The organism is Pseudarthrobacter sp. PvP090, assembly GCF_040547365.1.
Classification (GTDB): Bacteria; Actinomycetota; Actinomycetes; order Actinomycetales; family Micrococcaceae; genus Arthrobacter.
Genome location: NZ_JBEPPO010000008.1, coordinates 1 through 111,506, shown reverse-complemented (window position 1 = coordinate 111,506; position 111,506 = coordinate 1). Strand labels below are relative to the sequence as shown.

General features: G+C 66.7%; 110 protein-coding genes and 2 pseudogenes (1 of these 112 running past the window's edge). 54 read left to right on the top strand and 58 right to left on the bottom strand.

Going from position 1 to position 111,506, the window contains the following annotated elements; translation table 11 throughout:
• On the bottom strand, nucleotides 1–795 hold the 5' portion of the coding sequence (locus ABIC21_RS11335) for a class I SAM-dependent methyltransferase (protein WP_354350504.1). 489 nt of this gene lie to the left of the window's left edge; the window shows 795 of its 1,284 coding nt (coding positions 1–795); it begins with the start codon at nucleotides 793–795; its stop codon lies beyond the left edge, outside the window.
• A 149-nt stretch (nucleotides 796–944) separates the two neighbouring features.
• On the opposite strand from ABIC21_RS11335, the gene ABIC21_RS11330 reads away from it, so the two are divergent.
• Nucleotides 945–1,313, top strand: coding sequence for a hypothetical protein (locus ABIC21_RS11330; protein ID WP_354350503.1), 369 nt, complete (start codon nucleotides 945–947; stop codon nucleotides 1,311–1,313).
• Nucleotides 1,314–1,377: 64 nt separating this feature from the next.
• Here ABIC21_RS11330 and ABIC21_RS11325 read toward each other — a convergent pair whose 3' ends face one another.
• Nucleotides 1,378–2,094 carry a TetR/AcrR family transcriptional regulator C-terminal domain-containing protein gene (locus tag ABIC21_RS11325; protein ID WP_354350502.1) on the bottom strand — a complete coding sequence of 239 codons (717 nt, stop codon included), beginning with the start codon at nucleotides 2,092–2,094 and terminating at the stop codon, nucleotides 1,378–1,380.
• 292 nt (nucleotides 2,095–2,386) lie between these two features.
• Between ABIC21_RS11325 and ABIC21_RS11320 the strand changes: the two genes are divergently transcribed.
• The gene (locus ABIC21_RS11320) at nucleotides 2,387–2,659 is read left to right on the top strand and encodes a hypothetical protein (protein ID WP_354350501.1); all 273 of its coding nucleotides are present in this window, start codon (nucleotides 2,387–2,389) and stop codon (nucleotides 2,657–2,659) included.
• A 70-nt stretch (nucleotides 2,660–2,729) separates the two neighbouring features.
• Complete coding sequence (locus ABIC21_RS11315) at nucleotides 2,730–3,650, top strand: amidohydrolase family protein (protein WP_354350500.1); 921 nt, start codon at nucleotides 2,730–2,732, stop codon at nucleotides 3,648–3,650.
• 7 nt (nucleotides 3,651–3,657) lie between these two features.
• Here ABIC21_RS11315 and ligD read toward each other — a convergent pair whose 3' ends face one another.
• On the bottom strand, nucleotides 3,658–4,680 hold the full coding sequence (gene ligD, locus ABIC21_RS11310; protein WP_354350499.1) for a non-homologous end-joining DNA ligase: 1,023 nt from the start codon (nucleotides 4,678–4,680) through the stop codon (nucleotides 3,658–3,660).
• A 97-nt stretch (nucleotides 4,681–4,777) separates the two neighbouring features.
• Here ligD and ABIC21_RS11305 point away from each other — a divergent pair, with 97 nt between their 5' ends.
• Nucleotides 4,778–6,100 carry a nicotinate phosphoribosyltransferase gene (locus tag ABIC21_RS11305; RefSeq protein WP_354350498.1) on the top strand — a complete coding sequence of 441 codons (1,323 nt, stop codon included), beginning with the start codon at nucleotides 4,778–4,780 and terminating at the stop codon, nucleotides 6,098–6,100.
• Here ABIC21_RS11305 and ABIC21_RS11300 read toward each other — a convergent pair.
• The 3 genes from ABIC21_RS11300 to hrpB all read right to left on the bottom strand — a co-directional run bounded on the left by ABIC21_RS11300 (nucleotide 6,091) and on the right by hrpB (nucleotide 9,431).
• Complete coding sequence (locus tag ABIC21_RS11300) at nucleotides 6,091–6,390, bottom strand: hypothetical protein (protein ID WP_354350497.1); 300 nt, start codon at nucleotides 6,388–6,390, stop codon at nucleotides 6,091–6,093. The genes ABIC21_RS11305 and ABIC21_RS11300 overlap by 10 nt on opposite strands.
• A complete protein-coding gene (locus ABIC21_RS11295; protein ID WP_354350496.1) occupies nucleotides 6,387–6,659 on the bottom strand; it encodes a hypothetical protein in 273 nt (90 codons plus the stop codon). The genes ABIC21_RS11300 and ABIC21_RS11295 overlap by 4 nt, the downstream gene beginning before the upstream one ends.
• 105 nt (nucleotides 6,660–6,764) lie before the next feature.
• On the bottom strand, nucleotides 6,765–9,431 hold the full coding sequence (hrpB, locus tag ABIC21_RS11290; RefSeq protein WP_354350495.1) for an ATP-dependent helicase HrpB: 2,667 nt from the start codon (nucleotides 9,429–9,431) through the stop codon (nucleotides 6,765–6,767).
• A gap of 146 nt (nucleotides 9,432–9,577) precedes the next feature.
• Here hrpB and ABIC21_RS11285 point away from each other — a divergent pair, with 146 nt between their 5' ends.
• Entirely contained in the window at nucleotides 9,578–11,098 is a 1,521-nt protein-coding gene (locus ABIC21_RS11285; RefSeq protein ID WP_354350494.1) for a CYTH and CHAD domain-containing protein, read from the top strand.
• A 21-nt stretch (nucleotides 11,099–11,119) separates the two neighbouring features.
• Here ABIC21_RS11285 and ABIC21_RS11280 read toward each other — a convergent pair whose 3' ends face one another.
• A complete protein-coding gene (locus ABIC21_RS11280) occupies nucleotides 11,120–11,629 on the bottom strand; it encodes a universal stress protein (RefSeq protein ID WP_354350493.1) in 510 nt (169 codons plus the stop codon).
• A 201-nt stretch (nucleotides 11,630–11,830) separates the two neighbouring features.
• On the opposite strand from ABIC21_RS11280, the gene ABIC21_RS11275 reads away from it, so the two are divergent.
• Complete coding sequence (locus ABIC21_RS11275) at nucleotides 11,831–12,217, top strand: hypothetical protein (protein WP_354350492.1); 387 nt, start codon at nucleotides 11,831–11,833, stop codon at nucleotides 12,215–12,217.
• Nucleotides 12,218–12,318: 101 nt separating this feature from the next.
• The gene (locus ABIC21_RS11270) at nucleotides 12,319–12,834 is read left to right on the top strand and encodes a hypothetical protein (RefSeq protein ID WP_354350491.1); all 516 of its coding nucleotides are present in this window, start codon (nucleotides 12,319–12,321) and stop codon (nucleotides 12,832–12,834) included.
• Between the two features lie 30 nt (nucleotides 12,835–12,864).
• Here ABIC21_RS11270 and ABIC21_RS11265 read toward each other — a convergent pair whose 3' ends face one another.
• From ABIC21_RS11265 to ABIC21_RS11250, 4 genes are all read right to left on the bottom strand, one after another.
• Nucleotides 12,865–13,089, bottom strand: a complete 225-nt coding sequence (locus ABIC21_RS11265) for a hypothetical protein (RefSeq protein WP_354350490.1) — start codon at nucleotides 13,087–13,089, stop codon at nucleotides 12,865–12,867.
• A 67-nt stretch (nucleotides 13,090–13,156) separates the two neighbouring features.
• The gene (locus tag ABIC21_RS11260) at nucleotides 13,157–14,170 is read right to left on the bottom strand and encodes an isopenicillin N synthase family dioxygenase (RefSeq protein WP_354350489.1); all 1,014 of its coding nucleotides are present in this window, start codon (nucleotides 14,168–14,170) and stop codon (nucleotides 13,157–13,159) included.
• 95 nt (nucleotides 14,171–14,265) lie between these two features.
• Nucleotides 14,266–15,261, bottom strand: coding sequence for an NAD(P)-dependent alcohol dehydrogenase (locus ABIC21_RS11255; protein ID WP_354350488.1), 996 nt, complete (start codon nucleotides 15,259–15,261; stop codon nucleotides 14,266–14,268).
• The gene (locus ABIC21_RS11250) at nucleotides 15,258–15,980 is read right to left on the bottom strand and encodes a DUF2306 domain-containing protein (protein ID WP_354350487.1); all 723 of its coding nucleotides are present in this window, start codon (nucleotides 15,978–15,980) and stop codon (nucleotides 15,258–15,260) included. Before ABIC21_RS11250 ends, ABIC21_RS11255 begins: the two co-directional genes overlap by 4 nt.
• Before the next feature lie 105 nt (nucleotides 15,981–16,085).
• On the opposite strand from ABIC21_RS11250, the gene ABIC21_RS11245 reads away from it, so the two are divergent.
• The 3 genes from ABIC21_RS11245 to ABIC21_RS11235 all read left to right on the top strand — a co-directional run bounded on the left by ABIC21_RS11245 (nucleotide 16,086) and on the right by ABIC21_RS11235 (nucleotide 18,424).
• Nucleotides 16,086–16,817: a TetR/AcrR family transcriptional regulator gene (locus ABIC21_RS11245; protein ID WP_354350486.1), complete on the top strand. Its 732-nt coding sequence runs from the start codon at nucleotides 16,086–16,088 to the stop codon at nucleotides 16,815–16,817.
• A 79-nt stretch (nucleotides 16,818–16,896) separates the two neighbouring features.
• On the top strand, nucleotides 16,897–17,874 hold the full coding sequence (locus ABIC21_RS11240; protein WP_354350485.1) for a dienelactone hydrolase family protein: 978 nt from the start codon (nucleotides 16,897–16,899) through the stop codon (nucleotides 17,872–17,874).
• A gap of 202 nt (nucleotides 17,875–18,076) precedes the next feature.
• Nucleotides 18,077–18,424, top strand: a complete 348-nt coding sequence (locus ABIC21_RS11235; RefSeq protein WP_354350484.1) for a YegP family protein — start codon at nucleotides 18,077–18,079, stop codon at nucleotides 18,422–18,424.
• 30 nt (nucleotides 18,425–18,454) lie between these two features.
• Here the strand turns inward: ABIC21_RS11235 and ABIC21_RS11230 are convergent, their stop codons facing one another.
• Both ABIC21_RS11230 and ABIC21_RS11225 read right to left on the bottom strand, forming a co-directional pair.
• Complete coding sequence (locus ABIC21_RS11230; protein WP_354350483.1) at nucleotides 18,455–19,402, bottom strand: hypothetical protein; 948 nt, start codon at nucleotides 19,400–19,402, stop codon at nucleotides 18,455–18,457.
• Nucleotides 19,403–19,480: 78 nt separating this feature from the next.
• Nucleotides 19,481–19,783: a DUF4193 domain-containing protein gene (locus ABIC21_RS11225; protein ID WP_354350482.1), complete on the bottom strand. Its 303-nt coding sequence runs from the start codon at nucleotides 19,781–19,783 to the stop codon at nucleotides 19,481–19,483.
• A gap of 434 nt (nucleotides 19,784–20,217) precedes the next feature.
• Between ABIC21_RS11225 and ABIC21_RS11220 the strand changes: the two genes are divergently transcribed.
• Nucleotides 20,218–20,556 (top strand): YnfA family protein, encoded by a 339-nt coding sequence (locus ABIC21_RS11220; RefSeq protein ID WP_354350481.1) that lies wholly within the window; start codon nucleotides 20,218–20,220, stop codon nucleotides 20,554–20,556.
• Nucleotides 20,557–20,597: 41 nt separating this feature from the next.
• Here ABIC21_RS11220 and ABIC21_RS11215 read toward each other — a convergent pair whose 3' ends face one another.
• From ABIC21_RS11215 to ABIC21_RS11200, 4 genes are all read right to left on the bottom strand, one after another.
• Nucleotides 20,598–21,950 (bottom strand): acyl-CoA dehydrogenase family protein, encoded by a 1,353-nt coding sequence (locus ABIC21_RS11215; RefSeq protein ID WP_354350480.1) that lies wholly within the window; start codon nucleotides 21,948–21,950, stop codon nucleotides 20,598–20,600.
• A gap of 157 nt (nucleotides 21,951–22,107) precedes the next feature.
• Nucleotides 22,108–23,574 (bottom strand): cardiolipin synthase, encoded by a 1,467-nt coding sequence (cls, locus tag ABIC21_RS11210; RefSeq protein ID WP_354350585.1) that lies wholly within the window; start codon nucleotides 23,572–23,574, stop codon nucleotides 22,108–22,110.
• 68 nt (nucleotides 23,575–23,642) lie between these two features.
• Entirely contained in the window at nucleotides 23,643–24,029 is a 387-nt protein-coding gene (locus ABIC21_RS11205) for an SHOCT domain-containing protein (RefSeq protein WP_354350479.1), read from the bottom strand.
• Between the two features lie 256 nt (nucleotides 24,030–24,285).
• A complete protein-coding gene (locus ABIC21_RS11200; protein ID WP_354350478.1) occupies nucleotides 24,286–26,868 on the bottom strand; it encodes a LuxR C-terminal-related transcriptional regulator in 2,583 nt (860 codons plus the stop codon).
• A gap of 202 nt (nucleotides 26,869–27,070) precedes the next feature.
• On the opposite strand from ABIC21_RS11200, the gene ABIC21_RS11195 reads away from it, so the two are divergent.
• From ABIC21_RS11195 to ABIC21_RS11180, 4 genes are all read left to right on the top strand, one after another.
• On the top strand, nucleotides 27,071–27,631 hold the full coding sequence (locus ABIC21_RS11195) for a potassium channel family protein (protein WP_354350477.1): 561 nt from the start codon (nucleotides 27,071–27,073) through the stop codon (nucleotides 27,629–27,631).
• 277 nt (nucleotides 27,632–27,908) lie between these two features.
• Nucleotides 27,909–28,337, top strand: coding sequence for a DUF6325 family protein (locus tag ABIC21_RS11190; protein ID WP_354350476.1), 429 nt, complete (start codon nucleotides 27,909–27,911; stop codon nucleotides 28,335–28,337).
• Between the two features lie 30 nt (nucleotides 28,338–28,367).
• Nucleotides 28,368–28,688 (top strand): SHOCT domain-containing protein, encoded by a 321-nt coding sequence (locus tag ABIC21_RS11185; protein WP_354350475.1) that lies wholly within the window; start codon nucleotides 28,368–28,370, stop codon nucleotides 28,686–28,688.
• Between the two features lie 109 nt (nucleotides 28,689–28,797).
• Complete coding sequence (locus ABIC21_RS11180; RefSeq protein ID WP_354350474.1) at nucleotides 28,798–30,228, top strand: hypothetical protein; 1,431 nt, start codon at nucleotides 28,798–28,800, stop codon at nucleotides 30,226–30,228.
• A 92-nt stretch (nucleotides 30,229–30,320) separates the two neighbouring features.
• Here the strand turns inward: ABIC21_RS11180 and ABIC21_RS11175 are convergent, their stop codons facing one another.
• The 3 genes from ABIC21_RS11175 to ABIC21_RS11165 form a co-directional block, all read right to left on the bottom strand.
• Nucleotides 30,321–31,151: a class II glutamine amidotransferase gene (locus tag ABIC21_RS11175; RefSeq protein ID WP_354350473.1), complete on the bottom strand. Its 831-nt coding sequence runs from the start codon at nucleotides 31,149–31,151 to the stop codon at nucleotides 30,321–30,323.
• Nucleotides 31,152–31,258: 107 nt separating this feature from the next.
• Nucleotides 31,259–31,636 (bottom strand): PLDc N-terminal domain-containing protein, encoded by a 378-nt coding sequence (locus ABIC21_RS11170; protein WP_354350472.1) that lies wholly within the window; start codon nucleotides 31,634–31,636, stop codon nucleotides 31,259–31,261.
• A 43-nt stretch (nucleotides 31,637–31,679) separates the two neighbouring features.
• Nucleotides 31,680–32,189 (bottom strand): DUF2252 family protein, encoded by a 510-nt coding sequence (locus ABIC21_RS11165; protein WP_354350471.1) that lies wholly within the window; start codon nucleotides 32,187–32,189, stop codon nucleotides 31,680–31,682.
• A gap of 239 nt (nucleotides 32,190–32,428) precedes the next feature.
• On the opposite strand from ABIC21_RS11165, the gene ABIC21_RS11160 reads away from it, so the two are divergent.
• From ABIC21_RS11160 to ABIC21_RS11145, 4 genes are all read left to right on the top strand, one after another.
• Nucleotides 32,429–32,890: a hypothetical protein gene (locus ABIC21_RS11160; protein ID WP_354350470.1), complete on the top strand. Its 462-nt coding sequence runs from the start codon at nucleotides 32,429–32,431 to the stop codon at nucleotides 32,888–32,890.
• Nucleotides 32,891–32,983: 93 nt separating this feature from the next.
• On the top strand, nucleotides 32,984–33,370 hold the full coding sequence (locus tag ABIC21_RS11155) for an SHOCT domain-containing protein (RefSeq protein WP_354350469.1): 387 nt from the start codon (nucleotides 32,984–32,986) through the stop codon (nucleotides 33,368–33,370).
• A 65-nt stretch (nucleotides 33,371–33,435) separates the two neighbouring features.
• The gene (locus tag ABIC21_RS11150; protein ID WP_354350468.1) at nucleotides 33,436–34,590 is read left to right on the top strand and encodes an AI-2E family transporter; all 1,155 of its coding nucleotides are present in this window, start codon (nucleotides 33,436–33,438) and stop codon (nucleotides 34,588–34,590) included.
• Nucleotides 34,591–34,626: 36 nt separating this feature from the next.
• Entirely contained in the window at nucleotides 34,627–35,292 is a 666-nt protein-coding gene (locus ABIC21_RS11145) for a GAP family protein (RefSeq protein ID WP_354350467.1), read from the top strand.
• Nucleotides 35,293–35,339: 47 nt separating this feature from the next.
• On the opposite strand, the gene ABIC21_RS11140 is transcribed toward ABIC21_RS11145, so the two are convergent.
• The 8 genes from ABIC21_RS11140 to ABIC21_RS11105 form a co-directional block, all read right to left on the bottom strand.
• A complete protein-coding gene (locus tag ABIC21_RS11140; RefSeq protein WP_354350466.1) occupies nucleotides 35,340–35,726 on the bottom strand; it encodes an SHOCT domain-containing protein in 387 nt (128 codons plus the stop codon).
• 125 nt (nucleotides 35,727–35,851) lie between these two features.
• Complete coding sequence (locus ABIC21_RS11135; protein WP_354350465.1) at nucleotides 35,852–37,447, bottom strand: MFS transporter; 1,596 nt, start codon at nucleotides 37,445–37,447, stop codon at nucleotides 35,852–35,854.
• A 103-nt stretch (nucleotides 37,448–37,550) separates the two neighbouring features.
• Nucleotides 37,551–39,272, bottom strand: coding sequence for a SulP family inorganic anion transporter (locus ABIC21_RS11130; protein ID WP_354350464.1), 1,722 nt, complete (start codon nucleotides 39,270–39,272; stop codon nucleotides 37,551–37,553).
• A 43-nt stretch (nucleotides 39,273–39,315) separates the two neighbouring features.
• Nucleotides 39,316–40,458, bottom strand: a complete 1,143-nt coding sequence (locus ABIC21_RS11125) for a hypothetical protein (protein ID WP_354350463.1) — start codon at nucleotides 40,456–40,458, stop codon at nucleotides 39,316–39,318.
• Between the two features lie 451 nt (nucleotides 40,459–40,909).
• Nucleotides 40,910–41,314 carry a universal stress protein gene (locus tag ABIC21_RS11120; protein WP_354350462.1) on the bottom strand — a complete coding sequence of 135 codons (405 nt, stop codon included), beginning with the start codon at nucleotides 41,312–41,314 and terminating at the stop codon, nucleotides 40,910–40,912.
• Nucleotides 41,311–42,843, bottom strand: coding sequence for a tripartite tricarboxylate transporter permease (locus ABIC21_RS11115; protein WP_354350461.1), 1,533 nt, complete (start codon nucleotides 42,841–42,843; stop codon nucleotides 41,311–41,313). The genes ABIC21_RS11120 and ABIC21_RS11115 overlap by 4 nt, the downstream gene beginning before the upstream one ends.
• 10 nt (nucleotides 42,844–42,853) lie before the next feature.
• The gene (locus ABIC21_RS11110) at nucleotides 42,854–43,480 is read right to left on the bottom strand and encodes a tripartite tricarboxylate transporter TctB family protein (RefSeq protein ID WP_354350460.1); all 627 of its coding nucleotides are present in this window, start codon (nucleotides 43,478–43,480) and stop codon (nucleotides 42,854–42,856) included.
• 5 nt (nucleotides 43,481–43,485) lie between these two features.
• The gene (locus tag ABIC21_RS11105; protein WP_354350459.1) at nucleotides 43,486–44,487 is read right to left on the bottom strand and encodes a tripartite tricarboxylate transporter substrate binding protein; all 1,002 of its coding nucleotides are present in this window, start codon (nucleotides 44,485–44,487) and stop codon (nucleotides 43,486–43,488) included.
• A 143-nt stretch (nucleotides 44,488–44,630) separates the two neighbouring features.
• Between ABIC21_RS11105 and ABIC21_RS11100 the strand changes: the two genes are divergently transcribed.
• The 8 genes from ABIC21_RS11100 (at nucleotide 44,631) to ABIC21_RS11065 (ending at nucleotide 53,958) form a co-directional block, all read left to right on the top strand.
• Nucleotides 44,631–45,515, top strand: coding sequence for a LysR family transcriptional regulator (locus ABIC21_RS11100; protein ID WP_354350458.1), 885 nt, complete (start codon nucleotides 44,631–44,633; stop codon nucleotides 45,513–45,515).
• A gap of 129 nt (nucleotides 45,516–45,644) precedes the next feature.
• Nucleotides 45,645–46,559, top strand: a complete 915-nt coding sequence (gene kdgD / locus ABIC21_RS11095; RefSeq protein WP_354350457.1) for a 5-dehydro-4-deoxyglucarate dehydratase — start codon at nucleotides 45,645–45,647, stop codon at nucleotides 46,557–46,559.
• Nucleotides 46,560–46,569: 10 nt separating this feature from the next.
• Nucleotides 46,570–48,201 (top strand): aldehyde dehydrogenase (NADP(+)), encoded by a 1,632-nt coding sequence (locus ABIC21_RS11090; protein WP_354350456.1) that lies wholly within the window; start codon nucleotides 46,570–46,572, stop codon nucleotides 48,199–48,201.
• A complete protein-coding gene (locus ABIC21_RS11085; protein ID WP_354350455.1) occupies nucleotides 48,198–49,526 on the top strand; it encodes an enolase C-terminal domain-like protein in 1,329 nt (442 codons plus the stop codon). The genes ABIC21_RS11090 and ABIC21_RS11085 overlap by 4 nt, the downstream gene beginning before the upstream one ends.
• 125 nt (nucleotides 49,527–49,651) lie before the next feature.
• Entirely contained in the window at nucleotides 49,652–50,572 is a 921-nt protein-coding gene (locus tag ABIC21_RS11080) for an AEC family transporter (protein WP_354350454.1), read from the top strand.
• 96 nt (nucleotides 50,573–50,668) lie between these two features.
• Complete coding sequence (locus ABIC21_RS11075) at nucleotides 50,669–51,796, top strand: L-talarate/galactarate dehydratase (protein ID WP_354350453.1); 1,128 nt, start codon at nucleotides 50,669–50,671, stop codon at nucleotides 51,794–51,796.
• A 9-nt stretch (nucleotides 51,797–51,805) separates the two neighbouring features.
• Complete coding sequence (locus tag ABIC21_RS11070) at nucleotides 51,806–52,519, top strand: FadR/GntR family transcriptional regulator (RefSeq protein ID WP_354350452.1); 714 nt, start codon at nucleotides 51,806–51,808, stop codon at nucleotides 52,517–52,519.
• A gap of 11 nt (nucleotides 52,520–52,530) precedes the next feature.
• The gene (locus ABIC21_RS11065) at nucleotides 52,531–53,958 is read left to right on the top strand and encodes an MFS transporter (RefSeq protein WP_354350451.1); all 1,428 of its coding nucleotides are present in this window, start codon (nucleotides 52,531–52,533) and stop codon (nucleotides 53,956–53,958) included.
• Here the strand turns inward: ABIC21_RS11065 and ABIC21_RS11060 are convergent.
• Nucleotides 53,945–54,805, bottom strand: a complete 861-nt coding sequence (locus ABIC21_RS11060; protein WP_354350450.1) for an SDR family oxidoreductase — start codon at nucleotides 54,803–54,805, stop codon at nucleotides 53,945–53,947. The two genes, ABIC21_RS11065 and ABIC21_RS11060, sit on opposite strands and share 14 nt — an antisense overlap.
• Before the next feature lie 98 nt (nucleotides 54,806–54,903).
• On the opposite strand from ABIC21_RS11060, the gene ABIC21_RS11055 reads away from it, so the two are divergent.
• Together ABIC21_RS11055 and ABIC21_RS11050 are read left to right on the top strand one after the other, a co-directional pair.
• Nucleotides 54,904–55,341 carry a winged helix-turn-helix transcriptional regulator gene (locus ABIC21_RS11055; protein ID WP_354350449.1) on the top strand — a complete coding sequence of 146 codons (438 nt, stop codon included), beginning with the start codon at nucleotides 54,904–54,906 and terminating at the stop codon, nucleotides 55,339–55,341.
• A complete protein-coding gene (locus tag ABIC21_RS11050) occupies nucleotides 55,338–56,252 on the top strand; it encodes an MBL fold metallo-hydrolase (protein WP_354350448.1) in 915 nt (304 codons plus the stop codon). The genes ABIC21_RS11055 and ABIC21_RS11050 overlap by 4 nt, the downstream gene beginning before the upstream one ends.
• 33 nt (nucleotides 56,253–56,285) lie before the next feature.
• Here the strand turns inward: ABIC21_RS11050 and ABIC21_RS11045 are convergent, their stop codons facing one another.
• Complete coding sequence (locus ABIC21_RS11045; protein ID WP_354350447.1) at nucleotides 56,286–57,494, bottom strand: alanine racemase; 1,209 nt, start codon at nucleotides 57,492–57,494, stop codon at nucleotides 56,286–56,288.
• 142 nt (nucleotides 57,495–57,636) lie between these two features.
• On the opposite strand from ABIC21_RS11045, the gene ABIC21_RS11040 reads away from it, so the two are divergent.
• From ABIC21_RS11040 to ABIC21_RS11020, 5 genes are all read left to right on the top strand, one after another.
• Complete coding sequence (locus ABIC21_RS11040) at nucleotides 57,637–58,272, top strand: hypothetical protein (protein WP_354350446.1); 636 nt, start codon at nucleotides 57,637–57,639, stop codon at nucleotides 58,270–58,272.
• The gene (locus ABIC21_RS11035; protein WP_354350445.1) at nucleotides 58,269–58,745 is read left to right on the top strand and encodes an NUDIX hydrolase; all 477 of its coding nucleotides are present in this window, start codon (nucleotides 58,269–58,271) and stop codon (nucleotides 58,743–58,745) included. Before ABIC21_RS11040 ends, ABIC21_RS11035 begins: the two co-directional genes overlap by 4 nt.
• A 112-nt stretch (nucleotides 58,746–58,857) precedes the next feature.
• The gene (locus ABIC21_RS11030; RefSeq protein WP_354350444.1) at nucleotides 58,858–59,184 is read left to right on the top strand and encodes a GYD domain-containing protein; all 327 of its coding nucleotides are present in this window, start codon (nucleotides 58,858–58,860) and stop codon (nucleotides 59,182–59,184) included.
• Nucleotides 59,185–59,218: 34 nt separating this feature from the next.
• Nucleotides 59,219–59,743: a hypothetical protein gene (locus tag ABIC21_RS11025; protein WP_354350443.1), complete on the top strand. Its 525-nt coding sequence runs from the start codon at nucleotides 59,219–59,221 to the stop codon at nucleotides 59,741–59,743.
• Nucleotides 59,744–59,835: 92 nt separating this feature from the next.
• Nucleotides 59,836–60,450 carry a nucleoside/nucleotide kinase family protein gene (locus ABIC21_RS11020; protein WP_354350442.1) on the top strand — a complete coding sequence of 205 codons (615 nt, stop codon included), beginning with the start codon at nucleotides 59,836–59,838 and terminating at the stop codon, nucleotides 60,448–60,450.
• A 34-nt stretch (nucleotides 60,451–60,484) separates the two neighbouring features.
• Here ABIC21_RS11020 and ABIC21_RS11015 read toward each other — a convergent pair whose 3' ends face one another.
• The 3 genes from ABIC21_RS11015 to ABIC21_RS11005 all read right to left on the bottom strand — a co-directional run bounded on the left by ABIC21_RS11015 (nucleotide 60,485) and on the right by ABIC21_RS11005 (nucleotide 64,139).
• Nucleotides 60,485–61,672 carry a TerC family protein gene (locus tag ABIC21_RS11015; RefSeq protein WP_354350441.1) on the bottom strand — a complete coding sequence of 396 codons (1,188 nt, stop codon included), beginning with the start codon at nucleotides 61,670–61,672 and terminating at the stop codon, nucleotides 60,485–60,487.
• Between the two features lie 72 nt (nucleotides 61,673–61,744).
• On the bottom strand, nucleotides 61,745–62,785 hold the full coding sequence (locus ABIC21_RS11010; protein ID WP_354350440.1) for a hemolysin family protein: 1,041 nt from the start codon (nucleotides 62,783–62,785) through the stop codon (nucleotides 61,745–61,747).
• On the bottom strand, nucleotides 62,778–64,139 hold the full coding sequence (locus ABIC21_RS11005; protein ID WP_354350439.1) for a hemolysin family protein: 1,362 nt from the start codon (nucleotides 64,137–64,139) through the stop codon (nucleotides 62,778–62,780). Before ABIC21_RS11005 ends, ABIC21_RS11010 begins: the two co-directional genes overlap by 8 nt.
• 353 nt (nucleotides 64,140–64,492) lie before the next feature.
• Between ABIC21_RS11005 and ABIC21_RS11000 the strand changes: the two genes are divergently transcribed.
• The 3 genes from ABIC21_RS11000 (at nucleotide 64,493) to ABIC21_RS10990 (ending at nucleotide 67,758) form a co-directional block, all read left to right on the top strand.
• Nucleotides 64,493–65,593, top strand: a complete 1,101-nt coding sequence (locus tag ABIC21_RS11000) for a M20/M25/M40 family metallo-hydrolase (RefSeq protein WP_354350438.1) — start codon at nucleotides 64,493–64,495, stop codon at nucleotides 65,591–65,593.
• Between the two features lie 124 nt (nucleotides 65,594–65,717).
• Nucleotides 65,718–67,394, top strand: coding sequence for an alkaline phosphatase D family protein (locus ABIC21_RS10995; protein ID WP_354350437.1), 1,677 nt, complete (start codon nucleotides 65,718–65,720; stop codon nucleotides 67,392–67,394).
• 97 nt (nucleotides 67,395–67,491) lie between these two features.
• Nucleotides 67,492–67,758, top strand: a complete 267-nt coding sequence (locus ABIC21_RS10990) for a hypothetical protein (protein ID WP_354350436.1) — start codon at nucleotides 67,492–67,494, stop codon at nucleotides 67,756–67,758.
• A gap of 38 nt (nucleotides 67,759–67,796) precedes the next feature.
• Here the strand turns inward: ABIC21_RS10990 and ABIC21_RS10985 are convergent, their stop codons facing one another.
• The 7 genes from ABIC21_RS10985 to ABIC21_RS10955 all read right to left on the bottom strand — a co-directional run bounded on the left by ABIC21_RS10985 (nucleotide 67,797) and on the right by ABIC21_RS10955 (nucleotide 75,692).
• Nucleotides 67,797–70,394, bottom strand: a complete 2,598-nt coding sequence (locus tag ABIC21_RS10985; RefSeq protein WP_354350435.1) for a hypothetical protein — start codon at nucleotides 70,392–70,394, stop codon at nucleotides 67,797–67,799.
• A 100-nt stretch (nucleotides 70,395–70,494) separates the two neighbouring features.
• Nucleotides 70,495–71,700 (bottom strand): MFS transporter, encoded by a 1,206-nt coding sequence (locus ABIC21_RS10980; RefSeq protein ID WP_354350584.1) that lies wholly within the window; start codon nucleotides 71,698–71,700, stop codon nucleotides 70,495–70,497.
• Nucleotides 71,701–71,873: 173 nt separating this feature from the next.
• Nucleotides 71,874–73,283 (bottom strand): MBL fold metallo-hydrolase, encoded by a 1,410-nt coding sequence (locus ABIC21_RS10975; RefSeq protein WP_354350434.1) that lies wholly within the window; start codon nucleotides 73,281–73,283, stop codon nucleotides 71,874–71,876.
• Nucleotides 73,284–73,372: 89 nt separating this feature from the next.
• The gene (locus tag ABIC21_RS10970; RefSeq protein ID WP_354350433.1) at nucleotides 73,373–73,735 is read right to left on the bottom strand and encodes a thioredoxin family protein; all 363 of its coding nucleotides are present in this window, start codon (nucleotides 73,733–73,735) and stop codon (nucleotides 73,373–73,375) included.
• Between the two features lie 61 nt (nucleotides 73,736–73,796).
• Nucleotides 73,797–74,093: a rhodanese-like domain-containing protein gene (locus tag ABIC21_RS10965; RefSeq protein WP_354350432.1), complete on the bottom strand. Its 297-nt coding sequence runs from the start codon at nucleotides 74,091–74,093 to the stop codon at nucleotides 73,797–73,799.
• Nucleotides 74,094–74,139: 46 nt separating this feature from the next.
• Nucleotides 74,140–75,048, bottom strand: a complete 909-nt coding sequence (locus ABIC21_RS10960; RefSeq protein WP_354350431.1) for a sulfite exporter TauE/SafE family protein — start codon at nucleotides 75,046–75,048, stop codon at nucleotides 74,140–74,142.
• Complete coding sequence (locus ABIC21_RS10955; protein WP_354350430.1) at nucleotides 75,045–75,692, bottom strand: rhodanese-like domain-containing protein; 648 nt, start codon at nucleotides 75,690–75,692, stop codon at nucleotides 75,045–75,047. Before ABIC21_RS10955 ends, ABIC21_RS10960 begins: the two co-directional genes overlap by 4 nt.
• A gap of 131 nt (nucleotides 75,693–75,823) precedes the next feature.
• On the opposite strand from ABIC21_RS10955, the gene ABIC21_RS10950 reads away from it, so the two are divergent.
• On the top strand, nucleotides 75,824–76,081 hold the full coding sequence (locus tag ABIC21_RS10950) for a metal-sensitive transcriptional regulator (protein WP_354350429.1): 258 nt from the start codon (nucleotides 75,824–75,826) through the stop codon (nucleotides 76,079–76,081).
• Nucleotides 76,082–76,093: 12 nt separating this feature from the next.
• On the opposite strand, the gene ABIC21_RS10945 is transcribed toward ABIC21_RS10950, so the two are convergent.
• Nucleotides 76,094–77,557, bottom strand: a complete 1,464-nt coding sequence (locus ABIC21_RS10945) for a protein adenylyltransferase SelO (RefSeq protein ID WP_354350428.1) — start codon at nucleotides 77,555–77,557, stop codon at nucleotides 76,094–76,096.
• Nucleotides 77,558–77,737: 180 nt separating this feature from the next.
• Between ABIC21_RS10945 and ABIC21_RS19330 the strand changes: the two are divergent.
• Nucleotides 77,738–77,818, top strand: a pseudogene (locus tag ABIC21_RS19330) (EamA family transporter); the annotation flags it as partial.
• A 99-nt stretch (nucleotides 77,819–77,917) separates the two neighbouring features.
• Here ABIC21_RS19330 and ABIC21_RS10940 read toward each other — a convergent pair.
• Complete coding sequence (locus ABIC21_RS10940; RefSeq protein WP_354350427.1) at nucleotides 77,918–78,220, bottom strand: hypothetical protein; 303 nt, start codon at nucleotides 78,218–78,220, stop codon at nucleotides 77,918–77,920.
• Between the two features lie 181 nt (nucleotides 78,221–78,401).
• On the opposite strand from ABIC21_RS10940, the gene ABIC21_RS10935 reads away from it, so the two are divergent.
• Nucleotides 78,402–78,974, top strand: a complete 573-nt coding sequence (locus ABIC21_RS10935; protein WP_354350426.1) for an antibiotic biosynthesis monooxygenase — start codon at nucleotides 78,402–78,404, stop codon at nucleotides 78,972–78,974.
• A gap of 40 nt (nucleotides 78,975–79,014) precedes the next feature.
• Here the strand turns inward: ABIC21_RS10935 and ABIC21_RS10930 are convergent, their stop codons facing one another.
• The 4 genes from ABIC21_RS10930 to ABIC21_RS10915 form a co-directional block, all read right to left on the bottom strand.
• Complete coding sequence (locus tag ABIC21_RS10930; RefSeq protein ID WP_354350425.1) at nucleotides 79,015–80,280, bottom strand: MFS transporter; 1,266 nt, start codon at nucleotides 80,278–80,280, stop codon at nucleotides 79,015–79,017.
• 99 nt (nucleotides 80,281–80,379) lie between these two features.
• Entirely contained in the window at nucleotides 80,380–80,652 is a 273-nt protein-coding gene (locus tag ABIC21_RS10925; RefSeq protein ID WP_354350424.1) for a DUF1905 domain-containing protein, read from the bottom strand.
• A gap of 44 nt (nucleotides 80,653–80,696) precedes the next feature.
• The gene (locus ABIC21_RS10920; RefSeq protein ID WP_354350423.1) at nucleotides 80,697–81,284 is read right to left on the bottom strand and encodes a ferritin; all 588 of its coding nucleotides are present in this window, start codon (nucleotides 81,282–81,284) and stop codon (nucleotides 80,697–80,699) included.
• Between the two features lie 259 nt (nucleotides 81,285–81,543).
• Nucleotides 81,544–81,765 (bottom strand): SRPBCC family protein, encoded by a 222-nt coding sequence (locus ABIC21_RS10915; protein WP_354350422.1) that lies wholly within the window; start codon nucleotides 81,763–81,765, stop codon nucleotides 81,544–81,546.
• 121 nt (nucleotides 81,766–81,886) lie between these two features.
• Between ABIC21_RS10915 and ABIC21_RS10910 the strand changes: the two genes are divergently transcribed.
• Nucleotides 81,887–82,990 (top strand): baeRF11 domain-containing protein, encoded by a 1,104-nt coding sequence (locus ABIC21_RS10910; protein WP_354350421.1) that lies wholly within the window; start codon nucleotides 81,887–81,889, stop codon nucleotides 82,988–82,990.
• 70 nt (nucleotides 82,991–83,060) lie between these two features.
• Entirely contained in the window at nucleotides 83,061–84,191 is a 1,131-nt protein-coding gene (locus tag ABIC21_RS10905) for a serine hydrolase domain-containing protein (RefSeq protein ID WP_354350420.1), read from the top strand.
• Between the two features lie 27 nt (nucleotides 84,192–84,218).
• Here ABIC21_RS10905 and ABIC21_RS10900 read toward each other — a convergent pair whose 3' ends face one another.
• From ABIC21_RS10900 to ABIC21_RS10880, 5 genes are all read right to left on the bottom strand, one after another.
• Entirely contained in the window at nucleotides 84,219–85,382 is a 1,164-nt protein-coding gene (locus tag ABIC21_RS10900) for a benzoate/H(+) symporter BenE family transporter (protein WP_354350419.1), read from the bottom strand.
• A 78-nt stretch (nucleotides 85,383–85,460) separates the two neighbouring features.
• Nucleotides 85,461–85,742, bottom strand: a complete 282-nt coding sequence (gene catC, locus ABIC21_RS10895) for a muconolactone Delta-isomerase (RefSeq protein ID WP_354350418.1) — start codon at nucleotides 85,740–85,742, stop codon at nucleotides 85,461–85,463.
• Between the two features lie 52 nt (nucleotides 85,743–85,794).
• The gene (catA, locus tag ABIC21_RS10890) at nucleotides 85,795–86,658 is read right to left on the bottom strand and encodes a catechol 1,2-dioxygenase (RefSeq protein ID WP_354350583.1); all 864 of its coding nucleotides are present in this window, start codon (nucleotides 86,656–86,658) and stop codon (nucleotides 85,795–85,797) included.
• Nucleotides 86,659–86,730: 72 nt separating this feature from the next.
• Nucleotides 86,731–87,840, bottom strand: coding sequence for a mandelate racemase/muconate lactonizing enzyme family protein (locus tag ABIC21_RS10885; RefSeq protein WP_354350417.1), 1,110 nt, complete (start codon nucleotides 87,838–87,840; stop codon nucleotides 86,731–86,733).
• A complete protein-coding gene (locus ABIC21_RS10880) occupies nucleotides 87,837–88,751 on the bottom strand; it encodes a LysR family transcriptional regulator (protein WP_354350416.1) in 915 nt (304 codons plus the stop codon). Before ABIC21_RS10880 ends, ABIC21_RS10885 begins: the two co-directional genes overlap by 4 nt.
• 339 nt (nucleotides 88,752–89,090) lie before the next feature.
• On the opposite strand from ABIC21_RS10880, the gene benA reads away from it, so the two are divergent.
• The 6 genes from benA (at nucleotide 89,091) to ABIC21_RS10850 (ending at nucleotide 97,360) form a co-directional block, all read left to right on the top strand.
• Nucleotides 89,091–90,461 (top strand): benzoate 1,2-dioxygenase large subunit, encoded by a 1,371-nt coding sequence (benA, locus tag ABIC21_RS10875; RefSeq protein ID WP_354350415.1) that lies wholly within the window; start codon nucleotides 89,091–89,093, stop codon nucleotides 90,459–90,461.
• Between the two features lie 28 nt (nucleotides 90,462–90,489).
• Nucleotides 90,490–91,035 (top strand): benzoate 1,2-dioxygenase small subunit, encoded by a 546-nt coding sequence (benB, locus tag ABIC21_RS10870; protein ID WP_354350414.1) that lies wholly within the window; start codon nucleotides 90,490–90,492, stop codon nucleotides 91,033–91,035.
• Between the two features lie 27 nt (nucleotides 91,036–91,062).
• Complete coding sequence (gene benC / locus ABIC21_RS10865) at nucleotides 91,063–92,118, top strand: benzoate 1,2-dioxygenase electron transfer component BenC (protein ID WP_354350413.1); 1,056 nt, start codon at nucleotides 91,063–91,065, stop codon at nucleotides 92,116–92,118.
• Entirely contained in the window at nucleotides 92,115–92,921 is an 807-nt protein-coding gene (locus tag ABIC21_RS10860) for a 1,6-dihydroxycyclohexa-2,4-diene-1-carboxylate dehydrogenase (protein WP_354350412.1), read from the top strand. Before benC ends, ABIC21_RS10860 begins: the two co-directional genes overlap by 4 nt.
• A 92-nt stretch (nucleotides 92,922–93,013) precedes the next feature.
• Nucleotides 93,014–94,411 carry an MFS transporter gene (locus ABIC21_RS10855; protein ID WP_354350411.1) on the top strand — a complete coding sequence of 466 codons (1,398 nt, stop codon included), beginning with the start codon at nucleotides 93,014–93,016 and terminating at the stop codon, nucleotides 94,409–94,411.
• 90 nt (nucleotides 94,412–94,501) lie between these two features.
• On the top strand, nucleotides 94,502–97,360 hold the full coding sequence (locus tag ABIC21_RS10850; protein ID WP_354350410.1) for a helix-turn-helix transcriptional regulator: 2,859 nt from the start codon (nucleotides 94,502–94,504) through the stop codon (nucleotides 97,358–97,360).
• 42 nt (nucleotides 97,361–97,402) lie between these two features.
• Here the strand turns inward: ABIC21_RS10850 and ABIC21_RS10845 are convergent, their stop codons facing one another.
• On the bottom strand, nucleotides 97,403–97,825 hold the full coding sequence (locus ABIC21_RS10845; RefSeq protein WP_354350409.1) for a hypothetical protein: 423 nt from the start codon (nucleotides 97,823–97,825) through the stop codon (nucleotides 97,403–97,405).
• Nucleotides 97,826–97,874: 49 nt separating this feature from the next.
• Nucleotides 97,875–99,791: a primary-amine oxidase gene (locus ABIC21_RS10840; RefSeq protein ID WP_354350408.1), complete on the bottom strand. Its 1,917-nt coding sequence runs from the start codon at nucleotides 99,789–99,791 to the stop codon at nucleotides 97,875–97,877.
• Nucleotides 99,792–99,912: 121 nt separating this feature from the next.
• Between ABIC21_RS10840 and ABIC21_RS10835 the strand changes: the two genes are divergently transcribed.
• Together ABIC21_RS10835 and ABIC21_RS10830 are read left to right on the top strand one after the other, a co-directional pair.
• Nucleotides 99,913–100,539: a TetR/AcrR family transcriptional regulator gene (locus ABIC21_RS10835; protein ID WP_354350407.1), complete on the top strand. Its 627-nt coding sequence runs from the start codon at nucleotides 99,913–99,915 to the stop codon at nucleotides 100,537–100,539.
• A 112-nt stretch (nucleotides 100,540–100,651) separates the two neighbouring features.
• Entirely contained in the window at nucleotides 100,652–101,611 is a 960-nt protein-coding gene (locus ABIC21_RS10830) for an AraC-like ligand-binding domain-containing protein (protein ID WP_354350406.1), read from the top strand.
• Nucleotides 101,612–101,732: 121 nt separating this feature from the next.
• On the opposite strand, the gene ABIC21_RS10825 is transcribed toward ABIC21_RS10830, so the two are convergent.
• The gene (locus ABIC21_RS10825; protein WP_354350405.1) at nucleotides 101,733–103,214 is read right to left on the bottom strand and encodes an APC family permease; all 1,482 of its coding nucleotides are present in this window, start codon (nucleotides 103,212–103,214) and stop codon (nucleotides 101,733–101,735) included.
• 313 nt (nucleotides 103,215–103,527) lie between these two features.
• Here ABIC21_RS10825 and ABIC21_RS10820 point away from each other — a divergent pair, with 313 nt between their 5' ends.
• Nucleotides 103,528–104,937 carry an aldehyde dehydrogenase family protein gene (locus ABIC21_RS10820; protein WP_354350404.1) on the top strand — a complete coding sequence of 470 codons (1,410 nt, stop codon included), beginning with the start codon at nucleotides 103,528–103,530 and terminating at the stop codon, nucleotides 104,935–104,937.
• A 20-nt stretch (nucleotides 104,938–104,957) separates the two neighbouring features.
• Nucleotides 104,958–105,131 carry a hypothetical protein gene (locus tag ABIC21_RS10815; protein WP_354350403.1) on the top strand — a complete coding sequence of 58 codons (174 nt, stop codon included), beginning with the start codon at nucleotides 104,958–104,960 and terminating at the stop codon, nucleotides 105,129–105,131.
• A gap of 20 nt (nucleotides 105,132–105,151) precedes the next feature.
• Here ABIC21_RS10815 and ABIC21_RS10810 read toward each other — a convergent pair whose 3' ends face one another.
• Nucleotides 105,152–106,090, bottom strand: coding sequence for a 5'-3' exonuclease (locus ABIC21_RS10810; RefSeq protein ID WP_354350402.1), 939 nt, complete (start codon nucleotides 106,088–106,090; stop codon nucleotides 105,152–105,154).
• 124 nt (nucleotides 106,091–106,214) lie between these two features.
• On the opposite strand from ABIC21_RS10810, the gene ABIC21_RS10805 reads away from it, so the two are divergent.
• The gene (locus ABIC21_RS10805) at nucleotides 106,215–106,985 is read left to right on the top strand and encodes a potassium channel family protein (protein ID WP_354350401.1); all 771 of its coding nucleotides are present in this window, start codon (nucleotides 106,215–106,217) and stop codon (nucleotides 106,983–106,985) included.
• 215 nt (nucleotides 106,986–107,200) lie between these two features.
• The gene (locus tag ABIC21_RS10800) at nucleotides 107,201–108,637 is read left to right on the top strand and encodes a DUF2252 domain-containing protein (RefSeq protein ID WP_354350400.1); all 1,437 of its coding nucleotides are present in this window, start codon (nucleotides 107,201–107,203) and stop codon (nucleotides 108,635–108,637) included.
• 12 nt (nucleotides 108,638–108,649) lie between these two features.
• Here the strand turns inward: ABIC21_RS10800 and ABIC21_RS10795 are convergent, their stop codons facing one another.
• The 3 genes and pseudogenes from ABIC21_RS10795 to ABIC21_RS10785 all read right to left on the bottom strand — a co-directional run.
• Nucleotides 108,650–110,158, bottom strand: coding sequence for an APC family permease (locus ABIC21_RS10795; protein ID WP_354350399.1), 1,509 nt, complete (start codon nucleotides 110,156–110,158; stop codon nucleotides 108,650–108,652).
• Nucleotides 110,159–110,403: 245 nt separating this feature from the next.
• Nucleotides 110,404–110,847, bottom strand: a complete 444-nt coding sequence (locus tag ABIC21_RS10790) for a M23 family metallopeptidase (protein ID WP_354350582.1) — start codon at nucleotides 110,845–110,847, stop codon at nucleotides 110,404–110,406.
• Between the two features lie 372 nt (nucleotides 110,848–111,219).
• Nucleotides 111,220–111,506, bottom strand: a pseudogene (locus ABIC21_RS10785) (3-oxoadipyl-CoA thiolase); the annotation flags it as partial.

Genomic DNA, 111,506 nt, shown 5'->3' with positions numbered 1-111,506 from the left:
CCCGTCGGCGACGTCGCGGTAGTCCTGGACGCGGATGGCCACCCGGTCTGTCAGGCCGGCGTCCGCCACCCGCTTTCCCGCCATGGTCGCCTGTTCCCCCGAAAGCGTCACGCCCACGACGTCGACTCCGTAGTTCCGCGCCGCATGCAGGGCCAGGCTCCCCCAGCCGCAGCCGACATCCAGCATCCTCATACCGGGTTCCAGCCCCAGTTTCCGGCAGATCAGATCAAGTTTCGCGTCCTGCGCGGCGTCCAGTCCGGCGCCTTCGTCCTGCCAGACCGCGCAGGAATAGACCATCGACGGGCCCAGGACAAGGGCGTAGAAGTCGTTGCCGACGTCGTAGTGGTGGGAGATGGCCGCAGCGTCGCGCTTCCGCGTGTGCCGCCGGCCGGCGCGGACAATCCTGGCTTCCTCCGGCGGTGGCGCCGGGTTCGGCCCCAGGGCCCCGAGCAGGGCGGCGTTCTTGAGGATGGTCCCGAGTTCGCGGACAGTGGGAGGCCGGAACGGCCCGGGCTCGGCGAACTTGCCGGTGGAGCTCAGGGCCGAGAAGCTCGCAAAAACGTCGCCCGGGGCGTCGATGTCCCCGGCAACGTAGGCGCGGCTGAGGCCGAGCTGCCCGGGCGACCACAGCATCCGGCGGAGCGCCCGCCGGGAGCGGAACTCGATGACGGGCGCCCCGGCCGGACCGGCCTCCGTACCGTCCCAGGCCTTCAGCCGCACAGGGATCTCCGCTGTGCCCAGGACGACGGAAAGCACTTCCGCCAGCCGCGGAGCCGCCCCAGTCTTTTTGCCCATGATCATGGCCTTTCATCCGGTACCTTCAGTCCGTTCCCAATCTATTTCGGCGGTCCGCAGGCGAACAGGGGCCGGATGGCCCTGCCGCGTTGCGGTTCCGGGGCCTATGCCTCTGGTGCTCCCCCGCGCAGGGCGCCTACGGTCGCGGGATGACTGAAGCTCTGTCGTCTCTCGCGGAGACGTTCAAAAACGTGGGTGTGTCCAGGGCCTATGGGCCGGCGGTGACTGTGGACGGTGAAGAACTGATCCCGGTGGCCGTGGTGTCCTTCGGCTTCGGCGGCGGCGGGAACTCGGTGCCTGGTCCCGCCGGCGCAGCTGCCGGAGGTGACAGCGACGGCGCGGCTGCCGGCGGCGGCGGAGGCGGCTTTGTGTTGCCGCTGGGCGTGTACTGCCGGGGACGGGACGGGCAGGTGGCATTCCGGGCCAACAGCATTGCCGTCCTTGCGGGGCTGTTTCCACTCGTGTGTGCCGTCGGGTTCACGGTCCGCGGGGTGCTCCGGACCCTGCGCCGCCGCTGACTACACCGTGACTCCCGGGCGCGCGTGACGCTAGCGTGCCCCGCGGAGGCGCATGAAAGTGCCCTCAGTCTTTCGTGAGCAGTGGGGCGGCAAGGTGGGCCGACAGCCCGGACAGCAGGATGGTTATGCCCTCATCCAGCTCCGCGGCACCGTCATAATCCGCGAGCTGGGGAGCCAGGGCACGCAGCCGCGGGAACTCCTTGGGCGGAAGGCGGTGCAGGCCAAGGCGCAGCAAGGCCTCATTCTCGTCGGGGTCCACGATGAACTCCTGGAGTTCGTTGAGGATGTGTCCGTAGAGGAATCCGTAGTAGGCCCGGTAGACGTGGAGGGCCGCGGAGGCGGTAAAGCCGGCGTCGATCAGCAGACCCAGAATTTGCTCCAGCGGCCGGAGGGTGCCCAGAGGGCGGAGGCCCAGCGGGGTCGAGAGCGGGCGGGTCACCAGCAACGGAACGACATTGGGATGGCGGAGAGCCAGCAACCGGAGGTCATGGGCGATGCGCCGCAGCTGGCCCTGCCAGTCCGGGTCGTCACCGAAAATGGCCAGCTCATCCAGGACGAGCTCGGTGACGCCGTCCAGGAGCGCGGCCCGGTTGGCGGCGTAGCGGTACAGCCCCATCGGATCCCGATGCAGGGCCTGGCCCAGCCGGCGCATGGTCAACGCCTCCAGCCCCTCCTCATCCACGAGTTTCAGCGCAGCGGCCAGAACGACCTCGCGGCTGAGGCGGTTTTTCCGGGGGCCACGGCCGGCTTCGTCGCCTGCGGGTTGCTGCGGGATTGTCATGGTGCGTGCCACTTCCTCAAGCCTTGGGCCAGGCGCCGCGACCGCGGCCCCACTTGCCTAACACGTAGTCTACGCCTAATATCTACAATGTAGACATACCCGAATGAGATGTTCCGGGATAGAGATACGCTGGCCCGTTCCCCGCCTTTCCGGACCCCCTGCTGACTGCCCGCCCGGGCACTCGGGGCCCGGCTGTCGGGCCGTACCTTCGGCACCTCGTGCACGGCGCCGAAGGACACGCTGCTGTAGCCACACGGCAGCATTCACCGCACAGTACGGAAGAGAGCCGACCATGGCCGCTTCACTGACTGCCCCTGCCCATATCGACCGCTTCCTCGCCGAGGCAACCATGGAAGAAACCGACGACGGCAACTCGCTGCGGAAAGACCAGCTCTACGGTCTCTACATCAGCTGGTGCCTGTTGCACAACGCCGCACCGCACCCGGTCTCCGGCTTCTGGGCCGCCCTGAAGGCCCACCGCATCACGCCCGGCCGCAGCCGGCTCCGCATGGCGGGACCGGCAGCCACCGATTACATCCTGGCGACCTATCCGGCGCTGAACTGAGTTGAGCCAGGGCGCACCCCTCCTGCGGCGTGTCTGCCCGCGCTGGGGCACGGCGTGACAGACTGTGGGCGTGAATATCGCGATGGAAGAACCCGTGGAGACGATGCGGGACGCTGATGTACCACAGTGGTGGGGGCGGCTCGGGCTTCCGGGCCTGATCGACATCCATACGCATTTCCTTCCCGAACGGATGCTGCGCCGGGTGTGGGCGCACTTCGATGAGGCGGGCCCCCTCATCGGCCGCCCCTGGCCCATTGCCTACCGCACGGACGAGGCGAACCGGCTGGCCCGCCTGCGGCAGCTGGGGCTCCGCCACTTCACCGCACTGACTTACGCGCACCGCCCCGGCATGGCGGCGGACCTCACAAACTTTGCCCTAGAACTGGCCGCATCAGAGCCCGACTGCGTCCCGAGCGCCACCTTCTTCCCCGAGGACGGTGTCCTGGATCAGGTGCGGTCCGCCCTGGACCGCGGCGCCAGGGTCTTCAAGATCCACGCGCAAGTGGGCGGATTCGATCTGCGCGAACCGGTCCTCGACCCGGTCTGGGGGCTGCTCGCCGAGACCGGCGTTCCGGTCGTGGTGCATGTCGGCAGCGGCCCGGTTCCCCGTCCCGGCTTCACCGGCCCGGACAAGCTTGAGGGCGTCATGCGCCGCCATCCCCAGCTGACCGCCGTCGTCGCCCATCTGGGGGCCCCCGAATATGGCGAATTCCTGGACCTGGCCGGGAAATACCCCCGCATCCACCTGGACACCACCATGGTCTTCACGGACTTCTTCGAGGCCGCAGCGCCCTTCCCGCCCGAGCTCCTGCCACAGCTGGCCGCGATCCCGGAGCGGATTGTGCTCGGCAGCGACTTCCCGAACATCCCGTACGCCTACGCCCATCAGCTGGAAGCACTGGAACGGCTCCGTGACAAGGAGCCCCGGCTCGACGACGACTGGCTGCGAACGGTCTGCTGGTTCAACGGGCAGCGCCTGCTGGGCGTCTGACCCCGCACTACTCCTTGTTCCTGGCCCGGCTGGGCTGCACGCGCATCGGCTCGCCCGGCATCTTCGGGAAGTCCGGCGGGAACGGCAGTTCCCCCAGCCCGTCCGCGAGGTCCCGTTCCCACCACTCCAGCAGGACGTCGATGGTGCCCGGCTTGGCATTCATCTCCGCCCACGGGTCTCCGGTGGCCCTGAGCCGCTGCGGCACGGTGGTGATGGTGAAGTCCTTGGTGGTGACGTGCTCCAGCTCCTCCCAGCCGATCGGGCAGGAAACGGTGGCGCCGGCCAGGGCGCGCGGACTGTAGGCCCCGGCCATCGTGCGGTCGCGGTTCGCCTGGTTGAAGTCGACGAAAATCCTGGTGCCCCGTTCCTCCTTCCACCAGGCAGTGGTGACCTTGTCCGGCATCCGCCGCTCCAGTTCGCGGGCAGCGGCGATCACGGCGTGCCGTACCTCGAGGAATTCATGGCTGGGTTCGATCGGGGCGAACACATGCAATCCCCGGTTGCCGGAGGTCTTGATGAAGGAATCCAGCCCGGCCTCGGACAGCACCGAGCGCAGTTCCTGCGCGGCAGGAACGGCGTCCTCGAATCCGGTGCCCGGCTGCGGGTCGAGGTCGATCCGGAGCTGGTCCGGGTTGTCGGGGTTGCCGGCCCGCGAGGCCCAGGGGTGGAACACCACCGTGTTCATCTGCACCGCCCAGACCGCGGCGGCAATCTCGTCGATCACGAGCTGCGGATGCGAGCGCCCGCTGGGATAGACCACCGTCACCGAACGGACGAAATCCGGGGCGCCCCGCGGCGGATTCTTCGAAAAGAACTGCTCGCCGTCGATGGTGTCGCCGAACCGCTGGAGCGTCACGGGCCGGTTGCCGTTCGCCGCCAGGAAGGCGTCCCCGACGTCGACAATGTACCGGGCGAGGTCCAGCTTCGTGAGGCCGAGCTGCGGCCACAGGACCCTGCTGGGACTGGAAATCCGCAGGTCCCGCGGTCCGCTGGCGCTGTCGACTGTGATGGTGGCTTCTTCCTTGGGCATGGGGACAAGGTACTCCCAGACCCGGGACAACTGAATAGCCCGGCCACAGCGGCAGGCTCCGGGCTGACCCTCCGCCCGGGGAGGACTAGGGTGAATCATGGACACCTCGCCGGCGTGGGACCGCCCCATTTCGTCCCTCTATACCGACCACTACGAACTGACCATGCTGCAGGCGGCCCTCCACTCCGGGGCCGCGGAGCGAAGGACCGTATTCGAGGCGTTCGCCCGCGGGCTGCCGGAGGGGCGCCGGTACGGGATCGTGGCCGGAACCGGGCGGCTGCTCGAGGGCCTCGCCAATTTCCGCTTCGGCCCGGCGGAGCTGGAGTTCCTGGACCGGACCGGCGTCGTCAATGCCGGCACCCTGGCCCGCCTCGCGGACTTCCGGTTCTCCGGCGACATCTGGGGCTACCCCGAGGGAGAGGCCTACTTCCCCTACTCCCCCGTCCTGATCGTGGAATCCACCTTCGCCGAAGCGTGCATCCTGGAGACCTTCGTGCTGTCCGTCCTCAACCATGACAGTGCCATAGCCTCGGCAGCCTCCCGGATGGTCAGCGCGGCGGGCGGACGGCCCTGCATCGAAATGGGTTCACGCCGTGCCCAGGAGGAATCCGCCGCCGCGGCCGCCAGGGCCGCCGTCATCGCGGGCTTCGCCGCGACGTCGAACCTCGAGGCCGGCCGGCGCTTCGGCCTCCGGACCGTCGGCACGGCAGCGCATTCCTTCACCCTCCTGCACGACACTGAACGCGACGCGTTCCGGGCGCAGCTGGAATCGCTCGGTCCCGGGACCACCCTGCTGGTGGACACGTACGACGTCGAAGCGGCCGTCCGGACCGCGGTCGATCTCGCGGGCGACAAGCTGGGGGCGGTCCGGCTCGATTCCGGTGACCTGCTGGCGCAGGCGCGGTGGGTCCGTGAGCTGCTGGACAGCCTGGGCAACGTGCACACGAAAATCGTCGTCACGTCCGATCTCGACGAGTATTCCGTTGCGGCGCTGCAGGCCGCACCGGCTGACTCGTACGGCATCGGCACGGCGCTGGTCACGGGGTCCGGAGCCCCTACCGCCGGCATGGTCTACAAGCTGGTCAGCCGCACCAACGACGCCGGGGAGTTCATCGCCGTCGCCAAGAGCTCCAAGAACAAGATCAACGTCGGCGGACGCAAGCACGCGGTGCGCCGGCTCGACGGCTCCGGCACCGCCACCCACGAAGTCCTCGGGGTCGGCCACCCGCCGGCGGAGGAATCCCGCGGCAGGCCGCTGCTGCAGCAGTTCATCCGCGCTGGCGAACTCCTGCCCGGATGGACCGGGCCGGAGGCCGTGGCGCGGGCCCGGAACCGGCACGCCGACACCATGGCCGAACTGCCCGCCGTCGTGAACCGGCTCCAGCGCGGTGAACCTGCCATACCGACCATCTATGCGTGAGGGCGGCGCCTAGCGCGCCGAAAACCTTGCGGCAGATCGGCGGGGCCGGCTGGGTGGCCGTTGCGCCGGTCCAGCTCGTCGGTGACGAGCCGCAACAGCTTTCCGGCGGACTCCGAGAGATCCCTGCCGTTGTCCGGGGACGCCATCTCGACGCATTGCAGCAGCGCCGAGCGGAGCCGCACCAACTGCGCGGAGGGCACCAGGGGCCAGCGGCGGAAAGAATCGAACATCAGTTCTGCGCCATGGGTATGGACGAGCGAGCCGTATCCGCCGGCCACTTCCGGCCTCATGCTGCACGCCTCCGGCCGGCGGTGCCGGCTCCAAGCAGATGGTTGCCCCGCCATCCCGAATCGCGGATCATCGCGACGGCTTCCGGGTCGGCGGTTGTCAGCTTGCGCAGGTCCACGACAGTGTCGAGGCCGTACCCAAACGATCCTGCCCGGCGGGCAACTGCGATAAGGCTTGCGACGTTGCGAACGGTGAGTTGACCCACCGGTGAAACGAGTGCGGATTCCGAACTGAGATCGACAGCGACGGTGATGCCGAGTTTGCTGGTCATAGTAAGAGTTCCCCTGTGAAGCATGTGTGGCCGACTGCATGACCGCTCCTAGGATACCCAACACGCTGTGAACCGCGTCACAATCGCGTAACAGCCGCCCACAGGTCAGCTCCTGCTCTTGGTCCGGGCGGTCGCCGGCGCCGTCCACGGATCCTCCGGCCAGGGATGCCGGGGGTACCTCCCCCGCATCTCGGCGCGGACCTGCGCGTAGGGCCCGGACCAGAAGGAGGCGAGGTCGTCCGTCACGGCCAGGGGCCGCCGGGCCGGCGACAGCAGGTGGAACAGCACCGGCACCCTGCCGCCCACAAGCCGCGGCGTCCGGTCCCAGCCGAAGCACTCCTGCAGCTTGACGGCGACCACCGGGCGGGCGCCGTCGTCCCCGACGTCGGGGTAGTCGATTCTGACCCAGGAACCGCTTGGTACTTCCAGCCGTTCCGGAACCAGCTCCCCAAGCCTGGCGGCGTCGGGCCAGGGCAGCAGGCGCCGCAGCGGGTCTGCCAGGTCGATCCCGCTCGTGGCGGCGCCGCCGGCCAGCGCCTCGAGTTCGGGCGCCAGCCACTCGCCGAGGCGGGCCAGCAATGCCGGCTCGGACACGTCCGGCCACGGGTCCCCGAGTTCCCGGTGGAGCAGGGCCAGACGGCGGCGCAGGGCGTCAGCCGCCGTCGACCATCCAATCGTTCCCAGCCCTTCCTTCTCCAGCACCCGGGCTACTGCCGCACGGCCTTCAGCCGCGGAGGGCCGGACCGGCGTGGAGGAAAGGACGATCGCGCCCAGCCGGCGTATTTTCCGGGCCGTGACCCGGCCCTGGCTGAACGCGGCCTCCACGGTGTCGCTCAGGAGGTGCCGGGCGGCGGCCTCGGCCGTGTCCGCCGTCAGCGGTGCTGCCGAACGGATGACGGCTCCCGTGCCGGCCGCGTCGCGGCCCTGGGCCCGGGAAACTTCGGCGACGGCGAGCCATTCGTGCCCGGACAGGGAGCTTCCGGCCGGGAGCCCGGCCCGGGTCCCGGAGCTGAGCAGGTAGCGCTCCGGGCCTTCTCCGGGGACCCTCCGCGCCACCCGGTCCGGGAAGGCGAGGGCGACGACGACCCCGACGGCTTCCCCGGGGGTGACCGCCGCAGTGATGGGTGGGGATACGACGCCCGGGCGCTCCCGGCGTGCCATGGTCTCCATCCGCCGGACGTCGTCCGCCCAGCGCCGGGACGCCGGATCCTTGCCCGCGCGCAGGCCCGCCAACAGGCGCGGGAGATCCCCGCCGGGGGCGCGCTGGTCCCCTGCGACCAGCGCGACGGCTTCCGCGGCGGTGCGGTTTCCCACGGCGGCCGCCCCGTCCAGCAGGGCCCGGGCCAGCCGGGGATCGGCGGGCACCCTGGCAAGCGCCTTGCCAAGATCCGTGGCCAGGCCGTCCGGTGCCACCGCGCCAAGTTCCTGCAGCACTTCAACGGCGTCGTCCATCGCGGACTGTGGCGGGGCGTCCGGCAGCGACAGCCCGCGGCCGCCGGGCGATCCCCAGCACGCCAGGACCAGGGCCGCGCCGGTGAGGTCCGCGACGGCGATCTCCGGCGTCGGGTGGGCCGGCGCGGCGCCGTAGGTCTTTTGGTCGTAGCAGCGGACCACCCGTCCCGGACCAGTGCGTGCTGCCCGCCCGGCGCGCTGCTCGGCGGAGGCGCGGGAGCAGGACACGTTGACCAGACCGGACATTCCGCGGCCCGCGTCCCGCCGCGGCTCCCGGGACAGCCCGGAGTCGATGACCATCCGGACGCCCGGGACCGTCAGGGAGGACTCTGCCAGCGACGTCGACACGATGATCCGCGGGCTGCCGCCGGGTTCCCGCCCGGACACGGCGCGGTCCTGCTCAGCCGGACCGATCTGCCCGTGCAGCTCCAGCACCTCCGAATGCGTGCGGCCCCGCAGCCGGCCCGCGACGTAGGAGACTTCCCAGGCCCCCGGGACGAACACGAGGGCGTCGATGTCGAGGCCGGACGCGAGTGCCTCAGCATGCGACGAGGCGGCGGTATCTGCCACATGGTCCAGGAACGCGCGGGTCACTCCGCGCTCATCCAGCCGTGGCGCCGCGGCCGGTACCCAGTCCACCTCCAGCGGATGCAGCGCCGACGGACAGTCGACGACGGGCGCCGGGCCGCCGGCGTCGTGGTCCCCGGCGTCGCCGGCCGCCCCGATGAGGGCGGCGAAGCGCGGCGCGTCCAGGGTCGCGGACATGGCGACGAGCGAGAGGTCGCCCCGCAGTTGGCGGACCTCGGTGAGCATGCCCAGCAGCAGGTCGGTTTCGAGGCCGCGTTCGTGGACTTCGTCAATGATGACGGCGCTGGCGGCTTCCAGTCCCGGATCCGCGAGCAGGCGGTTCAGCAGGATGCCCGGGGTGACAAATTCGATCAGGGTGCCCGGGCCGGTTTGGCGTTCGCCGCGGACGGTGTACCCGATGCGGTCCCCCAGCCGGCTGCCGTCCAGCGCAGCGAGCCGCCGGGCTGCGGAGCGTGCGGCGACGCGGCGCGGCTGGGTGACGATGATGCGGGTGTTGGCCCCGCGACCCTGCTGCCCTGCGTCACTGAGGGCGAGGTTGGCCAGCAGCGGCGGGACCAGCGTCGTCTTCCCCGTCCCCGGCGGCGCCTGCACCACGGCGGTCGCGCCAGCGCCCCCGGTCCGCAAGACCTCGGCCAGATCGCCGAGTGAGTGCCAGAAGGCCAGGCCGGACCCGATGACCTCCAGCTTGAACGGCGCGGGAGCATGGGTCAGCGGAAGAGCCGGAGTAGTCACACCTCCATTGTCCCCACAAAGCCGGGACGCCATGTTCAGCCGGGACGGATCCGGGGCCTCCGGCGTTCCGGCAAAGGATCCGGCGTCGCCTGGAGACGGGACTTTTGACTCATGCGGCTTGACGTCGCCCGGTCCTAGGCTGGCCCATGACCGACTCCGAGATGCTCGAGGTGGAGCGAAAATTCGACGTCGGAGAGCACGACGAACTGCCGGTCCTGGAGTCGTTGCCTGGGGTGGACCGGGTGGGGCCGCCCGAGGACGAGGCGCTCGAAGCCGTCTACTTCGATACCGCCGGGCTGGCTCTGGCGGCGCGCGGGATCACGCTGCGCCGGCGCACCGGCGGACACGACGACGGCTGGCACTTGAAACTCCCGGTGGCGGTGGGGGAACGCCAGGAATTCACCGTGCGGCTGGGCAAAAATCCGGAGTCGGTGCCCCGGCGGCTGCGTCGGCTCGTCCAGGTCCACACCAGGGACCAGGACCTGATTCCGGTGGCAAGGCTGAACACCCTGCGCACCACGCAGCGCCTCTATGCGTCCGATGGAACCGCTCTGGCCGACTTCAGTGACGACCGGGTGGATTCCCAGACCATGTTGGAGCCGCCGGTCCACACCAGCTGGCGGGAATGGGAAATCGAACTCATCGACGGCCCCAAGCGGCTGCTCAAGGGCGCCGACGCGGTGCTCGCTGGGAAGGGCCACCATCCGTCGGCGCTGCCGTCCAAACTCGCCCGCGGGCTGGGAGAAAAGTATCCCGCGGGCGACAAACCTGCACTCAGGCCCAAGCCTGAGCCCACGGGACCGGCCTCCGCGGTGCTTCTCTCCTATCTGGGCCTGCAGGTCGAGGCCCTCAAGAAACATGACCCCGGGGTTCGGGAAAACGCGCCGGACGCGGTTCATCAGCTCCGGGTGGCGGCTCGCCGGATGCGTTCCGCCCTGGCCACCTTCCGGAAACTTGCCGATCCCGAGGTCACCGGATCGCTGCGCTCAGAACTCCAATGGCTTGCCGGCACGGTGGGTGAGGCCCGGGACAACGAGGTGATGCGGGCCCGGCTGATGGACTTAATTGGCGCTGAGCCGCCGGACCTGTTGCTGGGACCGGTGGCGCGGCAGGTCGAGGAGTATTTCGATGCTGCTGCCCATGGTGCCCGGGCGAAGGGCCTGGCCGCGTTGAAGAGTGCCCGTTACTTCCGCCTGCTTGATTCGCTGGATGCCTTCCTGGCGGAGCCGCCGCTGACCGAAACCGCCGGCGCGGAGGCCCTGCAGACCGTGGGCCGACTGGTGTCGAAGCAGCGCAAACGCTTGAAAAAGGAGGTCAGTGCCCTCGACGTCGATTCCCACGGTCCAGCGGCGGACGCCGCGCTCCATGAAGTCCGGAAGAGCGCCAAGCGACTGCGCTATGCGGCAGAGGCGGCCGCCCCGGTTTTTGGGAAACAGGCCACCACCCTCGCCCGGGCCGCCGAAGAGATCCAGGAGAGCCTCGGCGATCACCATGACAGCATCGTCACCCAGGAGCTGCTGCGCGAACTGGCCGCCAATCACCGCGGGAAAACCGCGTTCACGTACGGGCGGCTGCATGCCCTGGAGCAAGCGGCTGGTGGGGAATCCCGCGAGAAGTTCTTCCGGGGCTGGAGCTCGTCTCCGCCCGGGCCCCTCCACTGGGAATAGTCGGCTGGTGGCCTCCCGGCGTCAGCGGCCAGTGCGTGGAACCACCAGCACGGGCCTGTGCTGCAGGCTGGCCAGGTCCGCTCCGACCGATCCCTCCAGCATCCGTTCCACGGCATGGAGCCGCCCGGGGCGTTGTCCCCCGACGACCAGCAGCGCGGCGTCCGTGCTCGCCGCCAGCCGGACCAGGGCCTGGGCAACCGCACCGTTCAGCACCCGGAACGACCACTCCTCCCCCGGCGGTCCCAGAATGCCCTGGAGAAAGTCGTTAACGTGGCTCGAGGGGAAGTCCGTCTCACTGTTGACGGCCGGATCCAACGACGCGCTGGTCCGTGAAACCGCGGGTTCCCACTCGGTGAGGTAACTGGCAGGGTCCACATAGGCGCAAATCAAATGGGCTTCCAGCCTGGCTGCCAGCTCGGCGCCCGACCGGATCAGGTACTCGGACGGTTCCCACGCCACTCCCAGCACCACCGGGCCGTCCGGCCAATCCGCGCTGGCCGCGGGAGGCCGAAAACCGCTGGTGGAATCCATCAGGGGATGCCGGCGCCGGGTGTTTCCAGCACGTCCATAACCGTCAGGATAGCCATAGGCCGGAACAGAGCCAAGCATGCTGCGAAGTCCGCGCAGGTTTCAGTGCTCCGCCTTCCGCGGGATTTTCGGATTGTGCTGCTATTTTTGCCGAAAAGGCTGCATCGGAGCAGCCCCGGCAGCACCATGGAAGACGAGTTCCTGATGGCACTAGACCAACTTTCCGCGATTCTGGCGTGCGCAATCCTGACGGCTCTGGCCATTCTTCAGGCCGCCCTCACCGCCGGGGCACCACTGGGAAGGTTGGCCTGGGGCGGGGGACACACCGTCCTTCCGAGTAAGTTGCGGCTTGCCAGCGGTGCATCCATCGTCCTGTACGCACTCTTCGCCTACACCGCGCTGGCCAAGGCCGCTCTGGCACCACCGCTCATTGACGAAACCGTCACCAGCGTCGCCACGTGGGTCCTCACCGCGTACTTCGCACTCGGAATCGTCATGAACGGCATCTCCCGCAGCAAACCGGAGCGTCTCATCATGACGCCCACCGTCCTGGTTCTCACGGCCCTCTACCTGATCCTCGCGTCCAATTGACAGCTGGCCAGGCCTCTCTTGGCGAGAAATACAGCCCTCGACGACGCCGGCGAGTCCCTGGCAGTCCCCGGGTGATCGATTGGAGTGCTGTGGGAGTCGCATTGGCTGCCGTTGCCCTGACAGCAACAATCCTGACGAAGGCTCCACGTTCAAGCTACGTGATCGCCGGTTATCTGGCTTTGATCGTTCTTGCGGTCGCTGTTTCCGGATGCGCAGATTCATCCGCCAGGAACGCGGAACCGCCCTGTTTCCCGGCGGCATTTTCCGTCGCGCCGCCGAGCGCGAAACCAGGCGACACTGTGACCGTGATGGCTCCGGACGCTGACTGCAATCCGCGCTACGGGCAGAATGCCCGCATCCAGGTGATCATGACCGACGCCGCCGACGCGGACGTAGTGACGGCGACCGCCCCGATGAACGACGCCGGGGGCTTCACTTACAGCTTTCAGGTCCCCGCCGGGACCGCTGCTGGAGAGTCGGCCATCACGGCGATGCCCTTCAACATCGACTGGTGTGATGACACCGGCAGGAACAACCGGGCCGCGGGAGCTGGCAACGGGCTCACACGCGCGTCGTGCGTCTTTCCGCAGAAGCCGCTGACCATCACCCCGGGCTGACCACCCCTCTGGTGTGGGCGCAACGCGGGGTCAGCGGCCGGCCACCGAGCGTCTGCGCCAAGCGAGGACCATCAGTGCTACACCGATCGGTACGAGGGCAACAGAGACGTAGAAAATCGTCCGTTCAGCCATTGTTGGTGCGACGATCTGACTGAACAGTTCGGCGCCCAAGGCAGCATCCACGTCCAGGCCCAGATGCTCGAGGTGCAAATAGCGTGAAAACGAAACGACACGCACGGCAAAGGCGACGGCCATCCCGACGGCAGTCAGAACTAGTCCCACCATACCCGGCACATGCGCAGCGGAAACGTGAACGGGCGGCTCAGTTGCTCAGCAGGTCCGAATGGTGCTCGTCGACGACGTTCGGGTGGGCCCGCAGCCGGTAGCGGAGGGCATTGTCCCCGTAGGTTTCAAGAATGGGACTGTTCGTCGGATCGACGGACAGGCCGCGGGCCTTGGCCTGAAACTCCGGACTCACCGCGAGCTGCGGCATCGTCGCGTCCAGCGCCGGGTTGAAGAAGAACGGCAGCGAGATCCGGTCAGTCCCGCGCAGCGGGGAGATCACCCGGTGCAGGGTCGCCTTGAGGTACCCGTTGGTTGCCAGTTCGAGCATCTCGCCGATATTGACGACGAACGTTCCCGGCACTTGGGGGGCGTCGATCCACTGCCCCTGGTACTCGACCTGCAGCCCTCCCTTTCCGTGCTCCACGAGGAGCAGCGTCAGGACCCCGCCGTCGCGGTGGGAGCCGACGCCCTGCTTGGGCTCCGGGTCGGACTCCCCCGGATACCGCACAATTTTCAGCAGGGGAAAGGCACGTGCGGCGAAGGCCTCGTCGAATGTGTCTTCGGGCGCCCCGAGGGACACCGCCAGGGCACGCAGGAGGGTCAGCGAAATGTCACTCAGCCGCTCGGTCCATTCCGAGACTATGCCGCGCATTTCGGGGAGGGCGTCCGGCCACAAGTTGGGTCCCTCAAGACGCCAGTAGTCGGCGACGCCCGGCCCCGTCTCCACCACTGCACGCTCTACGCCGATATCGATCTGCTCCCGCCAGTCGACGGCGCCGTCCGTGAGCTCGCCGCCGACCCTGGTGTAGCCACGGAACTGCGGGCTGTTGACGTTCTCGACCGCGAGCTTCTGCTCGTCGGGCAGCTCGAAGAAGCGCCGGGAGACGTCGAGCACGGAGTCGGTCAGCTCCTGCGGGATCCCGTGCCCGGCCAGATACAGGAAGCCGACTTCGTGCATGGCGTTGCGCAGGTCGTCACGAAACCGCGAGGCCTCCTCCGGGCCCGCACTCAGTCGGGAAAGGTCCAGGACGGGCAATGATTCGAGGGGCACCTTATTAGTCCTTTTCGATGAACTTGGCAAGCTGGAGGCTGTACTTGCTTTAATGTTACGGATTTGTGGGTGGCGTGGGGCATTAGCATGTCGAATTAAGACATTCGGGCTGCCGCGCCGGCTGGAAGCCGCAGGACAACGTTGCCCCTTTTGCGCCCCGTGCCGACGAAGCGGTGCGCCTCGACGACGTCGGCCAGATCGTAGCTGCGTTCCCTGACCGCCTGGTACTGCCCCAGTTCCGCAAGGTGGACGAGGAACGCCAGATCCTCGGCTGTGTATTTGACGCTGCCGGCGGTGACCAGCTTTCCGCTCGCCCGGCTGCGCCAGGGGGCCAGCAGTATGCCGTTGAGGTCGGCAACGACGAGCAGAAGCGCTCCGCCCGGTTTGATCGAGGCCGCGGCCCCCTCGAACGGCAGATTGCCGACACAGTCCATAACGACGTCGTAGGTCACATCTTCCGCGGTGAAGTCCACGGCAGAGTAGTCCAGCACCCGGTCCGCGCCCAGTGACGCCACCAAATCAGCGTTGGCGGCGCTGCTCACGCCCGTGACATGCGCACCCAGTTGTTTCGCGAGCTGCACGGCGGCCGTTCCCACCGCGCCGGAGGCTCCGTTGACCAGGACCGTGTCACCCGGCTTGATGCCGGCGCGGCCGAGGAAGACCCGTGCCGTGAGGCCGCCGAAGACAAGCGTCACGGCGTCCTCGAACGTCATGTTGCGGGGGTTGGCCGTGATGGCGCCGTCCGCGCGGACGCAGGCATATTCGGCGTGCCCGCCAAAGCTGGCGCCGAGCATAGCGATCACCGCGTCGCCGGGCCTGAACTTCGTTACGTTCGCTCCGACCGCCTCGACAACCCCGGCGACGTCCATGCCCAGCACGCGATGTCGCGGCTTGAAGATGCCCAGCGCCAGCGCGGCCAGCATCCCCAGCCCTCGGGGAACGTCGCGGCCGCGGGCGCGGTGGTCGGCGGCGCTCACCGTGCTCGCGTGAACCTTGACCAGCACCTCGCCGCGGCCCGGTGAGGGCTTGGGTATCTCCTCGACCCGCACGGCCTCCGGAGGTCCGAAGTGCCGGTACACGGCGGCCCTCATCGTGACACCACCGCAGCGGTCCGGACGGAGCGGCCGGCGGGACGGTGCGTGCGGGAGGAGAGCCGGGCGCGTCGTCGGATGAAATATTCGGCCACGGCCAGGTTGATCACCCAGGCCGCCGTCATCAGCAGTGCCCGTGTCAGTTCGTCGGGCGTTCCCACGAGCAGCATCCAGGGCAGAATCACGAGGGCCTGGGTTCCCGCCGCGACGCCGATCGCATAGCCGCGCGTCATCCACGCGCCGTGCCGGACATAGTCCCGGCGCCTGACCGCGGTCACCCCAAGGACAATGCTTACCAGCATGGCCGAGCCGAAGAGCAGCCGAACCGGGACGTCCGCGTCGCCATCCGGGAGGGGATAGAAGGCCGACATCCACAGCCCGGAGAGGGCCGCGAACAGGCCGGCCGGAATGAGGATCCCTCCGGCGAGGCGGTGCCAGCCGCGCCTGCCCCGCAGCGCCGGCAAGAACTGGAATGCACCGAGCAGGCTGTAGATAGTGACACTGACGATATGGACCACGACGGGCACGGGTGAGGCAAAGAACCGTGCGTTCTGGGGTGTGATGGCCGCACCGCCAACGAGCTCCGTCATCCGCGACGCCCCGGCGATTACCGGGATGAGGCTCAGGAGGATCAGGGCGGCGGGCACGGCCCACGAGGGTCCGCGGCTCGGCGTGGGGCGGATGGAAGGCTGGAGGGCGATGCTGGGTCTGGTCGTCATTGCAGGTCCTCAGTTCAGGTGGTGTACGGCGTACACCTATTGCCCCAAAGCTAGGTGTACGCAGTACACTTGTCAAGAGCATGCCGCTAGGGAAAGGTTGTCGGGATGACCCAGCAGCTGGAGGCCACGCGCCGCACGCCCTTGAACCGGGAGCGGGTGCTGCAGGCCGCCGTCTCACTCGCTGATGCCGTGGGCTTCGAGTCGCTCAGCATGCGCCGGCTCGCCGAGGAGCTCGGGGTGGTGCCGATGGCAATCTACAAGCACGTCGCCAACAAGGACGAGTTGCTTGACGGGATGGTCGCGAGCCTCATCGGCGAGATCGATCCCCCGGCGCCGGGCCAGGGCTGGAAGAGCGCCGTCCGCTTGCGGGTGCTGTCGGCGAGGCAGGCGCTGCAGCGGCACCCGTGGGCCCGCCAGGCCATCGAATCGCGAACCAACAAGACGCCCGCCGTCCTGGCCTACATGGACTCGTTCACGGGCATGTTCCTGGCCGGCGGCTTCTCCGTCGACCTCACGCACCATGTGATGCATGCCATCGGGGGCCGCATGTGGGGCTTCACCCAGGAACTGTTCGACGCCCCGGCAGGTCCGACGGCGGCGTCCCCGGCAGAGATTCCACCGGAGGCCCGGGCCGCCATGCTCGAGCAGATGGCGGCCCGCTATCCGAACATCGTCGCGATCGCCACCTCGATGAACCACGAGGAGGGTTCGGTGGTCGGGCACGGCTGCGACGACCAATTCGAGTTTGAATTCGCCCTCGACCTACTCCTCGACGGCTTTGAGCGGCTCCACGAGCAGGGCTGGTCATCGACGCGGGCGACGCCGGGCCGCACCTAGGCGGCCGTCCAGCCCGGCATTGCCCTTGCCGGATGCGAGACTTCGGAGGAGGATATGCGCACACTCCAGGAGGCTCCTCATGACCAAGCTTGGCAAGTTTGAGAAGTATTTGATCGAGGAATTCTTCGACGATTATCGCGCGGGCGCCCTGAGCCAACGGACGTTTACGCGCCGTGTGGCTTTCATTACCGGGAGCATGGCAGCGGCCTCGGCGGCGATGCTGCTGGTGGGCTGCACACCGGAGGAAGTCCCGCGCAGCACAGACCCCATGCCAACCCCCAGCCTCTCGCCGTCGGGCACGGGGACCGGCACGGCGTCCCTCGGGCCCGTGCCGGGGGCCAAGAGCCCGCTCTCCGTCCCCGAGGGAGCACCCGGTCTGGTGACAGAGACGGTGCGGTTCCCCGCTGAGGGAACAGAGGTCTACGCCTATCTTGCCCGGCCGGAGGCGGGGGCAGCCGGACCGGCCGTCCTGATCTGCCACGAGAACCGCGGGCTGACTCCGCACATTGAGGACGTGGCACGCCGCTTCGCTACGGCCGGCTACGCTGCATTGGCGCTGGACCTGCTCAGCAGGGAAGGTGGCACCGCGGGCATGGACCGCGACGCGGTCCCGGGGGCGCTGACAGCGGCCGGCGCCCAACGCCATGTCGCCGATTTCACAGCGGCTTTTGATTACCTGCAGACAAGGGACTTCGTCGAAGAGGGACGGATCGCCATGACTGGATACTGCTTCGGCGGGGGCATCACCTGGCATGCGGCGACGGACCTTCCCGGGCTGAAGGCGACTGCGGCGTTTTATGGGCCCTCCCCCGACCTGGACAAAGTCCCGGCCATCAAGCCGGCGGTCTTCGGCGTCTACGCCGAACTCGACCAGCGGATCACCGGCGCCCTGCCGGCGCTGAGGGACGCCCTGGCAGCCACGGATGTCCGCCATCAGCTCACTGTTTATCCCGGCGTCGACCACGCCTTCCACAATGACACCGGGCCGCGCTACGTAGAAGCGCAGGCCACTGCCGCCTGGAATGACACGCTGGCCTGGTTCACCAAATACGTTTGAACGGTTGTTGCACAGCTTTTACCCAGGGTTTACGTGCCTCGTCTTGTGGGTCCCGGGGGCCTGAAACAGACTGGTTACACCAGATGAACCGATCTTCGTGATCGGTCGACGAGAGCACCGGGACATGGACGCAGCGATGCGTTCCGGCCTGATCCACGGTATTGACGCCGGTGGGCAGGCTCCCCAGACCGGGAGGATGGCAATGGCCGGCAAATTTGAACTGTTTGTGGATGCGGAGTCGAAGTTCCGATTCCGGCTCAAGGCACCGGACGGGACCGTGATGGCGGAGTCGGCTGCGTTCCGCGACAAGACCGCCGCCGTGGCCGGCATCGCCGCCGTAAGGGAGTGCGCCGGAACGGGGCTCATCACCGACCTGTGCTCTGAGGCAAGCGTGCAGGGCCGCGTTCAGGGATCAGCGTCCACCGGAGACTCCCCGCAGGCCCGGCACGACTGGCACAAACGCGCCGACGCTTTCCACGCCCGAGCCAAAACCCTCCGGCGGGCAGCATCTTCGCCGAGATGGACCGGTGCAGCGTACGCCGATCGGTGAATGACGGCGGTCGCGAACCCGCAGTGTTGGCTACGGGTGCGTTCCGGCGTCATACCAGCGCAGGACCCGGAGCGCCCGCAGGGTGTTCCAGCGGCTGGGGCGCCCGTCGCCGTCCTCCAGTTCGAAGTGGACCTGCCCCGGATAAGTGTTTTCCAGCAGCCAGGTACCGTCGGGCTGCCTTTTGGACCGCAGCAGCCCGATGGCCTCGGCCATGCGCGGGTCAGGCGGACCACCGGCGGACCGGAAATACTCCAGGGCACGGAGCACGTCGTAATGCCAGCGCGTCGGAAAGGACAACTCCAGCCACGCCGGGTCAATCACCCCGCCCGTGCTTTTGCGGCGGAACAGCCGCCGTTCGAGGAGATACTCCTCGCCCCGCCGTCGCGCCTCGATAGATTCCGCGGAGCCTCCCGTGGACTGCTCGTGGGCCAGCAGGCCTTCCAGTACGTTGATCGTCGTCGCGGCCGAGGAAACGACGGCGCCGTGCTCCGCCCAGCAGTTCCACCCGCCGTCGTCGAGCTGTTCGTTGACCAGCCGGGCGGCCACGCCGTCGACGTCCTGGCCGAAGTAGGCGCCGAGCCCAACGGCCATGCCGTTGATGCAGGGCTCGACCTCGCCGGTGAAATAGGGCTGTCCGCCCTCCTCCCAGCGGCAGTTGTCCCGCACCAGGGCCACGGTCCGGCGCATCTGCTCACTGTCCGGTTCGGCGCCAAAGTCGCGCAGCTGCAGGAGACTGTAGGTGGTGGCGGTCCAAGGCTGGCCCCCGTCGTCGGAATCACCACCCTGCGCGGGAAAGTACGCTCCCCCGGCCCATTGGCCGTCCGCTCCGCGCAGAGCCAGCAGCCGTGCGCCCGACCCCTCGGTAAGCACTCGTGCGCGCTCTGCGGCCACGACGTCGACGGGAGCGTCGGCAAGGTCCCTCAATGCCTGCCATCGAACAGAAGGGTCGCCAGCCAGCAGCCAGTCCAGTACGGTCATGCGCCGATTGTAAGTGCTTCCCATGGTTCCGTCACAGGGTGCGGTGCCGCCGCCGCGGCAGCGGGTGTCTCAGCTGCTCTAGCCCTCGCAGTCCACGCAGTAGAGGTGGCCGTTCTTTTCCCGCGCGATTTGGGACCGGTGCCGGACCAGGAAACAGGAATAGCAGGTGAATTCATCCTCCGCCTGCGGGATGACCTGGACGATGAGTTCCTCGGCGACGAATTCTCCGCCGGGGACGATCGAATCGTCCAGCGAATCCGTCTCGTCCAGCTCGCGCGCCACGCTGCGGGCGTCCGGAGCATTGGCAGATTGCAGTGCCTCCAAGGACCTGTCCTGCGATTCCTTGACGTCGGAACGTACTTCGTCGTAATCGGTTGCCACTGACGTAATTCTCTCTTCTTCGGATTGCGTGTCGGATAGCTGTTCAACAGACGGGACCGCTCGAGTATTCCCCCCGACGGGAAACTCCTTACGTTACGACCCGAAAGCGAGCCGGCGGCAACGGCGCCTCGATCACCGTCAGCGGGATTTAGTTTGTACATTCGTTCGATTTAAGGCTATATTCTGGTGAGTTTCTTTGGGGGGAAATTATGAACAAAGCGCAGAGGCGCGCCCATGTGGAGACGCCGTGTCGTGAATGCGGTTCGAGGGTCATACCGATCTGGAAAGACGAGCGCCCTGCGGCTTCCAGCCAGCCCGACTGGCGAGTGAGTGCCCGGCAATGCAGCCGCCAGGGATGCGTCTTCAACGACACTCAGCACTGGCTGGAGCCTTGAGGCACCACCGGCCCGCGGGCTCCCTGCCATGATAGGGCCGTGACTATCGCAAAATCGATTGTGCTGTTCGTGCTTGCCGCCGCAGCGGAAATCGGCGGCGCCTGGCTGGTCTGGCAGTCGGTCCGCGAAGGCAAGGACTGGTGGTGGGCCGGGCTCGGCGTCCTCGCCCTGGGCGCGTACGGCTTCGTTGCGACCCTCCAGCCTGACGCGCACTTTGGACGCATCCTCGCAGCCTACGGGGGCGTCTTTGTGGCCGGCTCGCTCGCGTGGGGCATGATCTTCGATGGATTCCGGCCCGACCGGTGGGACATCATTGGCTCGGTGGTCTGCCTGCTCGGCGTGGCCCTGATCATGTTTGCACCACGAAGCACCGGCTAGTGCGGAGATGCGGACTTCACCGCGCCTCCCGGCATGTCCGGTTAGAACGAGGGACTCGTGAACCCGAGGCCCAGAAGGCCGCGTCCCGCCTGCTCAAGGATGGGATCCATAGCCACGGTTGGGTGATTGAGCAGGACATTGACGTCGCGTTGGATCCGCTGAAGAGGATGCGAAAGCCGGTGGGCGCTCCCTCCTGATCCCGACATGATGAGACGCACCGCTTCAGCCGAGGCCTCCCCGCTGAGCGCGAGGGAGAGCCGGGACTGGGCACGTTCCTCGTCCGTCAACGTGGACGGCTGACGTTCATTGGAGGCAGCGACAATCCTGACGGCTTCTTGCCAATGCAACCGTGCGGTGACGACGAGCCCGCTGGCCCGGGAGAAGCGGGCCTGAGCGGCTGGTGAATCCGCCTGGCGCTCCTCCAGGGTGTTTTTGACCTTGCGCACCAGCATCTGTTCGCGGAACAATTCGACGGCGTGCTCGGCGGCCCCCAGGGCGGCTGCGGGTGCCACCATGTTCAGCAGCGTGGACATGGGCGTGTGGATGATTGGATCCGGATGGATCCGGCTGCCGGGGTTATCCGCTGCCCCCAGTAGCGCCCAGTCCACCGTTCGGTAGCCTGGGACGAACAGTTCCTCTGCCCGGATGTCATTGCTGCCCGTGCCCCGCAGCCCTGCAGTGTGCCAAACGTCCAGCAACTCGACGTCGGATATCGGGACGAGGCACTGCAACCGCGTGTTGTCGTGCTGCACTGCCAGCAGCGCCCAATCAGAATGCATCACGCCTGAGGCGAAGCTCCAAACGCCCGATATCGCGTAGCCTCCCGGGACTTTCGTGGCCACCCCCACCGGCGCCGAGGTGGCAGCCGCGAAAGGAGTGGGACTGTTTGCAAAGACTTCGTCCTGAACCTGCTGCGGCCACCGTGCCAGCATCCAGACGTGCTCGATCAGGTGCCCAACCGTCCAGGCTGTGGAGGCGCAGCCCCGGGCGAGCCGGCGGATGGCCTGGGCGTAGGTCTCGACGTCCATGCCGAAGCCCCCGACGGCCTTCGGAGAAAGCAGGTGGAAGACTCCGGCGTCCCGCAGTTCCTCGATCGTGGATTCTGGAAGGCGGCGAAAGCGCTCGGTTTCGGCGGCCCGGTCCCGCAGTCGGGGAACGATTTCGTCAATCCGGCCGAGCACGTCGTCAGGAGCGGGCGGAGCCATGATCGCCCCACGGCCGGACCCGACGCCAGGCGGCAGGTGTTCTTTGCCGTCGGCCAGACCCTGGAACGCCAGCACCTCTGCGGTGGCGGTGAACCCGTCCGGAAAACGCAGTGGAACGGTGACCCGGCTGCGCACGGTGGCCTGCGGGGCCGGCAGCCGCTGCGCCGTCGACTCGGACAAAACTGTCATTTCAGGTCCAACCGTTGTACGAACACACTCAATCCCATTCCACAATTACTTGAAGATTCAAGTTAACGTTAGCGCGCGTCATCCCGGGTTGCAAGCGATGTGACGCCGGGTGGCGGCGGGGAGTCCGGACCGGGGCTCTCCGCCGTTTACCTGTGCGCTACTGGAGGGACGCGGTCAGGCGGGCCAGGTTGTCGAACACTTTCTGGGCCACGGGCCGGCGGATCCAGTCCTCCAGCTGCAGTTCACGGCTGTTCACCCGGTAGGCGTCCTCGATCCCGCGGATTGCATCCACAAACTCCCGCCCCTGCGCCAGAACCGAGACCTCCATGTTGAGGCTGAACGAGCGGACATCCATGTTGCTGGACCCGATCACCGCGACCTCCTCGTCGATGGTGAAGTGCTTGGAATGCAGCACCTTGGGGGCCTTGTAGAGGTAGACCCTGACGCCGGCGCGGAGCAGCGCCTCGTAGTACGAACGCTGCGCGTGATACACCATGCTCTGATCGCCGACCTCGGAAACGAAGAGCTCGACGCTGAGTCCCCGGGCGGCGGCCGTGACGATGGCCATCAGGATGGATTCGTCCGGCACGAAGTACGGACTGGTGATGCTGACACGGCGCTCCGCTTTATGGATGAGCGCGGCATAGAGCTTGAGATTGTTGTCGTTGTCGAAGCTGGGGCCGCTGGGCAGCACCTGTGCGTCGATGGTCGCAGACCCCGGGTCGGGGACTCGGGACGGCGAATCCAGCGGCAGCAGCACCCCCGTTTCGCTGTACCAGTCTGTCGCGAAGACCGCATCCAGCTCGCGGACAACGGGCCCTTCGAGACGTACCATCAGCTCGTGCCACTGAAGCCCGCGTTTGAGGTTGCCTTTTTTGAGGTAACTGGCGTCGATGACATTCTGCGATCCGGTGAATCCGACGTGTCCGTCGACGACGAGGATCTTGCGGTGGTTGCGCAGGTCGGGCCGCTGCCACTGCCCATGGAACGGCCGCAACGGCAGCATGGGGTGATATTCCGCCCCGGCGTCCCGCAGGTACTTGATGGTTTCCTTGCGGCCAGGGAACATGATGCCCGCCAAGTCATCGGAGAGCACTCTCACCGCGACGCCCCGCGCCTGTGCCCGTGCCAGCGCCTGGAAGAACGGCTCCGTGGTTGAATCGAGGACAAGGATGTAGAACTCCACGTGGACGTAGCTGGCCGCCGACTCGATCTCCGCGATCATGGCATCGAAGGTGCCGTTGTAGTCGGGCAGGAGTTCGGCGCTGTTGCCGCTGACCATGGGGAGCGCCCCCAGATTGCTGTTCAATGCCACCATCGAATGCAGCCAGTCGGGCCAGTCAAGGCCCTTGCTGATCAGCGGACTCCCCTCCGTCCGCGCCAGGACCAGGTCATTGACCTCCCGCTGTTTGTCGCGGCGGTGCTTGGGCAGCTTCGAGTTTCCAACAAAGAAAAAGGCGACCGCACCGAGCAGCGGTATGAAGATGATGGCCAGCACCCAGGCAATCGCCGACGACGGGCGACGGTTCATGGATACGAGGACTGCTGCCACCCCGACCAGGAAGATGTGGGCCGCCAGCGCGAGCAAAGCGATGGTCTCGGGGTCACTCAGGAATTCGCGCACTGGCACCTAGGTCCCTTCTCCCGGGGAATTAGCGAATGTCCTTCTGATAGGAGGGACCACAGGCGCCGTCAGACCAATGCCCTGTTCTTGATCCTCGCGAACTCATCCGCGCTGATGGTTCCGGCGTCCAGAAGAGCCTTGGCTCTCGCTATCTCCTCGGTGGGGCTCGCCGACGAAACCCTCCGGATATAGGAATCCGCCTCTTCCTGGTCCCGCCGCGCGCGTTCTATCGACCGTTCCGCCATCCCGTCGCCACGGGCGGCCAGATATACCAGCAGTGACACGAAGGGCATGAAGCACAGGAAAAAGATCCAGACCGCCTTCCACCACCCGTTCAATTTGTGATCGCGGAACAGGTCACCGATGATCGCAAAAACTCCAAACAGATAGGCAAAGAATACGCAGGCGGTGAAGAACCACCAGAAGATATCCCAGAAGTTTTCCCAGAAACTCATTTCGGCTTTCCTGCTTTCAAATGTTGCCGTGTTTTGTATCAGCGCAGCGTGGCTCCCGCGCGGGACTGGACCAATCCCACCGGAGAGTCCCGGACCTTAGCACTTGGCTGCAGTTCCGAAGTCGCCAAGTGAGGCTTGGACCTTTGCTGCTTCGTCCAGCAAACCAGTGGCCTGTATGACAATTCTTGGCGCCCCGCCGGTGACCGCCATCATCCCCGGGGAATGAAATCCCGTACCGGCCGCCAGGCCGGACGTTTCAGACAATCCCCCGCTCGGCGGCGGTCTTCAGGGCATCGCGCCGCCCCGCCGCCCCGAGTTTGCGGTAAATGGACCGTTCGTGTGTCTTGACAGTGTTCACCGAAATGTAGAGCGCCTCGGCGATCTCGGCCGCAGTCATCACTGAGCGCATGTAGGCCAGGACCTCGCGTTCCCGGTCAGTGAGGGTCCAGTAGGACCGTGTCCGCAGCTGCGGGTGATCCTGCGCGTGGCGTGCCATCCGGGCCGCGACAAAAGACTCATGCGTGGTGCCCCACACGGCGTGCCGAATCAATAATTCTGCGATATCCACCCGCCGCTCGGTGAAAGGTCGCAGGACGGACTGGGGCTCGGCACGATAGACCGCATGTTCTATCCGCTCGTGCGTGGTGGCCTCATCCTTGTTCCCGTGGGCCAGGAGCGCCTCTGTCAGGCTCATGCTCGTGTCGAGGTAGTGGTTGCGGTGTGGCTGGGTCAGTTCGCTTGCGCAGCGCTGGGCCGCGCTGACCTCGCCGCCGCGACGCAGGAGTTCTGCGAGCAGCGTGTCCACCAGGGGCGCGTGCCCGCCTGCACCCATCGGCTCGACGACAGCCAACGCGCCGTCCAAGTCCCCTTGTGCTTCGGCGAGCTTCGCCCTGGCAATGGTGTGAAAGTCGTTCCACGATACGCCGTACAGCCCTCGATCGTGGACGGACTCCAGCGCAGCGCTGGAGTCGGCAAGATGCGATTCGTCGCCGGAGGCACAGTCAACCAGAACCTGGTAGACAACGGCGAGCGCGCCGAGGGCGGACAACTTGTTCGCCAGGCGCAGGGCCTTGACGAGGTGGGCCCGCGCCCCCTTCAGCTCGTCCCGCCAGTAGTACGCAATGCCGCGGGCCAGCCAGGCGGCCGCCATCCGGTCCTGCGAACTCCAGCCGCGGGCATCCGCCCTCTCCAGCGCCTGCGTTGCAAGTTCGTCGGCAGTGACGAGGTCGCCGGCGATGGCGTACGCCAAAGCAATTTCCGCACCGGCGCAGACTTCCGCCTGCTCCAGTTGCTGATTGCCGCGGTCGCCCAGTACCGACTCCAGCAGTGCTGTTGCCTGTTGTCCGCTGCGGTGCAGCCGGAACTCGGCCTGGGCGAGCAGGAACATGCCTGTCGCGGAGGTGGCGGGCTGATCCTCGGCATGGAAACCGGGAGTTACCCGTCCGTCGACGACCGGGAGGCGCACGTCCACCCTGCCGGTGGCCGGCAACGGCTCGAAGAGGCGACGGCGACTGTCCAGCATGTCCCGCCGCGCGGCGTCCAGGTCGGCGGTACGCGCCATCGCACGTTGACTGAGTTCCGAGGCCCCGGCCCCGTCGCCCTCGAGGTCCCGGCAGACCGACCTGATCATGAGCATCTCGGCGTCTGCGTTCCACGGCGCCGGGAGGTCGAGACACAATTGCTCAAGGGCTGGTGCGCCGTTCCGGAGCAGGAACTCCAGCCAGTGTGCTCCGATGGAAACGACAGCATGGCGGGGCGCCTGCCCCTGCAGCGCTTGGTGCACGCACTCGGAGACATCCGTGTCCTGGTAATACCGCGCCGCGATGCGGTGAAGTCTTTCGGCGAGAAGCGGGTCCCTCCGTTCCTGTATCCGGCGGCATTGCGCCGCGAACAGGGAGTGCCACCGGTACATGGATTCACCGTCGCGGTATTCGTGCTCCTCGATAAACAGGCCGTTGCGGAGGCAGGACTCAAGGAGCAGGCCGCCGTCGGGCTGGCCGTGAAGTTCGACGGCGAGACGGCGGCCCAGCCATTCGCATGTCGTGGCGCGCAGAACAAAGTCCGCCAGCGGCGGGTCGAGCTGGTCCAGTATTTCCTCGGCGATGTAATCCGAAAGCGGCAGGTTCTCGGAGGGAGTATTGGTGCACCGGCCTGCTACGTGACGGTCCTGCGCCAGGGCGGTGAGGCTTGCATGGACGGCGACCGGCCATCCGGCAGTCAGCCGCCAGAGAGTTTCGGCATCGAACGACGCGTCTTGTCCAAGCGAGGAGGCAACCTGGGCAACTTCATCCCGCGTTAGGGCGAGTTCCGCAGCGCCCAATCGCCCCAGACCTTCCCCGAACCTATGCCGTTCCAGCTGAATGGGAGGATGGCCCCGCCCGGCAAGGATCAACCGAAGGGTGGGCGGGGCTGACGCGGCGAGGACCCCGACGATCCCAGCCGCCAACTCGGGCCCGGCCAGGTGGACATCGTCGATGACCAGCGCCATCGGCTCTGTGAGTTGTTCGAGGGCACCGAGCAGGAGGTCGTAGGACGCCGCACGGTCATCCGCGAGGCTCTGATCCAGGGCCAGCAGCGCGTTGTTGCCGGGCAACGGGAGCTGGCCCGCGGCAGCCTGGATGGAACCGACAACGCCTTGGAAAAGCCGTGCCGGCTGGGCATCGAAGCGGTCGAGGGACAGCCAGGCGCAGGGCAGATCGCAGTTGCGGGCCCAGTCACCCAAAAAGGTGGTCTTCCCGTACCCGGCCGGGGCGGCGACCACGGTCAGCCGGTGGGCATCAGCGGCCGCGGTCAAAGCGCCGTCCAGCCGGGGCCGCTCCAGGGCCCCAAGACTGCGCAATGGTGGACGGGCCTTGGACTGCGGACCTGGCACAGATGCAGGCACTCGAGTCTCTCCCACGTCCTCATCGTAGGAGCGTGCATAAGGGTCCAACAGGGGCAAAAGGTCCTTGCGCGCGGGACTTCTGAGCCAAAATTCGGGCCGGGCCAGCGGCGCCGCAGGGCCCGGGAAATGTTTTGCCTGCCCGGGGGTACCATCAGTCATGGCCGCTAAGCAGGGGAGCCGCAAAGAACCGGTCTTTGTCCGGGAACTGGATAAGGCCGCCAGGCGCCACGTTTTTGTGGTGGCTGTTTTGCGGCTGGCGGTTTTCGTCGCAATTCTCCTCTTCTTCTACTTCGCCATTCCCGTAAGCGGGTTCAATGAGAACAACCCGGCCGCGGCCTGGATCCGGCTCGGGGTCGTCCTGGTCGCATTTCTGGCCGCCTTGGCCATTCAATTGCGGATGATCATCGCGGCCGAAGTTCCCCAGATCCGCGCGGCCGAAGCAGTCGTTGAGACCGTGTTAATGTTTCTGTGTCTTTTCGCTTTGCTGTACATGTCGATGTCGACCACGGACTCCTCGGCCTTCACCGAACCGCTGAGCCGGGTGGATGCCTTGTACTTCACGACCGTCACGTTCGCGACGGTCGGGTTCGGTGACATTACCCCGGTGAGCCAACTCGCGCGGGCCGTCGTTACGGTTCAGATGATCGCCGGTCTGGGCGCCCTTGTCCTGGTTGCCAAAGTCGCCTTTTTCGCGGCGGGCCGGCGTCTGGGCGGGTAATGCCGGTTGCTCACCCCGAACGGATGAGCTTTGGACCCGTGCGTTGACGGCAGCTGGCGGTGGAATGGCCTGGCCCCGGAAAATCAGGTTCCGACGTCGGCTGCGGCCATCCTGACAAGCACCCCGGCCGTGGGCCCTGTCCCCGGCGGCCGCTCCGCCGCAGGCGAAGTTCTGTTTAGCGCGTCGACAGATCACCCTGGGTGGGTGGGGTCGGGCCCGCACGCCACGTGGACAATGAAAATTGTCACGACTGCCCGCGCGGGAACAGGAGCCTCAGATGAAGATCGGCCCATTGGAAGTGATTATTTGTGCCTTTCCGAAACCGACCATTGACGCCACCGTCATCAAGGCACTCAGCGAGACGGTCAAGTCCGGCGCGGTGGCCCTGGCTGATTTGGCCCTGGTAAGCCGGGATGGGCAGGGCGTAGTGCACGTCCGTGACTTGCAGGATGACCTCCCAGCGGCATGGACCGGCATGATCCGTGATTCCAGGCCGCTGACACTTCTCAACGACGCCGACCTTGGGCTGGCGGCGGAGACGATCGGACCCAACGAAATAGCACTCGTCGCCGTCGTCGAACACCGTTGGGCACAGCGACTTTCAGAGGAGGTGCGGCGCTCAGGTGGGGTGACGGCCCTGCAGGCGAGAATCCCGCAGGAAGTTGCAGTCGTCGCCATCGAAGCAGATGGCGTCACCACAAGCTGAACGGGATTCACCGACAAAAGGGACCTTCTCATGCCATTTGCCAGAAGCGGCCGCCCCGGGTTGCTCGGAACGGTTTCCCGAACGACTGCGATTTCGGGCACCCCACAAGTGGCAGCCGCCGCCAGCCGCCGCGCAGCGCCGGGTGACCAGGAAACAGCCCTCCAAAATGCTGGGGCAGGCAACGCAGCCCCGAGTGCCCGAACCCCGCCCGTACTGCCAACGCCGGCCCCTCCCCTGCCGTCGGGCGGTGGAGAACTGGCTGAGCAGCTCTCCCGACTCGCCGACCTGCACGGCGCGGGCCTTCTCACTGACGACGAATTTGCTGCAGCGAAAGCCCGGCTCCTGATGTGACAACAGCCTGGAAAAGCCAGGCATTACTGACCGCAAAACCAAACGTTGGAGGTGGTTCCCGTGTCGCGATTACGTAGCCTCGCGGACGCTAATCGGGCGGGGTGCGCTGATGTCACTCCATGATGACTCCCGGATCCCCGGCAGCCCGGAGCAGGACGAAATACTGCGGCTGCGCGCCGAAGTTGCCCGGCTGCAGCTCGAACGGGACGAAGCCACAAAGACCAACCTGCGGCCTCCCGGAACGGGAGCGGTCTTGGCCCGCCGGATTATCGCCGTCGTTCTTGTGGTTCTGACCGCCGTCTTGGCTTGCGCCACTGTCCCTGCCCTCTATCTGCGCAGCGAGGTCCTCGATACTGACCGCTACGTGGCCACAGTCGCACCACTGGCCTCGGACCCTGCCATCCAGGCCGAGATCGCCAACAAGGTCACCACCCAGATCACTGAGGCGGTGGACATCCAAGGCATCACCCGGGATGCAATGACGGAGCTCGGCAACGTCGCACCCCGCGCCGCGGCGGTGATCACCGGACTGGCACCGGCCATTGCTGAGCAGGCCAAAACCTTGATCCATACCGCCGTGTCCAGGTTCGTTGCCAGCCCGCAGTTCCAGGATCTGTGGATCCAAGTCAACCGGGTGGCGCACCAAGGACTCATCAACCTCGCGACGGGGAACACCGGCGGCACCCTCAGCCTCGACGAGAGCGGCACGGTGACGATTTCCACCAAGGAGATTATTGCCCGGGTCAAAACCCTCCTTATTGAGCAAGGGGTGGACATAGCTACCAGGATTCCGGAAGTTGACGCGCAGATCACCCTGCTGCAGTCGCCGGAACTGGCCCGGGCCGCCGAGGCCATCAGAACGCTGGACCGGACTGCCCCGATACTGGCCTGGCTTACGGTGCTGAGCGCACTCGGCGCGATTGCGGTGGCGCCCCATGGCTGGAGGCGGCGTACAACGAGCCGGGTTGGGTTGGCAGTGGCAGTGGCCATGGCAGTGCTGGCCCTCGGACTTGCCATCGGGCTGAATATCTTCCTCAGTTCGATCCCGTCGGCGACAGTCTCCCCCGCTGCGGCTCAAAGCCTCGTTGACACCCTCCTGACACCGCTCCGAACCGGCATACGGTTTGTCTTCGTGGTGGGTTTGCTCATTGCCGTAGCCGCTTTCCTGAGCGGTCATTCCCGGCCGGCGGAGTTTGTCCGGGACGGCCTGGCGCGGGCCGGAGACTACGTGACCGGAAAGGTCGGCGCCGGGCAGGCCAAACCGTGGCAGCACTGGCTGGCCCGCTACCGGCGGATCCTGGAGGCCGTCATCATCGGTGTAGCCGTGCTGGTCCTCATCCTCTGGCAGTACCCGACGGCGGCCGTGGCCATCTGGACGGCAGTCCTGGCCGGGCTGGCGATTCTACTGATCGAACTCCTGTGCCGCCCTGCCGTTGTTGCAGGCCATGCAACCGGAGCAGGGCCGGTCGCCGAACCGGTGGCCGAACCGGTGGCCGGCGGGCCGTCTGAGGACTTAAATCCAACACGCCCTCTCCCCTGACGAACCGCCAGCGCCGGCTGTTTACCGTGACGCTCAGATGCCCCGGGGTGGTTGACACGGCCCGTCCCGGGGTGCTGACGCGGTCCTTAGCGCTAGGCGACTGACGGCGAAAATGCGAACAGGTCCTGCCCCGCCCCATGCACCACAACGCAAGTGGACTCCGGCACTTCCTGCCACGCCCCGCGAAGATCCCCCAGCGGTTCGGATACGACCAACCGGGTATCGTCGGACAGATCGTGGAGCAAGGGGTTGTCCGGGTACTGGGCGCGAAGGGTAGCGATGTCCGTACTGTGGAAGAGTGACCGGGGATTTCCCTCGCTGGCGTAGCGGAATGCCCACGTGGTGTCGCCGTCGGTAGTTGCCACCGTCATCTGAATCGCGTGTTCGATGCCGTGGCGCCGTCCGACGTCCTCGATGAGTCCAACCGCTGCAGCGACGGCCGCGCGGGGGTCCTTCTCCAAGCCGAAGGTGAGCGCGAGGAAGAAGAACATTTCCGAGTCCGTCGATCCCTCGATTTCGGGATAGAGGCTGGGATCGACGGCCATGGCCAGGTCACGCTTCACCTTGGGAAAGTCGGTGAGGACGCCGTTGTGCATCCACAACCACCGGCCGTGGCGGAACGGGTGGCAGTTCGTCTGTTGAACCGCAGTGCCGGTCGTGGCCCGGATGTGTGCGAAGACGCGGCCTGCCGATGCCTGCCCTGCGAGCTCACGCAGGTTGCGGTCATGCCAGGCCGGCTCCGTGCTGTGGAAGACGCCGGGAAACGGCGCGGACCCATACCAGCCGACGCCGAAGCCGTCCCCATTGGTGGTCTCGACCCCCATGCGTGCGTGTTTGCTCTGCATCACGAGCGAATTGGCGGGCTTGTACAGGAGGTCATCCAATCGCACGGGAGAACCCGAATACGCGAGCCAGCGGCACATGTCATTCTCCTTTTACTCAGGCGGGAATTCCACACGATTCCATCACTGGCCGGGCGGCCGCGCATCACTCCCCGCGGGTGACTCGTCCGCGTGCCCAGGGTGTCGAATCACTGGCGAAGCACACGCTGCTTGAGCGCGGCGAACTCTTCCGCCGTCAGCACACCCTCATCCATCAAGGTCTTGGCCTGGGAAATTTGCTCCGCGGGGTTGGTCCCGGCCGGCCGGGAGGCATAATTGTCGACGTCGTCCCTCGCCACATCGCTCCTGGCAGCCTGACGCAGGGACATGGACTGCCCGAAGGCAATCAGATAGGCCAGACCGCCGAAGACGGGCAGGAAAATGAGGACGAGTACCCAGACAGCCTTGCTCCATCCGGTGCGCGTCGAGTCGGAGAAGATGTCCTTTACGATGAGGAACAGCACCACAAGGTACGAAACGTAAAGCAGAAACGAAATCATCAGCCAGAAGTAGTCCCAGAAATTCATGCCTGTTCCTTTCAGCCGTATGGGCTTGGTTCACACACCCCGTTCAGCGGGCAGCCGCCCCGACCGGACGGCTTGTTCCAGCGCTGCATGGTCGGCTTCCGTCTGGTCCGCCGCGTTCATTTCCTCCAAGGCAAAGGAACCCTTGATGCCGCGGAATTGGCGGATGTAGAAGTCCCGTGGCTTGTTCAGATGTTCGCTGGCGGGCCTTCTTCTCTTCGGTCCTGGTTCGTTCGCGGGCTGCCGACTGCCGGGCTGCCAGAAATTCTGCGTCCACCTGAACGTAGTAGCGTTCGGTCGCCGTTTGACGTCGTTCGGGGCTCGCTAAAAGACCGAAATTGGCCGGGTGCGCGTCGCCGCTCGCAATGTGGGTGTGACCGGTGACGGGCGAGCCGGCCACATCATGCGCCATGACAGCTGCGGCATCTCGGTTGAAGGAAAACGGTGTTTCCAGCATCCGTCCCACACGCACCGGAACGAGGTCCGCAAGACGGGTGGCATGCTGACCTTCCAGGATTCCGACGGCGTCCCGCTCCGGCAGCTCTGTGGCGCGCATGACCGCATCTTCCCACAATCCTTTGCCCGCCGGAACAGTCCTCCGGCCCCCGATGCTGCCCGCTTCCCGGGCGTGGTGGGGACCGGACCAGCTGGCCCCGGTTGTGGGCCCGGTACGTGGCTGAAGCGCCCCGATATCACCCCCGGCGGGTGATCCACGCGCCCGGCCCGGGGCTAACGATGGACTTACCTGCCGGTGACCGGGCTGCCAGGCGAATGCCCATCTGAGAGGGGCCTCCAATGTCGAGACCACAACCAGTCCTCGCTCGATTGTTCGCGCTCGGTGCCGCAGCTGCGCTTCTCGCCGGCTGCACCACGACCAGCCCTCCAGCGGCCACCTCCACCCCGCAGGCGACGACGTCCAGTCCGCAGGCCACCGTTTCGCCTGTCTGCGCTGCCGCCGATGCCTATGCCGACGCCCTGACCGGCTTCAAGGACACCCTCCAGCCGGGTGCCACGGTGGAGCAGGTCCGCGCGGCACGGGACCAGGTGGTGAAGACCTACGACGATCTGGTCTCCGCGATAGGGAGCGGGACCCGGCAGCGTGTGGACGCCGTCCGGTCCGCCGAAGACAAGTTCGCTTCAGCCGTCAACGACATCGACGACGACGCGACACTCACCGAGGCGGCCGACTCCCTGCGGGACGAAGCCGCCAACATCCAGGCCGCACTGAGCGACCTCGTGACTGACGTCAACTGCTGAAGCCCGGAATTTCCGGGCGCCTCCCGCTGACGCCATTTTCAAGTAGCCCTGAGTAAACGCACAAGCCGCGTCAATCGAAAGTAGGGATGCCGAGTGAATTTCTGGGAAAACTTCTGGGAAATCTTCTGGTGGTTCTTTTTTGTATATGCAATTTTCGCCTTCCTGTACGCGCTTTTCATGGTCATTGCGGACCTTTTCCGGGACCATCACCTCAGCGGCTGGTGGAAAGCCGTCTGGATTGTCTTCCTGGCCTTCGTGCCTTTCCTGACGATACTGGTGTACATGATTGCCCGCGGCAAGGGCATGACCGAGCGGGCCATGGAACGGTCACGACGAAACCAGGAGACTGCTGATGCCTACATCCGCCAGGCAGCCTCTGCGACCCCGACGGAGGAGATCGCCAAAGCCAAGGCCCTCCTGGACTCCGGAACCATCAGCCCTGACGAGTTCCAAAGGATCAAGACAAGGGTCATGAGCTGACGCGGTCCTGCTAACAAGGCCGCCGCGTTTGTAGACGATATCCGGGCCGACCGAAGGAGGGCTCCATGGGGCCGGAACCAGCGGACCCATCTCCACGTCCAGTCCTCCCCCGCTCTGCGATTATTCTGCTCACCCTGGCCTGCGCGACGGTTGTGGCTTTCGGCATTGCCGCGATGCGAGGGGTTGTCACCCCGGTGTTCTTTGCTTTTGTGCTGACGCTCTGCGTTCATCCCCTGCGGCGCTGGATGCAAGGGCACGGAGTGCCCCGGGGTCTGGCCACTGGATCCACCATCGCGGCCGTCTTCGCCCTGCTGGCCGGCTTCGCCGCAGTGCTGGTTGCCTCGCTGGCGCAGTTCTCCGCATTGTTGCCGCAATACGCTCCCCAAATTGCCGAACTGGGCGCCTCCATCACCCAGCGGCTGGAGTCAGTGGGCTTCGGCCCCGAACAGACGCAGGCAGTCGTTGACGGTTTCACTCCGGGGCGCATCATCGGATTCCTCGCGGGAGTCCTGGGGAACATCACCAGCATTGTGGGCGGCCTCGTGGTGATTTTGACAATGCTGATCCTCATGGCGGTGGACGGCTCCCGCGTACCGGCCCTCTTGACCCATCTGAACTACCACCGGCCGGACCTGGTCACCGCCTTCAACGGCTTTGGCGGCGGCGTCCGCCGGTACATGATCGCCACTACCGTCCTCGGAGTGGCCCAAGGCCTCTTCAACTGGCTGGTCCTGGTTATTTTGCAGGTCCCGGGTGCCCTGCTGTGGGGGCTGCTGTCATTCATTTGCAGCTTCATTCCGAACATCGGCTATTTCATCGCGATCATCCCGCCCCTTTTCTTCGGTTTCCTCACGGGCGGATGGCCGACCGTCCTCGCTGTCATCGTGATCTATGGCGGGATCAACAGCGTCATCCAGTCCATCATCCAGCCCAAGTACGTCGGCAATGCCGTGGCCCTCAGCGAGACACTGACGTTCGCCTCCGTGTTGTTCTGGGCCCTCATCCTGGGGCCCGTCGGCGCCATCTTAGCCGTACCGCTCACCCTCCTCGCCCGCACGATCCTCCTCGACTCCGACCCGGCCATCGCCTGGTGGCGGCCACTGACAGGAGACAAAAAGGACCTTGAGGCACTCCTCAAGCAGGAGGACGACGCGATCCGCGCCCGCCGGGCACGGCGGGCATCCGGCGACCCGGGCACCGGCAGCGCACCGAAGGCATAAGATGCCGCCGGTCATTTCCGCGGGCCAGGTGACGACGTGCTGAGCCTCATCCCCAGCCTGGTGCTGTTCGCCCTGGCAGGGGCGATCAGCACCGTGCCCGTAAGCATCACCATCATGATTCTGCTCTCCCCCGAGCCACGCCGCGGCGCAGTGCCCTTCCTGGTTGGCAGCGTCGCCGGGTCATTCATTGTTGTCGGCTTGTCGGCCGTCGGGCTGCAGTTCCTGCCGGGTACGCCGCGATGGAAGCAGGACGAGCTCCTGGCGTGGCTCGGCTTCCTGGCCGGTTTCTTCCTGATTGCCTACGCCGTTTACCTTTTCGGGCACCGAGGCCAGGGTGACAGCGCTGTACTGGGCAAAATGAAGACGAGGTTCCAGTCCGCACGCCCGTGGGAATTCGTGGTCCTGGGGCTGGGGCTGAATCTCCGCCCCAAGGCGATCCTCCTGGCGGTTTCCGCCGGTGCGGTGATCAGCGTCCGGGAACCGCCGCTGCTGCAGGGAATTTTGATCGTTCTCGCCTATGCAACGGTCACGCAGTCAGCAGTCGTCGTGCCGATCGCCGTATGGATGCGCTCCCCGGAGCGGGCCGAAGTGCCGCTGACCGCCATCTACACGTGGATGCAGCAAAACGGCCAGACGATTGCGGCGGTCGCGACACTGGCGATCGGCGTGTTCATCGTCGGCTACACGTTCGTCCAGCTCTGAACGGTCCTTTCGGTACCGTTCAGAGCTGGACGCCGGGCTGCGTGTCCTCAGACCAGGACGCTGCTTTTGATCTTTTCAAACTCGTCAGGGCTGATGGTTCCGGCATCGAGAAGGGCCTTGGCTTTGGCAATCTCTTCGGTTGGGCTCGCAGTGGCCACCTGGCGGATGTACGCATCCGAGGCTTCCCGGTTCTGGCGGGCCCGTTCCCTCGCCCTCTCGGTCATGCCCTTGCCGCGGGCAATCAGGTACACCAGCACGCCCAGGATGGGCAGAAAGGCCAGGAATACGATCCAGACGGCCTTCAACCAGCCGTTCAGCTCCCGGTCGCGAAAGATGTCACCAATGATGACGAACAACGCGAACAGGAATGCGAAGAATGCATACACATAAATGAACCACCAGAAAATATCCCAAAAGTTCTCCCAGAAACTCATTTGGTTTCCCTACTTTCGTTTGATGCCGCTGCCAGTGGCGGATATAAACATTTTCTGCCCGGAGTTCCGGTGAATTCCTCATCCGCTGGGGGTGAATTCACCGGTGAAGACGGCCCGCAGAAAACTCAACCCAGGATCGCGCCTTCCCCGGCACCGGAGGGCTTGGGATCTGGAAGCCTCATCATGCGGAAGGACGTGACCAGCCCGGCGAGGCCGGCAAGTATCGGCACCAACAGCGCGATCTGGAGGGCCAGGGGCCGGGCCTCGGTGTTGATGCGGACAATTTCGTTCGCTACGTCCTCCGGCTGGCCGGCAAGGAGGCTTTCGAGCTGCTCATCGCTCATCACCTGCGCGTCCTGTTCCAGGCTCTGCGAGACCTGCTGCTGCTGGTCGGGCGCGAGCACCGTGCTGGAAGTCGCCATGCCGATGAAGATGGAGGAGAGCGACGCCAGCATGATGCCGCCCGCAAAGGCGAGCCCCAAAGACAACCCGAACGAACCTGACGCCGAGTTCACGCTGGCGGCCTCGCTGACCCGCTCGTCCGAGATCGGGGACAAGGTGTAGTTGTTGAGCTGGGACACCAGCAGCCCCAGGCCACATCCCGCGATGATCAGCGGCGCCAGCAGCCACCAGCCGGAGTCCGCACGCGGCACGATCGGAACCAGCACCACCAGGCCCACGATCAAGAGCAGGAATCCCCACCGGATGAGGCTGGCCGGGCGGCGATTCCCGGCCCTCTTACCGGCGAGCATCGCGACCGCGAACATCGTGAGCGAGAGCGGCGCAATCGACAATCCTGCCTGCATGGCGTTGTATCCGAGCACCATTTGAAGGTAAATGGGCAACACGATCATGGTGCCGCCGAGGGCGACCTGCTGGAGCATCTGTCCCGTGGCCCCGAACCGGAAGCCTTTCGACTGGAAGAGGTCGGGGTCCAGGAGCGTCGCCTTTCCGTGGCGCTTCCGCCGCGCGAGCCAATAGATCAGGCCGCCCAGCCCGACGGCGCCCACGGCCAGGAGCGCCCCCACGGATTCGCCGCCCTCCTGCCAGACCAGGATGCCCAGCACGATACCGCCCATGCCCACGATCGACAGCAGTGACCCAACGAGGTCCAGTGACCGGGACCCCTCGAACGGCACGTCGCGAACGAGCTTGATGCCGGACAGCACCACCGCGATGATGACGGCCTCAAGCATGAAGGCGACGCGCCAGGACAGGAACGTGGTGATGAACCCGCCGAGCAAGGGCCCAACGGCCGCGGCGATCGCAGCCGAGGCGCCGACCAGGGCGTAGACCCGCTTCTGCGCCGCTCCCTCGAAATTGCCGTGGATGAGGGACTGCATGGCGGGCAGCAGGAGCGAGGCGCCCAGGCCGCCGATCACGGCCCAGAAGATGATGATCGGGAGGAGGCTCTGCGCCATCGTCATCGCCACGGCGCCGATGGCATAACAGACCAGGCCGATCACGTAGGCGCGCTTCCGTCCGATCAGGTCGCCGATTTTGCCGCCGATCAGGATGAATGCGGCTGACACCAGCGCTTCGAGCGCGATCGCTGACTGGAGGCCGCTGACGGTCGAGCCGATGTCCTTCACCACGGCGGAGATTGAAACGTTCATGATCGAGGTGTCGACGACCAGCACAAACATCGCCATCGCCAGCAACAGCGCGAGTCTGCTGTTGAAGGGCTCCGCCGCGGTGCCGCCGCCGTCCGGCTTTTTCATTTCTCATCGGCTCCCGGGCTTGTCGGATAGGCTGCTCCCCCCAAGCTAGCCACTTGGTGTGGCGGGCAAATCATTCCCGGCGGGTGACCTTCCAGCCAGGCTGCTAACCCTGCTGGTCGTCGCGCCCCTTGTTCGCGGCGGCCTCTTCCGCCTCCACGGCGCGGTAGATGTTGCCGTGGATTCGCTCCGCGCCGATCCGCTCGATCACCCCGTCCCGTGCCAGGGTGGCCCGGACGGCGGGTTTCAGCCGGGCCAGGCGCAGGGTGACGCCGGCCTCCCGGGCGAGGTCCGCGATGTCCGCCATCTTCGCGGCGCCCTGGGAGTCGACGAAATTGATCCCGCCGCAGTCCAGGACGATTCCGGTGAGACCGGGCGTCGAGTGGATCGTCTCGCGCAGGCGGTCCTCCAGTGCGTCCGCGGTGGCGAAGAAGAGTCCGCCGTCGAACCGGATCACGGCCACCCCGGGAATCACCTCGTCACCGGGGTGCTCATCCACTTCGCGGAAGACCTGCGTGCCCCGTTCCCGTCCGAGAGAGGGCATCTCCGGGTGGGTGGCGACACCGACGAGCCAGATGAGCGAGAGTCCGATCCCGATGATGACGCCTGCCAGCACACCGAAGATGAGGGTGCCGATAATGGCTGCGACGGCAATCCAGAAATCAAACTTTTGCACCCGGGCCAGCCGCCGCATCTCCGGCAGGTTCATCATGCCCATGACAACGGCTTCGATGATCAGCGCCGCAAGCACCGGCTTGGGCAGGTTCGAGAACAGCGGCGCCAGGAACAGCAGCGTGAGCAGGACGGTGGCACCGGACGTGAGCGAGGCCAGGCCGGTTTTCGCCCCGGAGTGGTCGTTGAGCGAACTCGCTGACAGGCTCGTCGAGACGGGCATCCCCTTGAAGATTCCCGCGGCCATGTTGGCGAACGACTGCGCAATGGACTCCTGGTTGATGTCAATCTGGTACCGGTGCTTGGCGGCGAACGCCCGCGCGTCCCCCGCCGTCTGGGAAAAGCCGATCAGGACAAGCGCCACCGCCGCGAGGGCCACCGTTCCTGCGTTGTCCCACATCAGCTGGCCATCCGGGAGTTCCGGCCCCGGCAACCCGCTGGGCACATCGCCCACCAGGGCCACCCCCTTGGCCCCGAGATCGAACACCGCCGCCGCCAGCAGTCCGCCCACCACCAGGACCAGGGCGCCGGGGACCCTCGGCGCGATCGCCTTCAGCCCGAAGACCACAACGAGCGAAACAACCCCCACGATGACGGTCGTCTGCTGTGCCTCGCCCAGGGTTCCCAGCCACGACCGCAACTCCTGGATAGGGTTCGAACCGGTGACCTCTGTCCCGGTGAGCTTCGGGAGTTCCCCGATCACGACGTCGATCGCCGCGCCAAAGAGGAACCCGGTGACCACGGCCCGCGAGAGGAACTGCGCAATCCAGCCCATCTTCAGGACGGCAAGCAGCAGGAACAGGATGCCGGAGGCGAGGGTGATCCCCGCTACGAAGGACGCGGTATCCTGCTCGCCGGTGATGCCGGCCGCGAGCACCGCGCTCGCGGCGACCGCCGCTAGTCCGGAACTTGGGCCCATCGAAATCTGCCGGCAGGAGCCGAATATCCCGTACACGATTGCGCCGGCCGCTGCCGCATAGAGGCCGTTCTGCAGCGGGATCCCGGCGATCCCGGCATACCCGAGGTTCTTGGGAACGATCAGGGCCGCGACTGTCACCCCGGCGATCAGGTCGCCTCTTAGCCAGGCGCGGTCGTAGGTGCGGAGCTGGCCTGCGATGGGCAGCCCGGTCGGCCGTCCCCGCTGCAGTTTCTTCATGCCTCGTCCCGCCTGTCGCTGTCTCTTCAGGATTCCGCGCTCTTCAGGATTCCGCGGCGGCCCTGTCTGTTCCGGGTGCAGCAGTGTGGCCGGCCGTGTCGGGGTGCTGGATCTGCGGGCGGGCCGGCGGGATGGCCGTGAGCTGGTCGGCGTCGACAGCGGCGAGGTTGCGGATCAGGACGATCAGCCAGGCGAAGACCAGCGAGGCGGCGATGAGCTCGACGGCGGTGAGGTTGTAGTAGCCGACGGGGAAGTACATCACCACGGCGAAGGCGATGACCGCCAGGAACACCAGCCCCAGTACGTTAAACGCCGCAGGGATCGCGGGAACCAGCGAACGCATGCGGACAATCAGGGTTCCGAATACCACCACCATGCCGGACGCTGCCGCGGTGTGGAGCCAGAATTGCTCATCGACGGGGAACAAGCCCACACAGGCCAGGAGAATTCCGATGAGGATGATGCCGACTTCCAGCTGGCGCACCCGGCGGCGCGAGGACGCGGTACCTGCCGTCAATTCGAGTGTCTTGGTGGAGTAGCCGGCCAGGGTTGTCACCACGATGCCGGCGACGATCAGCGTCACATTGAATGCCACCCCGGAGACGTCGGAGCTCATGCCGAGGGCGCTGAGGTTTTCCTGCCACCACTGCGGGTCTTCTGCGGTGAGCATGCTCGTCAGTACACCTGTGACGAGGAAAACGGCCAGGAGCGCGGCGAGCCGGTAGGCGTTCATCGTGACTGCCGACAGGTACGCGCCGTAGGCACTGATGGCTCCGGTGACCCCGACGAGGATTGCCGCAGCCACGGGGTACAGCACCGCGCCCACGAACGCGCGCTGGAAGATCGAGAACAGGGCCAGCCAGCCGAGCAGGAAGATGCAGGCATGGGCCAGAGCGAGTGCGGCGATGTCTATGTTATGGCGGGTTCGGCTGCCCGCGGCGGGCTGTGATGATCCCGGCCCCCAACGTTGCAGGGAACCGATCACCACGGCCGCGGCACCGAGGACCGCCGTCCCGAGCGCAGCAATATCGCCCACCGAACCCCGTCCGGACAAGGCAACAGGTTCCCGTCCGACCAGCAGGAAAGCGACCAGGCCGAGGAGAAGGAAGCCGGCACTGCCGATAACGAGCGCCCGCGACTCGGCTGTGACCGCACCATGTTTCTTCAGGGTTATCATCGCGCTCACTCGCTTCGACTGGGCTGTCGGGATCATGGAGTTCCGCCTCAACGGCGGCTCGTCCTGCTCATGAGACGCCGCGGGGCGTGGTCCGTTGCCGGGGTACCCCAACGCTACGACTGCCCCGGCCGGGTGCCGTCACCCGGAAAGGATGAAACCCCCGGCCCAAACCTCCAAGTGGACCTCAGATATTCCTCCCCGTTTTCGGCATTCAAGGTGTTGAATAGTACTAGGTCCACGGCGCTGCTGAACGTTGTTGGTGTTGGACCGAATGCGTCTACTTGCCGGAGCATGGGGTCCGGTGTGAGACGGGGTCGGCGACGCTTGAGAGCCCTCTGAGACCGGGGTTCTCTCCCCCAGCCGTCGTCGGCCCCCTGGCCTTCCGGGAACGAAAAAGGGGCGGGCCTGAACCGTTCGGTTCGGGCCCGCCCCTTTTCCTGGACCGCTCGCTGGGAACGTCCTAGCGCCCTGCGCCGTCGGCCTTTACGGCGAGAACCGGCCGGTCGGCCTGGATCAGGATGCGTTGGGCATGGCTGCCCATGATGAACTTGCCCACCTGGGAGCGGTGACGGAGTCCGATGACGATCAACGAGGCGTTGACCTCCCGCGCTAGCTCCAGGAACTCATCGGCGAGATCGTGCTGATAGGACGGCTGCAGCACGGACGTTCTGACACCGGCATCCTGAGCGCGCTTCGCGGCCTCCTCAAGGAGCCCGGCAGTGGCCACGGCCTTGTCCACCAGGGCACCTTCCCGGGCCGAATTGACGATGACGAGATCTTCGTTCCGGCGGGTTGCTTCCGCGATGCCGGCCGTGAGCGCCGCCTCCCCTGCGGGTGTGGGGACGAATCCGACAATGATGCTCATACCTTCTCCTTGATGTTTTCAGGGGCGGGCACTCCGGGGGCGGAGGGCTTGCGCTTGGCCAGCATGGTCCGGATGCCCGGAAGGACGGCGACCAGCACGAAGGCGATGAGCAGCGTCGCCGAAATCGGGCGGCTGAAGAACCCCGTCGCGTCGCCGCCGAAGACCAGCAGTGAACGGCGCAGTGAGCTCTCCAGCAGGGAGCCGAGGACGAACGCCAGGACCAGCGGTCCCGGTTCGAAACCGAACTTCTTCATCAGGTAGCCAACGATGCCGAAGACCACCACGAGCGTGACGTCGAACATACTGTTGTTGATGGTGTATGCGCCGAGCAGCGTGATCAGGGCGGTGACGGGTGCCAGGATCGCGGCGCGGACCCGGAGGATCTTCACGAAGAGTCCGACGAGCGGCAGGCTCATGATCAGCAGCAGGATGTTGCCGATATACATGGAGTTCACCACGCCCCAGAACAGTTCGGGGTCCTGCTCCACGAGCTGGGGCCCCGGCGTCACACCCTGGATCAGGAGTGCGCCGAACATCAGGGCCATGGTGGCGTTGGCGGGGATGCCGAGGGTCAGCAGCGGAATAAACGACGAGGTGGCGGCAGCGTTGTTGGCCGTCTCCGGTCCGGCAACCCCCTCCGGCGCGCCTTTTCCGAAGCGTTCCGGCTGCTTGGCCCGCTTCTTTTCCATGGCGTAGGAGGCCATGGAGGCGATCGTGGCGCCGCCGCCGGGCAGGATTCCCAGGAAGAACCCGAGGACCGAGCCCCGGCCGATAGCGCCGGATGCCTGCTTCAGGTCCTTGCGTGAGGGCCACACGTTCGTGACCTTGGACGGGGCTTTCGCCGCCCGGTGGCGTTCCTCGAGGTTGTAGAGGATTTCTCCCAGGCCAAAAACGCCCATGGCGATCGGCACGAAGTCGATGCCGTCCGCGAGCTCCAGGCTTCCGAACGTGAAGCGGCTTTCGCCGGTGAAAATATCGCGTCCGACCGTCGCCAGCAGCAGGCCGAGGGCCGCGGCGATGAGCGCCTTGGTCTTGGCGCCGTTGCTGATGGTCGCCACCAGCAGGATGCCCAGCAGGGCCAGGGCGGAGTACTCGGCGGGTCCGAAGTCCAGGGCGAAGCTCGCCACGACCGGGGCCAGGAAGGTCAGCCCGATGATCGAGGCCGTGCCGCCGACGAAGGAACCGATGGAGGCCAGGCCGAGGGCGGTGCCGGCCTTGCCCTGTTTGGCCATCTGGTAGCCGTCAAAGACGGTGACCACTGAGGAGGCCTCGCCGGGCAGCCGCAGCAGCACCGACGTGATGGTGCCGCCGTACTGGGCGCCGTAGAAGATGCCCGCCAGCATGATGATGGCGGTCACGGGCTCAACGTTGTAGGTCAGCGGGAGCAGGATGGCGATGGTTGCCGCGGGCCCCAGACCGGGCAGCACCCCGATCAGCATGCCGATGACGACGCCGATGAGGCAGTACAGGAGGTTGGTGGGCTCCAGGACAACGGCGAAACCGTTAATCACGGGATTCAGAAAATCCACGGGGGTGCTCCTAGAAGAGGTGGGGAATGGAGGTGTTGAGCGCCAGGACGAAGATGCCGTAGAACGCACCGACAACAATCGCGCTGACCAGCAGCGTGGAGCGCCAGGTTTCGCCGCCGAGGAACCGCATCCAGATCACGCACAGGACGAGGGCGGGCAGTTCAAAGCCGATGACCGGCATCAGCGCCACCATGGCGGCGAGCGTGACCAGACCGGTGAGCGGCGCCAGAGACATCCGGGTGAACTTTTCCGCATCCCGGTTGTGCCGGCCGATGATCAGCTGGAACAGCCCCAGGGCTACCATCACGCAGCTGATGATGAACGGCCACAGACCGGGCTGGGGTGCCGCGGGGGTACCGAGGCCCATCGCCAGGGACAGGATGAGGGCGCCGAGCCCAACGGCGATTACCACCGCTGAGGATGCCGCATTGGCCCGCAGCCCGGCGGCGGGCGGCTTCTCCTCCTCCCACTGCGCGGCCAGCTGCTCGGGTGTCAGGTCGTCCTCGCCGCCGTTCGCAGCGCCGCCCGGAAGTCCGCCCGCGACGCCGCCGGCCGGTGCGACCGGAAGTCCGTCGGGGCCGTGCCCGGCGGAAGGGGCGTTCCCCGCTCCGCCGGGCACAGCGTCTGTCGTCTTCACTCGGGTCACTTGGTCCCGCTGAGGCTGATGTCGTACTTCTCAACCAGGGACTTGTACTTGGCGGCGTACTCTTTCCACTGGGTCACGACTTCTTCTCCGGAGATTTCCTTCGGGGTCAGCATGTTCTTCTTGTTGAATTCCTTGTAGGACTCCGTCTTGAGGGTTTCCTGGATGGCTGCGAAGAGTTTGTCCTTCACATCCTGCGGGGTTCCCTTGGGAGCCGCGACGGCGCGGTACTGCGCCACGGGGACGTCATAGCCGGATTCCTTCGCGGTGGGGACGTCCGGGAGGAAGGAGTTCCGCTCTTCGGAGAAGACGAGCAACGGGGTCACCTTGCCGGCCTGAATCTGGGGCATGGCCTCTCCGAGCTGGATGGTGGACACCTCGACCTGGTTGCCGAGGACCGCCGTGAGGGCGGGCTTGCCGCTGTCGAACGGGACGTCCGTTCCCTGAACGTTGGCCTGCTTGAAGAGCACAGTCTGCGCGAGCTGGCTGCCCGTGCCGACGCCCGTGGTGCCGAAGGTGATGTTCCGGCCGGCGCCGGTCAGGTCCGCAATGGTGTTGAGTCCCGATGCCTTGCTGGCCACGAGCACGTAGTCGTCCTGGGACAGGCCGGCAATGATGTCCAGATCGTCGATGCTGACGGCTTCGTCCGCGGTGACCGCCAGCGGGGTGATGGTGATGAGCGAGGCGGTGACCAGCAGCAGGTTCTGGCCGTCAGCGGGCTTGCCCGCCACTTCCTTGGTGGCAAGGGCGCCGTTGGCGCCCGGCTTGTTCACCACCGGCATCGGGACGCCGAGCGTCTTGCCGGCCCCCTCCGAGATGGCGCGGGCAATCAGGTCGGTGCTCCCGCCGGCGGCCTGCCCGACGGTGAGGTTGACCGGACCGCTGGGGAACTTGGCAGTACTGGTGCTGCCGGCCGCGACGTTGCCGCAGGCGGTCAGTGCCAGCAGCGCGACGGCTGAGGCCGCTCCGAGTACGGTGCGGCGGTTGGGGAAGTGCATCATTGGGACTCCTCGTTGACACTGCGGGGCGGGGCCCCGGAAGTATGTGAACCGGGTCACTTCCCGGTTCGCTGAATCGAGTCTAGGGAGCCGGTATGATGCCTGTCTAAGCCCAAATATGCATAGGGTGATACCAGGAAGGCATCATGTTTACCTTTGACCAGCTGTCCGGCTTCATCGCCGTCGCGGAGGAACTCCACTTCGGCCGCGCGGCGGAACGCCTGCAGATGACACAGCCGCCGCTGAGCCGCCAGATCCAGAAACTGGAGCGGAGCGTCGGCGCGGAACTCCTTGAGCGCGACAACCGGAAGGTCCAGCTCACGCACGCGGGGGTGGCCTTTCTCAACGAGGCCAGGCGCCTGCTGGCGCTCGCCGAGCGTGCCCCCGTGACCGCGCGCCGCATCGCGTCCGGCCGCTCGGGCCTGCTGCGCATCGGCTTCACGGCCGCCAGCGGCCTCAGCATCCTGGGTCCGCTGCTCGAAGAGATCTCCACGAGGCTGCCCGACGTCGACATCGACCTCCAGGAGCTGGTGTCCGGCGAGCAGATCCAGGCGCTGCAGACCGGCGAGCTGGATCTGGGTCTGGCCCGGCCGCCCTTTGACCGCGATGTTTTTGATTCGCACCTGCTGTACCGCGAGTCGATGGTGCTCGCCGTTCCGTCCGGTCATCGGCTGGCAGGCCTGGGCCGGGACATCGACAACGAGGAACTGAAGGACGAGCCGCTCATCATGCACTCGCCGCAGCAGGCCCGCTACTTCTACGACCTTGTCATCCGCACTTTTCCCATCCAGCACGGCAATGTGGTCCACACCGTCAGCCAGATCCTCACCATGGTTTCGCTGGTCGCCGCCAAGCGCGGGGTTGCCTTCGTGCCGCACTCCGCCACGGCACTGGGCATCCAGGGTGTTGAATTCCTGCCGTTGAGTGGCAGCCCGGGGGAACCCGTGGAACTGCACGCCATCTGGAACCGCAAGGTGGCGAACCCGGCTCTGCGCCGCCTGCTGACCGAGCTCGACTACCAAATGGAGTAAACTCCCGGCGATGCCCCGAGGGTATCAATGCATACAAAAACGAACTTAGACAGGCATGACAGCCGAGCCTACGCTGGAGGGGAACCGCCCCACTCACGCCATCACGGCGCTCACCCGGAGGACCCCATCGTGGCAAAGTACACACCCTTGGAACTCGCAGACACCCTCAAGAACGGCCTGTTGTCGTTCCCCGTGACCTCATTCGATGCACAGCTGCAATTCGACGAGGAAAACTACCGCAAACACCTGGCCTGGCAGGCCAGCTTCCCGGTTGCGGGCCTCTTTGCCGCCGGCGGCACCGGCGAAGGCTTCTCGCTGACACCGGACGAGTCGGCGAGGGTGGTCCGCGCCGCCGTCGAGGAGGTCGGTGCACTGGTGCCCGTCCTGGCCTCCGCCGGCGGATCCACCGCACAGGCCATCGGCAACGCCCAGGCCGCCGAAGCAGCCGGTGCCGAGGGCATCCTGCTTCTGCCGCCGTACCTGACGGAAGCGGACCAGGGCGGCCTGATCGACCACGTGGGCGCCATCTGCGAGTCCACCTCACTCGGCGTCATCATCTACAACCGCGCCAATGCCATTTACAAGGACACCACGGTGGCCACCCTGGCGGACCGCCATGAGAACCTGATCGGTTTCAAGGACGGCGTGGGCGATCTTGAGCACGACGCCCGCGTCTACGCCAAGCTCGGCGACCGCCTGTTCTACCTCGGGGGCCTTCCCACCGCGGAGACGTTTGCCCTGCCGCTGCTCCAGCTGGGCATGAGCACCTATTCCAGCGCGATGTACAACTTCGTCCCGCAGTTCGCCCTGGACTTCTACCAGGACGTCCGCAACAACGACCGCGTTGCCGTCAACAAGAAGCTCAACGACTTCGTGATCCCCTACCTGGACATCCGCGACCGGGTCAAGGGCTACTCCGTATCCATCGTGAAGGGCGGCCTCGACGCGATCGGCCGCTCCGCCGGCGGGGTCCGGCCGCCCCTGCAGAACCTCGCACCGCAGGACCTCGCGGACCTCACAGCCCTCATCGCAACCGTTTCCTAGGAGGAACCCCGTGACCCTCAACGGACACTCACTCATCGCAGGCCGGCCGGTCGCCGGGGACGGCAAGACCGCCCACGGCTGCAACCCCGCCACCAACGAGCAGCTCGAGCCCGGCTACACACTCCTGACTGAAGAACAGCTCGCGACGGCGACCAGCGCCGCCGCCGCCGCCTACCCCTCCTTCAGCACCCTGGACCCGGAGACCCATGCGGGCTTCCTGGAGGCCATCGCCGATAACATCGAGGCGATCGGCGAAGAGCTCATCACGCGTGCCGGCCTCGAGACCGGCCTGCCGGCGGCGAGGCTGCAGGGCGAGCGGGCACGCACCGCCGGCCAGCTCCGCCTCTTCGCCGCCGTCGTCCGGCAGGGCGATTTCCGCGGCGTCCGGGTCGACCCCGCACTGCCGGACCGCGCCCCCCTGCCGCGGGCTGACATCCGGCAGCGGCAGATCCCGCTCGGCCCGGTGGCCGTCTTCGGCGCCAGCAACTTCCCGCTGGCCTTCTCGACGGCGGGCGGGGACACCGCCTCCGCCCTCGCCGCCGGCTGCCCGGTGGTCTTCAAGGCGCACAACGCCCACCCGGGCACCGGCGAGCTCGTCGGCCAGGCGATTGTCAAAGCCGTCAAAGACTTCGGGCTCCACCCGGGAGTGTTCTCCCTGATCTACGGGCCCGGCAGCAGCATCGGCCAGGCCCTCGTCGCCGATCCGGCGATCAAGGCCGTCGGCTTCACCGGCTCGCAGTCCGCCGGCATCGCCCTGATGCGCACCGCCGCCGCACGGCCGGAGCCGATTCCGGTCTACGCGGAAATGTCCTCACTCAACCCGGTCTTCGTCTTCCCCGGGGCCATCGCCGGCAATGCCGAAGACATCGACGCGCTGGCATCGCAGTACGTTGCGGCCGTCACGGGCAGCTCGGGACAGCTGTGCACCTCCCCCGGGCTCCTGTTCGCCCCCACCGGTGCGGCGGGCGACAAACTTGCCGCCGCCGTCGGCCGCGCCGTGTCCGCCTGCGCCGGACAGACCATGCTGACGGCCGGAATCGCCGAATCCTGGCGCGCCGGAGCCGAGGCCTTGGGCTCCGCCGACAATGTCAGCGTCCTCGGGCACGGCGCGGAAGGCGCCACCGAGAACGCCCCGGCCCCCGCCATCTTCGGCACCGGTGTCGGCGAGTTCGTGTCCAACCCCGTGCTGCACGCGGAAGTTTTCGGCGCGGCCAGCCTCGTGATCCGCTATTCGGACACCGAGGAACTGATCGACGCCGCCGGCCGGCTTGAAGGCCAGCTCACCGCATCCCTGCAGCTCACCCCGGCCGACTACCCGGCGGCGGCACCCCTCGTGCCGGTACTGGAGCAGAAGGTCGGCAGGATCATCGTCAACGGCTGGCCCACCGGCGTCGAGGTCGGGCACGCCATGGTCCACGGCGGCCCCTTCCCGGCCACTTCGGACACGCGGACCACCTCCGTCGGCAGCCTGGCCATCAACCGCTTCCTGCGGCCGGTCGCGTACCAGAACCTGCCGCAGGAACTGCTCCCGGCGCCGCTCCGGGACGGCAATCCGTGGCGGCTGAACCGCCGGGTCGACGGCCTCCTCGAAGCCGCCGCAGCCGAAGAGGCAGCAACCGAGAAAGCAGAGGTCAACGCGTGACCACGCAGCCCACCATTGCCCGCGTCGAAGTCGTTCCCGTCGCGGGCCACGACAGCATGCTGATGAACCTCAGCGGCGCGCATGGCCCGTTCTTCACCCGCAACATTGTCATCGTGACCGATTCGGAAGGCCGCACCGGCCTCGGTGAAGTGCCCGGCGGGGAGAAGATCCGCAGCACCATTGAGGAGGCCGGCAGACTGATCACGGGCCGGCCCGTGGCACGGTACCGCTCGCTGCTGCGGGAAGTTTCGGCGGAGTTCGCGGACCGCGACGCCGGCGGCCGGGGCCTGCAGACCTTCGACCTGCGCACCACTGTCCACGCCGTCACCGCCGTCGAATCGGCGCTGCTGGACCTCCACGGGCAGTTCCTCGGCGTGCCCGTCGCGGAACTTCTGGGCGACGGGCAGCAGCGCGGCTCGGTGCCGATGCTCGGATACCTCTTTTTCATCGGCGACCACGCCCGGACGGACCTGCCGTATCTGGTGGAGGACAACCCGGCAGACCGCTGGGAGACGCTGCGTCGGCAGGAGGCCATGACCCCCGAGGCCGTGGTGGCCCTGGCCGAGGCCGCCCAGGAACGCTACGGCTTCAGCGACTTCAAGCTCAAGGGCGGAGTGCTCTCCGGCGACGCCGAGGTGGACGTGGTCACGGCCCTGGCACGGCGCTTCCCGGAAGCGCGGGTCACCCTGGACCCCAACGGCGGCTGGCTCCTGGACGAGGCCGTCCGCCTGGGCAAGCGGATGCAGGGCGTGGTGGCCTACGCCGAGGACCCCTGCGGCGCCGAGGGCCGGTTCTCCGGCCGCGAGGTGATGGCGGAGTTCCGCCGCGCCACCGGGCTGAGGACGGCCACCAACATGATCGCCACGGACTGGCGCGAGATGTCCCATGCCATCCGGAGCAACGCGGTCGACATCCCGCTGGCCGACCCGCACTTCTGGACCATGCACGGCTCCGTCCGGGTGGCCCAGCTGTGCGACGAGTTCGGACTGACCTGGGGCTCGCACTCGAACAACCACTTCGACATCTCCCTGGCCATGTTCACCCACACCGGTGCGGCCGCCCCGGGCGAGATCACGGCGCTGGACACGCACTGGATCTGGCAGGACGGCCAGGGCCTGACCCAGGAACCGCTTCAGATCCGGGACGGCGCGATCGAAGTTCCGGCTGCGCCCGGCCTGGGGATCGAACTGGACCGCGACGCCCTGGCCAAGGCACACCAGCTGTACCTGGAGCACGGGCTCGATGCCCGCGACGACAGCATCGGCATGCAGTACTACATCGACGGCTGGACCTTCGACCCCAAGCGGCCCTGCCTGGTCCGCTGACCGGTGCGGCCGAACAGCCGCACCTGAAACCCCGCACGGCCGCCTCCCCTCGCAACCGGAGCCGGCCGTGCGGCATCCCACGTCCGGCCGGATGCCGGCCCGCAGCTACCTTCGAAGGGCAAATTTTGGGCGGCGTTGTCTCCGGAATCCTGATTGTCTCCGCAGTCATCGCCGTCGGCTATTGCGCCGCCCGGCTGCGCATCCTGGGCCCCGAGGTCCAGGGCGCCCTCACCCGCACCGCCTTCTACGTCACCAACCCCGCACTGCTGTTCACGGTCGTGGCCGGAAGTGACATCCGCGCCGCGCTGGGCACCGACGCCCCGCTGGCGCTGCTGTCCGCGGCGGCCGTGGGCGTGCTCTACTGCCTGCTCAGCTTCCTGTTCTTCCGGCGGCCCGTCGCCGAAACCGCCGTCGGCGCCATGGCCAGCAGCTATGCCAACGCCAATAACATCGGCATCCCCGTGTCGCTCTACGCCGTGGGGACCGCACAGCATGTGGCCCCGGTGCTCTTGGTGCAGATCCTGGTCATGGCCCCGTTCTACCTCACTGTCCTGGGCCTGGCCGGGGGCTCCAGGATCTCCTGGAAAAAGCTTCTACTCCAGCCGTTCGCGAATCCGATGATCATCGCGTCCGGGCTGGGCGCCGCCGTCGCCCTGACCGGCTGGAGCGCACCTGTCCTGCTCCAGAAACCCATCGACATGCTCGCCGGCGGGGCCGTCCCCATGGTCCTGCTCGCTTTTGGACTCTCCCTGGCCGGCAAGGCGCCGCTGCAAAAGGGGGACGGCCGCACCGAGACACTGGTCGCCACCGCCCTGAAGATTGCCGGGATGCCGCTCATCGTGTGGGCACTGGGCCGCTTTGTCTTTGGCCTGGAGGGCCAGCACCTGCTGGCAATCGTCATCATGGCGGCCCTGCCCACGGCACAGAACGTGTTCCTCTTCGCCTCCCCCTACGGGCGGGGCATGACGATGGCCCGCGACGTGATCCTCTGCACCACCGTTCTCAGCGCCGGCGCGCTGCTCGTCGTTGCCTGGCTGCTCGGCTAGGGTCCATTCCCGAAAGTACTTGTTATACAAGTTAATAACTTGTATCCTAAGTTGGTGCGGGGCGGTGCAGCCCGGCAAGACCTCCAGGGAGAATCCATGACCAGCGTAGACCTGATCCGCCACGTAAAACTTTCCACTGCACGGCTGCCGCTCGCCGTCCCGATCAGCGACGCGAAAGTCTTCACCGGGCGCCAGAAGCCCATGACTGAAGTTGTCTTCCTCTTCGCCGAAATCACCACCGAGCAGGGCCACCGCGGAATCGGCTTCAGCTACTCCAAACGCGCCGGAGGCCCGGCCCAGTACGCCCACGCCAAGGAGGTCGCCGAAGGCATCATCGGGGAGGACCCGAACGACATCGGCAAGCTCTACACCAAGCTCCTGTGGGCGGGCGCGTCCGTCGGCCGTTCCGGCGTCGCCACGCAGGCACTGGCCGCCATTGACATCGCGCTCTACGACCTGAAGGCCAAGCGCGCGGGACTGCCGCTGGCCAAGTTCCTCGGCTCCTACCGCGACTCCGTGCAGACCTACAACACCTCCGGCGGCTTCCTGAACGCCTCGCTCGACGAGGTCAAGGCCCGCGCCACGGCCCTCCTGGACGAGGGCATCGGCGGCATCAAGATCAAGGTGGGCCTGCCGGACACGGCCGAGGACCTCCGCCGTGTGGCCGGGGTCCGCGAACACATCGGCTGGGACGTGCCGCTGATGGTCGACGCCAACCAGCAGTGGGACCGCGCCACCGCCCTGCGGATGGGCCGCCAGCTGGAGGAATTCAACCTTGTCTGGATCGAGGAGCCCCTCGACGCCTACGACTTCGAAGGCCACGCACATCTCGCCCAAATCCTGGACACTCCCATCGCCACCGGCGAGATGCTGGCGTCCGTCGCCGAACACCAGGGGCTGATCAAAGCCAACGGCTGCGACATCATCCAGCCCGACGCACCGCGCGTCGGCGGCATCACCCAGTTCCTCCGCCTCGCTGCCCTGGCGGACGAACGCGGACTGGGCCTGGCCCCGCACTTCGCCATGGAAATCCATCTCCACCTCGCCGCGGCCTACCCGCGCGAACCGTGGGTGGAGCACTTCGACTGGCTGGATCCGCTCTTCAACGAACGCCTCGAAACCAAGAACGGCCGCATGCTGGTTCCGGACCGTCCCGGGCTGGGCATCACACTCAGCGACCAGGCGCGGGCCTGGACGACCGAGTCGGTGGAATTCGGCACGTAACCTAGAACCATGAGCCGGAACCTGACCGCGGACCTCGCCGCCGATCTTCGCATGCGCATTGTCGACGGCGTCATCCAGCCGGGGGACAAGCTTCCCAGCGAAAACACCCTGATCAGCGAATTCGGCGTCAGCCGGACAGTGGTCCGGTCCGCGCTCACCCGCCTGCAGGCCGAAGGGCTCGTCGAAACCGAACGGGGGCGGGGCAGCTTTGCGCTGACCCCTCCCCCGGCCGACGCGCCGCCGGTGCCCGGGATCCGGCCGGTGGTCAGCCTGGAAGACCGCGCCAGGCTGCTGGAGTTCCGCATCGGCGTCGAGTCCGAGGCTGCCGCCCTGGCGGCCCGGAACCGCTCGGAACGGCAGCTGCAGGCGGTCCGCACGGCGCTGGAGGAGTTCACCGCCAGCGGGACCCACCCGGCGCACGCCATGAAATCGGACTACGAGTTCCACCGGGCCATCGCAGCCGCCACCGGAAACCCGTTCTATTCCGACTGCCTGGCGGCGCTGGGGCAGACCATGATCGCCATGCCCAGGACCCGCCTCATGACCGGCGGTGAGCACCACGTGCGGGAGCATTTCGAGCAAGTGGTGCTGGAACACGAGTCCATCTACGCCGCCATCGCCGAGGGCGACGGAGCGTCGTCGTCGGCGGCCATGCGCAGCCACCTGGCAAACTCCCGACGCCGGCTCCGCACGCCCGCTGCCGGGCGCCGGGCCGGCAGCTAGGGACTGTCCGGATGCAGTCTGCGGACACCGCTGTCACGGACCTGGCAACCGCCACGAAGAAGTTCTTCCGGCGGGTCCTGCCCATCATGCTGGTCATGCTCGTGTGCAACCAGCTCAACCGGTCCAACATCGGCTACGCCCAGGCCCAGCTGGAAGCAGACGTGGGCATCGGTGCTGCGGCCTACGGTCTTGGCGCCGGACTGTTTTTCATCGCCTACGCCATCTTTGAACTGCCCAGCAACGTCATGATGGAGAAGTTCGGGGCGAAGATCTGGCTCTCCCGGATCATGGTCAGCTGGGGCATCGTCTCCTTCCTGATGGCGTTCGTGCAGAACGAGACCTGGTTCTTCGTCCTGCGGTTCTTGCTGGGCGCCGCCGAGGCCGGATTCTTCCCAGCGGTCATCTTCTACTTTTCCCGATGGGTGCCGGCGGGCCAGCGCGGCAAGGCCACGGCGATCTTCATCGCCGGATCCTCAGTTGCCGCCGCCATTTCAGGGCCCATCGCAGGGATGCTGCTCAGCCTGCACGACGTTCTGGGCCTGCGCGGCTGGCAGTGGCTGTTCGGCTTCGAGGGCCTGCTCTCCGTGGTGGTCGGGATCGCCGTGTATTTCGTGCTGGACGCCACGGTCCAGGACGCCAAGTGGCTGAGCCGCGGTGAAAAAACCGCCCTGGGCGCTGCCATCGCGGAAGAGGACGCCCGGCACGCCGGCGCCGGGGAAGGGCGTGCCAGCCGCTGGAAGATGCTGCTGGACCCGCAGATCCTGCTGCTGTGCGGCATCTATTTCGCCATCCAGCTCTCCGTCTACGCCAACACCTTCTGGCTCCCCAGCATCATCAGGCGGATCCCGGGAACCACGGATCTCAGTGTCGGGTTCCTGTCCTCCATTCCGTGGGTGTGCGCCATCGTGGCCATGTACTTCGCGGCCCGGTGGCAGGACAAAGCAACGTCCAAGCGCCCGCTGCTGGTGGTTGCGCTGCTGGTGGCCGCCGCCGGGACCCTCGCGGCCGCCGTCGCGTCCCCGGTCCTGGCGCTGATTTTCCTGTCTGTCGCCGCGATGGGCTTCAAGAGCGCATCGCCCCTGTTCTGGACCATTCCCCAGTCCGGCCTCCATCCGCTGGTCCTCGCTCCCGCGATCGCCGTCATCAACTCGCTGGGAAACCTGGGCGGTTTCGTGGCGCCCTTCGGGTTCGGGATCATCAAGGAACAGACGGGAAGCGTGACGCCGGGGCTCTTCGCTCTCGCCGCCGCCTCCACGGCCGCCGCCGGCCTGGTCTATTTCCTCAGGGAACGCCTAACCCGCACCGGACCCCGGGACGGAGCGGTCCGGGACGGAGCGGTCCGGGACGGAGCGGTCCGGGAGGTGGCCGGCGTCCGCTACGGGGACGGAGTCCGGGATGGGGCCGGACGGATTTCCCGGGAAGCCGTCACTGCGCCGTAGCCGCCCGCACTGCCTCGCGCAGGGAAGTTGTGGGCCGGCCGATGAGCCTGCTGAGGTCCCCGCTGGTGACGAGCAGTTCGCCGCGCGCGATGCCGCGGTCGCTGTCCGCAAGGATGGCCGCAAACGGCGCGGGCAGTCCGGCACCGACCAGCAGCTCCGCGTATTGCTGCACGGGCAGGTCCTGGTAGGCCACCGGCTGCCCGGCGGCGGCGCTGACTTCCTCAGCCAGCTCGCTGAGGGTGAAGGGCACGTCGCCGCCGAGCTCGTGGACCTTCCCGGCCTGGTCATCGCGGAGGAGCACCGCCGCAGCGGCGCGGGCATAGTCGGCGCGGGTGGCCGCGCTGACCCGCCCGTCTCCGGCGCTGCCGAGGACGGCGCCGTGCTGGAGGTAGCTGCCCAGCTGGTCCGTGTAGTTCTCCAGGTACCAGCCGTTGCGGAGCAGCGTGAACGGAAGACCCGACGTCGACAGGGCCTCTTCCGTGGCCTCGTGTTCCGCCGCCAGTTGCATGTCCGTGCGGCCGGCATTCGCGATGCTGGTGTAAACGACCAGCCCGACACCGGCCTCCTTGGCGGCCTCGATGGCATTCCGATGCTGCTCAAGGCGCTGGCCAACTTCACTGCCGGAGATCAGCAGCACCTTGCTGGCACCGGCGAAGGCCGTCCGCAGGGAGGCCGGGTCCTGATAGTCGATCTGCCGGACTTGGACGCCCCGGCCGGCGAGGTCCGCGACCTTGGCCACATCCCGGCCGGCGGCCACGATCTGCCCCGCGGGCACGCTGGTCTCGAGGAGGGCTTCAACAACAAGGCGGCCGAGCTGTCCGGTCGCGCCGGTGATAACGATGGTCATGGTGGTCCTTTCACGGGGATGGCTGACATTCATGCCAACGGCACCGAAACCGCAATGCTTCCCAAAAGAAAGTACGCACTTTGAAGTAAGGTACTGCCATGACAGTAAGTACAGGGAACAGCCTCTCTCCCCTGCAGGGCGCGGACGGGATCTTCCCCGCCGGTTGCCCCAGCCGCACGGTCCTCGACCACGTCTCCAGCAAGTGGGGCGTGCTGATCCTGGTCGCGCTGTGGAACGGCCCGCAGCGCTGGAGCGAACTGCGGCGCCGGGCCGAAGGCATCAGCGAGAAAATGCTCGCCCAAACCCTCAAGACACTGGAAGGGGACGGCTTCCTCCATCGCGACGCCCAGCCGGTCATCCCGCCCAGGGTCGATTACAGCCTCAGTAACCGTGGCCGGGAGCTGGTGGCCGTGCTGCTCCCGCTCGTCAGTTGGATAGCCGAGCACGCCGACGAAATCGTCAGCGTCCCCGGCACCGCCGGCTCCGGGGAATCCGGCGACGCCGCGGAAGCCCCGCACGGACACATAGCGCCATGACGGAACTCGATCTTGACGTGCGCTGGTATGCGGGGACGAGGTCCCGCCGCCGCAGCCCGGCCCCACCGATCCAGGTGCACATGGCCGCGCCCCACACGGCCCTGCTCCGGCAGAGCATCGCGACGGATTTCGAGGCACCCTTCCTGTACCTGCTGTTCGGCGAGGACCGTGCCTTCCTTCTCGATACAGGCGCGACGGCGGACGCCACCGGATTTCCCCTTCGGGCGACCGTCGACACACTCATTGACGGCTGGCTGCGCACACACCCCAGGCACCGCTACGAACTCATCGTGGCCCACTCGCACGCCCACGGGGACCACGTCGCCGGGGACGGGCAGTTCACCGACCGGCCGCACACCCGGGTCGTGGGCCATTCAGCCGAAGATGCTGCCGCGTTCTTCGGGATCGACCACTGGCCCCGGGGCCGGGCCCGCGTGGACCTTGGCGGCCGGGTTCTTGAGGTGATCCCGACGCCGGGGCACCATCCTTCCGCCGTCGCCATTTACGACGACGCCACGGGCATGCTGCTCACCGGGGACACGGTTTATCCCGGGCGGCTGTATGTGCAGGATTTTCCGGCCTTCCAGGATTCGCTGCGCGCCCTCTGCGACTTCAGTGCGGCACATCCGGTCAGGGTGGTTCTTGGCGCCCACATCGAAATGTCGGCCAGGCCGTTCAGGGACTTTCCGCTCGGCTCAACGTGGCACCCCGGCGAAGCCCCCCTTCCCCTGACGGTCGCGGACCTGCACGCGATCCGGGACGCGGCAGCCCTCAGGGCCGACCGCCCCGGGGCACACCGCTACGCGAATTTCATCATCTGGAACGGGCCCTGCCGGCTGGAGTCCGCGGCCCAGTCCGTCCGGCTCCTGCTGTTCCGGGCTTTCGCCCTGCTTCGGACACTGGGCCGGTAGCGCTGCCCCGGATCCCGGGGCGGCGTCAGCAATTCACGATAGCCGGCCCGCTGCCAAGGAGGACCGGTGGAAGTCCGTGCGCCACACCCCGGTGGCCTGCCCGTCGCCGTCGGTAACGACGTACTCGGGCCAGCGATCGAAGGCGGAGCAGGGGTGGGATATCCCGAAGTCGACCACATCGGTGACGTCCAGTCCGCTCACCCCGGTGAGGACTGCGTGATGGTCGAACAGGTTCCGCACCACGGCGGCCGCCCCGTCCCTGGGTGCGCCGTCCGCTGTGCGGGCGGACAGGAACACCGGCAGCCCGGCGTCGTAGGGAAGATCCCGTTTGCCGGCCCCGACGACGGCCATTCCCTCCTCCGGGGTGGACAGGACAACGGCCCGGACGGAAACCGCGGGGATGAGGCCCTGGACCGGGCTGACGCCGGCGTAGGTGCCGTGATCGTGGGTGACATAGCAGCCGGACCGCAGGATCCTTCTGGTGCCGGGCACCAGGCCGTCGTCGGGCAGGAACTCCACGACGCGGTCCGGGAACGCGGACCCGCCCATGGAGTAGATGGGGGCGTCGGTTTCAAAATACTGTGCGGTGTCCAGATACACGTCCCGCACGAGCCGGCAGTGCCGGTCAACGGCGTCAACCGTGGACGCCGCCCTGCTGTTGGGCACAACGCCCTCGTAACCGGCAACACCGACCAGCCGGAGGGCGGGCGTACCGTGGACCAGCCCGGCCAGGCGGAGTGCTTCCTGGCGGCTCCGGGTACCCGTACGCCCGTCCGGTGACCCGACGTCGATCAGCACCTCAAGGCTGACGGCCGCCCCGGCGAACACCCGGGCCGCCGCCTCAACACCGGCGGCGGAATCTACGAAGCAGCGGATTTCCAGCCCCGGATCCTCCTCCAGCCAGACGCGGAGGCGCATCAGCCCGTACCGGTCGACCACCTCGTTGGCCACGAGAACGTGCCGGTGCCGCCAGCCCAGCGCCGACGCGGCCTGGTCCACGGTGGCGACTGTGACGCCGACGGCGCCGGCAGCCATCTGGCGGGCAATGACCGGCGCGGACATCGTTGTCTTGACATGGGGGGCCAGATCCACGCCCCGCTGCCCGCACCAGGAGGCCATCACCCGGACGTTGTTCTCGAGGGCAGCGATATTGAGCCGCAACTGCGGATACGCCGGGGCGGCAACCATCCCCGCCTCGACATCTATATCGGTTCCGCTATGGGGCTGGATCGGGCTGCTCACGGGGCTATTCTGCCACGGCCCTGCCGGGCTGGATCCGCCCGGTATGCCTCGCGGCGCCCTCTAACGCTATTGAGTCCCTGCCCGCCGCCCGGGAGGATAATGACAGCGGGAGCCAGCAGCCACTGCGGACGGAAGGGGCCGAATGCAAACGCCGCCGCGCATCACGGTGGAGGTACCGGTACTGACCATCGGCTCCGGGCCCTCCGACTACGAGGGACTGGGCAGCCAGGTCGACGCGCTGCGCAGGCAACAGGGGCTGCACCTGACCCTGCTGCACATCGGCGTCCTGACGGACTTCGCCCGCGACATCGCGGAATGGACCAGGGGCATCACGACCGCCGAGGAAGCCACCAGCCAGGCGGTCTCCTGGCTGGAGGGTCTGCCCGTGCTGGCAGGCTTCACCGGAACGTCCGGGAGGCTGGTCCTGCTGGGCGGCGGGCGCGTCAGCGGGCTGGAGGTCGAGGTGCCCCCGCATGTCCGGGACTACCAGGTTTCCCTCGTGAAGGCGCTGCATGAACTGTTGGACGAGTTGCTGGTGGACAATGTCGATGACTTTATCCTCGGATCACGCGCCCTCGGTTTCAGGTACCCCCACTGGACACCCCACGTTGCCGTCGGCCGCCCCAAGTGGCGGGGCCGCGGGCCGTGGGACATCGACCCGCTGGCCATCGAATTCGGCGAATCACGGATCCGGAACCGCCAGTTCCTTCCCGGCGGCGCCGGAGAAGTACGACCGGACCAGGACCCCCGGCCGCCCCGGACTGAAGGTGCGCAATGACGATCCGGAGCGCAGGAATCCTGCTGTACCGGCGGGGCGGCGGAGGCGAAGTGGAAGTGTGGATAGCCCATATGGGCGGACCGTTCTGGGCCCGCAAGGATGCCCGCGCCTGGTCGATTCCCAAGGGCGAATACCTTCCAGACGAGGACCCGCTGGTCGCCGCGCAACGCGAGTTCGCCGAAGAGATGGGGTCTCCTGCACCATCGGCCGACTACCTCCGGCTCGGTGCGTTCCGGCAGCCCTCGGGAAAGGTCATCACGGTCTTCACGGCCGAGTCCGGCTTCGCCCCCGAACGGGTCGTGAGCAACACCTTCGCACTGGATTGGCCGAAGGGGTCCGGCACGGTCCGCAACTATCCCGAGGTCGACGACGCCAAGTGGGCCGGAGTGGAGGAAGCCCGCACCCGGCTGGTCGGCGGCCAACTCCCCATCCTTGACGCGCTGATCCAGCATCTGGAGGGCCGAAGTACGTGACGGACGCGTCGCCCGGCCACCTCCCTGGCCGCCGCCTGCCATTGCTGGCCCGGCAGCGGACTGCCATCCTTGGGTAATCCGCACTCCCGGAAGCGAACGAAAGGGAAAGACAATGCCGCTCTATCTGTCGAAGTTCAGCTATACCCCTGAGACCTGGGCCAGGATGATCAGCAACCCGGAAGACCGCGGAAAGGCCGCCCAGGCCTATATTGAATCGGTCGGGGGTAAACTCCACGGCTTCTGGTACGCCTTCGGCAGCCACGACGGCTACAACCTGTGGGAGGCCCCGAACAACGTATCCATGGCCGCGGTGGCGCTGGCCATCACCGGCGGCGGAGCGCTGAGTTCCCTGGAAACAACGGTGCTTTTGACCGTCGACGAAACGCTGGACGCCCTGCGGATGGCCGCGGACGTCGGGTACCGCGCTCCCGCCACCTGACGATCCCGTCCCACGCAGAGAGAGGACTCCCCCGATGAGTGCACTCGAACCGACCGGGCGGCGTGAGCTGTCCGCCGTCCATCGCGCGGCGAGCCTCAAAGAGCGCGTCTACATCAGTTTCACCAGCCTGGCTGTGGTGCTGGCCCTTCGGAGCCACGCAGACGAGACGACGCCCGCTGCCGCGGCGGTAACCCTCAGCATCGTGGTCATTGGTTCCCTGCTTGGGATCTTCGTTGCAGACCTGCTGAGCCACCTGACGGTGCACGCCCAGCTCCCGAGTGGTGAGGAACTGCACCACATGATCGCCGTCAGCACCGAAGCCCTCACCGTCCTGGTGACGCCGCTGCTGCTCCTCGCGGCGGCGGGCCTCGGAGTGTGGTCGACTGCCGTGGCACTGCAATGGGCAACCGTCGTCCTCGTGGTGACACTCCTCGTGGTCGGCTACCTCGCGATCCGGCGGCTCGACCTGCCGTTCCGCCACAAAGCCCTCATTATGTTCGCCGAAGTAGTCTTGAGCCTGGTGGTCATTGGGCTCGAACTGCTGGCGCACAATCTCTGATAACGGCACCGCGGACCCCGCCTGGGATCAAGCCGCGCTCCTATTCGTTGGGGTGGTAGCGGCCCAAAACCTACCCCCACAAAGGAGACTGCTTGCTGATCGTGCTCACCGGAATTGACGGTTCAGGAAAAACGACGGCGGCACGGGCCCTCGTTGATGCCGCCCGCCGTGCGGGGAAAGGCGCCCTGTTCCTCGGCAATTATGCAGGTCGCCGACAGATGTCCCTCATCAGTGCCAGACTCGGCATCCACCTGCCCCCGCGGCTGGCGGACTGTCTTGAAACGGCGGTCCGGACCTTCAACGTCCTGAATTCACACCGCCGCGCCAAACGGTTTCCCGGCCTGGTGGTCATGGATCGGGACCTGCATTGCCAGCTCGCGCTGCGCCGGATGCAAGGACTTCCCCGGGGACGCGTGCTTCTGTTCCTCATCCGCACGCTTCCCCAGCCCGACCTCCTCATCTACCTCGACATCGACCCCCGCGAGGCGCACGCACGCGTCCTCGCGCGGGGCACCGACTCCGAGCGCCTCGAAGACCTGGAGTCCTTACGCGACGCGTACCGTTCACTCCCGGAATTCACGGGGTTTACCAGCATCCCTGCCGACGGGCAGCCCGCCGAGGTGCTGGCCCGGCTCCACGCCGCCATCACCAATGCCTGCAAAGGGCCGGCCGGGGAGCACTCCCCCGCCGGCCCCGCCCCCGCCTAACGCGGCCCGGAGCGGGATCCGCCGGACCCGGCTCCTAACGTGCGAGGTATTCCTCGTGCTGCCGGTGCGCCTCCGCCACCAGCGCCCGGATCTTGTCAATGTCCTTGGCCTTGTTGCGGTACTTCGGATCCATGGCCAGGATCTGGGACTCTTCGTCGGTCAGCATCCGGTAAATCCGTTCACGTTCGGACGAGTCGGCGGTGTATTCCAGGTCAAGGTAGTTGACGGCGTGCCGGCGCGCGTTGTTGATGGACGTCTGGGCTTTGCCGGCCTTGCTCAGCAGCGACGCGACGACGGTCAGGATGAGCACCCCGACGATGACACCCAGGGACGTGGCGGTGCTGATCTCGATCACGGGAACCGGCTGGCCGCCGTTGATGAACGGCAGGTTGTTCTCATGCAGGGCGTGGAGCACCAGCTTGACGCCGATAAAGGCGAGAATGACCGCCAGGCCGTAGGCGAGGTAGATGAGGCGGTCCAGGAGGCCGTCGATCAGGAAGTACAGCTGGCGCAGGCCCATCAGGGAAAACGCCGTGGCGGTGAAGACGATGTACACGTTCTGGGTCAGCCCGAAGATCGCCGGGATGGAGTCCAGGGCGAAGAGGATATCGGTTCCCCCGATCGCCACCATGACCAGCAGCATCGGCGTCAGCGCCCTCTTTCCATCCTGGATGGTGAAGAGCTTGTCCCCGTCGTAGTGCTCCGTGGTGTGGAAGAGCTTCCTGGCCATGCGGATCATGAAATTGTCGGCCTGGTCCTCGCCGTGGGCGTCCGGCCGGAGCAGGTTTCCCGCGGTGATCAGCAGGATCAGTCCGAAGATGTAGAACACCCACGCGAAGGAATTGATCAGCGCGGCGCCCAGCAGGATGAAGCCGGTGCGGGCGATCAGCGAGAAGACGATGCCGAAGAGCAGCACCTTCTGCTGGTCCTCGCGGGGCACCCGGAAACTCGCGATGATGATCAGGAAGACAAAGAGGTTGTCGACGGACAAGGCCTTTTCCGTGATGTACCCGGCGAAGTACTCCGACCCCATCTCGGTGCCGCCGAAAACCCACACCAGGACACCGAAGAGGACAGCCAGCCCCACATAGAGCGCCGACCAGGCGGCGGCCTCCTTCAGCGTGGGCACATGGGCCTTGCGGATGTGGAAGAAGTAGTCGAAAGCCAGCAGGGCCAGGATCACGGCAATGGTGATGGCCCAGATAAGCGGGGAAACGGTCATGGTGCTCAACTTCCGTGAAGGATCCGGCCCGTGGGGCCAGTTCGGTCCGGCATTGCAGGTGGTGTGAGAAGTTTAGGCGCTGGTGGCATCCTGCACCTCGCCGACGAGTTCCTCAATGATGTCCTCGAGGAACAGCACGCCCGTTGTGGTGCCGTGGGCGTCAAAGACCCTGGCCACGTGGGCTCCCGTGCGGCGCATCACGGCCAGCGCGTCCTCGAGTTCGCTGCCGCTGAAGGCCGAGGCCAGCTTCCGGATCCGTTTCGCGGGAACCGCCTCGCTGAACGCGGCCGGCGTCGTGAGGTCCATGACGTCCTTGAGGTGCAGGTATCCGGTGGGGGCGCCGTCGTCGTCCGTGAGGATGTAGCGGGAGTAGCCGTGCGCCGCGACAGCCCGCTGGATATCAGCCGGGGTGGCGGACGCGGGCAGCAGCACCATCGAACCGATCGGCACTTCGACGTCGGCGACCGTCTTGGCCGTGAACTCGAAGGCCGCGGTCAGGGTCCCGCTGGTGTCCGTGAGCATCCCGTCGCGGGTGGACTGCTCCACGATGTTCGCCACCTCGTCCAGCGTGTAGGCGCTGGTGGCCTCGTCCTTGGGCTCAACTTTGAAGAGCCGCAGGATCGAGTTGGCGATGCCGTTAAGGGTCCAGATGACCGGTTTAAAGACACGGGCCACCAGCACCAGCGGCGGGGCCAGGAGCAGCGCCGCGCGGGTCGGAACGGAGAAGGAGATGTTCTTCGGCACCATTTCGCCGAACACCACGTGCAGGAACGTCACCAGCAGCAGGGCGACGACGAACGCGACGATGCCGATCGTCTCAGCCGACAGGGAGGTCAGGCCGAGGGGGATCTCCAATAGGTGGTGGATCGCCGGTTCCGAGACGTTCAGGATGACCAGGGAACACACCGTAATGCCAAGCTGGCTGGTCGCCAGCATCAGCGTGGCGTGCTCCATCGCCCAGAGGGTGGTCTTGGCGGCCTTGCTGCCCGCCTCAGCCTTCGGCTCGATCTGCGAACGCCGCGCGGAGATGACGGCGAATTCGGCGCCGACGAAGAAGGAATTGACGACCAGCAGGACGACGAGCCAGATGATGCCTGGGAGATATTCACTCATGGGTCAGCTCCCGCGTGAGATTGTCAATGATCCGGTCATGGCTGCTCTGCGGCGGTTCCGCGGATTCGTCCGGGGTAAAGCGGAGCCGCTCGACGTGGGTCCCCACCACGCGTTCCACCCGCAGCGTCCCGCCGTCGATGGCCACCTCGTCGCCGAGTTCAGGGATCCGGTCAAGCCGGTCCGTGACGAACCCGGCCATCGTGTCGTACTCCTCGCCGTCCGGAACAGTGATGCCGGTCCGGTCCAGGAGTTCGTCGGGCCGGAGGGACGCATCAAAAGTCAGCGATCGGCCCGTCCGCACGACGCCGGTGCGGGCCCGGTCGTGCTCGTCTTCGAGTTCGCCGACGATTTCCTCCACCAGGTCCTCGAGCGTGACGATGCCGGCGGTGCCGCCGTGCTCGTCGGAGACGATCGCCACCTGCAGGCCTTGCCGGCGCAGGAGACCCAGGAGGGTGTCGACGCCCATGGACTCAGGCACCCGCAGCGGCTCGATCATGAGGTCGGACGCCAGGACGCCCGCCCGGTCGCCGAGGGCAACCGCGAAGGCTTGTTTGACGTGCAGCACACCGATGACGTCGTCCCGGTCCCGCCCGATCACCGGGAAGCGCGAAAAGCCGGTGGCGGTCGCCAGGCTGACGATCTGCTCGGCCGTGTCGTCGGATCCGATCGTCGCCATCCGCACGCGCGGGGTCATCACGTCGGCGGCGCTGTGGTCGGAGAACCGCAGTGTCCGGTGCAGCAGGGCCGCGTGGTCCAGGTCGAGGACACCTTCCAGCGCTGAGCGGCGGACCAGGGAGCTCAGTTCCTCGGCACTGCGGGCGCCGGAGAGCTCTTCCTTGGGTTCAATGCCGAAGGACCTGATGACGGAATTGGCCGTGTTGTTGAACAGCAGGATCACGGGCTTGAAGACCGTGGTGAACAGGGTCTGGAACGGAACCACCACTTTTGCCGTGGCCAGCGGCAGCGCCAGCGCGAAGTTCTTGGGGACGAGTTCGCCAATGACCATGGAGAAGATTGTGGCCAGGAAGATGCCGATAACGGCCCCCACCCCGGGGACCACCGCCTCGGGGAGACCGGCGCTTGTCAACGGTCCGCTGAGCAGTTTGCTGATGGCCGGCTCGAACGTGTACCCGGTGAGCAGGGTGGTCAACGTGATGCCCAGTTGCGCGCCGGAGAGGTGCGTCGAGGTGATCCTGAGCGCCTTGATGGTCGGGGCAAGCCGTTTCTCACCGCGCGCCTGCCGCGCTTCAAGGTCATTGCGGTCCAGGTTGACCAGCGCGAACTCGGAGGCCACGAACATTCCCGTGCCGACCGTCAGGACGAGGCCGACGCCGATCATGATCCATTCATACATTCGGGCGCCCCTCTCCTGCGTTGGCCGGGATTCCGGTCAGGAAGTCGAGGGGCGAGGGCATATGTGAGGGAGGGTCATCCATAGTGCACGTCAGTCTATCCGCCCGGCCGTGACACCGCGGAACAATCCGCCGCAGGCGAACCCGTGACAGTGTCGTCGTCTCCTGGATCGGCGTCTGGCGAATCGCACAGCATTTTCACAGCCAAGCGCTATTGAAGTTACAGCCGGGTCCACGAGAATGGTCGCAACTGATAGTGAAATCCGCGGTTCAATGATGACCGCGGCCTACCGAAAGTCAGAGGCGAGCGTCCCAACCACCCGAGCTGAAACCGACTAACGACGGGTTTCCAAGCATGTTGACTCTGCGCAAGCACGTACTTCCTTCAGTCCTGGCCGTTCTGCTGCTGTCAGCAACGGCCTGCACTTCCGAGTCCGCGGCCGGCTCCCGGCCGGACTTCCTGCCCGAAGAAGTGACCAGCAGCCCCGGCAGCGGCGCGGCATCCGCCGGCCCCAGCGCGGCTGCTCCACGGCTGGGCCCCGCCAGTGCGGTGGACGCGGGCGTGGTGCTGGAGGCCTTCAAGGGCCGGGACGTGGCGAAACACCTGGAGGCGCTGCAACGTGTCGCTGATGACAATGACGGCAACCGCGCCTCGGGCACCACAGGCTATGAGGACTCCGCCCGCTACGTCGAGGACCAGTTGCGCGCGGCCGGGTACACCCCGGTCCGGCAGAAGTTCACGTACCGGCGCGACGATGAGCGGGTGGAGTCCTTCAATATCCTGGCCGACACGGAGGGCAGTGCCGAGAACACCATTGTGGTGGGTGGCCATTTGGATTCCGTGCAAAAAGGCCCGGGCATCAACGACAACGGCAGCGGCGTCGCGGCAGTGCTGGAAACCGCGCGGTGGATGAAGGAGACCGGGATGCAGCCGGCGAACCGGGTCCGGTTCGCGTTCTGGGCCGCCGAAGAGGACGATTTCGATGGTTCACGGCATTACGTCGACGAGCTGAGCGCGGCCGAAGTCCGCCGGACGGCGCTTTACCTGAATGTGGACATGGCGGCCTCGCCGAACGGAGTAAGGTCCATCCACGACGGTGACGGGTCGGATTTCGAGGAGGCCGGGCCGAAGGGCTCCCGGGAGATCGAGGATGTCCTGTTCCGGTTCTTCGAGGAGAATTCGCTGCCGGCGGAAAGCACGCCCTTCGACGGCGGGTCCGATTACGAACCGTTCCTGCGGGCAGGCATTCCCGGCGGCGGGCTGTTCACCGGCGATGTGGAATCCAAGACCAAGGCCCAGGTGCAGGCCTACGGCGGTGTGGCCGGCAAGGACCTCGATTCCTGCTACCACAAGGCCTGCGACACCATCGAGAACACCAACGCGGACCTGCTCAAGGAAATGTCCGCAGCCCTGGCCTACGCCACCGCCACCTACGCCATGGCCCCCCGGGGCTGACGTCCGGGCCTTTCCTGAACGTCGAGAGCGGCCCGCCTTGCTCCATGACCAACAGCAGCCGCTCCGCCGGATCATTTCCACCAAAGCATGGCCGCGCCCCGGTCCGAACAGGTAGAACTGAGTCATGACTACCTCGCCCCTGGTGCTCGGCCCGATGATGCGGTACGTGGATGAGACCTCGGCGAGTATCTGGGTGGAGACACGGTCTGCTGCCCGGGTCTCCATCCGCGCGGGCGGGAGGGACTGGGCAGCGCGTACTTTTGCTGTCCACGGCCACCATTACGCACTGGTGGAACTGGACGGGCTGGAGCCGGGCACAGTGACGCCGTACGCCCTCGACATCAACGGAAGCCAGGTCTGGCCCGATCCCGCCTCGGAGTTCCCCCCGTCCATGATCGCGACGCTGCAGACCGGCAAGCCGCTGCGGATGGCCTTCGGCTCCTGCCGGACCAGCGTTCCGCACGATAAGTCCGGCAACCGGACCCACGGCGTCGACTCATTGCGCGCCTACGCCATGAAGATGGCCTCCGGCGGTGATCTGCCGTGGCCGGATCTGGTGGCTTTCCTCGGCGACCAGGTGTACGCCGATCTGACCAGCGAGCAGATGCAGGAGTTCATCCGCGCGCGGCGGGACATCGATGAACCGCCCGGCGAGGAGCTCAAGGACTTTGAGGAATACGCCCACCTCTACAATCTGGCCTGGTCGGACCCCGCGAACAGGTGGCTGCTGTCCACCCTGCCCAGCGCCATGATTTTCGATGACCACGACATCCGCGACGACTGGAACACCTCCCTCAGCTGGAAGAAGGAGATGGAGGCCACCTCCTGGTGGCATGGGCGGATTGTCGCGGGCCTGGCCTCATACTGGGTCTATCAGCATCTGGGGAACCTGTCACCGCAGGAGCGGGCCGGGGACGCCGTCTGGCAGCAGATCGCCGGGCACACGGGTGAGGACGAGATCGACGTGAGCGCCGAACTGGACAGTTTCGCGGACCGGGCGGATCAGGACCCGGGATCGTACCGGTGGAGCTACTGCCGGGAGTTCGGGGACACGCGGCTGATTGTGGTGGATTCCCGGGCAGCCCGGGACCTGACGCCGGACGACCGCGCCCTGGTGGACAAGGCGGAAATGGCCTGGCTCGACGGACGGATGCGCGGCGGTTTCCGCCACCTGCTGGTGGCGACGTCGTTGCCTTTCCTGCTGCCGATGGGCCTGCACTACGTCGAATCCTGGAATGAGGCCATCTCCCAGGGTGCCTGGGGGAAACCTGCGGCCCGCGTCGGCGAAAAGCTGCGCCAGGCGGTGGACCTGGAACACTGGGGCGCCTTCCAGAACAGCTTCCATGAAGTGGCGGCCATGGTCACCGAGGTCGCCGACGGCAAACGGGGCCCGGCACCGGAAACCATCACTTTTCTCTCCGGAGATGTCCACTATTCCTACGTGTCGGAGGTGGAGCGCTCCTCGGGCAGCCGGATCGTGCAGGCCGTCTGCTCCCCCATCCGCAACCCGCTGCCCCGGCTGATGAGGTCCTTCGCCGCCGTCATGTCCTATGGCCTGGCCACCCCGGTAGGCGCCCTGGCGGCCCGCTCGGCCAAGGTCCCGGATCCGCCATTTCGGTGGTCCGGCGTCAAGGGGCCCTGGTTCGACAACAACCTGGCCTGTCTGGAGGTGGCCCCGGAGGGGCTGAAACTGTGGTGGCAGACGGGCGTCGTGGACGGCGGTGACCAGCTGCATCCCCGGCTGAAACTCGTCTCCTCCGTCACGTTGGCTCCCCGGCAGGCCGGGGAGCCCGCCGGGTGAGCTTGGACTCAGTACACCAGTTCGCGGAATAGCCGGACCCTTCGAAGACTTGTTCTCATTGGACGGCCAAGGGGCCGCCGCCAGAAAAGGACTCTTCGTGCCGACTGCTTTTATACCGTTCACCCTGCTCGCCACCGCAAAGGAGGGCCGCCAGCGCGCCTTCCGGACGGATATCGAGCGGCTGGTATCCGACCACCGTGCACCCCTGTCCACCGTCAAGTCCACGGCGACAATGGCGTGCCTGCGGGGCGCGATCGCCAAAAGCGAGCACACGGCGACCGAAGCGAGCCTCGCCAGGTTCCTGGCGGACCGCCTGGTCACCAACGGCATTCATCTCGACATCACGGTCTGCCTGGAGCATTAGCCCTGATGGGCCGCGGGGTGTCGCGGACCGGCGCATCCCTACCGGTACTGGAGCGGCGCCCCGGGGTCAGGGGCGATGGTGTCCGTGCGGGGGGAAGCCACGGTGTCCGCTGCGATTGCGTCGCAGACACTGTCGACCTCATGCCAGAACCTGGCGTCAACCCAGTAGCCGGTATGGCTCAGGATTCGGGGCAGCGGCTGGGCGAACACGAACTTGTCCGTCGGCGGGTCGACCAGGCGGATGTCAGTGGCGCTGTTCGCGGGCCAGTCATCCGTGGCGACCGGTCCGCCGATGTAATCGGTCTCGTAGTAGACGTTGCGCCACCAGACCGCACCAATGCCTCCGCGGCCGCCGGCGAAGTTCTGCAGGAGTCCGTCGCTGACCAGGGCGGGAAACGCCCAGCGATACAGCTTCGCCAGCGGGGACCCGAGGGTCACCAGGCCGACGGTCTTCTCCTCGTGGCGGGCGGACTGGCGCGCCAGCGCGGCGGCGGCGACCATGCTGCCCTGCGAGTGTGCGGTGAGCACCACCCGGCCCTGGTTGTCATGCAACCGCCAGATCCGGCGTGTCAGCTCGGGCACCGCCCGCTCGGTGTACGACGGCGGGGCGAACGGGTGGAACGACCGCGGAAAAAACGTCCCGACGTCGAACGGCGACAACAGGACCTTGCGCCATTTCTCCTGCCGGAACGCGATCCGGAGGACCACCCCGTACACGATGGGCAACGAGGCACTGATCCACGTGGCCACCCCGATGTTCAGGAAGGGCGGATCCTGATCGAGCACAAAGACCTGCGTGACGAAGAGCGCCGCACCCAGCAGCGCCGCACCTGCCACCGCAATCATCAGGTATGCCGCCAGTGTCGGGGCGTACTCGCCGATCAGGCGCATCCTGGCCACCTTGCGGACCCAGGGGCTGGGTCGCATCCCGCCGTCGGCCCGCATGGTTGCAGCCCGGCGCCGGCTGAACGGCGCCGGATCAAAGGCCGACACCGTCCAGACGTCCCCGTTTTTCCGGGACGTGCTGTGTCCCTGTGCGGGAGCTTCCGCGGGCGGACCGGCCAGCGCTGCCTCCGCTGCGTCGTAGTCGCGCTGGAGTTCGGCCACGAGGCTCACCGCCCGCTGCCGTGATGTGACGGACAGCCACACGCCGGCGGCCGCCGCGAAAAGTGCCAGCACGCCGATGAGGCCCAGGGCCAGAATGGAAGCGATCGATGCGACGGTCTTCGGCACCCACAGGACCGGGCCCGTGTAGTCGCCCGCACCGCCCCCTTCTTGTGGCCCGGGCCCGTAGGCAACCGTCCCGAGCCCGTCGGCGACGACCATCATCAGCGACAACAGCACCGCGTTGGCCAGGATGAGCGCGGCAACATTCAGGACCACGGGCGCCGCCCACGGGAACACACTGACGGATCCGCGCGCCACTGCCGTCAGGCGCTTTAACCGCCCGGGCCCGCGCTGCTCGACCGTCAGGGCGTTCCGCCACCGGATGATCCACGCCGCCAGCAGCTGGATCATCAACGGGACCAGCAGCACGAGAGTGAGCGTCCAGCCGGCAGCGACCGACGAAACGATGCCCGGCAGGACGCCGGCCGGCTGGGTGACGGCCTCCGTCCCACCGCCTGCCTCATGGAGTTCCAGAGGCAGCGTCAGGGCGCCGGCGACCGCGGCCAGCAGGGCGCCGATTGAAGCATAGAGCGTTCCGCGGGCGGGCAGCTCGTGTGCCTCGTCCCAGGCGAGCATCACGATGACAGCAGCGATCACGACGGCGGCGGCCGCGCTGGCCGCCCGGGCAGTCACGGGGGCGCCCGTCTCCGTGAGGTCCGCACGTCCGCCGAGTTCGGACACACACCAGCCCAGGGTCCCCGCCGCCACCGCCAGGCCGGCCGCCAGGTGCAGTTCCGAGAGGTGCTGGTGCCACCGGCGCCCCGACCAGAAGTCAGCGCTGCGCAACCCGCCCGGCTGCGCCGCGGCACAACGGCCGTAGGGTACGGGCCTGGCCGTTCCCGGTGCGGGCGGTTCAACACCTTCATAGCTGGTGCGCGAACGGGAGGCCAGGACGTAGAAGAGCACCGCGACGGATACCGGCGCGATGATGCCCGCGGCAAGTCGGACGCCGGGGCGGTCGTACGGCGCCACGACGTCCAGGAACGCCTCACCCCACAGCCGGGAGCGGCACTGCTGCTGGCCCAGGCATTGATAGGCGAAAGTATCCAGGCTCGGCATGGTGACCATAACCGCGGTGCTCAGGGTCAGTGCGAGGGCCGCGAGGCGCGCAAACCAGCGGAACGCCGTCGTCGTCGGCTCTGCGGTTGCCTCCTCATCGCCGGACATCACCCGGCGCCGGGCCATCCACCCGGCCATGTTGGCCAGCATCGACGGCAACAGCGGCGTCCACAGCACCCGGAGCGGCGAGTGCGATGTCAGTCCGCCCCACGAGTACGCCTCACGGTGGCGGCCGCGGGCATCGCTGGTCCGGTAGAACCCGGCGATGCGGTCCCCCGCGACCCTCGTCGGCCGCAGATCGCCGAGAAGGTCCTCCGGCGGTGTGCCGCCCACGCCGTGCACACGTATCTCCGTCAGACCGTCGAGGTTCACGGCGCCGGGGACGAGTCCGGCCGTGGCAGAATCCGCCACGATGACCTCCTGCCTCAGGGGGACGAGGGCTGAACTCGATATTGGACCCCGCGGCCGCAGATTGCAATGGCCGGGCGCGGGACTGCCGAGGCGTTCTGAGCTAGCCCATGCGGTGGCTGTGGTGGTCAGTGCCGCGCATCCGGACGGCCACCAGAATCCCGGACAGGGCGGTAAGCCCCGCGACGACGCCGACGGCGGCAGGAATGCCGTACGCGTCGGCGATGATTCCGGAGAGCAGGGCGCCGACAGCGAAGCCGCCGTCGCGCCACAGCCGGTAGATGCCCACGGAACGCGCACGCCATTCCGGGTGCGCGACGTCGCCGATGGCGGCGAGCAGGGTCGGGTAGACCATCGCCGTACCGAGGCCGAGGAGGGCGGCGGCGGCCAGCCAGACCCCGAAGTCCTGGCCGACGGCGATCATCGCGAGGGCGGCGGCCTGGAGGAGCATACCGCCCACGATCAGCCATTTCCGGCCGTATTTGTCCGACAGTGCACCGGTGACGAGTTGCGCGGCTCCCCAGACGGCGGGATAGACCGCGGCCAGGATGCCGATCTTTTCAATGGTCAGTCCGGCGGCGGCGAACAGGACGGGGAAGAGTCCCCAGGCGAGGCCGTCGTTGAGGTTGTTGACCATGCCGGCCTGGCTGACCGATGACAGGGATTTGTCCCGGAAGCTGGTGAGCGTGAAAATTTCCCGGTTGCTCAGCTGCCCGTGGGCATTGGCGTGGGCGGACGTGTGGTTGGCTGCTTCCAGCCGGGCGTGTCCCCGGGTTTCCTTCACGGCGAAGACCGAGAGGCCCAGACCGAGCGCGATGTAGGCGGCGCCGAGCAGGAACGGTCCGGGCCGCAGGCCGTAGGTGGCGGCGATGTAGCCGGTGGCGAGGGCGGTGCCGGCGACGCCGAGGTACCCGGCTGCCTCGTTCAGGCCCATGGCCAGGCCCCGCCTGGACGGGCCGACGAGGTCCATTTTCATGATCACGGTGGTGGACCACGTGAGGCCCTGGCTGATGCCCAGGATCACATTGGCCGCGACGATCCAGCCCCAGGAGGGTCCGAAGATCAGCACCAGCGGGACGGGCAGGGCAATGACCCAGCCGACAACCAGGACGGGTTTGCGGCCGTAGCGGTCCGAGAGGGTGCCGGCGAAGTAGTTGGTGGCGGCCTTGGCGAGGCCGAAGGCCAGGATGTACGTCAGCGCGGACGTGTAGAGGTCCAGGTGGAAGACCTGTCCGGCCAGCAGCGGGAGGACGGTGCGTTCCTGGCCCAGTGTGCCGCCCACAAGGGCGTTGACGGCGACGAGGAGCATGAACTGGGCCAGGTTCTGCCGCAGGCCCAGCGTGATGCCGGTTCGGCGGTGCCGCTGCTGCAGCGGGTTGATGGTGCCGGAGTTCATGGTGCTCCACGTGGTTGGGACAAAGCTGAAGCGGCGGCCCTGGTGTTCAAGGCCGCCGCCGGGGCTGTCAGTCGGTTGGGTGCGGGTTAGTTGGCGGGGACGGTTTCGCGTGCCTGCCGGTAGGCGGTCCAGGCGTTGTAGCTGCCGTCGAGTTCGACGACGTCGTACCCGGCGCGGCGCAGCGCGCTGGCCGCGACGGAGTTCCGGACCCCGCTCTGGCAGTAGGACACGATGGTGCCGTGGGCGGGGAGTTCGTCCAGGTGCCACATCACGCGGCCGCCGCTGAGCTGGTGGGAGCCCGGGATGTGCCCGGCGGTGTGCTCGGTGCGGTTGCGCACGTCCAGGACCATCGCGGCCTCGAAGCCCTCAAGCTCCTCGGGCTGGATCAGCTTCGGGGTGCTCGTGGGCAGGGACTCGAAGCCGGTGACGTACCCGGCGACCTTGTCGATCCCGACCCGGACCAGGTGGTCCCACATGTCCTGCGCGGTCCCCTGGTCCGGTGCCAGGAGCACGAGCGGGTTGGGATCGGTTTCCGGGTTCACGACCCAGGCGCCGAAGCTAGCCACGGATTTGCCGGCCGGGACGTTCAGGGACCCGGTCACGGTGCCCTGGTGGACCTGGTCGTTGGACCGGGTATCGATGAACGTCAGCGTGTCCGCGGCCAGGCCCTGCGCCACAGTAGCGAGGTCCAGCTCGGCCAGCGGGGCACGGTCGCCCATGACGGCCGGGCCCTCACGGTTCTCCCGCTTCATCCGGCCAAAATACGCGTGCGCGTCCGGCTGGCCGTCAAGGAGTTCATCCACGAAGCCCTGCTCGTCGTTCGCCGCCAGGTACGGGCCCCACCAGGCGTAGAGCCGCTCGTAGCCGACCGTGGAGGACGGGATCGCGCCCAGGGCCTTGCCGCAGGCACTGCCGGCACCATGCGCCGGGTGGACCTGGACATAATCCGGGAGGGTCAGGAACTTATCCCGCAGGCTCGCGAACAACTGCTTCGCACCCGCAAAGCGGGTGTCGACCCCGCCGGCGGCCTCATCCAGCAGATCCGGACGGCCCAGATCCCCGGAGAAGACAAAGTCACCCGAGAGCAGGTACCCGGCCTGGTCACTGAACGCGCCGTCGGTGACCAGGAACGACAGGTGCTCCGGGGTGTGGCCCGGGGTATGCAGGGCCTTGATGCTGATGTTGCCCAGCGTGATCGTGTCGCCGTCGAAGAGCCGCTCGCCCTCGAACCCGTACTGCCAGTCCGGCCCGCCCTCGCCCGAAACGTAAATCTTCGCCCCCGTCGCCGCGGCAAGCTCCCGCGTGCCGGACAGGTAATCGGCGTGGATGTGGGTCTCGGTAACCGCGACGATCTTCATGCCGTTCTTCGCCGCCAGCGCCTGGTACACCGCGATGTCCCGGCGGCCGTCCACCACCACCGCCTCACCCTTGGCCTGGCAGCCGATCAGGTAACTGGCCTGGGCAAGATCCTCATCATAAATGCGTTCCAGAAGCATGTGCTCTCCTTCGTAAAGAGGTGGGGCAAAACCCCGTCGACTACTAACAACAATAATACCCCCGGGGGTATCTTGCAAGGTGGGTCCGGTCAGCCCTGTGGCTGCGCTGCCTGGGCACGCAGGGTGGCCATGTCCAGGTTCTTAACGCCCTCGATGACCTGCTCAAGGCCGGCAGCGTTGAGCGCGCCGGGCTGCGAGAAGACCAGCGTCTTGTCGCGGAATGCCATCAGTGTGGGAATCGAGGTGATTCCCGCCGCGGCCGCCAGGGCCTGTTCGGCCTCGGTGTCCACCTTGGCGAAGACAACGTCCGGGTGCCTCGCTGAGGCCGCTTCATAGGTGGGGGCGAACATGCGGCAGGGGCCACACCACCCGGCCCAGAAGTCGACCAAGACGATGTCATTGGTTTCCAGCGTTTCGGCGAGGGTTTTTTCGGTGATGTCGATGGTTGCCATGATTAACTTCCATTCCTCTTAGGTCGTGGGGTGCGGGCGGGAACTGCTGGTCAGGGGCGGATCAGGTGGTCGGCAGGCCCGCGCGGGTCCACGCAATCATGCCGCCGTCCATGGTGTCTGCGGTGAAGCCGGCGGCGTTGAGCGCATCCGCAACACGGGCGCTGCGGTTGCCACTGCGGCAGATGGCGATCACGGGGACCTTGGCGTCAAGCTCGGAAAGCCGGGCCTGCAGTTCGCCCATGGGAATGTGGATTGCGCCAGGGATCATTCCCTCGGCGACTTCGAAGTCCTCGCGGACGTCCAGGACCTGCGCCTGGTTCCGGCGCTGGTCTGCTTCGGTGATGCTGATTTCTGCCATGGTGATGCCTTTCGGTTCAGGAGTGACTGATGGTGCGCCGATCGGGTCAGACCGGCGTGGGCTGGGTGTCCTGGCGGGTAACGCGGTTGGACCTGCGCAGAGGGCAGGCGCTGACAAAGAACCAGCAGACTGCGGCCGCGACGAGCGCGGCTCCGGCGACACCCAGGGCGATCGGTCCGCGCAGATCCACGGGGGCCTGCTGGATGAGCACGAACGCGCCCATCACCAGCACGAACCAGCCAAAGCCCTTGCGCAGGGCCGCTTCCGGGATGCGCCCGGCGAGCTTGGACCCGATCAGGGTGCCCACGATGGCGGCCGCTGTCACGGCCAGGGTGATCCCCCAGTCCAGCTCAACGGTGGTGAGATAACCGGCCAGGCCGGCAAAGGACTTCATGGCGATCACGACGAGCGAGGTTCCGACGGCGATTGCCATCGGCAGTCCGCCAAGCAGCGCCAGTGCCGGCACCACCAGGAATCCGCCGCCGGCACCGACCAGGCCAGTGACCAGGCCGACGACCAGGCCGTCGAGAAGTACGCGGAACAGCGGCAGTTCGGTGTGCTTGGGCGCCTCGTTGCCCGTGTCAGCCTTCTTCTTGCGTCCGCGGATCATGGCGATGGAGGTGGCCACCATCATCAGGGCAAACGCAATCAGGAGGATCTGGCCGGGGATGTGACCGCCGAGGAGGCCGCCCACGAAGGCTCCGACCATGCCTGCGGCGCCGAACAGCAGACCGGTCCGCCACATGACACGCCCGGCGCGGGCGTGGCTGAAGACGCTGACGGCCGAGGTTACGCCGACCACGAACAGGGAGGCGGCAATGGCTTCCTTGGCATCGAATCCGGCCACGTAGACCAGGATCGGCACCGTCAGGATGGATCCGCCGCCGCCGAGCACACCGAGCGACAGCCCGATGAGCACCGAAAGGGCAAGTACGAGGATCAGCGTGGTGGTCATGAGGCTTTGGACTCCGGGGTCAGGGAACCCGCGACGGGGAACTGCAGGATGGCGGACTCGCGGGTCGGCTCCTCGGCGGCCTTGTTCCAGGGCATGGCAGAGATTGCCTGGCCCATGGCGCAGGTGTTGGTGGCTGCCGAGAAGGTCAGTCCGGCACCGATGGCTCCGGCGAGGAGCCGGATCTTCGGCGAGACGAACTTGCCGCCGGCGAGTCCCAGAACCACGAGGGAACCGGCAGCAAGCCGGACCTGGCGCTCGAGGTCCCAGCGCGCCTTGCCGCGGACCACGTCGCCGCCTGCCTCAGCGAAGCCGGGGGCGCCGCCTGCCAGGACATAGGCGGTGCCGATGCCCGCGCCACCCAGGCGCTGCCGTGCCTGCTCGGCCCGCGCTCCCGACTGGCAGACAAGCACCACGCGGCTGCCCAGGCGGGCGGCCAATTCGTCAGTGTGCTCGGAGAGCAACGGCAGCGGGACGTTGTACGAGCCGCGGATGTGCATGTTTTCGAACTCGGCGGCCGAGCGGACGTCGATCACGATAAGGTCCTGGTGTTCCTGGAACCAGCTGCGCAGCGTTTCCGGAGCCAGTGAGGTGACGGCCGGTGCGGCGGGAGAAGCCTGGGCGGAGGAAGTGGAAGAGGGCGTCATGGGTGTCCTTTCGAGACGGGCTAACAAAAACTGAATACCCCACCGAGTATTGCAGATACCCCTGGGGGTAGTCAAAAATACCCATGGGGGTATATCCTTGAGCATAGCCATCCCTAACTTTGGAGACACCCATGGACCTTGATTCAGCCGAGCTCGCCCCCGTCATCAACCGGCTCAAGCGCGCTCAGGGTCAGCTGGCGGCCGTCATCCGGATGCTTGAGGAAGGGCGCGACTGCAAGGACACCGTCACGCAGTTGGCCGCCGTCTCGAAAGCGCTGGACCGGGCGGGATTCGCCATCATTGCCAGCGGACTGGAGCAGTGCGCGGTCCGGAAGGACTCAAGCATGAGCACGAAGGATCTGGAGAAGCTCTTCCTCTCCCTCGCCTGAGGCTCCGGCGGCTCAGGTTCCGCAGAAGGTCCGGTAGGCGCCGAAGTCCTCGGGCGCGGCGGCGGCGTACCGCTCCAGGCCGGGGCGCTCCTCGTACGGCCCGGTCACCGCGTCCAGGAGGCGTTCGAGCGGACCAAGATCGCCGCCCGTGGCGGCGGCGAGGGCCTCCTCCACCAGATGGTTGCGCGGGATGTAGACCGGGTTGACCCGGTCCATCGCGTCGGCGTCGGGGCCGAGAGCGCTCCAGCGCTTGGCCCACGCATCGAACGCTGACGGATCCGGCAGCAGGCTGCGAACCGGTCCGGCATCACCCCGGGCGGCGGCGCCGAGGCTCCGGAAGAACGAGGTGTGGTCAGCCCGGCCCGCCTGGAGCAGGCTGAGCACCTCGTCCACGAGAGGCGAGGCCACGCTGTCGTCGAGCCCGTCCGGCAGGCCGAGTTTGGCCGCCATGCCGGCCGACCAGGCCGCGCTGTATTGCCGGCGGAACCCGGCGAGGGACTCCTGTGCCTGGGCGGCCGCCCGCTCCTGCTCCTCGTGGAGGAGCGGCAGCAGGGACTCCGCGAGCCGCGTGAGGTTCCATTCCGCCATGACCGGCTGGTTGCGGTACGAATAGCGCCCGGTCTCGTCGATCGAGCTGAACACCGCGGCCGGGTCGAAGGCTTCCAGGAAGGCGCAGGGCCCGTAGTCGATGGTCTCACCGGAGATGGTCATGTTGTCGGTGTTCATGACCCCGTGCACGAAACCCACCAGCATCCACCGGGCCACCAGCGAGGCCTGGGCGGCGACCACCGCCTGGAACAGCGCGAGATAGGGCTGCCCGGCCTCCGCGGCGCCGGGGTGGTGGCGGGCGATCGCATGATCGGCCAGGCGGCGCAGGAGGTTGAGGTCGCCCGTGGCCCGGGCGTACTGGAAACTGCCCACGCGCAAATGACTGGAAGCGACCCGGGTGAGCACTGCGCCCGGAAGCATGGTTTCGCGGAGCACCGGGCGGCCCGTCGCCACCACGGCGAGGGACCGGGTGGTGGGGATGCCCAGGGCGTGCATCGCTTCGCTCACGATGAACTCCCGCAGCATCGGCCCGACCGCAGCCAGACCGTCGCCGCCGCGGGCGAACGGCGTGCGCCCGGAGCCCTTGAGGTGGAGGTCACGAAGGTGGCCGTCCGCGCCGGTGAGCTCACCTAGCAGCAGCGCCCGGCCATCGCCGAGCCGGGGGGCCAACCAGCCGAACTGGTGGCCGGTGTAGGCCTGGGCCACCGGGGTGGCGCCGCCGGGGACCAGGTTGCCGATCAAGAGCCGCACCCCGTCGGGAGCCCGGAGGTAGGCGGGGTCCAGGCCCAGCTCGGCGGCCAGCGCCTCGTTGAGCACAAGGAGCCTCGGGTCGGGTGCCTCCTCTGCCTGCCAGGGTATGGCCATTTCCGCGAGCTCCCGGGCAAAGCGTCCGTCCAGGGCGACGGTTGAGGAGGCTGCGGCAGTCATATAGCAAGAGTATCCCGCGGCGCCTTCAGCGGCTGTTGCGTTCCAGTGATTGACCAGAGATTCAGTCCCCCGCTGGGAACGTGCTCGACATGGGCCTGCGGGGCGTGCTCCCGGAGGCTGCTGACCAGCAGGTCCCGGCGGGCCCGGAGTTGGTGGCGGAGGCCGCGCAGGTGCGTCTGCGGCCTGCTCGCGCGCGAACTCGGCGCCTGGCAGACCGTCTCGTGGGCGCTCGTTCTCGCCTCTCCCGGACTGGCCATCGTGCTCTGCGCCGGCCTGGCCGTGCGTGCGCGGCTCAACCCGTCGCCGTCGAACACTCTGCAGCCAGCCGAGCCCGCGGTCCCGGCCAAGTGAACAGCGGGCTTATTGGGCGGACACAGTTTCGACGGCGACCGTCTCGATGATCCTCGTCGACGGCTCACCGACCAGGGCCGGCGCCGTCACCCCGGTCTTCCAGGTGTCGTTCTGCAGCCGTCCCAGGAAATCCACGGCAGCTGCCTGCGTATCGAAATCCATTTCCAGCATCACGTAGTCCTCCTGGTCAAGGGGGCGCGAGATCCGGTACGACCGCACCCCCGACGCGGCGCGGTTCAGGGGGTCGCTGTCGAAGGCCCTCCTCCACATGCCGAAGTCCCGGACCTGGTGTTCGATCTGCAGGGTAATCACTGGGGCACTCCTGTCGACGGCCTGTACATGCCCAACTGTAGGCCCGGAGGGCCCCTCAAAGTAAGGAGACGGGCCGGAGTGGATTTCCGGAGTACCTTGACGACGGAGCTAAAGGCTGAACCCGTCCTGACGGAGACGGATCCCAGCGCGGGGCCAGTCGCGCCGTCTGTAGGATTGTTCGGTGACCCTCCCTGATCTGCGTCCCCAGCCCGTCACTGTCTCAGTTGCGCGTACAGTCCAACCTGGCCGGACGCGTCAGGCCAGCGCGTGGGCCCATGCCGGTCAGGAACTGGCCCGCGAATGGCCGGGCTACCTTGGATCCGGTTGGGTCCGCTCGGCAGCAGATTCGAACGACTGGCACATGCTGTATCGCTTTGCCGATGCCGATCTGCTGAACGACTGGGAACAGTCCGATGAACGCCGGTGGTGGATTGACAGCGCGGCGGGCCTCGTGGAAGTGACGCAGGTTGAGCGGCGCACGGGTATTGAAGGCTGGTTTGCGCAGCCGGGTGATGCCCTCCTCAGCGTCCCCGAGACCGTAGTGCCTCCACGGTGGAAACAAATGGTCAGCATCTTTCTTCCCTTTTTTCCGCTCAGTCTGCTGGCCAATTTTCTGCTGCACCCGCTGACCGGGGAATGGCCGCTGGCCCTGCAAGTGCTGCTGGCCACGTGCCTGCTCACACCGCTGATGACCTACGTCTTTCTTCCAGTGACCACCCGGCTGTTGGGACCATGGCTTCGTAGGAAGCGCTGACAGGGCTCGGAGCGCGGGGTGCTGGCATCGTTGGGGACGGTTAGGATTCCACCTCGGTAGTGCTGGTCGGGGCGTTGATCTGGTCGGACTGGTGGCGCTGCCTGCGGCTCGCCAGCAGGAAGGGCACCGCGATCAACTCGATCACACCGCCGATCGCCAGCGAGGCAGGGTAGCCGTACACGTCGGCCGCCCGGCCAAGCGCCGGCTGGACCACGACTCCCCCGCTGGAGCCGATGAGCGAGTCAAAGCTCAGCACCGTCGCCCGCTGCTTCGAGGCGATCATGTCGTTCAGGTACGCCTGCCGCACGGGGGTGCCCGCCGAGGCCACCACGGCCCAGAGCGCCAGCAGCACCAGGGCAACCCAGAACTCCCGGGTGAACCCGAGAACGACCAAAAGTGAGGCGCTCAGTATGCTGCTCAGAATCAGCACCGTTGTGCGTTTGCGGACGAGGCGCCGGATACGGGGTGCCAGCCACCCGCCGAACACTTCTGCTCCCGCCACGAGGGCCGCCGCCAGGCCTGCCACGGAGTACGCGCGCGGGTCGCCGAAGAGCTCCAGGAGGTACGGCTGGAGGGCATAGAACACGTAAAACCCGACGCCGGCAGTAAACGGCGCCGCCAGCATCACGTAACGTACCGGCGGATTTTTCAATCCGTTCTCGACCGAGGCGGAGAGGACGGCACGGGTTGCCCGCAGAGGATGCGTCGAACGTTCGGGGGTGAACCCGACGTCGCGCATGAGGGCAAAGGCCACAGCGAACATCACCAGCAGCACACCCACGCGCAGCAGGAACGGCACGCCCAGATTGGTGGCCTGCGCTATCACACCGCCGGCCACCGAGCCCACGAGCATCCCTACACCCGACACCATTTGTCCCTGCCCGAGCACCCCCTCCAGCCCGCCCTCAAAGCCCGAAAAGCGCAGCGCGTCGACGAGCCACGCCTCGACCGCGCCGGAGAAGAACGTAAATCCCAGACCGAGCAGGACCGACACCACCGCCCACCACCAGAACGGGGCGGAAAGCTGCCAGAGCAGGTAGTAGAGGTAGGTCGATACGGCCAGGGTCACGGTGCCGAGCAGGAACGAAACGCGGCGCCCCCAACCGTCGGCAATCACCCCGGTGGGCACCTCGAACAGCACCATACCAGCCGTGAAGAACGCGTTCGCAGCAAAAGCCTCGAGGTTGCTGAGTCCGGCATCCAGCAGGAAGAGGGTGTTGATTCCCCAGATGAATGAGGCCGCAAGCGTATTGCCCAGCGTCAGTGTGAGGTAGATGCGCTGGATCTTGCGGGCGGCGGCGTTCATCGCGAGGCCGTGCCCGTCAGGGCGAGGGGGGCCACGGGCCCATTCTCGTCTCCTTCGCCGGCACGCACCAGAGGAACCGGGACTTCCTCCCGGAGGTGCTCAGCCGGAGTCGGGCACCTCCAGGTGAACCGTGACCCGGTCCCCTGTCTCGAGTCCGGCCGCCGTCCTGATGGCCTTCTTGACGGGCAGCAGATATGTCCCGCTCTTGCTGTCGGGAAAGAGTGACGTCGACCAGTTGTGGCCGGTGACCGTGGCCGTGACTTTGACGGAACCAAAGCCTCGACGGAACGTTGCCGTCTCTTCCCTGATCTCCGCTGCAAGCTCTTCCGGAAGGGTGAGGAAGTGCCCCCGGCTTCTCCCGGATAGTGCCACAGCGTGGCCGTGAAGGCATAGCTCAGCGCCATTCCTGACGGGGCCTAGAGTGAACCGCCGGCGGCTTCCGGCGTCCCCGCATCATCCGAGGGTCCGCCGTGGCCGCCTCCGTGCCCGTGATGTCCGCCGTGGCCTCCGCCGTGCTGGCCGGCGTCGCCCACCCTTTCGCGGGCGAGGAAGGTCTCGACGTCGAAGAGGTTGTCGGCCCGCCGGGCGACATTAAGCAGCGTGGACATCGATGCCACCTCCTCGACCTGTTCCTTGAGGAACCAGAGCATGAACTGTTCACCGAGGGGGTCGTTTTCCGCCCGGGCCGCGGCGAACAGTTCCTTGATGCGGTTGGTGACCTCAACCTCCTGTGCGAGGGCAAGGACCAGTGGTTCCTCCGCCGAGGCGAAGTCGTTCCGGACCGGGTCGATTCCGGGGATGGTGACTTTGATGCCGCGGTCCAGTATGTAGCGGACCATCATCATGGCGTGGTTCCGCTCCTCCAGCGACTGGCGGTAGAAGTGCTTCGCCAGCTGGGGCAGGTCCTGGCCGTCGAACCACGCGGCGATGGCGATGTACTGCTGGGAGGCCGCGAACTCATTGCCGACCTGGCGGGTCAGCAGCTCGTTGAATTGGGGGCTCATGGGGGCACTCCTCAGGTCGGTGGTCAAGGATGTGGACCTGCGGCGCCGGGCCTCTGGTGGGCCCGGGACTGCCGGAGGGCCTGAAATGAGCGTCCTCCGCTTGGGATCCCCGCGTCAAGACCCTGCCTTATCGCCATAAGACCGGGCTGGCGACCCGGGAAACTGACGACGGCAGCGATTTAGGACCGGCTCCGGATCCAGTCCTGGCCTTGGGGAAAAAACGAAGTGACAACTTGCCTCGGGTGCATCAGCGTGGCGGTCAGGCCGCCTCGAGGATCTCCTTCAGCCTGGCGAGGTCCTTCCGCATCGCGCGGCGCATCATCGGGGCCATCAGGAGGTTCACGACGGCGGAAAATCCCGCCGGCGATCCGGTGTTGCGAAGAGTCATTCGGGGAGAGGCGCCGTCCGCGGCCGCCCAGGTGTAGGTGGTCTGCATCGGGAACGGGCCCTGGGGACTTCCGGCGTCTGTTGACACCGGCATCGGAGGGTCTGAAGCTGGGCTGATCAGGTATGGCTGCCCCGGCGGCACAGCCAGCATCGAGCGGTCGCAGGAATTAGCCCCTCATCATGCACCCACGGGACAAATAGCAAAGGAGCACCCCATGCACATTGACATGCCGACCCGGTATGACTTGGAACGGCTGGCGGCCGCACGCGATCCACACAGCGTCTCCGTGTATCTTTCGACGAGCAGCGTCCCGGCCGATTCGGAGAAGAATCAGACCAGGGCGCGTTCTTTGGTCGGCACCGCCATCAGTCGGCTCCGTGAGGGGGGAGGCAAGGAATCGGTGGCCGCGATAGAGACGTTTCTCAACGAGCTGCTGGAAGCCCCGGAGTTCTGGTTTGACATGGGGCGGAGCCTGGCCATCTTCGCCACACCGTCGTATGTTCTTGAGTTCCGTTTGCCGAACGATCTCGAAGACCATGTGAGCGTGACTGATCGATTCGCGATCACCCCGCTCCTCCGGGCCCTGACTTTCCCGAACGCGGCGCTTGTGCTCGCGATCTCACAGAACGGGGCGCGCCTCGTGGAGGTCTCGGCCGACCGGGCGGCCGAAGAAATCACGGTGCCGGGCATGCCAGCTGATGCCGCGAGTGCCGTCGGGCTCGACTCGATCGGCGGCCGCGCACCCTCCGGGCGGCTGCAAGGCGACGAGGGACGCAAGGTGCGGCTAACCCAGTACGCCCGGTCCGTCGACCACGCGCTCCGTCCAATCTTGAACGGCCAGTCCTTGCCGCTGGTTATCGCTGCAACGGAGCCGCTCAGGAGCATCTACCGCAATCTCACAGGATACGCACACCTCGCTTCAGAGGTCATCGAGGGGAACCCCGACGAACTGACCCCGGCCCAGTTGGCGGATGCAGCGCGCGGTGTGCTCGACCGGATATACGCGGCCGATCTTGTTGCTCTGCAAACGACCTTTGAAGAGCGCCGCACCAACAGTCGTGCCTCGACGGACCTCAGCGATCTGGCACGGGCGGCCGCCTTCGGTGCGGTTGCAACGCTCGTCGTGGACATGGACGCAGAGGTCAAGGGTTCCGTGGGAGACGATGGACTGCTCAACCTGGGTGCGGATAGTGGACAAGACGCGATCGAGGAAATTGCCCGGCGGGCGCTCGGAACGGGTGCACGCGTCCTCGCGGTGCGACGAGCCGACATGCCGGAGAATGTGCAGGCCGCCGGAATTCTTCGCTACGCCATCTGACTCCGGCACTATTCGGTTTGAAGGTCGGTGGAAACGGCACGTCCACAGGCCGGGTCGAAGAGGATGAGCCATGGTGACAGACGGCACGAACCCGGGCGCGCCGGGCGAGAACATCGCAGCGGGCAGACCGCCCCGCGGTGCGACGGCGGCCGTCACCACGATGATGCGCCGGGGCGGCGTCCCGGGCCTCTCCCTGGCCGTGGTCAATCGCGACCGCCTGCTCCTCGCCGCCGGTTACGGTCTCGCCGACAGTGCAGCGAAGACGCCGGCCACCGCCTCGACGTCGTATCTGTGGTTCTCCATGTCCAAGATCGTGACCGCGACGGCGGCATTCCGGCTCGTTGACGAAGGCCGCCTCGACCTGGACGCCCCCGTCGACGAGTACGTTGACTACCTGCGGGCGCCCCGGACGACGACGCCGAGCGTGGGCCAATTACTCAACCACACCGCCGGGTTCGGCAACCCGATGCCCATTCGCTGGGTGCACCCGGCCGCGGCGGATCCGCCGGATCCCGAAGCCCTGCTCCGCCGTCTGATGGGCAGGGCCCGCGCCTACCGGTACCCGGCCGGGCAGAGCGCACGGTATTCCAACGTCGGCTACCTTGCCGCCGGACAGGTCATCGCCGCCGCGTCCGGGATGCCCTTCGAGGCCTACGTCCGCCAGTCCGTCCTGCGCCCTGCGGGTATGGAACACACCGGGTTCCGCTACCAGGACGGCGCGGACAGCGCGACCGGTTACGTCAGGGCGCCGCGGATCGTGGAGCCCCTGCTGCGCGGACTGCTGCCCGGCGGGATCGCCGGATCCCGTCACGGGACGTACCTGTCACTGAACCCCTTCTACGTGGACGGGCCCGCCTACGGCGGCCTGGTGGGCGACGTCCTGGATGCGGGCAGGTTCCTTCAAATGCACCTTCGCGACGGCGAGATCGACGGAACCCGGGTCCTCTCCCCCGGGTCGGCCCGCCGCATGCGCACCATCGACCAGGCGGGTCAGCCGTTCGACCATGGAACCGGCTGGTTCCGACGGCCGACGAAGACCCCGGAGCAGTGGGTGGAGCATTTCGGCGCCGGCGCGGGCTTCTGGAACGTCATGCGCCTCTACCCCGACCTTGGTCTCGGCATCGTTGTTATGGGCAACAGCACCCGCATGTACGACTTCGAACCGCTGTTCCAAATTCTGGCATCAGCGCCATGGGCCTAATCGCCGTCATCACCCGGCACGGGACGTTCAGGCCCTGCGCCCGCGCCGCGCCAGCAGATACACACCGACGCCGGCCACGCATCCCCATAACGGAGACACGACACCCCAAGGGGCAATGCCGGACGCGGTCACTGCCAGCGTGATCAGCGCGGCCTCCTGTTCGGCCGGGCGCCCCCCAGCGCCCAGGACCACATCCCGGACGGCTCCCTGGAGCGCACCGAGCAGTGCCACCCCCGCGAGTGCGGTCAGCATCGGTGCGGGGACGACCGCAAACAAGGCCACGACGGCCGTGCTGAATGTCCCGAAAAGCAGATAGAAGGCTCCGCAGGCGACACCGGCTATGTACCGCCGCCTGGAATCCTCATGGGCTTCCGGCCCCGCGCAAATGCCCGCCGTTATGGCCGCAAGGTTGATGGCGTGGCTGCCAAACGGGGCAAAGATTACGGAAGCGACGCCGGCTCCGCCCAGAAGCAGCCTGTCATTCGGTACGTATCCACTGCTGGTCATCATCGCCAGCCCTGGTCCGTTCTGGCCCGCCGTCGTGACGATCAGCAACGGCACGGCAATCCCCATCACCGCCGAAACGCTGAACGTGGGTGTCGTCCACAAGGGGCCGGCCAGCGCGAGGGGCAGCTGCGGGGTGGGAATTCCGCCGGTCAGGGTCCCCAGCAGCACCCCGGTGAAGAGCGCCACGATGACCGCGTAGCGGGGAACAAACCGCTTCGCCGCGAAATATGCCATCACCAGCCCGCCCGCCACGAGCGGCGAGGACACCACAGCGCCGGCTGCGTTGAGGACGAACGGCAGCAGCACTCCCGCCAGCACACCGGCGAGTACTGGCCCGGGCACTACAGACAGCAGCCTGCCGAAAAGACCGGTGACGCCCAGCACGGTCGCCAGCACACCGGCGACCAGGTAGGCGCCAATGGCATCCGAGTAGGAATAGTTTCCCAGCGCGGTCAGGAGCAACGCGGCTCCCGGCACTGACCAGGCGACCATCACAGGCTGCCTGGTCACCAGGCTGAGCACCGAACACACCACGCCGCTGGCGATGGAAACCGCCCAGACCCAGGACGTGGTCTGACCGGTGCTGAGTCCCGCGTTCTTGGCTGACTGGAGGACCACCAGCAGCGGTCCCGAGTATGACACCACGACGGCGACGAGCCCGGCCATCACTGCGGACAGGGACATCGCAGCGCGAAGGCTCGAGGGCCCCGCAGCGCGCGGACGCGCCGGCGGGGTCCTCGATGTCAACACCATGGACCGCCGCTAGAGGGCAAGGTCCGAGGGGTGTCCGGCAAGCGGCGTGATGTCCATCTTCATGTGCGGGAACAAGGGCAGCCCCCACAGGATCTCGTGCAGGCGTTCGTTGCTGGCGACGTCGAAGATGCTGAGGTTGGCGTATTCGCCGACGCAACGCCAGATGTTCTTCCATTCGCCAGTGCGCTGGAGTTCCTGCGAGTAGGCCTTTTCCCTGGCGAGGAGCTCCGTCCTGGCCTGAGGGTCCATATCGAACGGGATGCTGACATCCATGCGGACGGCAAAGTGCATGTGGTGTTCCTTTCTGGGTAGTGCCTGGAGCTGTCGGTGAGGTTCGCCAGGCTCAGGCGCGGACGGCGTCCAGCACGAAGTCGTAGGTCACTTCGTTGCCGGGTGACGCTGCCCGGGCAGCCGGAGCCAGGACCAGCTCGGGCTTGACGGCGGAGGCGATGTCGTCCGAGAGGTGCTGGTCGCCTTCGAAGTAGAGCTGTGCCGTGAGCAGCTGGCAGCCGGGCGCGGACACTTTCAGGTGCAGGTGCGCGGGCCGCCAGGCGTGCCATCCGGCCGCCGCAATGAGCTTGCCGCAGGCGCCGTCGGTCGGGATCTGGTACGGGGCCGGCTGGACGGTGTTCAGCGCGAAGTTGCCCTCCGCGTCGGCGACGACGGTCCCGCGAAGGTTCCACTCGGGCAGGCCGGGCGCGAACTGGGAGTAGAACCCGTTGTCGTCCGCGTGCCAGATTTCCACCTTCGCGCCGGGCAGCGGGGTGCCGTCAACGCCGCGGACCTGGCCCTGGAAAAGCAGGGGCGTGCCGCCTTCGTCATCCCGCATCGGCAGCGTGGCCGGCGACGGGAACTCCGGCGAACCTGGCACGTAGTACGGGCCCTCGATGGTGCCCTTGTTGCCCTCGCGGTCCTCCGTGGAGACCTCTTCGACGACATGCTCCACCCACACATCCAGGAACAGCGGCCATTCCCCGTCCTCGCCGACGCTGATCAGCCAGGCCTTGAGGGCATTGAACTCGTCATAGCTGACCTTGTGCTTTCGGATGGTGTCATACACCGCACCAAGGACTTCGTTGGCCAGCAGGGAGACGCGTTCCTTCGGAATGTCGAGCGCCTCGGTCTTACCGCTTTCACGGAACCGTTCCGTGGCGGCGTTGCCGGACTCTGCGGCTTTGGCATCAAATTCGTTCAGCTGGGTTGTCATCATTGACTCACTTTCTTGGTCAGTGCCGGCGGCTGTGCAGGCACGTCGTTGGGAATTGATTTGTTCTGGTCTTCAGTTGCCCTGGTCGAGGCGGTATCTGGCCAGCTTCTCCGGATCGATGTCGATTCCGATCCCCGGCACTTGGCGCGTTGACAGGCGCCCGGCAACAATCTCCAGGGGCTCCGTCAGGAGGTCGTCACTCATGTCCAGGAAGTTGGAGAGCTCGCCCGCACGCAGGGTGGTGGACTTGAAGGCGGCACCGAAGGCGACGGTGCACAGCGTTCCGACCTGGCCGTCAATTTGGTTGCCCATCACGACCTCCGCGCCCATTCCGTCGCACTGGAACAGGATGCGTTGGGAGTGGGAGAAGCCGGTGCGGGCCGTCTTGATGCTGACGGCGTTGGCAGCCCCGCTCAGCAGCTCCCGGGTGACTTCACCGGGAGTCGTGGCGCTCTCGTCGGCCACAAACGGGACGGGGCAGTGATTCACGAGCCATTTGCGGCCAAGAACGTCGTCGGCCGGACACAGCTCTTCGGCCAGCGTCAGGTCGAGGTCCGCCATGGCGTTGAGCGCCCGGAGGGATTCCGACGGCGTCCAACCTCGGTTGCCGTCGACGTACAGCTCGATACCGTCGCCCAGCTCTTCGCGCAATGCCCGGCAAACGTCGACGTCGAGCTTGAACGGCTTCCGGCCCACCTTCACCTTGAAGGTGGTGATCCCGTAGATGTCGCGCATGCGTTCGGCCTCGGCAACCATTTTGGCCGGCTCTGCGAAGCCGAGCATGTGGCTGACCTTCATACTGTCGGTGTACCCGCCCAGGAGGGCCGTGACCGGCTGGCCCAAGGCCTTTCCGATGACGTCCCAGATTGCCATGTCTACAGCTGATTTGGCGGTCGGATTGCCTACCGTCCGGTCCATGACGCTGTGGACAGCCTCGCGGTCCATAACGTCCATCCCCACGATTCTCGGCGCGAACAGCGTCTGGATGGCAGCGACGATGGATTCCTGCGTTTCCCCGTACGTGAACGGCCGGGCCGGAGCCTCGGCGACGCCCACGATGCCGTCGTCGCTCCGGACCCGCACCAGAACGTGCTGTGCAGTATGGACTTCCCCGCTCGCGAAGCGCAGCGGCTTGGTATAGGGGATGGCGAACGGGATCGTCTCAATGGAGCTTATTTTCACGGGAGCCCTCCGGGGCGGGTCGGGTCGATGAAGATTTTGTTGTCGTCCAGCATCATGAGGAAGCTGCCGACCAGGGCCGAGCTGTCGTTGTGTCGCCACGCCAGGGCAAGGTCCACTTCGTCCGCTCCGAGCAGCGCCCGGTAAACGACGCCGTCCAGCGAGATCCCCCGAACGGACTCAGGTAAAACGGCGACGCCCAGGCCAGCCGCCACCAGCGACAACTGGGTGGAAGTTTTTGCTGATTCGTGGGCAACGTGAGGGTGGAAGCCGGCTGCCGTGCACGCGCGGATGACGGCATCGTTGACCACTGACCGTGACCCCGCCGGGTACATGATGAAATCCTCGGCCCGCAGTTCGCCGATGGTCACGGAATCCTCCGCGGCAAACCGGTGGCTGGCGGGAAGCGCCACCACAAACTGTTCACGAGCGATGGGTCGCAAGGTCAGCGACGCATCCTTCACGGGCGGGCGCAGGACTCCGATGTCCAGCTCACCTGACATCAGAGCCAGCTCGATGGCCGGGGTGAGCATTTCGGTGCTGATATCCAGCACAACGCCGGGCAGCTGATCCTTGACGAGCCGTGCCAGGCGCGGGACCTGGGTGTACGACGCCGTCCCTGTCAGCCCGATGCGGATCGTGCCAGCTTTTCCGTCTGCGAATTGGCGGGCTCTGCGGGCCGCGTCGTCAACGCTCCGCAGAATCCGGCGCGCGTCCTCAAGGAAGACCTCACCGGCCGGTGTGAGTTTGACGCTGCGGGTGGTCCGGGCGAGCAGTTCGACCTCGAGTTCGGCTTCGAGTTGCCGTATCTGCTGGGACAGCGGGGGCTGGGCCATTTGCAGGCGTTCGGCCGCCTGGCCGAAATGGCGGGCCTCGGCAACCGCCACGAAGTACCGCAGGTGACGCAGTTCCATGCCGCACCGGCTCCTTCCGTCGTCATTGCCGGGCCGGCGGGCTGCAGATGCGCCCGCCTGCCGCGGCCGGTTGCAGGCCGCAGCCCCAACGTGGTTGCTTGTTGGTTCAACAGCGTAGGGCCGAATTTAGTATTGAACAAATACTTAATTCATACTTTTTCGGATGCTTTAGATATCAATCGCGTCCTAGGTGACCCTAGGCAAATGCCTAGTGTGATCCACGCCACGCCCTGACAGGGTTGATGCATTCACCATTGACCGGCCGATCGTTCGGCGGTCCGCCCGGGCAGCGCAGCCCGGCACCACGGGCAACGCGGCCCGATATTGATAGGAGCCAACATGACAGAGACCCTGGCGGGCATCCGAGCCCACCTCGACGAGGCCCTTGTGGAGGACCACGAAAACGGCGTCTTCCGCGCCAAGCGCAGCATCTTCACCGACGCCGACCTTTTCGAACTTGAGATGAAGCACATTTTCGAAGGCAACTGGGTGTACCTGGCGCACGACAGCCAGATCCCGAACGTGGGCGACTACTTCACCACCCACATTGGCCGCCAGCCCATCATCATCTCCCGCGACAAGCAGGGCGGGCTCAATGCCCTGATCAATGCCTGCAGCCACCGCGGCGCGATGCTGTGCCGCCGCAAGACCGACAACCGCACCACGTTCACCTGCCCGTTCCACGGCTGGACCTTCAACAACACCGGCAAACTCCTCAAGGTCAAGGATCCCCGCGACGCCGGCTACCCGGAACAGTTCAACAAAGACGGCTCCCACGACCTCACGAAGGTGGCCAGGTTCGAGAGCTACCGCGGATTCCTTTTCGGCAGCATCAACCCCGATGTGAAGCCGCTCGAAGAGCACCTGGGCGAATCCACCAAGATCATCGACATGATCGTCGACCAGTCCCCCGAGGGCCTCGAAGTCCTGCGCGGCGCGTCCACCTATACGTACGACGGCAACTGGAAGCTGCAGGCGGAGAACGGCGCAGACGGCTACCACGTCTCCGCGACGCACTGGAACTACGCAGCCACGACCGCCCGCCGGACCACCGGGGAGTCGGCAAACGAAACCAAGAACATGGACGCTGGCGGCTGGGCGAAACAGAAGGGCGGCTACTACTCCTTCGACCACGGCCACCTGCTGCTCTGGACGGAGTGGCTGGACCCCAGCAACCGCCCCCTCTTCGACCGCAGGGACGAACTCGTCGAGAAGTACGGCGTGGAAAAGGCCGACTGGATGATCAACATCTCCCGCAACCTGTGCCTCTACCCGAACGTCTACTTGATGGACCAGTTCGGTTCGCAGATCCGGCACTTCCGCCCCATCTCCGTCGACAAGACCGAAGTGACCATCTACTGCATAGCGCCCAAGGGCGAGAGCGACGAGGCCCGGTCCAACCGCATCCGCCAGTACGAGGACTTCTTCAATGCCTCCGGCATGGCCACTCCCGATGACCTCGAGGAGTTCCGTTCCTGCCAGAAGACGTACATGGCCACCGCCGCCCCGTGGAACGACCTCAGCCGCGGCGTGATGCACCAGATTATCGGCCCCGATGCCAACGCCGACGCCATCGGCCTCAAACCCATTTCCAGCGGTGCCAAAACCGAAGACGAAGGTCTCTACCCCATTCAGCACGGCTACTGGGTGGAGACGATGCGCAAAGCGGCAGCCGCCGAAGAAGCAGCCGCGGCCGCCGCACAGAACTAGGCCCGCAAGGAGCCCGAGGAGAATCCCCATGACACAAATCATCGAATCCGACCCGCAGGACGCAACGGCTTTCGCGCCGGCGGGCCCGGCAACCCTGGAAGAAATCCGAGCTTTCCTCTACCGCGAGGCGCGCTTCCTGGACGACCGCGACTTTGACCGCTGGCTGGACTGCTACCACCCGGAAGCCGAGTTCTGGATGCCGGCATGGGCCGACGACGACCAGCTCACCGGCGATCCCCAGCGCGAAATTTCACTGATCTACTACGCCAACCGGGGAGGCCTGGAGGACCGCGTCTTCCGCATCAAAACCGACCGCTCCAGCGCGACCAGCCTGCCGGAACCACGTACGGGACACAACATCACGAACGTGGAGATCGTCGAGGCCCGCGGCAGCGAGGTTGATGTCCGCTTCAACTGGTTCACGTTGTACTACCGCTACCAGAACATCGACCCCTACTTCGGAACGTCGTTCTACACCATCGACTACGCCGGCACACAGCCCGTCATCACCAGGAAAAAGGTCGTCCTCAAGAACGACTACATCCACCACATCGTGGATATCTACCACATCTAATTTTCGGAAAGACTGGAGTCGAGCCCCATGACCTATCAGATTGCCCTCAGCTTCGAGGACGGCGTCACCCGCTTCGTCACCGCGAACCGCAACGAAACCGTCGCCGACGCGGCGTACAAATCCCGCATCAATATCCCCTTCGACTGCCGCGACGGTGCCTGCGGCACCTGCAAAGCGTTTTGCGAGTCGGGAAAGTACGACGGCGGCGACTACATCGATGAGGCCCTCACCGAGGACGAAGCCGAGAAGGGCTTCTGCCTCCCCTGCCAAATGGTTCCGGAAACCGACCTGGTCCTGCAGATCGCCGGTACCTCGGAAATGGCCAAGGCCGGCGCCACGACGTTCGAGGGCACCGTCAGCGAATTGAACTGGTTCGCGGACAACACCGCCGCCCTCACGCTTACCCTGGCAAACCGCGCCGATCTGAAGTACCTCCCGGGCCAGTACATGAATTTCGCGGTCCCCGGCACCGACGCCGCACGGTCCTATTCATTCAGCAGCGGCCCCGCCGCTGCTGAGTTGCGATTCCTCATCCGCACAGCACCTGACGGCGCCATGACCACCTACCTGAAGGAGCGTGCCGCCGTCGGCGATACCATCCCGCTGACCGGCCCCATGGGCAGCTTCTTCCTGCGGGACATCAAGCGGCCGGTGCTGATGCTGGCCGGCGGTACCGGGATAGCGCCGCTGCTGTCGATGCTCGAGAATATCGCCGCCAACGTGGACGAGGCGCCCGCCCATCCCGTGCACCTCGTCTACGGTGTCACGTTCGACAAGGACCTGGTGGAGCTGGAGAAGCTCGAGCATTACGCCGACGCCATCGAGAACTTCACCTTCACTACCTGCGTGGCGGATCCGGACAGCGCTGCAAAGAATAAGGGATACGTCACGCAATACATCACGCCAGCGCAACTGAATGACGGTGACGTCGACGTTTACCTGTGCGGACCGCCCGCCATGGTGGACGCCGTGCGCAAGTACTGGGACACGCAGGGCATCACCCCCACGAACTTCTACTACGAGCGCTTCGCCGTCGGCAGCACCGCGGCAGCGGCGCCGGCTCTCTCCGGGGCCGTCGCTTGAGGACGAACGGTGCCCGGACGATCAGCCCGGGCCGGTTCGCCGGCAAAGTGGTGGTGGTGACCGGAGCAGCACAGGGAATCGGGTACGCCGTTGCCTCGCGCGTCGCGGCAGAAGGTGCCGACGCCATCCTGGTGGACCGGGCCGAGCTTGTCTGTGAAGCCGCCGGGGAACTCGCGGCCGGTGGAGCGTCCGCATTCGCCATCACGGCCGATCTGGAAAACTACGACGGCGCCAGCGCCGCCATCGAGGCGGCCGTGGCCCGTCACGGCCGGATCGACGTCCTTATCAACAACGTGGGAGGCACCATCTGGGCCAAGCCCTTCGAACACTACGAGCCCGAGCAGATCAGCCAGGAAATACAGCGGTCGCTGTTTCCGACGCTCTGGACCTGCCGGGCCGTCCTCCCCCACATGATCAGCCAGCAGGGCGGCGTCATCGTCAACGTCGCCTCCGTCGCTACGCGCGGGGTGAACCGCGTTCCCTACGCGGCGGCCAAGGGCGGGGTGAAAGCCATCACGGCGGCCCTGGCCCTCGAAGCGGCCCCGCATGGCATCCGCGTGGTGGCCACGGCTCCGGGAGGGACGGAAGCACCGCCCCGCCGCGTCGTACGCGGGCCGCAGCCCGAAGGCGCCAACGAAAAGGCCTGGTACCAGCAGATTGTTGACCAGACCATCGATTCGTCGCTGATGAAGCGGTACGGGACCCTCGACGAGCAGGCCGGTCCCATCGCGTTCCTTGCCTCGGACGAGGCCTCCTACATCACCGGCAGCGTCCTCGCGGTTGCCGGTGGCGACCTGGGCTGAGATTCCGCCACCGCCGGCATTGCCAGTCCGAATTACCACCCTGATTGACCCCGCTCTGCCGCAATGACGCGGCCCAGGCCCCTGGAGCCAAAATGAACGCACTCGCCGCATCCACGGATGCCACCCGCAAGAAAACCGTCCGGTGGGTGATGGCCGTTGCCGCCGCTGCCCTGCTCTTTGACGGCTATGACCTTGTGGTCTATGGAACCGTCGTGTCGTCGCTGTTACGCGACCCCAGCCAGATTGGCGCCCTCGATGCCGCCCAGGCCGGCGTCCTGGGGAGCTACGCCCTGCTGGGCGTGATGGTGGGCGCCCTCACCGCCGGAGCCGTCGGGGATTTCCTCGGCCGGCGGAAGCTGATGCTCATCAACATCGTCTGGTTTTCGCTGGGCATGGCTCTCACCGCCATGGCTACCAGCGTCCAGGCCTTTGGACTCCTCCGGTTCCTGACCGGGATCGGCGTCGGCGCCCTCGTCGCGACGGCCGGAGCGGTTGTCGCCGAATTCGCCCCTGCCGGCAGGCGCAATTTCTACAACGCGCTGGTGTATTCGGGGGTGCCCGCCGGAGGCTTGCTGGCCTCCCTGCTGGCCATCGTGCTGGGCGGGGTGACGGACTGGCGTGGCCTGTTCATGATCGGCGCCCTTCCGCTGGTGATCCTGTTCCCGCTGGCGTACCTCAAACTGCCGGAGTCACCGAGGTGGCTCCTGGCACGCGGCCGCACAGCAGAGGCGCACGTACTGTCCGTGAAGACGGGTGTTCCGCTCGAAGACGGCAAGGCTGCCAGCGGCACGGGCGCGGGGGTTGTCGCACTGCCGCCGGCGGCAGTCAACAAAGCCGGCCGGCCGCTGACCGGTTTCGCCGCCCTCGCCACCGGCAACTACCGCACACCAACCGTGCTGCTCGGACTGATGAGCTTCTGCGGCCTGCTGCTGACCTACGGGCTGAACACGTGGCTGCCCGAAATTATGGGCCAGCACGGTTATGGCAAAACCTACTCACTCACATTCCTCCTGGCGCTCAACGCCGGAGCCGTGGTCGGCGGGCTGCTCGCCTCACGGTCGGCGGACTGGTTTGGTCCCCGCGCCGTGGTGGCAACAACGTTCGTTATCGCGGCGGTTTCCCTGGTCCTGCTGACGTTCGACTTCCCGCTCCCGGTGCTGCTGATCGCCGTGGCCTTTGCCGGCGTGGGCAGCCTGGGCACCCAAGTCCTGATCTACGGGTTCGTTTCGAACTACTACCCGACCCCGGCACGCGCGGCCGGCGTCGCATGGTGCGCCGGGTTCGGCCGCCTGGGCGGCATCCTTGGACCCCTTGTCGGTGGTTTCCTGATCAGCGCCAAGGCACCGAGCAGCGTGGCATTCGTGGTCTTCGCCGCCGTCGCACTGGCCGGCGGTGTCGTCACCTTCTTCGTCCGCCGGCACCCCAGCACGGCCGAACCGGTCCAGCCAGGCAGCGGGGAAGTGCTTGCACCAGCGGCCCAGGCGGGGTGACCGACAGCGGGGCCGGCGGGAACTGCGGGGCCGGCGGGAACTGCGACCCACTTCACACTGCCGGCGCTCTCCCCCGTAAGGTTGGACACGATGTTTGACAACGAAGCCGGACACTTGGCAGGACGCACGGCGGCGACTCGACAGCTGGCGGAGCTGCTCCAGGCCGCCCGCTCGGGAACGCCCACGGTCGGCGTCATCCGCGGCAGCCAGGGGATGGGCAAAACCGCCCTGGTGGACTCCTTTCTGCGGCTGGAGAACACCGCCGGCAACCCGCCGTTGATTCTCCGTGCGGCCGGCGCCGCATGGGAGCGGACCACAGACTTCGGGGTGGTCCAGCAGTTACTCTCCGGGGTTACCGGGCCTGTCGCTCCCCCAGCGGCGGAAGCTCCGGCGGAAGTTCCGGCGGAACCAGCGCCGGCAACCGGCCCTGGCGCCGCCGACGGTCCGGCGAATTACGGGAAGCTGCTGCTTGCCACGATTGACCGATTCACCGCGGAGAAAAGTGAGGTGCTGGTCCTATGGATCGATGACCTCCACTGGGCAGACCTGCCCTCCCTGAAAGCCCTGCTTTTCGCGCTGCGCCGAGCGGGGACCAAGGCGCTGTTGACCCTAGTTGCCGCAGATATGACCGTCAGCGGGCTGGACGCGGGCGTCGAGGGGCTTCTTAGTTTTCCGGGCGCCCAGACCATTAAGCTGGGCCCGCTCACGCCGGGTGACGTGCAGTCGATGGCACGCCGAACGCCCGGATCCGCGGACACGGAACTGCCGCTGCCGGCAGCACGGATCCTGGCCGAGCACACGGGCGGCCGCCCGGGACTTATCCAGCCGCTGCTGGAGCAGTATCCGGCATCGGTCTGGTCCACGGGTCAGCGGGTCCTTCCGGTGCCCTCGGAGCTTCGGGCATTTGTCCGAACTGCGCTGGCACAGCTGCCACCGGCCGCAGCCGCGCTCACCGAGGCGGCGGCAGTGCTGGGAGCCCGTCCCCGGCTGGCGCTGGCGGCGGAACTGTCCGGTGTTTCGGACGCTGTTGCTGCCGTCGACGCTGCCGTGGCTGCAGGTCTCCTGGCACTTTCGACGGCGGGGGCGGACACCCTTCTCGAGTTCCCGCTTCCGGCGGTGCGGGCCGCCATTTATCAAAACCTCGGACCCGGCCGACAGACGGCATCACATGCCGCGGCCGCACGCCTGACGGCGATTGGAGCCGGACAGTTGGGGCACCGGGCCGCTGCTGCACTGTTGCCGGACGCTGCGCTTGCCCGCGAACTCGAAGGAGCGGCGACAGCCTACGCCGCCGAAGGTGCCTGGGGTTCCGCTGCCGATGCCTATGCCGAAGCCGCACGGCTTAGCCCGGACTGTCTGGAACGTGAGTCGCTCCTGATCATGGCAGTCGACGCCATGGTCGGGGCCGGTCAGCTCCCCCGCGCCGTGACAGCCGTGGAGACCCTCGCGCCGAGCCCACGCAGCGACGCGGTCCGCGGGTACCTCGCCGTCCTCCGCGGCCGCCCCATGCAGGCCGACGCAATGCTCCGCAAGGCCTGGACTTCGGTCGACCCGGCCACCGACCCCGGGACGGCCGGCCAGATCTGCCAGCGCCAGGTGCTCCACGCCCTGGCCCGCTTCAACGCCAGGGACCTCGTGACGTGGGCTGTCCGGGCCAGGCTCACGGCTCCCCCGGACAGCCCGCCAGCCTTCGAGGCGCAAGCCATCGAAGGGCTCGGACTCGGCGCCATGGGTCGGTACGCTGAAGCAGAAGCGAGTTACGAGTCCGCGGATCAGCCGCCCGAGAACAGCGCCCAGTACCAGCGAATCCATATGGGCAGAGGGTGGCTGCACCTGGCCATGGACCGGCTGGATGAGGCCCGGACCGACCTGGCCGGCGCTGTTCCCACAGAGTTTGGCCGCGGTTCCCACCGCATTGCCCTCTGGACCCAGGCCTGGCTTGCCAGGACAGATTTTGCGTTGGGCGCCTGGGACGGCGCGCTGAGAACGGTAGAGAACGCCGTGGCCTTGCAGGAGGAGTCCGGAATAGAGCTGCTCAGCCCCCTGCTGCATTGGAGCGGCGCACAAATTCATGCGCTCCGCGGCAACTGGGACGCCGCCGCCCACCATCTGGAGCGGGCCGCCGCCGCCGCCGACAGCTACCCGATCATGGTCCTGCCGCACTGCCTCGCCCAGGCGCAGGTCGCGGAAGTCAGGGCAGACTATGAAGGCGTCATCCGCGCGCTCCAGCCTGTCGCCAGAATGGACCGCAGCAGCGGCATTGACGAACCCGGCTTCTGGCCATGGCAGGACCATTACGCCAACGCTTTGGTCATGGTGGGACAACTGGAAGAAGCAGACGCGTTCCTGCGCCCGCACGAGCGGCTGGCCGGGCAGCGCCGGCATCAGTCAACCATGGCGCGGCTGGCGTCCGTCCGGGGAAGAATCCAGGCGGCCTCCGGAGAATTCGACGCCGCCCGCATCACCTTCCTGGACGCTCTCACCCGGCTGGAGAACCTGCCGATGCCTTATGCACGGGCCCGGATAATGTTCGTGTACGGCCAGTCCTTCCGCCGGGCCGGGAAACGGCGCGAGGCGGCCGGGATGCTGATCCAGGCACGCGACCTGTTCGCGGTGCTGGGCGCGGCGGCCTATACCGACCGGTGCGAGCGTGAACTGCGTGCCAGCGGGGTCAGCACCGAGGAGAACCGGCGCCATTCCGCGCCGGCTCCTGCAACGGCTGAGGCCGCAACGCGCTTCGGTGAGCTGACGGATCAGGAACAGGCGGTTGCGGCGCTGGTCGCTTCGGGCCTGACCAACAAGAACACCGCAGCGGAACTCTATGTGTCCGTCAAGACCGTGCAGTACCACCTCACGCGGATCTACCGGAAGCTCCACATCTGCTCACGTTCAGAGCTGGCCGCTGCCTATCTCGAACGGGGCCCGAGCCCCGGGCAGGGCAAAAAGTGACACCCCGGGACCGCGACGGTGCAGCCTTCCTGCACTGCACTACTAAGCCGCAACCGCCGAAAAAGCTGATGCACGCCGGCGCCGGATTCGGAGCCGGGCCACCAACGTCGCGGCGAGCAACGCCGTCGTAAGTTCCAACCCGATGACCCCCAGCGACATGGCCGCTGAGTGGCCCCCCGGTCCTGTCGCGGCCGCGACTGACGGTGCGTGGTTGTGGCCGGCGGCACCGGCGCCCAGGAACAGGAAGGCGTGCAGGAGGGCCATCGCCAGCGCACCGGCCATAACCCGTTGCAGGGCGCCGACGCGGAGGTGCCGCCAAATGTGCACGGTGCACGGGAGGCACACGGCAACCATGGCAACCATCAACGCATTCAGCCACAGTGCGTGCTGGTTCTCTGCCACCAGCCACACGTGGAAGAGGCAGGAGCCGGCCGTCACGGCGGCGCACATCCTGGCGTGGAGCATGGGGCCGGCCGACCGGCCCCACGCCCGAATCCGCGCCATGCCTTAGCTGCTACGCATGGCAGTGGCCGCCGGCCGGCTGGGCGGAGGCCGGGACGTCCAGCACGGGGCTGCGGTCAAAGAAGCCGTCCGGCCGCAGCTTGAAGCCCACGGTGTCCACCGGCATGATGGGCCAGTCCTCGGTCCGGGGGAAATGGGTCAGGCCGAAAGTGTGCCAGACCACGATGTCCTGGCCGTCGATGTCCCGGTCCTGCGCGACATAGGCCGGCAGCCCCGCTCCGCCGGCATGCTGGTTCACGAAATCGCCGGTGGGGTAGCGTTCGTCCTCGGCAAAGCGGGTCACCCAGAGGTCCTTGGTGGCGAATGCCGCCCGGCGGGCAATGGAGGATTGGGGATCCGCCAGCAGTGTGGGCTGGCCCTGGGCGTGGAGTTTGTAGCCCACGGCTTCGCCCAGCCGGTTCCGTGAGTCGGGGTTCGAGATGACCCAGGTCCGCCCGCTGCGGGCGTCGGCCTCGCGGACGCCGTCCGATTCGCGGCTGAGCACGGTCCGTTTCCGGGAGAAGGCGTTGCCGCGTTCGTTGCCCTCGCCCATCACCTGCCGGACCACGTCCTCTTCTTCCACGCGGTTAGTGAAGCCGTCGATGGCCATGTCCAGCCGGGCGCTGAAGAGGTGCTGGTGGTACGGGGCGCCCAGTCCCGGCGCCAGCTGGGAGATGTTGTCCGAGCCGCCTTCGGGGTAGGCGCTGGTAAACACGACGCCGGTGGCCTTGGCCTCGAACTCGATGGTGCCGTCGAGGTAGAGGTACCAGTAGAACCCGTAGTCGTAGTTCCCGATGGTGGTGAAGAACGAGATCACCAGGCGGCGGTTGCGCCGGGTGTACGTGATGCCGGACCAGAGGTCGCTGTGCTTGGCCAGGATGCCCCAGTCCTCCTCGTGCATGCAAATGCCGTTGCGGATCTCGCGCGGATTGCCGAAGGCATCACTGATAACCGGGCTGAGGTAGGTGATCTCCCCCAGGCAGTCGCATCCCAGTTCCAGGGAATTGGCGTACTGGCCCACGAGGTACTCGCCCGTGTCGAAGTAGTTCTGCCAGGAGCGGATCGGCGACGGGTCACCGTAGGGCACCACCATCTCGGCGATGGACGCCCGGTTGATGATCGGTCGCAGCCGGTCTCCGTCCTGGAAGGCGATGTTGTGCAGGACGACGCCTTCCCGGACGTCGAAGCCGACGTCGACGCTCCACTTCTCCCATTCCACGTGGTTCCCGTCGGTCACGGTGAAGCTGGGCCCTTCGGGCTGCGTGATGTTGATGGGCTTCTGCGTGGTCCGCAGCGGCCCGGTCAGCTCCGGATCGGTGTAGTTGCCGTGTTCGGCGGGAACAGGCACAACTCCTGTGTCCAGTACCCGGGTCACCGTCTTGCTGACCACGTCGACGTAGGCCACGAGCCCGTCGACGGGGTGTGCCCAGGCGCTGTCCTCCGGGAACTCCTGCACGAACGCCAGCCCGCGGAGGATGCGGCGGCCTCTCTCCTCGGGGTACTCGAAGACACCGGCAGACAGGGGTGCGACCCTGACCTTGCCGGCGTCCAGTCCGCGCGCGGCCAGCGCCTTGAGCCACCGCGCATCCGAAGCCAGCAGTTCCTCGACCACCTCGAACTCTTCCTCCAGGACCGGGAGCTCGCCCACGACGGCGGTGTCCAGCTCAACGGCGGAAACCACCGCCTTGGCCGTCACGGAGACCGTGACGTCCGCCGGGCGGCCCCCGTCGACGTCGTGGATGAACACACGGAAGCGGCGGTCTTCACCGTCCCTGGCGGCCTCGCGGGCCGGATCCAGCAGGCCCAGGTAGGCAATGCGCTTCTTCGGTCCCAGCAGGCCGGCAGCGAGCAGGACGCTCCGGACCTCGGCGATTTCGGCGCCCGTCGCCAGGCGGTACGGCGCAGCGGTGTCAGTAATTGGGGGCATCATGGCGGCCTTCTGTCCGGGACCTTTGCGGGTCGGATTTTTATTTTCTATAGTTGTAGAGAATACCGATCCGTAAGATGTGCCACAAGAGTCGGCCACGAAATATTTCCCGGGGAGCAGTTCCGTGCCAAAGATTGTTGATCATGATGAGCGCCGCCTGGAGCTCGTGGACGCGACGTGGAGGATCATTGCCCGGCTGGGCATCGAAGGTGCCACCATGCGCGAAATCGCCATCGAGGCAGGGTTCGCCAACGGCGCCCTCAAGCCCTATTTCCCCACCAAGGACGTCCTGCTGGCCTTCGCCTTCAACCATGTCTTCAACCGGACCAATGCGCGGGTGGCAGCGGTCACCGCCGGGAAATCTGGCCTACCGGCCCTGCGGGACTTCTGCCGCGAGGTGCTCCCGCTCGACGAGGAGCGCGTGAACGAGGCGCGGATCGTCATCCCTTTCTGGCAGAAGGCGGTCAATGACGAGGAGAAATCCGCAATCCACCGCGCCTCGATGGACCAGTGGCACCACATGATCCTCGGATACCTCGGCCAGGCCAGGATGAACGGCGACGTCACCACCCCGGTTCCGGATGACGCCATTGCCGGCCAACTGCTGAACATGCTGCTGGGCGCGCAGATTACCGCCGCACTTGCGCCTCCAGAGCTGACGGCGGAGGGGCCCGCGGCCGGCCAGCCACTCAGTGCGGCCCTCGTGGCCCAACTGGAGGGCTACCTTGGCCTGCTCAGCCCGGCCCGCTAATCTTTTTTCGCCGAGTGTCGAAAAAAGATGACACCGGCGGCCGCCGGCGCTAACCTGAAAGGACTGTGTCCCATGACACACCCCCAGGATTATGACGGCGTCAGGATCTGCAATGGCCTCAGCTACCACCCACCGAGCCTCGCAGGACGTCTGCACCAGCGTGGCAACCTCCTTTGACCACTGGAGGCACCTGGTCGCAGAGTCCTTCGTCCCGCTCGCGGCCCAGACGGGCGATCCGGACACCTTCAGCGGCCGTATGCGGTCCCGGCTGCTCGACCGCGTGTGCATCGTCGAGGTCACGGCGTCCAGCCACGAGGTCCACCGCACTCCCGCGCTGATTGCGCAGTCCGGCCAGCGCTACTTCAAACTCAACCTCCAGCTCCACGGAACCGGGCTCCTCATCCAGGACAACCGCGAAGCCGTGCTGCGTCCGGGTGACCTCGCGATCTATGACACCGACCGGCCGTACACGCTGGCGTTCGAGGAGCAGGCCCGCGTGATGGTGGTGATGTTCCCCTACGATGCCCTGTCACTGCCGCCGGAATGCGTGGGGCAGCTCTCGGCCGTGCGGATGGCCGCCGGCGGCAGCCTCACCGGCATCGTCGGGCCGTTCATTGCCCAGCTCGCGGAAAACCTGGACGTCCTGAACGGCCCCAGCGGTTCCCGGTTGACCACCAACGCCCTCGACCTCGTGTCCACGATGCTCCATGCAGAACTGTCCATGACTCCGGACCGGATGAAGCCGCAGGCGCTCCTCGCCACCTCCGTCCGCGAGTACATCGAGGCGAATCTCTCCGACCCCGTCCTCTCCCCCGCCTCCATCGCCGCGGCCCACTTCATCTCCACCCGCCATCTGCACAACGTCTTTCACGAATCGGGCGCCACCGTTTCCGGCTGGATCCGGAGCCAGCGGCTGGAACGGACCCGGCGGGACCTGCGGGATCCGCTGCATGCCGGGGACTCCGTGGGCACGGTCGCCGCCCGCTGGGGATTCCTGGATGCGGCGCACTTCAGCCGCACGTTCCGGGATGCCTTCGGCCAGTCCCCCAGCGACTGGCGCCGCGGCGCCTGAGAGGCCCCTGCATCGAGTGCGGCAACGACCGCGGCAACGACGGGAGGGCGCGGTTCCGGAAAGTCCGGAACCACACCCTCGCGTCGTCGTCCTGGCGCCCGGCTTCCGGCGCAGTGGTGTTCTAACCGACGGACTCCGCCATTCCGGCCCGGTTTCCGCCCCGGCCCAGGACCCGGACCTCCACCAGCAGTCCGGCCACAAACACCGCGGGGACGGCCGCCAGGAGCGCCACGGCGGTTTCGGCGCTGCCGCCAATGAGGGATGTGAAGTTGCTGACCACCAGGTAAAGCACCCAGGCCAGGAGGACGGTGGCCAGCACCGGCGCCACGAGCGTCTGCCAGTACTGCCCGGAGACCCGTTCGCGCCGGAAATACACGACGACGGCAAGGGAGGACAGCATGTACAGCACCAGCAGTGCCGCAACGGCCAGCCCGCTGAACCAGGAGAAGAGGGTCAGGACCGGGTCCAGGGCGAGCAGCGCGAAGGGCGCCACCAGCAGCAGGGCGATGCCGGTCTGGATCCGGGCTGCCACCGCCGGGGCCCGGTGCACATTGGTCCGTGCGACGATGCCGGGCAGGGAACCGCGGAGCGCCAGGGAATGCAGGTAGCGGTTGATGCCGTTATGGAAGGCGATGATGCCGGCCAGCAGGGACGTCACGAGCAGAATTCCGGTGGTGACCCCTGCCCACGGCCCGAACAGCTCCACCATGGGCGTGAGCACGAACGCCGTGGAGTCGCCGGACTCCAGGGCCGCCCCCGCCGCCCCGACGACCTGCGACGGGCCGTAATAGCTGACCAGCATCCAGGAAATGAAGGAGAAAAAGACGGCGATGACGCCCACGGACAGGTAGGTGGCCCGGGCCACGGTCCGCTGGGCGTCCTTGGCCTCGGCCGAATAGATGGCGGTGGATTCGAAGCCGAACATGGAAGCCACCGCGAACATGATGGCCACGCCGGGGGCGCCGCTGGCGATCGCCTCGGGTGAGAAAGACGCGGCAATGCTGAGTCCTTCCGGTCCCCCGCCCCGGAACAGCACGGTCAGCCCGAACATCAGCAGGATCGCGACCTCCAGGCCAACGAGAACTGCCAGGACCCGGGCGCCGAGTTCGATGTTCAGTGAACCCAGGACCTGCACGCCGGCCATGGTCACCACAGCCAGCACCCACCAGGGGACGCTGATTCCGGCGCTGCCGAGAAGGCCGGAAAATGCCGCGCCATAGAGGCCGTACATGGCAGCCTGCACGGTGCTGTAGGCCAGCAGCGCCAGCCACGCGGCGCCGGCGCCGGTCTTCCGCCCGAACGCCGCCGTGACGTAGGCGTAGAAGGCGCCGTTGGCCTGGATCTTCCGGCTCATGGCCACGAAACCCACCGCGAAGATCACGATGACAATGCCGACCACCAGATAGGCGCCGGGCGCTCCGGGGCCATTGCCGAGCGCTGCCGCCAGCGGGGACGCCCCGACGATTCCGGTGAGGGGCGCCTGGGCGGACAGAACAAAGAACAGAATGCCCATGACACCGACGCTGCCGGCGCGCAGGGCAGTGGAGGGCTCGTGCCGGGGAGTGGTTTCTGCGGTCCGGGACTCGGAATTTGAAATACTCATTGGATCCTTCTTAACGGTCATGAGTGCTGGGTCAGTGGTGCCTGGCACCGTGCAAACCAGCATGGCAGCGGCCCCGTGTCCGGCTCTTGTCGATCAGTGACCGTTTGTTGTAGCTGAGCGCAGCGACGCCTTTTCCGCACCGCTCCGAATCTCCCGCTTTGAACGTTGCCGCCATCGTTCGCTCGTCGTCAAGAGTCGTTCCCGCAGAGACAAGCCACCGGGCTTCCGCCGGAGGACGCTTGTAGCAGCGTCTTCAGGCCGCAGGGCCGGACGGATCACCAGCTGCACCTTAACTACTCGAAGTGGAGTACCGATGGAAACCTACGATGCCCTTCTCGCCGCCATCACGCCGTCGTCCGGCCTGACCCGCACGATTCTCGACCCGGCCACGGGCGAACCCGTGGGGGAAGCACCGGTTCATGACGTTGCGGACCTGGAGCGCGCCATCACCGCCGCGGCGGCCGCGCAGCCGGCCTGGGCCGCGCTGGGTCACGACGCCCGCAGCGCTGCGCTGCTCAGGGCCGCCGACGCCGTCGACCGCTCCGCCGAGGAACTCGCCCGGCTGCTCTCCCGGGAGCAGGGCAAGCCATTGAACGGCCCCAACGCCCGCTTCGAAGTCGGCGCCTGCTCGGCCTGGCTCCGTGCCACGGCCGCCACCGGGCTGGAGCCGGAAACCGTGGTCGACGACGGCGAGACCCACGCCGTCGTCAGCTACCGCCCGATCGGTGTCGTCGGTGCGATCGGGCCGTGGAACTGGCCCATGATGATCAGCGTCTGGCAAATCGCCCCCGCCCTGCGGATGGGCAACGCCGTGGTGGTCAAACCCTCCGAATACACCCCGCTCAGCGTCCTGGCGCTGGTCAGCGTCCTGAACCAGGAACTGCCGGAGGGCCTGCTGTCCGTCGTGTCCGGCGGACGCGAGGTCGGCGCGCGTCTGGCCGAGCACCCCGCCATCGGAAAAATCATGTTCACCGGCTCCACCGCCACCGGCAAGGCGATCATCAAATCCTCCGCCGGCACCGTCAAACGGCTCACCCTCGAACTCGGCGGCAACGACGCCGGCATTGTCCTCCCCGACGCCGACCCGAAGTCGATCGCGGAAGGCCTGTTCTGGGGTGCCTTCATCAACACCGGGCAGACCTGCGCGGCCCTCAAGAGGCTGTACGTCCATGACGACATCTACGATGCGGTCTGCACGGAACTCGCCGCCGTCGCCGCGGTAATGCCGATGGGCGTCGGACTCGACGAGGTGAACGTCCTGGGCCCGCTGCAAAACAGGCAGCAGTTCGACATCGTGGCAGGGCTCGTCGATGCCGCCCGCGGCTCCGGCGCCCGGATCCTGCTGGGAGGCAACCCGGCGGCAGACCAGCCGGGCTACTTTTACCCCACCACGCTCGTGGCCGACATCGACAATGACAACCCCCTCGTCGCCGAGGAACAGTTCGGCCCGGCCCTGCCGATCATCCGCTACAGCACCGTCGATGAGGCAGTGGCCATGGCCAACGGCCTCGACGTCGGCCTGGGCGCCTCCGTCTGGTCAGCAGACCCGGCCGCGGCCCGTGCGGTGGCGGCCCGGGTCGAAGCGGGAACAGTGTGGATCAACAAACACGGGGCCGTGGACCCCCGCGTTCCCTTCGGCGGGGCCAAGCAGTCCGGCTACGGACTCGAGTTCGGCGTCGAGGGCCTCAAGGCCCTCGGTGTCCCGCAGGTGATCAACGGCTGAGACTGCAGCACCGGGGCTCCATGGTTGAGGGCCGGCGTCGATGGGCGCCGGCCCTCAACCATGAGACAGCAGGTCTCCCGGATGACACCGGGAGCCTTGCCGATGACCACGGCATCGGCGTTCCGTCGCAGCTCTCACTCATCGGCTATGACAACTCTTACCTGGTGCGCAACAGTACGGCGCCGGTGCGCTGAGCCCTGCGCCGGCCGGTCCCCTACCCACGGAGGTCGAGCGCGTCGAGGAGGCGCCTGACCGAGCCGCCGAGGTTCCACTCGGCCGCGAGACGTTCGAGTTCGGCACGCGAATCGCCGGCGACAGGGCGCAGCTGCGCGCCCGCCTCTTCCAGCGAAGGCAGCTCGAGGTCGCGAACGACGTTCACGACGGCGGGCGCGACCGCAAGGTAGTCCGCGGCCGCTGCAAGCTTCGACCGCACCGACGCTGACAGCCCGCTTCCGGCATCCGCCGCCGCGGCGAGCAGTCCGTCGAGGGTGCCGTACTCGCCAAGCAGGGACGCGGCGGTCTTCTCGCCGATGCCGGCGACGCCCGGCAGTCCGTCGGAGGTGTCGCCGCGGAGCGTCGCGTAGTCGGCGTATTGCCGTGGCAGCACGCGGTATTTGTCGACGACGACAGCGTCGGTGAGGACTTCGAGGTTCTTCATGCCGCGCGCGGTGTAGATCACCCGCACTTGGCGGGCGTCGTCGACGACCTGGAAGAGGTCGCGGTCCCCTGTCACGACGTCGACCGGTAGCCCGGCGTGGCTGGCGTAGGTGCCGACGACGTCGTCGGCCTCGTGTTCGGCGGCCCCCACGACGGCGATGCCGGCGAGCTCGAGCACCCGCCGGATCAACGGAATCTGCGCCTCGAGCGCGTCCGGCACGACCTCCACGTCGGGGGCACCCGCGACCACTTCGGCAACGCGGTGCGACTTGTAGCTGGGGATGAGGTCGACCCGCCATTGCGGACGCCAGTCGTCGTCCCAGCATGCAACGAGATGGGTCGCCTCGTAATCGGTGGTGAGCCGCGCGATCATGTCGAGAAGGCCGCGGACGGCGTTCACCGGCGTGCCGTCGGCGCGGCGGATCGTATCGGGCACGCCGTAGAAGGCGCGGAAGTAGAGCGACGCGGTGTCCAGCAGCATCAGGCGGTGGGGCATACCTGATCCTGACACGGCCGGGCACGTTCGCGCTGGACGGTCACTGTTCCGTGTCGTCGTCGACGGTCAGGACGTCATGCCATTTCCTGAGGACATCCGGGGAGCAACGTCCTACGATTCAGCCATGAAGCAAGAGACATGGAAGAAGTATTCCGAGTGGCCCCTCGTTGGTGCGGCCTTCCTTTTCCTGGCGGCGTATTCCATTCTGATCATCGCGGAACCGCCCGCCCCCTACGCGGACGCTCTGGTCATTGTCATCTGGTCAACATGGGCTGCCTTCGGCGTCGACTACGTCGTGAAACTGCTCCTCGCGCCCCAGCCGGGTCGATGGTTCATCCGCCACCCCTTTGAGTTGCTTATGGTGGTGCTTCCGGTGATGCGTCCATTGCGGCTACTGCGGCCCTTCACGTTGCGTCAAGTCATGGACCGGGCACCGGGCACTGCCATCAGGTCGCGTGTTATGGCCTACGTCATTGCATCCGCCATCATTCTCATCTACACCGTGGCCCTGAGCGTCCTCAGCTTCGAAAAGAGCGCCCAGAACGCGAATATCACCACGATGGGTGATTCCCTGTGGTGGGCGATGGTCACCATCACCACCATCGGCTACGGCGACTTTTATCCCGTCACCATACTGGGTCGTTGGGCTGCGGCCGCTCTGATGATCGGCGGCTTCGTCGTTCTGAGTATGGTCACCGCGACCGTGTCTTCCTGGCTGGTTGAAAGTGTGGCGGCCGCAACCGATGCCCGGGTGAGAGCGGACGAAACGGCAAGGAACGAGGAGCTCGCCCGGCTTACGGCGCAGGTCGAGAGGCTCCATCACCGGCTGGCCCTGGGCCAGCAGGAAACCGGACGTGGCCACACTGAGGACAAACCGGGCAAGGAGCCCGGGTAGGGGAAGCAATGCGCCGACCCTCGGGCGGTCTCGCCGGTGCGTTGACGATTAGGCGCTTCGGGGCCACAATCGCATTGTGACGGCGGTCGAGATACATGACCATGCAGCCATTTTGATGAGCACGGAGCCAAGGCGCCTTTGCGCGCTCAGCCGGGACCGGACCCAGGCACCCAGTGCCGGTGGCGGTTCCTGACGGAAGTGGGAGGTCGCCGATCATGGCCGAGACCAAAGTCAAGCACCCGAGCGTCGAGGAACGTCTTGCGAAGGGCAAAGGGTGCCGGGAACAGACTCCCGTCTCCAGCCACACGGGTTGGGTTCCCGCGCCCGACCGCCCCGATCCCGTCGCACTGCTCGAGGAACAGAACCTCACCCGGGAACAAGACCTGGTACCGGTGCGTCACGGCCGGATGCTGGTCTCACCGTTCACGTTTTACCGGGGTGCGGCCAAGATCATGGCAACCGATCTGAAGGACACCCCCCGGGCCGGCCTGGTGTCCCAACTGTGCGGTGACGCACACCTTTCCAATTTCGGCGTATTCGCCTCACCAGAGCGAACCCTGCTATTCGACCTCAACGATTTCGACGAGACACTGCCCGGGCCCTTCGAATACGACGTCAAACGCATGGCGGCGAGCTTCACCATTGCTGCGCGGAACAACGCATTCACCGCGGAAGAAACGCGCGACGTCACCCTCGCCGCCGTCCGGGCGTACCGCGAGGCGATGGCCGAGTTCGCGCAGATGGGTACCCTGGACATCTGGTATGCCCGCCTGTCCGAGGATCAGCTGATGGAAACGATCGACCTGGCCGTGGCAAGCCAGAAGGGGAAGGCCCTCAAGAAGGCTGCTGAAGGCTTGGGAAAGGCGGCCCGGCAGAACGTCGCTAAAGCGCACACCAGAGACAGCCTGCAGGCACTGTCCAAGCTCGCCGAGCGCGTTGACGGGAAGTACCAAATCGTCAGCCAGCCACCGATTGTCATACCCGTACGGGAACTGGCAGCCACGTACGGTATGTCTGGCGACGAGGTTCAGAAAGCGGTTCGTGAACAGCTCCGTTCCTACCGGGCCACACTGCCGGATGACAGGCGCCATCTCCTTGAGCACTTCGAAGTCATTGACGTCGCCCGCAAGGTCGTGGGCGTCGGCAGCGTCGGCACGCGGGCGTTCATCGCCTTGCTTCAGGGGCGGGATGAGCAGGATCCGCTGTTCCTGCAGGTCAAGGAGGCCACGAGGTCGGTGCTTGAGGACCATTTGCCGAAGAGCCGCTACAAGCAGCCGGGCGAGCGCGTTGTGCAGGGGCAGCGGATGATGCAGGCCGCGAGCGACATCTTCCTGGGGTGGACCAAAGGCGTGCAGGACAACCGGTACCTGTATTGGCGCCAACTGCGTGACATGAAGGGCTCAGCCGTTGTGGAAGGGATGAAGCCGCTCGGCATGTCGCTCTACGCCCACGTCTGCGGGTGGACCCTCGCCCGTGCCCACGCCCGGTCGGGCGACCCGATCGCGATCGCCGCCTATCTGGGCAAGAGCGATAAGTTCGACCGGTCCATCACCGACTTCTCCGGACGCTACGCCGACCAGAACGAACAGGACTACCAGGCTTTTGCCGACGCGGTCCGTTCCGGCCGGCTGGAGGCAACCGAGGCCATCTAGGCCTCCGGATTGTCAGCGGCCGGGCGGAAGCGGCGGGAGCTGGTCGTCCTTGCCGACGTTCTGTATGCCGGCCGGTGCGCCCGTCCGTTCGCGCGTCCTGGTGTTGTTGCGCCTGGTGATCAGCCACGTGATGAACCACAGCACGACGCCGATCACCATCAGCCCCCCGGCGATCTGGTACTGGATGACGGGCCGGCCGACCCACGGCCCGGCGAGGAAAGCACACAGCAGGGCCGCGACGAACGGCAGCTGCCCGGGCGAGGTGAAGAACACCTGGCGGTTCGGGTCCCGCTTGCCGCGGAGTACGAGGCAGGCCACATTCACCACGGTGAAAACACACAACAGCAGGAACGCCGTGGTGCCGGAGAGGTTCGCGACGACGTTGCTGTCCGGGTCGCTGGTGACGTACCAGATCAGCCCCAGCGCGAGGACAGTCGAGAAGGCGATGCCGGCCCACGGAGTACGGCGTTCCGGAAGCACCTTTCCCAGCGACCGCGGAAGGACGTTCTGGCGGGCCATGCCGTAGATCAGGCGGCTGGCCATCAACATGTTGATCAATGCGGTGTTGGCGACGGCGAAGACCGCCAGGAACGGAAAGACCTTGTCGATCGGGAAGTCCGGTGAGCCCTTGTGGACCACTTCGAGGAGCGCGGCGCCTTCTGCCTCCCTGATTCCCTCGAGTTCGGTCGGCGTGAGCACACTGACCACGGACACGGCCACCAGCATGTAAAGAATCACCGCGATGCCGAGACCGGTCAGCATGGTCCGCGGAAAGATCCGCTCGGGATTCTGGGTCTCTTCGACCATGTTCACCGAGTCCTCGAACCCAACCATCGCGAAGAACGCGATGGAGGTGGCCGCGGTGACTGCCAGGAACAGTCCTTTGTCCTGGGAGTCGGTGAAGACTGTGATCTCGTCGAAGTTCCCGCCTCCCTGGGCGATCACGGAGAAGCCGACGCCGATCACGATGCACAGGGCGGTCATCTCGACCAGGGTGAGCACCACGTTGAACTTCACGCTCTCGCCCACTCCCCGCAGGTTGATCGCCGCCAGCACCAACATGAAGCCCATCGCAACGGCAGTGACCGCACCCTGCCCGGGCATGCTCATCCAGCCGTTGATCACCAGGCCCCCGAAGAGGTTCTGGGCGAGTACGTTCGCGGATGTCGATGCACTGGTGATGCCGGAGCAGACGACGGCGAAGGCGACCAGGAAGGTCACGAAGTGGATCCCAAAGGCCTTGTGGGCGTAAAGCGCAGCACCGGCCGCCTGCGGATACTGCGTCACCAGCTCTAGGTAGGAGAACGCGGTCAACGTCGCGACGATGAACGCGAGCAGGAACGGCAGCCAGACGAGGCCACCGACCGTTCCGGCCATGGTTCCGGTGACGGCGTAGACACCGGCACCGAGGATGTCACCGACGATGAACAGCAGCAAGAGCTTGGGTCCCAGGACCCGCTTGAGCTCGGGTTGATCCCCTTCGGGAGTTGCATCGAACACTTTGTCTTCAGTTGTGCTCATGGTTGACCTCCCCTGCAGCTGCGCGGCTCCCCGGTGAGCCGCGCAGGACCCGACACTGATGCCTCACTCTGACCCCACCCAAGTCGCTTTGGCAACAACCAACGTCGAGTACCGCGGCGTCACGCCGGGAGCAGCCAGGAGTCTCCCGGCCGAGCGCTTACGGATCGGGCGCAACCGGAAGGTCCACCTGACCGGGCGGGAGGTCCCCCGGATCGGTCGGAGTGCCCCCCGGATCAGGCGCCGGGTCACCCCAAATGATTGTAGGTTGTGATGATCCCGTTGCCATGGTCGACTTCAACGCGATTACCGCCGCCCCAGGCATGCCATCCGACTGCCCGTGCCACACCTGCGTCGGATGAGTAGACACGGGTCCCGCACTTTGCCGCAAAGTCCTGCCCGTAGTGAAATTCCCCGGCAGCGCCGCTGAGTGGATTGATTCGGAGTCCAAACGGAGAAGACGGTTTCAGGACTTCCAAAGGCGCAAGCAACGTTCCCGCGGATGGACGCGCAAGTCCACGGGAGGCAACGGTCCTTTCTCGTGTACCGTCCGCTGCGATGGTTTCGACCTCGACCCGTTCGAAAGAGAGGATCCCGGCGGGGTCCGCCACCACCGGAACCGACCGTGCGGGCACCGCGGGCGGAGTCGCCGCATTTCCGGCCGTCCCAGCGGCCGACGTCGTGAATGCCATTCGGTTGGCGGAGACGGCCACGGCGGCCTCGGCCGTGGTGCGAACTGGAAGCCACGGCGCCAGGAGTCCGAGAACCACGAATACAACCACGGCCAGCAAGTCGGCGTGAGCCGTCCGTCGGGGCGGACACCCCGGCGGCCGGTCGAAGTCACCCTTGTCGTGGCGTTGGAACACAAGCTTTCCCACCCGAATCCTGGTACCGGCATTGGATTTCACTTTCTAGGCCGCCGCTAAGAAATGAGCGCCCAAAGAGGCAGCCAAGAGGGCACTGAGCCACACCTGCCCGGGATGGACTGATACCGGGAGTCGGCCAGCCCGACGCCCATCCATCCCGGTCCGGCGTCGGCCAGACCCTCCCTGACGAGGAACCGCTTAGCTCCTCGCGGTTGCGGTGACGTTTTCGAGGACGACGGCGAGGCCCTGGCCGACGCCGATGCAGATCGCGGCGACGCCCCAGCGTTCGCCGGAGGCCTGCAGGGACCGGGCCAGGGTGCCGAGGATGCGGCCGCCGGAGGCGCCCAGGGGGTGGCCCATGGCGATCGCGCCGCCGTGCCGGTTCACGAATCCGGGGTCGACGCCCCAGGCGTTGATGCAGGCCAGGGACTGCGCGGCGAAGGCCTCGTTGAGTTCGACGGCGCCGACCTGGTCCCAGCCGATGC

Bases quoted from the DNA above. Each gene is read 5' to 3' on its own strand.
- ABIC21_RS11330 (WP_354350503.1), top strand. From the start codon at position 945: ATGACTGAAGCTCTGTCGTCTCTCGCGGAGACGTTCAAAAACGTGGGT.
- ABIC21_RS11325 (WP_354350502.1), bottom strand. From the start codon at position 2,094: ATGACAATCCCGCAGCAACCCGCAGGCGACGAAGCCGGCCGTGGCCCC.
- ABIC21_RS11320 (WP_354350501.1), top strand. From the start codon at position 2,387: ATGGCCGCTTCACTGACTGCCCCTGCCCATATCGACCGCTTCCTCGCC.
- ligD (WP_354350499.1), bottom strand. From the start codon at position 4,680: ATGCCCAAGGAAGAAGCCACCATCACAGTCGACAGCGCCAGCGGACCG.
- ABIC21_RS11305 (WP_354350498.1), top strand. From the start codon at position 4,778: ATGGACACCTCGCCGGCGTGGGACCGCCCCATTTCGTCCCTCTATACC.
- ABIC21_RS11300 (WP_354350497.1), bottom strand. From the start codon at position 6,390: ATGAGGCCGGAAGTGGCCGGCGGATACGGCTCGCTCGTCCATACCCAT.
- ABIC21_RS11295 (WP_354350496.1), bottom strand. From the start codon at position 6,659: ATGACCAGCAAACTCGGCATCACCGTCGCTGTCGATCTCAGTTCGGAA.
- ABIC21_RS11285 (WP_354350494.1), top strand. From the start codon at position 9,578: ATGACCGACTCCGAGATGCTCGAGGTGGAGCGAAAATTCGACGTCGGA.
- ABIC21_RS11280 (WP_354350493.1), bottom strand. From the start codon at position 11,629: ATGGATTCCACCAGCGGTTTTCGGCCTCCCGCGGCCAGCGCGGATTGG.
- ABIC21_RS11275 (WP_354350492.1), top strand. From the start codon at position 11,831: ATGGCACTAGACCAACTTTCCGCGATTCTGGCGTGCGCAATCCTGACG.
- ABIC21_RS11265 (WP_354350490.1), bottom strand. From the start codon at position 13,089: ATGGCCGTCGCCTTTGCCGTGCGTGTCGTTTCGTTTTCACGCTATTTG.
- ABIC21_RS11255 (WP_354350488.1), bottom strand. From the start codon at position 15,261: ATGAGGGCCGCCGTGTACCGGCACTTCGGACCTCCGGAGGCCGTGCGG.
- ABIC21_RS11250 (WP_354350487.1), bottom strand. From the start codon at position 15,980: ATGACGACCAGACCCAGCATCGCCCTCCAGCCTTCCATCCGCCCCACG.
- ABIC21_RS11245 (WP_354350486.1), top strand. From the start codon at position 16,086: ATGACCCAGCAGCTGGAGGCCACGCGCCGCACGCCCTTGAACCGGGAG.
- ABIC21_RS11240 (WP_354350485.1), top strand. From the start codon at position 16,897: ATGACCAAGCTTGGCAAGTTTGAGAAGTATTTGATCGAGGAATTCTTC.
- ABIC21_RS11235 (WP_354350484.1), top strand. From the start codon at position 18,077: ATGGCCGGCAAATTTGAACTGTTTGTGGATGCGGAGTCGAAGTTCCGA.
- ABIC21_RS11230 (WP_354350483.1), bottom strand. From the start codon at position 19,402: ATGACCGTACTGGACTGGCTGCTGGCTGGCGACCCTTCTGTTCGATGG.
- ABIC21_RS11215 (WP_354350480.1), bottom strand. From the start codon at position 21,950: ATGACAGTTTTGTCCGAGTCGACGGCGCAGCGGCTGCCGGCCCCGCAG.
- ABIC21_RS11205 (WP_354350479.1), bottom strand. From the start codon at position 24,029: ATGAGTTTCTGGGAAAACTTCTGGGATATCTTCTGGTGGTTCTTCACC.
- ABIC21_RS11195 (WP_354350477.1), top strand. From the start codon at position 27,071: ATGGCCGCTAAGCAGGGGAGCCGCAAAGAACCGGTCTTTGTCCGGGAA.
- ABIC21_RS11190 (WP_354350476.1), top strand. From the start codon at position 27,909: ATGAAGATCGGCCCATTGGAAGTGATTATTTGTGCCTTTCCGAAACCG.
- ABIC21_RS11185 (WP_354350475.1), top strand. From the start codon at position 28,368: ATGCCATTTGCCAGAAGCGGCCGCCCCGGGTTGCTCGGAACGGTTTCC.
- ABIC21_RS11180 (WP_354350474.1), top strand. From the start codon at position 28,798: ATGTCACTCCATGATGACTCCCGGATCCCCGGCAGCCCGGAGCAGGAC.
- ABIC21_RS11175 (WP_354350473.1), bottom strand. From the start codon at position 31,151: ATGTGCCGCTGGCTCGCGTATTCGGGTTCTCCCGTGCGATTGGATGAC.
- ABIC21_RS11170 (WP_354350472.1), bottom strand. From the start codon at position 31,636: ATGAATTTCTGGGACTACTTCTGGCTGATGATTTCGTTTCTGCTTTAC.
- ABIC21_RS11165 (WP_354350471.1), bottom strand. From the start codon at position 32,189: ATGCGCGCCACAGAGCTGCCGGAGCGGGACGCCGTCGGAATCCTGGAA.
- ABIC21_RS11160 (WP_354350470.1), top strand. From the start codon at position 32,429: ATGTCGAGACCACAACCAGTCCTCGCTCGATTGTTCGCGCTCGGTGCC.
- ABIC21_RS11150 (WP_354350468.1), top strand. From the start codon at position 33,436: ATGGGGCCGGAACCAGCGGACCCATCTCCACGTCCAGTCCTCCCCCGC.
- ABIC21_RS11140 (WP_354350466.1), bottom strand. From the start codon at position 35,726: ATGAGTTTCTGGGAGAACTTTTGGGATATTTTCTGGTGGTTCATTTAT.
- ABIC21_RS11135 (WP_354350465.1), bottom strand. From the start codon at position 37,447: ATGAAAAAGCCGGACGGCGGCGGCACCGCGGCGGAGCCCTTCAACAGC.
- ABIC21_RS11130 (WP_354350464.1), bottom strand. From the start codon at position 39,272: ATGAAGAAACTGCAGCGGGGACGGCCGACCGGGCTGCCCATCGCAGGC.
- ABIC21_RS11120 (WP_354350462.1), bottom strand. From the start codon at position 41,314: ATGAGCATCATTGTCGGATTCGTCCCCACACCCGCAGGGGAGGCGGCG.
- ABIC21_RS11105 (WP_354350459.1), bottom strand. From the start codon at position 44,487: ATGATGCACTTCCCCAACCGCCGCACCGTACTCGGAGCGGCCTCAGCC.
- ABIC21_RS11100 (WP_354350458.1), top strand. From the start codon at position 44,631: ATGTTTACCTTTGACCAGCTGTCCGGCTTCATCGCCGTCGCGGAGGAA.
- ABIC21_RS11075 (WP_354350453.1), top strand. From the start codon at position 50,669: ATGACCAGCGTAGACCTGATCCGCCACGTAAAACTTTCCACTGCACGG.
- ABIC21_RS11070 (WP_354350452.1), top strand. From the start codon at position 51,806: ATGAGCCGGAACCTGACCGCGGACCTCGCCGCCGATCTTCGCATGCGC.
- ABIC21_RS11065 (WP_354350451.1), top strand. From the start codon at position 52,531: ATGCAGTCTGCGGACACCGCTGTCACGGACCTGGCAACCGCCACGAAG.
- ABIC21_RS11060 (WP_354350450.1), bottom strand. From the start codon at position 54,805: ATGACCATCGTTATCACCGGCGCGACCGGACAGCTCGGCCGCCTTGTT.
- ABIC21_RS11055 (WP_354350449.1), top strand. From the start codon at position 54,904: ATGACAGTAAGTACAGGGAACAGCCTCTCTCCCCTGCAGGGCGCGGAC.
- ABIC21_RS11050 (WP_354350448.1), top strand. From the start codon at position 55,338: ATGACGGAACTCGATCTTGACGTGCGCTGGTATGCGGGGACGAGGTCC.
- ABIC21_RS11040 (WP_354350446.1), top strand. From the start codon at position 57,637: ATGCAAACGCCGCCGCGCATCACGGTGGAGGTACCGGTACTGACCATC.
- ABIC21_RS11035 (WP_354350445.1), top strand. From the start codon at position 58,269: ATGACGATCCGGAGCGCAGGAATCCTGCTGTACCGGCGGGGCGGCGGA.
- ABIC21_RS11030 (WP_354350444.1), top strand. From the start codon at position 58,858: ATGCCGCTCTATCTGTCGAAGTTCAGCTATACCCCTGAGACCTGGGCC.
- ABIC21_RS11025 (WP_354350443.1), top strand. From the start codon at position 59,219: ATGAGTGCACTCGAACCGACCGGGCGGCGTGAGCTGTCCGCCGTCCAT.
- ABIC21_RS11015 (WP_354350441.1), bottom strand. From the start codon at position 61,672: ATGACCGTTTCCCCGCTTATCTGGGCCATCACCATTGCCGTGATCCTG.
- ABIC21_RS11010 (WP_354350440.1), bottom strand. From the start codon at position 62,785: ATGAGTGAATATCTCCCAGGCATCATCTGGCTCGTCGTCCTGCTGGTC.
- ABIC21_RS11005 (WP_354350439.1), bottom strand. From the start codon at position 64,139: ATGTATGAATGGATCATGATCGGCGTCGGCCTCGTCCTGACGGTCGGC.
- ABIC21_RS11000 (WP_354350438.1), top strand. From the start codon at position 64,493: ATGTTGACTCTGCGCAAGCACGTACTTCCTTCAGTCCTGGCCGTTCTG.
- ABIC21_RS10995 (WP_354350437.1), top strand. From the start codon at position 65,718: ATGACTACCTCGCCCCTGGTGCTCGGCCCGATGATGCGGTACGTGGAT.
- ABIC21_RS10980 (WP_354350584.1), bottom strand. From the start codon at position 71,700: ATGCTCCTCGTCGCCGTCAACGCCCTTGTGGGCGGCACACTGGGCCAG.
- ABIC21_RS10975 (WP_354350434.1), bottom strand. From the start codon at position 73,283: ATGCTTCTGGAACGCATTTATGATGAGGATCTTGCCCAGGCCAGTTAC.
- ABIC21_RS10970 (WP_354350433.1), bottom strand. From the start codon at position 73,735: ATGGCAACCATCGACATCACCGAAAAAACCCTCGCCGAAACGCTGGAA.
- ABIC21_RS10965 (WP_354350432.1), bottom strand. From the start codon at position 74,093: ATGGCAGAAATCAGCATCACCGAAGCAGACCAGCGCCGGAACCAGGCG.
- ABIC21_RS10960 (WP_354350431.1), bottom strand. From the start codon at position 75,048: ATGACCACCACGCTGATCCTCGTACTTGCCCTTTCGGTGCTCATCGGG.
- ABIC21_RS10955 (WP_354350430.1), bottom strand. From the start codon at position 75,692: ATGACGCCCTCTTCCACTTCCTCCGCCCAGGCTTCTCCCGCCGCACCG.
- ABIC21_RS10950 (WP_354350429.1), top strand. From the start codon at position 75,824: ATGGACCTTGATTCAGCCGAGCTCGCCCCCGTCATCAACCGGCTCAAG.
- ABIC21_RS10945 (WP_354350428.1), bottom strand. From the start codon at position 77,557: ATGACTGCCGCAGCCTCCTCAACCGTCGCCCTGGACGGACGCTTTGCC.
- ABIC21_RS10930 (WP_354350425.1), bottom strand. From the start codon at position 80,280: ATGAACGCCGCCGCCCGCAAGATCCAGCGCATCTACCTCACACTGACG.
- ABIC21_RS10920 (WP_354350423.1), bottom strand. From the start codon at position 81,284: ATGAGCCCCCAATTCAACGAGCTGCTGACCCGCCAGGTCGGCAATGAG.
- ABIC21_RS10915 (WP_354350422.1), bottom strand. From the start codon at position 81,765: ATGCCGGTGTCAACAGACGCCGGAAGTCCCCAGGGCCCGTTCCCGATG.
- ABIC21_RS10910 (WP_354350421.1), top strand. From the start codon at position 81,887: ATGCACATTGACATGCCGACCCGGTATGACTTGGAACGGCTGGCGGCC.
- ABIC21_RS10905 (WP_354350420.1), top strand. From the start codon at position 83,061: ATGGTGACAGACGGCACGAACCCGGGCGCGCCGGGCGAGAACATCGCA.
- ABIC21_RS10900 (WP_354350419.1), bottom strand. From the start codon at position 85,382: ATGTCCCTGTCCGCAGTGATGGCCGGGCTCGTCGCCGTCGTGGTGTCA.
- catC (WP_354350418.1), bottom strand. From the start codon at position 85,742: ATGCACTTTGCCGTCCGCATGGATGTCAGCATCCCGTTCGATATGGAC.
- catA (WP_354350583.1), bottom strand. From the start codon at position 86,658: ATGACAACCCAGCTGAACGAATTTGATGCCAAAGCCGCAGAGTCCGGC.
- ABIC21_RS10880 (WP_354350416.1), bottom strand. From the start codon at position 88,751: ATGGAACTGCGTCACCTGCGGTACTTCGTGGCGGTTGCCGAGGCCCGC.
- benA (WP_354350415.1), top strand. From the start codon at position 89,091: ATGACAGAGACCCTGGCGGGCATCCGAGCCCACCTCGACGAGGCCCTT.
- benB (WP_354350414.1), top strand. From the start codon at position 90,490: ATGACACAAATCATCGAATCCGACCCGCAGGACGCAACGGCTTTCGCG.
- benC (WP_354350413.1), top strand. From the start codon at position 91,063: ATGACCTATCAGATTGCCCTCAGCTTCGAGGACGGCGTCACCCGCTTC.
- ABIC21_RS10855 (WP_354350411.1), top strand. From the start codon at position 93,014: ATGAACGCACTCGCCGCATCCACGGATGCCACCCGCAAGAAAACCGTC.
- ABIC21_RS10850 (WP_354350410.1), top strand. From the start codon at position 94,502: ATGTTTGACAACGAAGCCGGACACTTGGCAGGACGCACGGCGGCGACT.
- ABIC21_RS10845 (WP_354350409.1), bottom strand. From the start codon at position 97,825: ATGCTCCACGCCAGGATGTGCGCCGCCGTGACGGCCGGCTCCTGCCTC.
- ABIC21_RS10840 (WP_354350408.1), bottom strand. From the start codon at position 99,791: ATGATGCCCCCAATTACTGACACCGCTGCGCCGTACCGCCTGGCGACG.
- ABIC21_RS10830 (WP_354350406.1), top strand. From the start codon at position 100,652: ATGGCCTCAGCTACCACCCACCGAGCCTCGCAGGACGTCTGCACCAGC.
- ABIC21_RS10825 (WP_354350405.1), bottom strand. From the start codon at position 103,214: ATGAGTATTTCAAATTCCGAGTCCCGGACCGCAGAAACCACTCCCCGG.
- ABIC21_RS10820 (WP_354350404.1), top strand. From the start codon at position 103,528: ATGGAAACCTACGATGCCCTTCTCGCCGCCATCACGCCGTCGTCCGGC.
- ABIC21_RS10815 (WP_354350403.1), top strand. From the start codon at position 104,958: ATGGTTGAGGGCCGGCGTCGATGGGCGCCGGCCCTCAACCATGAGACA.
- ABIC21_RS10810 (WP_354350402.1), bottom strand. From the start codon at position 106,090: ATGCCCCACCGCCTGATGCTGCTGGACACCGCGTCGCTCTACTTCCGC.
- ABIC21_RS10805 (WP_354350401.1), top strand. From the start codon at position 106,215: ATGAAGCAAGAGACATGGAAGAAGTATTCCGAGTGGCCCCTCGTTGGT.
- ABIC21_RS10800 (WP_354350400.1), top strand. From the start codon at position 107,201: ATGGCCGAGACCAAAGTCAAGCACCCGAGCGTCGAGGAACGTCTTGCG.
- ABIC21_RS10795 (WP_354350399.1), bottom strand. From the start codon at position 110,158: ATGAGCACAACTGAAGACAAAGTGTTCGATGCAACTCCCGAAGGGGAT.
- ABIC21_RS10790 (WP_354350582.1), bottom strand. From the start codon at position 110,847: ATGGCATTCACGACGTCGGCCGCTGGGACGGCCGGAAATGCGGCGACT.